At 34.4% G+C, this 115,343-nt stretch carries 107 protein-coding genes, 2 tRNA genes and 1 riboswitch (1 of these 110 running past the window's edge); of the genes, 53 read left to right on the plus strand and 56 right to left on the minus strand.

Annotated features, from left to right (window positions below; all coding sequences use genetic code 11):
• The 4 genes from AC4FQ5_RS11515 to AC4FQ5_RS11530 form a co-directional block, all read left to right on the plus strand.
• Positions 1-1,197 (plus strand): hypothetical protein (locus tag AC4FQ5_RS11515; protein ID WP_491143429.1); only part of this gene is annotated, 1,197 nt, incomplete at its 5' end.
• Positions 1,175-1,633 (plus strand): hypothetical protein, encoded by a 459-nt coding sequence (locus AC4FQ5_RS11520; protein ID WP_491143431.1) that lies wholly within the window; start codon positions 1,175-1,177, stop codon positions 1,631-1,633. The genes AC4FQ5_RS11515 and AC4FQ5_RS11520, both read left to right, overlap by 23 nt.
• A gap of 151 nt (positions 1,634-1,784) precedes the next feature.
• Positions 1,785-4,280, plus strand: coding sequence for an ATP-dependent Clp protease ATP-binding subunit (locus AC4FQ5_RS11525; RefSeq protein ID WP_491143433.1), 2,496 nt, complete (start codon positions 1,785-1,787; stop codon positions 4,278-4,280).
• 82 nt (positions 4,281-4,362) lie between these two features.
• The gene (locus tag AC4FQ5_RS11530; protein WP_491143435.1) at positions 4,363-5,214 is read left to right on the plus strand and encodes a lytic transglycosylase domain-containing protein; all 852 of its coding nucleotides are present in this window, start codon (positions 4,363-4,365) and stop codon (positions 5,212-5,214) included.
• 69 nt (positions 5,215-5,283) lie between these two features.
• On the opposite strand, the gene AC4FQ5_RS11535 is transcribed toward AC4FQ5_RS11530, so the two are convergent.
• Complete coding sequence (locus AC4FQ5_RS11535; protein ID WP_491143437.1) at positions 5,284-7,071, minus strand: endonuclease; 1,788 nt, start codon at positions 7,069-7,071, stop codon at positions 5,284-5,286.
• Positions 7,072-7,368: 297 nt separating this feature from the next.
• Between AC4FQ5_RS11535 and AC4FQ5_RS11540 the strand changes: the two genes are divergently transcribed.
• Positions 7,369-8,151, plus strand: a complete 783-nt coding sequence (locus tag AC4FQ5_RS11540; protein WP_491143439.1) for a T9SS type A sorting domain-containing protein — start codon at positions 7,369-7,371, stop codon at positions 8,149-8,151.
• Positions 8,152-8,231: 80 nt separating this feature from the next.
• On the opposite strand, the gene AC4FQ5_RS11545 is transcribed toward AC4FQ5_RS11540, so the two are convergent.
• Positions 8,232-8,759, minus strand: a complete 528-nt coding sequence (locus AC4FQ5_RS11545; RefSeq protein ID WP_491143441.1) for a DUF4136 domain-containing protein — start codon at positions 8,757-8,759, stop codon at positions 8,232-8,234.
• 1 nt (position 8,760) lies between these two features.
• Positions 8,761-8,943: a C1orf53 family protein gene (locus tag AC4FQ5_RS11550; RefSeq protein WP_491143443.1), complete on the minus strand. Its 183-nt coding sequence runs from the start codon at positions 8,941-8,943 to the stop codon at positions 8,761-8,763.
• A 31-nt stretch (positions 8,944-8,974) separates the two neighbouring features.
• Here AC4FQ5_RS11550 and AC4FQ5_RS11555 point away from each other — a divergent pair, with 31 nt between their 5' ends.
• The 4 genes from AC4FQ5_RS11555 (at position 8,975) to hemL (ending at position 12,840) form a co-directional block, all read left to right on the plus strand.
• Entirely contained in the window at positions 8,975-9,307 is a 333-nt protein-coding gene (locus AC4FQ5_RS11555) for a hypothetical protein (protein ID WP_491143445.1), read from the plus strand.
• Between the two features lie 115 nt (positions 9,308-9,422).
• Positions 9,423-10,331, plus strand: coding sequence for a 1-aminocyclopropane-1-carboxylate deaminase/D-cysteine desulfhydrase (locus AC4FQ5_RS11560; protein WP_491143447.1), 909 nt, complete (start codon positions 9,423-9,425; stop codon positions 10,329-10,331).
• Between the two features lie 82 nt (positions 10,332-10,413).
• On the plus strand, positions 10,414-11,466 hold the full coding sequence (locus AC4FQ5_RS11565) for a glucosaminidase domain-containing protein (protein WP_491143449.1): 1,053 nt from the start codon (positions 10,414-10,416) through the stop codon (positions 11,464-11,466).
• 90 nt (positions 11,467-11,556) lie between these two features.
• The gene (gene hemL / locus AC4FQ5_RS11570; RefSeq protein WP_491143451.1) at positions 11,557-12,840 is read left to right on the plus strand and encodes a glutamate-1-semialdehyde 2,1-aminomutase; all 1,284 of its coding nucleotides are present in this window, start codon (positions 11,557-11,559) and stop codon (positions 12,838-12,840) included.
• A 295-nt stretch (positions 12,841-13,135) separates the two neighbouring features.
• Here the strand turns inward: hemL and AC4FQ5_RS11575 are convergent, their stop codons facing one another.
• Positions 13,136-14,317 carry a beta-helix domain-containing protein gene (locus tag AC4FQ5_RS11575; protein WP_491143453.1) on the minus strand — a complete coding sequence of 394 codons (1,182 nt, stop codon included), beginning with the start codon at positions 14,315-14,317 and terminating at the stop codon, positions 13,136-13,138.
• A 32-nt stretch (positions 14,318-14,349) separates the two neighbouring features.
• Positions 14,350-16,914 carry a TonB-dependent receptor domain-containing protein gene (locus AC4FQ5_RS11580; RefSeq protein WP_491143455.1) on the minus strand — a complete coding sequence of 855 codons (2,565 nt, stop codon included), beginning with the start codon at positions 16,912-16,914 and terminating at the stop codon, positions 14,350-14,352.
• Between the two features lie 187 nt (positions 16,915-17,101).
• Between AC4FQ5_RS11580 and AC4FQ5_RS11585 the strand changes: the two genes are divergently transcribed.
• The 3 genes from AC4FQ5_RS11585 to AC4FQ5_RS11595 all read left to right on the plus strand — a co-directional run bounded on the left by AC4FQ5_RS11585 (position 17,102) and on the right by AC4FQ5_RS11595 (position 19,596).
• A complete protein-coding gene (locus AC4FQ5_RS11585) occupies positions 17,102-17,779 on the plus strand; it encodes a response regulator (RefSeq protein WP_267598687.1) in 678 nt (225 codons plus the stop codon).
• Between the two features lie 46 nt (positions 17,780-17,825).
• Entirely contained in the window at positions 17,826-18,857 is a 1,032-nt protein-coding gene (locus AC4FQ5_RS11590; RefSeq protein WP_491143457.1) for a sensor histidine kinase, read from the plus strand.
• A gap of 133 nt (positions 18,858-18,990) precedes the next feature.
• Entirely contained in the window at positions 18,991-19,596 is a 606-nt protein-coding gene (locus AC4FQ5_RS11595) for an IS1096 element passenger TnpR family protein (protein ID WP_491143459.1), read from the plus strand.
• A 62-nt stretch (positions 19,597-19,658) separates the two neighbouring features.
• Here AC4FQ5_RS11595 and AC4FQ5_RS11600 read toward each other — a convergent pair whose 3' ends face one another.
• Positions 19,659-20,888: an ABC transporter permease gene (locus AC4FQ5_RS11600; protein WP_491143461.1), complete on the minus strand. Its 1,230-nt coding sequence runs from the start codon at positions 20,886-20,888 to the stop codon at positions 19,659-19,661.
• 4 nt (positions 20,889-20,892) lie between these two features.
• On the opposite strand from AC4FQ5_RS11600, the gene AC4FQ5_RS11605 reads away from it, so the two are divergent.
• Positions 20,893-22,089, plus strand: a complete 1,197-nt coding sequence (locus AC4FQ5_RS11605) for an exo-beta-N-acetylmuramidase NamZ family protein (RefSeq protein WP_491143463.1) — start codon at positions 20,893-20,895, stop codon at positions 22,087-22,089.
• Positions 22,090-22,172: 83 nt separating this feature from the next.
• On the opposite strand, the gene AC4FQ5_RS11610 is transcribed toward AC4FQ5_RS11605, so the two are convergent.
• The 7 genes from AC4FQ5_RS11610 to AC4FQ5_RS11640 all read right to left on the minus strand — a co-directional run bounded on the left by AC4FQ5_RS11610 (position 22,173) and on the right by AC4FQ5_RS11640 (position 27,821).
• Positions 22,173-22,379: a hypothetical protein gene (locus AC4FQ5_RS11610; RefSeq protein WP_491143464.1), complete on the minus strand. Its 207-nt coding sequence runs from the start codon at positions 22,377-22,379 to the stop codon at positions 22,173-22,175.
• A 4-nt stretch (positions 22,380-22,383) separates the two neighbouring features.
• Positions 22,384-23,031, minus strand: coding sequence for a DUF3575 domain-containing protein (locus AC4FQ5_RS11615; RefSeq protein WP_491143466.1), 648 nt, complete (start codon positions 23,029-23,031; stop codon positions 22,384-22,386).
• A gap of 8 nt (positions 23,032-23,039) precedes the next feature.
• Positions 23,040-24,215 carry a thioredoxin family protein gene (locus AC4FQ5_RS11620; RefSeq protein WP_491143467.1) on the minus strand — a complete coding sequence of 392 codons (1,176 nt, stop codon included), beginning with the start codon at positions 24,213-24,215 and terminating at the stop codon, positions 23,040-23,042.
• 121 nt (positions 24,216-24,336) lie between these two features.
• Positions 24,337-24,409 (minus strand) — tRNA-Phe (locus AC4FQ5_RS11625).
• Between the two features lie 128 nt (positions 24,410-24,537).
• Positions 24,538-24,610: transfer RNA gene (locus AC4FQ5_RS11630), tRNA-Phe, on the minus strand.
• A 108-nt stretch (positions 24,611-24,718) separates the two neighbouring features.
• Positions 24,719-26,560 (minus strand): bifunctional lysophospholipid acyltransferase family protein/GNAT family N-acetyltransferase, encoded by a 1,842-nt coding sequence (locus AC4FQ5_RS11635; RefSeq protein ID WP_491143469.1) that lies wholly within the window; start codon positions 26,558-26,560, stop codon positions 24,719-24,721.
• 22 nt (positions 26,561-26,582) lie between these two features.
• Positions 26,583-27,821, minus strand: coding sequence for an aspartate kinase (locus AC4FQ5_RS11640; RefSeq protein ID WP_491143471.1), 1,239 nt, complete (start codon positions 27,819-27,821; stop codon positions 26,583-26,585).
• Between the two features lie 238 nt (positions 27,822-28,059).
• On the opposite strand from AC4FQ5_RS11640, the gene fbp reads away from it, so the two are divergent.
• From fbp to AC4FQ5_RS11665, 5 genes are all read left to right on the plus strand, one after another.
• Complete coding sequence (gene fbp, locus AC4FQ5_RS11645) at positions 28,060-29,076, plus strand: class 1 fructose-bisphosphatase (protein ID WP_300353243.1); 1,017 nt, start codon at positions 28,060-28,062, stop codon at positions 29,074-29,076.
• Complete coding sequence (locus AC4FQ5_RS11650; protein ID WP_491143474.1) at positions 29,077-30,084, plus strand: o-succinylbenzoate synthase; 1,008 nt, start codon at positions 29,077-29,079, stop codon at positions 30,082-30,084.
• A gap of 580 nt (positions 30,085-30,664) precedes the next feature.
• A complete protein-coding gene (locus AC4FQ5_RS11655) occupies positions 30,665-32,338 on the plus strand; it encodes a glutamine--tRNA ligase/YqeY domain fusion protein (protein ID WP_491143476.1) in 1,674 nt (557 codons plus the stop codon).
• A gap of 230 nt (positions 32,339-32,568) precedes the next feature.
• Entirely contained in the window at positions 32,569-33,732 is a 1,164-nt protein-coding gene (locus AC4FQ5_RS11660) for an MFS transporter (RefSeq protein ID WP_491143801.1), read from the plus strand.
• A gap of 127 nt (positions 33,733-33,859) precedes the next feature.
• Entirely contained in the window at positions 33,860-35,890 is a 2,031-nt protein-coding gene (locus AC4FQ5_RS11665; protein ID WP_491143477.1) for a TonB-dependent receptor, read from the plus strand.
• Positions 35,891-35,899: 9 nt separating this feature from the next.
• On the opposite strand, the gene AC4FQ5_RS11670 is transcribed toward AC4FQ5_RS11665, so the two are convergent.
• Both AC4FQ5_RS11670 and AC4FQ5_RS11675 read right to left on the minus strand, forming a co-directional pair.
• Positions 35,900-36,886, minus strand: coding sequence for a S41 family peptidase (locus AC4FQ5_RS11670; RefSeq protein WP_491143478.1), 987 nt, complete (start codon positions 36,884-36,886; stop codon positions 35,900-35,902).
• An 80-nt stretch (positions 36,887-36,966) separates the two neighbouring features.
• Complete coding sequence (locus AC4FQ5_RS11675; protein WP_491143480.1) at positions 36,967-37,932, minus strand: YpdA family putative bacillithiol disulfide reductase; 966 nt, start codon at positions 37,930-37,932, stop codon at positions 36,967-36,969.
• Between the two features lie 158 nt (positions 37,933-38,090).
• Here AC4FQ5_RS11675 and AC4FQ5_RS11680 point away from each other — a divergent pair, with 158 nt between their 5' ends.
• The gene (locus AC4FQ5_RS11680; protein ID WP_491143482.1) at positions 38,091-38,726 is read left to right on the plus strand and encodes a hypothetical protein; all 636 of its coding nucleotides are present in this window, start codon (positions 38,091-38,093) and stop codon (positions 38,724-38,726) included.
• Positions 38,727-38,777: 51 nt separating this feature from the next.
• Here the strand turns inward: AC4FQ5_RS11680 and AC4FQ5_RS11685 are convergent, their stop codons facing one another.
• From AC4FQ5_RS11685 to AC4FQ5_RS11710, 6 genes are all read right to left on the minus strand, one after another.
• Complete coding sequence (locus AC4FQ5_RS11685; protein ID WP_491143483.1) at positions 38,778-40,067, minus strand: glycosyltransferase family protein; 1,290 nt, start codon at positions 40,065-40,067, stop codon at positions 38,778-38,780.
• Positions 40,068-40,167: 100 nt separating this feature from the next.
• On the minus strand, positions 40,168-42,711 hold the full coding sequence (locus AC4FQ5_RS11690) for a YfhO family protein (RefSeq protein ID WP_491143485.1): 2,544 nt from the start codon (positions 42,709-42,711) through the stop codon (positions 40,168-40,170).
• Positions 42,712-42,770: 59 nt separating this feature from the next.
• Positions 42,771-42,998, minus strand: coding sequence for a hypothetical protein (locus AC4FQ5_RS11695; protein WP_491143486.1), 228 nt, complete (start codon positions 42,996-42,998; stop codon positions 42,771-42,773).
• A 79-nt stretch (positions 42,999-43,077) separates the two neighbouring features.
• Positions 43,078-44,124, minus strand: coding sequence for a DUF6263 family protein (locus tag AC4FQ5_RS11700; RefSeq protein WP_491143488.1), 1,047 nt, complete (start codon positions 44,122-44,124; stop codon positions 43,078-43,080).
• Between the two features lie 70 nt (positions 44,125-44,194).
• Positions 44,195-44,995 (minus strand): 23S rRNA (guanosine(2251)-2'-O)-methyltransferase RlmB, encoded by an 801-nt coding sequence (rlmB, locus tag AC4FQ5_RS11705; RefSeq protein ID WP_491143490.1) that lies wholly within the window; start codon positions 44,993-44,995, stop codon positions 44,195-44,197.
• 65 nt (positions 44,996-45,060) lie between these two features.
• Positions 45,061-45,531 carry a DinB family protein gene (locus tag AC4FQ5_RS11710; RefSeq protein ID WP_267598714.1) on the minus strand — a complete coding sequence of 157 codons (471 nt, stop codon included), beginning with the start codon at positions 45,529-45,531 and terminating at the stop codon, positions 45,061-45,063.
• Positions 45,532-45,781: 250 nt separating this feature from the next.
• Between AC4FQ5_RS11710 and AC4FQ5_RS11715 the strand changes: the two genes are divergently transcribed.
• The 9 genes from AC4FQ5_RS11715 (at position 45,782) to AC4FQ5_RS11755 (ending at position 54,101) form a co-directional block, all read left to right on the plus strand.
• Positions 45,782-46,786 carry an AAA family ATPase gene (locus tag AC4FQ5_RS11715; RefSeq protein ID WP_491143493.1) on the plus strand — a complete coding sequence of 335 codons (1,005 nt, stop codon included), beginning with the start codon at positions 45,782-45,784 and terminating at the stop codon, positions 46,784-46,786.
• An 85-nt stretch (positions 46,787-46,871) separates the two neighbouring features.
• A complete protein-coding gene (locus AC4FQ5_RS11720) occupies positions 46,872-47,735 on the plus strand; it encodes a DUF58 domain-containing protein (protein WP_491143494.1) in 864 nt (287 codons plus the stop codon).
• A gap of 51 nt (positions 47,736-47,786) precedes the next feature.
• Positions 47,787-48,683, plus strand: a complete 897-nt coding sequence (locus AC4FQ5_RS11725; protein ID WP_491143496.1) for a BatD family protein — start codon at positions 47,787-47,789, stop codon at positions 48,681-48,683.
• Entirely contained in the window at positions 48,676-49,668 is a 993-nt protein-coding gene (locus AC4FQ5_RS11730) for a VWA domain-containing protein (protein WP_491143498.1), read from the plus strand. Before AC4FQ5_RS11725 ends, AC4FQ5_RS11730 begins: the two co-directional genes overlap by 8 nt.
• Positions 49,668-50,675 (plus strand): vWA domain-containing protein, encoded by a 1,008-nt coding sequence (locus AC4FQ5_RS11735; protein ID WP_491143500.1) that lies wholly within the window; start codon positions 49,668-49,670, stop codon positions 50,673-50,675. The genes AC4FQ5_RS11730 and AC4FQ5_RS11735 overlap by 1 nt, the downstream gene beginning before the upstream one ends.
• A gap of 98 nt (positions 50,676-50,773) precedes the next feature.
• Positions 50,774-51,520, plus strand: coding sequence for a tetratricopeptide repeat protein (locus tag AC4FQ5_RS11740; RefSeq protein WP_491143501.1), 747 nt, complete (start codon positions 50,774-50,776; stop codon positions 51,518-51,520).
• The gene (locus AC4FQ5_RS11745; protein WP_491143503.1) at positions 51,520-53,256 is read left to right on the plus strand and encodes a BatD family protein; all 1,737 of its coding nucleotides are present in this window, start codon (positions 51,520-51,522) and stop codon (positions 53,254-53,256) included. The genes AC4FQ5_RS11740 and AC4FQ5_RS11745 overlap by 1 nt, the downstream gene beginning before the upstream one ends.
• Positions 53,257-53,300: 44 nt before the next feature.
• On the plus strand, positions 53,301-53,903 hold the full coding sequence (locus AC4FQ5_RS11750) for a MarC family protein (RefSeq protein WP_491143505.1): 603 nt from the start codon (positions 53,301-53,303) through the stop codon (positions 53,901-53,903).
• Positions 53,904-53,906: 3 nt separating this feature from the next.
• Positions 53,907-54,101: a hypothetical protein gene (locus AC4FQ5_RS11755; RefSeq protein WP_491143507.1), complete on the plus strand. Its 195-nt coding sequence runs from the start codon at positions 53,907-53,909 to the stop codon at positions 54,099-54,101.
• Positions 54,102-54,566: 465 nt separating this feature from the next.
• On the opposite strand, the gene AC4FQ5_RS11760 is transcribed toward AC4FQ5_RS11755, so the two are convergent.
• The 9 genes from AC4FQ5_RS11760 to AC4FQ5_RS11800 form a co-directional block, all read right to left on the minus strand.
• On the minus strand, positions 54,567-55,535 hold the full coding sequence (locus AC4FQ5_RS11760; protein ID WP_491143509.1) for a chorismate-binding protein: 969 nt from the start codon (positions 55,533-55,535) through the stop codon (positions 54,567-54,569).
• A 24-nt stretch (positions 55,536-55,559) separates the two neighbouring features.
• Positions 55,560-56,432 carry an outer membrane beta-barrel protein gene (locus AC4FQ5_RS11765; RefSeq protein ID WP_491143511.1) on the minus strand — a complete coding sequence of 291 codons (873 nt, stop codon included), beginning with the start codon at positions 56,430-56,432 and terminating at the stop codon, positions 55,560-55,562.
• Positions 56,433-56,442: 10 nt separating this feature from the next.
• Positions 56,443-57,540: an RNA polymerase sigma factor gene (locus tag AC4FQ5_RS11770; protein WP_491143512.1), complete on the minus strand. Its 1,098-nt coding sequence runs from the start codon at positions 57,538-57,540 to the stop codon at positions 56,443-56,445.
• 4 nt (positions 57,541-57,544) lie between these two features.
• A complete protein-coding gene (locus AC4FQ5_RS11775; RefSeq protein WP_491143513.1) occupies positions 57,545-58,606 on the minus strand; it encodes a hypothetical protein in 1,062 nt (353 codons plus the stop codon).
• Between the two features lie 62 nt (positions 58,607-58,668).
• On the minus strand, positions 58,669-59,124 hold the full coding sequence (locus tag AC4FQ5_RS11780) for a protease complex subunit PrcB family protein (RefSeq protein ID WP_491143514.1): 456 nt from the start codon (positions 59,122-59,124) through the stop codon (positions 58,669-58,671).
• Between the two features lie 112 nt (positions 59,125-59,236).
• Positions 59,237-59,671 carry a PaaI family thioesterase gene (locus AC4FQ5_RS11785; protein WP_491143516.1) on the minus strand — a complete coding sequence of 145 codons (435 nt, stop codon included), beginning with the start codon at positions 59,669-59,671 and terminating at the stop codon, positions 59,237-59,239.
• A 69-nt stretch (positions 59,672-59,740) separates the two neighbouring features.
• Complete coding sequence (locus tag AC4FQ5_RS11790; protein WP_491143518.1) at positions 59,741-60,334, minus strand: 1-acyl-sn-glycerol-3-phosphate acyltransferase; 594 nt, start codon at positions 60,332-60,334, stop codon at positions 59,741-59,743.
• Positions 60,335-60,635: 301 nt separating this feature from the next.
• Positions 60,636-62,351, minus strand: coding sequence for a PspC domain-containing protein (locus AC4FQ5_RS11795; protein ID WP_491143520.1), 1,716 nt, complete (start codon positions 62,349-62,351; stop codon positions 60,636-60,638).
• 13 nt (positions 62,352-62,364) lie between these two features.
• Positions 62,365-62,694: a PadR family transcriptional regulator gene (locus AC4FQ5_RS11800; RefSeq protein ID WP_047442550.1), complete on the minus strand. Its 330-nt coding sequence runs from the start codon at positions 62,692-62,694 to the stop codon at positions 62,365-62,367.
• Positions 62,695-62,951: 257 nt separating this feature from the next.
• Here AC4FQ5_RS11800 and AC4FQ5_RS11805 point away from each other — a divergent pair, with 257 nt between their 5' ends.
• Both AC4FQ5_RS11805 and AC4FQ5_RS11810 read left to right on the plus strand, forming a co-directional pair.
• Positions 62,952-63,542, plus strand: coding sequence for an HD domain-containing protein (locus AC4FQ5_RS11805; protein ID WP_491143522.1), 591 nt, complete (start codon positions 62,952-62,954; stop codon positions 63,540-63,542).
• A gap of 69 nt (positions 63,543-63,611) precedes the next feature.
• Positions 63,612-63,845 carry a hypothetical protein gene (locus AC4FQ5_RS11810; RefSeq protein WP_491143523.1) on the plus strand — a complete coding sequence of 78 codons (234 nt, stop codon included), beginning with the start codon at positions 63,612-63,614 and terminating at the stop codon, positions 63,843-63,845.
• A gap of 72 nt (positions 63,846-63,917) precedes the next feature.
• On the opposite strand, the gene AC4FQ5_RS11815 is transcribed toward AC4FQ5_RS11810, so the two are convergent.
• From AC4FQ5_RS11815 to AC4FQ5_RS11825, 3 genes are all read right to left on the minus strand, one after another.
• Positions 63,918-64,301, minus strand: coding sequence for an acyl-CoA thioesterase (locus AC4FQ5_RS11815; protein WP_491143525.1), 384 nt, complete (start codon positions 64,299-64,301; stop codon positions 63,918-63,920).
• Positions 64,302-64,412: 111 nt separating this feature from the next.
• Positions 64,413-64,597: riboswitch (cobalamin riboswitch) on the minus strand.
• A gap of 41 nt (positions 64,598-64,638) precedes the next feature.
• Positions 64,639-65,436, minus strand: coding sequence for a hypothetical protein (locus tag AC4FQ5_RS11820; protein WP_491143526.1), 798 nt, complete (start codon positions 65,434-65,436; stop codon positions 64,639-64,641).
• Between the two features lie 32 nt (positions 65,437-65,468).
• Positions 65,469-66,131 carry an ATP-binding cassette domain-containing protein gene (locus AC4FQ5_RS11825; RefSeq protein ID WP_491143528.1) on the minus strand — a complete coding sequence of 221 codons (663 nt, stop codon included), beginning with the start codon at positions 66,129-66,131 and terminating at the stop codon, positions 65,469-65,471.
• Positions 66,132-66,519: 388 nt separating this feature from the next.
• On the opposite strand from AC4FQ5_RS11825, the gene AC4FQ5_RS11830 reads away from it, so the two are divergent.
• Positions 66,520-67,611, plus strand: a complete 1,092-nt coding sequence (locus AC4FQ5_RS11830; RefSeq protein ID WP_491143530.1) for a GEVED domain-containing protein — start codon at positions 66,520-66,522, stop codon at positions 67,609-67,611.
• Between the two features lie 40 nt (positions 67,612-67,651).
• Here AC4FQ5_RS11830 and AC4FQ5_RS11835 read toward each other — a convergent pair whose 3' ends face one another.
• Positions 67,652-68,140 (minus strand): YcxB family protein, encoded by a 489-nt coding sequence (locus tag AC4FQ5_RS11835; protein WP_491143532.1) that lies wholly within the window; start codon positions 68,138-68,140, stop codon positions 67,652-67,654.
• An 8-nt stretch (positions 68,141-68,148) separates the two neighbouring features.
• Entirely contained in the window at positions 68,149-70,296 is a 2,148-nt protein-coding gene (locus tag AC4FQ5_RS11840; protein WP_491143534.1) for an endonuclease MutS2, read from the minus strand.
• A gap of 73 nt (positions 70,297-70,369) precedes the next feature.
• On the opposite strand from AC4FQ5_RS11840, the gene AC4FQ5_RS11845 reads away from it, so the two are divergent.
• From AC4FQ5_RS11845 to AC4FQ5_RS11860, 4 genes are read left to right on the plus strand one after another with little or no spacing between them, the layout of a single operon-like run.
• Positions 70,370-71,035, plus strand: coding sequence for a toxin-antitoxin system YwqK family antitoxin (locus AC4FQ5_RS11845; RefSeq protein ID WP_491143536.1), 666 nt, complete (start codon positions 70,370-70,372; stop codon positions 71,033-71,035).
• 10 nt (positions 71,036-71,045) lie between these two features.
• The gene (locus tag AC4FQ5_RS11850; protein ID WP_491143538.1) at positions 71,046-71,549 is read left to right on the plus strand and encodes a GNAT family N-acetyltransferase; all 504 of its coding nucleotides are present in this window, start codon (positions 71,046-71,048) and stop codon (positions 71,547-71,549) included.
• Positions 71,550-71,599: 50 nt separating this feature from the next.
• Positions 71,600-72,946: a hypothetical protein gene (locus AC4FQ5_RS11855; protein ID WP_491143540.1), complete on the plus strand. Its 1,347-nt coding sequence runs from the start codon at positions 71,600-71,602 to the stop codon at positions 72,944-72,946.
• Positions 72,947-72,963: 17 nt separating this feature from the next.
• Positions 72,964-73,605 carry a uracil-DNA glycosylase gene (locus AC4FQ5_RS11860; RefSeq protein ID WP_491143541.1) on the plus strand — a complete coding sequence of 214 codons (642 nt, stop codon included), beginning with the start codon at positions 72,964-72,966 and terminating at the stop codon, positions 73,603-73,605.
• Here AC4FQ5_RS11860 and AC4FQ5_RS11865 read toward each other — a convergent pair.
• From AC4FQ5_RS11865 to AC4FQ5_RS11875, 3 genes are all read right to left on the minus strand, one after another.
• Positions 73,592-74,074 carry a hypothetical protein gene (locus AC4FQ5_RS11865; protein WP_491143543.1) on the minus strand — a complete coding sequence of 161 codons (483 nt, stop codon included), beginning with the start codon at positions 74,072-74,074 and terminating at the stop codon, positions 73,592-73,594. The genes AC4FQ5_RS11860 and AC4FQ5_RS11865 overlap by 14 nt on opposite strands.
• A gap of 5 nt (positions 74,075-74,079) precedes the next feature.
• On the minus strand, positions 74,080-74,574 hold the full coding sequence (locus tag AC4FQ5_RS11870; RefSeq protein ID WP_491143545.1) for a DUF456 domain-containing protein: 495 nt from the start codon (positions 74,572-74,574) through the stop codon (positions 74,080-74,082).
• Between the two features lie 72 nt (positions 74,575-74,646).
• Positions 74,647-75,825, minus strand: a complete 1,179-nt coding sequence (locus AC4FQ5_RS11875) for a peptidase associated/transthyretin-like domain-containing protein (RefSeq protein ID WP_491143546.1) — start codon at positions 75,823-75,825, stop codon at positions 74,647-74,649.
• Between the two features lie 163 nt (positions 75,826-75,988).
• On the opposite strand from AC4FQ5_RS11875, the gene AC4FQ5_RS11880 reads away from it, so the two are divergent.
• From AC4FQ5_RS11880 to AC4FQ5_RS11910, 7 genes are all read left to right on the plus strand, one after another.
• On the plus strand, positions 75,989-77,251 hold the full coding sequence (locus AC4FQ5_RS11880; protein ID WP_491143547.1) for a mechanosensitive ion channel family protein: 1,263 nt from the start codon (positions 75,989-75,991) through the stop codon (positions 77,249-77,251).
• Between the two features lie 90 nt (positions 77,252-77,341).
• Positions 77,342-78,061, plus strand: a complete 720-nt coding sequence (locus AC4FQ5_RS11885; RefSeq protein ID WP_491143549.1) for a pyridoxine 5'-phosphate synthase — start codon at positions 77,342-77,344, stop codon at positions 78,059-78,061.
• Between the two features lie 8 nt (positions 78,062-78,069).
• A complete protein-coding gene (locus AC4FQ5_RS11890) occupies positions 78,070-78,474 on the plus strand; it encodes a DUF6559 family protein (protein ID WP_491143551.1) in 405 nt (134 codons plus the stop codon).
• Positions 78,475-78,480: 6 nt separating this feature from the next.
• A complete protein-coding gene (locus AC4FQ5_RS11895; RefSeq protein WP_491143552.1) occupies positions 78,481-79,278 on the plus strand; it encodes an alpha/beta fold hydrolase in 798 nt (265 codons plus the stop codon).
• Between the two features lie 197 nt (positions 79,279-79,475).
• Positions 79,476-80,492: an NAD-dependent epimerase/dehydratase family protein gene (locus AC4FQ5_RS11900; RefSeq protein WP_491143554.1), complete on the plus strand. Its 1,017-nt coding sequence runs from the start codon at positions 79,476-79,478 to the stop codon at positions 80,490-80,492.
• Complete coding sequence (locus AC4FQ5_RS11905) at positions 80,492-82,252, plus strand: AMP-dependent synthetase/ligase (RefSeq protein WP_491143556.1); 1,761 nt, start codon at positions 80,492-80,494, stop codon at positions 82,250-82,252. Before AC4FQ5_RS11900 ends, AC4FQ5_RS11905 begins: the two co-directional genes overlap by 1 nt.
• 166 nt (positions 82,253-82,418) lie before the next feature.
• Entirely contained in the window at positions 82,419-83,477 is a 1,059-nt protein-coding gene (locus AC4FQ5_RS11910; protein WP_491143558.1) for a diphosphomevalonate decarboxylase, read from the plus strand.
• Positions 83,478-83,781: 304 nt separating this feature from the next.
• On the opposite strand, the gene AC4FQ5_RS11915 is transcribed toward AC4FQ5_RS11910, so the two are convergent.
• Complete coding sequence (locus AC4FQ5_RS11915) at positions 83,782-84,861, minus strand: endonuclease/exonuclease/phosphatase family protein (protein WP_491143560.1); 1,080 nt, start codon at positions 84,859-84,861, stop codon at positions 83,782-83,784.
• Positions 84,862-84,991: 130 nt separating this feature from the next.
• On the opposite strand from AC4FQ5_RS11915, the gene AC4FQ5_RS11920 reads away from it, so the two are divergent.
• From AC4FQ5_RS11920 to bla, 3 genes are read left to right on the plus strand one after another with little or no spacing between them, the layout of a single operon-like run.
• Complete coding sequence (locus tag AC4FQ5_RS11920; protein WP_491143562.1) at positions 84,992-85,429, plus strand: nuclear transport factor 2 family protein; 438 nt, start codon at positions 84,992-84,994, stop codon at positions 85,427-85,429.
• A 7-nt stretch (positions 85,430-85,436) separates the two neighbouring features.
• Entirely contained in the window at positions 85,437-85,814 is a 378-nt protein-coding gene (gene gloA2 / locus AC4FQ5_RS11925; protein WP_491143563.1) for an SMU1112c/YaeR family gloxylase I-like metalloprotein, read from the plus strand.
• A gap of 18 nt (positions 85,815-85,832) precedes the next feature.
• A complete protein-coding gene (gene bla / locus AC4FQ5_RS11930; RefSeq protein ID WP_491143565.1) occupies positions 85,833-86,693 on the plus strand; it encodes a subclass B3 metallo-beta-lactamase in 861 nt (286 codons plus the stop codon).
• A 10-nt stretch (positions 86,694-86,703) separates the two neighbouring features.
• Here bla and AC4FQ5_RS11935 read toward each other — a convergent pair whose 3' ends face one another.
• Complete coding sequence (locus AC4FQ5_RS11935) at positions 86,704-87,087, minus strand: DUF1634 domain-containing protein (protein ID WP_491143567.1); 384 nt, start codon at positions 87,085-87,087, stop codon at positions 86,704-86,706.
• Positions 87,084-87,914, minus strand: a complete 831-nt coding sequence (locus AC4FQ5_RS11940; protein ID WP_491143569.1) for a sulfite exporter TauE/SafE family protein — start codon at positions 87,912-87,914, stop codon at positions 87,084-87,086. The genes AC4FQ5_RS11935 and AC4FQ5_RS11940 overlap by 4 nt, the downstream gene beginning before the upstream one ends.
• Positions 87,915-88,001: 87 nt before the next feature.
• On the opposite strand from AC4FQ5_RS11940, the gene AC4FQ5_RS11945 reads away from it, so the two are divergent.
• On the plus strand, positions 88,002-88,553 hold the full coding sequence (locus AC4FQ5_RS11945; RefSeq protein WP_491143571.1) for a DUF1543 domain-containing protein: 552 nt from the start codon (positions 88,002-88,004) through the stop codon (positions 88,551-88,553).
• A 16-nt stretch (positions 88,554-88,569) separates the two neighbouring features.
• Positions 88,570-89,679, plus strand: coding sequence for a 5-(carboxyamino)imidazole ribonucleotide synthase (locus AC4FQ5_RS11950; RefSeq protein ID WP_491143573.1), 1,110 nt, complete (start codon positions 88,570-88,572; stop codon positions 89,677-89,679).
• A gap of 36 nt (positions 89,680-89,715) precedes the next feature.
• On the opposite strand, the gene AC4FQ5_RS11955 is transcribed toward AC4FQ5_RS11950, so the two are convergent.
• The 5 genes from AC4FQ5_RS11955 to AC4FQ5_RS11975 all read right to left on the minus strand — a co-directional run bounded on the left by AC4FQ5_RS11955 (position 89,716) and on the right by AC4FQ5_RS11975 (position 94,827).
• Positions 89,716-90,075: a hypothetical protein gene (locus tag AC4FQ5_RS11955; protein ID WP_491143575.1), complete on the minus strand. Its 360-nt coding sequence runs from the start codon at positions 90,073-90,075 to the stop codon at positions 89,716-89,718.
• Between the two features lie 9 nt (positions 90,076-90,084).
• Positions 90,085-90,945: a hypothetical protein gene (locus tag AC4FQ5_RS11960; RefSeq protein ID WP_491143577.1), complete on the minus strand. Its 861-nt coding sequence runs from the start codon at positions 90,943-90,945 to the stop codon at positions 90,085-90,087.
• 96 nt (positions 90,946-91,041) lie between these two features.
• The gene (locus AC4FQ5_RS11965) at positions 91,042-93,162 is read right to left on the minus strand and encodes a cation:proton antiporter (protein WP_491143579.1); all 2,121 of its coding nucleotides are present in this window, start codon (positions 93,160-93,162) and stop codon (positions 91,042-91,044) included.
• A 5-nt stretch (positions 93,163-93,167) separates the two neighbouring features.
• Positions 93,168-93,734: a hypothetical protein gene (locus AC4FQ5_RS11970; protein WP_491143581.1), complete on the minus strand. Its 567-nt coding sequence runs from the start codon at positions 93,732-93,734 to the stop codon at positions 93,168-93,170.
• A gap of 184 nt (positions 93,735-93,918) precedes the next feature.
• Positions 93,919-94,827 carry a DMT family transporter gene (locus AC4FQ5_RS11975; RefSeq protein ID WP_491143583.1) on the minus strand — a complete coding sequence of 303 codons (909 nt, stop codon included), beginning with the start codon at positions 94,825-94,827 and terminating at the stop codon, positions 93,919-93,921.
• A gap of 203 nt (positions 94,828-95,030) precedes the next feature.
• On the opposite strand from AC4FQ5_RS11975, the gene purE reads away from it, so the two are divergent.
• On the plus strand, positions 95,031-95,534 hold the full coding sequence (gene purE, locus AC4FQ5_RS11980; RefSeq protein ID WP_263000914.1) for a 5-(carboxyamino)imidazole ribonucleotide mutase: 504 nt from the start codon (positions 95,031-95,033) through the stop codon (positions 95,532-95,534).
• Between the two features lie 53 nt (positions 95,535-95,587).
• Here purE and AC4FQ5_RS11985 read toward each other — a convergent pair whose 3' ends face one another.
• The 3 genes from AC4FQ5_RS11985 to ahcY all read right to left on the minus strand — a co-directional run bounded on the left by AC4FQ5_RS11985 (position 95,588) and on the right by ahcY (position 99,460).
• Positions 95,588-97,126 carry a BspA family leucine-rich repeat surface protein gene (locus tag AC4FQ5_RS11985; RefSeq protein WP_491143585.1) on the minus strand — a complete coding sequence of 513 codons (1,539 nt, stop codon included), beginning with the start codon at positions 97,124-97,126 and terminating at the stop codon, positions 95,588-95,590.
• 256 nt (positions 97,127-97,382) lie between these two features.
• Positions 97,383-97,775, minus strand: a complete 393-nt coding sequence (yiaA, locus tag AC4FQ5_RS11990; RefSeq protein ID WP_491143587.1) for an inner membrane protein YiaA — start codon at positions 97,773-97,775, stop codon at positions 97,383-97,385.
• A gap of 368 nt (positions 97,776-98,143) precedes the next feature.
• On the minus strand, positions 98,144-99,460 hold the full coding sequence (gene ahcY, locus AC4FQ5_RS11995; RefSeq protein WP_491143589.1) for an adenosylhomocysteinase: 1,317 nt from the start codon (positions 99,458-99,460) through the stop codon (positions 98,144-98,146).
• A 158-nt stretch (positions 99,461-99,618) separates the two neighbouring features.
• Between ahcY and AC4FQ5_RS12000 the strand changes: the two genes are divergently transcribed.
• Entirely contained in the window at positions 99,619-100,149 is a 531-nt protein-coding gene (locus AC4FQ5_RS12000) for a HugZ family pyridoxamine 5'-phosphate oxidase (protein ID WP_491143591.1), read from the plus strand.
• Between the two features lie 286 nt (positions 100,150-100,435).
• Complete coding sequence (locus tag AC4FQ5_RS12005) at positions 100,436-101,050, plus strand: 4'-phosphopantetheinyl transferase family protein (RefSeq protein WP_491143593.1); 615 nt, start codon at positions 100,436-100,438, stop codon at positions 101,048-101,050.
• On the opposite strand, the gene AC4FQ5_RS12010 is transcribed toward AC4FQ5_RS12005, so the two are convergent.
• The 3 genes from AC4FQ5_RS12010 to porU form a co-directional block, all read right to left on the minus strand.
• Complete coding sequence (locus AC4FQ5_RS12010) at positions 101,031-103,292, minus strand: FUSC family protein (protein ID WP_491143595.1); 2,262 nt, start codon at positions 103,290-103,292, stop codon at positions 101,031-101,033. The genes AC4FQ5_RS12005 and AC4FQ5_RS12010 overlap by 20 nt on opposite strands.
• Before the next feature lie 181 nt (positions 103,293-103,473).
• A complete protein-coding gene (gene porV / locus AC4FQ5_RS12015; RefSeq protein ID WP_491143596.1) occupies positions 103,474-104,637 on the minus strand; it encodes a type IX secretion system outer membrane channel protein PorV in 1,164 nt (387 codons plus the stop codon).
• A gap of 56 nt (positions 104,638-104,693) precedes the next feature.
• Positions 104,694-108,587 carry a type IX secretion system sortase PorU gene (gene porU / locus AC4FQ5_RS12020; RefSeq protein ID WP_491143598.1) on the minus strand — a complete coding sequence of 1,298 codons (3,894 nt, stop codon included), beginning with the start codon at positions 108,585-108,587 and terminating at the stop codon, positions 104,694-104,696.
• Positions 108,588-108,751: 164 nt separating this feature from the next.
• Here porU and gldJ point away from each other — a divergent pair, with 164 nt between their 5' ends.
• Positions 108,752-110,353, plus strand: a complete 1,602-nt coding sequence (gene gldJ / locus AC4FQ5_RS12025; RefSeq protein ID WP_491143600.1) for a gliding motility lipoprotein GldJ — start codon at positions 108,752-108,754, stop codon at positions 110,351-110,353.
• Between the two features lie 61 nt (positions 110,354-110,414).
• Complete coding sequence (locus tag AC4FQ5_RS12030; RefSeq protein ID WP_491143602.1) at positions 110,415-111,686, plus strand: UDP-N-acetylmuramoyl-tripeptide--D-alanyl-D-alanine ligase; 1,272 nt, start codon at positions 110,415-110,417, stop codon at positions 111,684-111,686.
• Here the strand turns inward: AC4FQ5_RS12030 and AC4FQ5_RS12035 are convergent.
• Positions 111,679-112,290, minus strand: a complete 612-nt coding sequence (locus AC4FQ5_RS12035) for an NUDIX hydrolase (protein WP_491143604.1) — start codon at positions 112,288-112,290, stop codon at positions 111,679-111,681. The genes AC4FQ5_RS12030 and AC4FQ5_RS12035 overlap by 8 nt on opposite strands.
• A gap of 29 nt (positions 112,291-112,319) precedes the next feature.
• Here AC4FQ5_RS12035 and AC4FQ5_RS12040 point away from each other — a divergent pair, with 29 nt between their 5' ends.
• The gene (locus AC4FQ5_RS12040) at positions 112,320-112,709 is read left to right on the plus strand and encodes a hypothetical protein (protein WP_047442614.1); all 390 of its coding nucleotides are present in this window, start codon (positions 112,320-112,322) and stop codon (positions 112,707-112,709) included.
• 244 nt (positions 112,710-112,953) lie between these two features.
• Here the strand turns inward: AC4FQ5_RS12040 and AC4FQ5_RS12045 are convergent, their stop codons facing one another.
• The 3 genes in view from AC4FQ5_RS12045 to bamG are tightly spaced (at most 9 nt apart) and all read right to left on the minus strand, a layout consistent with a single transcriptional unit that may run on beyond the window.
• Complete coding sequence (locus AC4FQ5_RS12045; protein WP_491143606.1) at positions 112,954-114,003, minus strand: anhydro-N-acetylmuramic acid kinase; 1,050 nt, start codon at positions 114,001-114,003, stop codon at positions 112,954-112,956.
• Positions 114,004-114,012: 9 nt separating this feature from the next.
• Entirely contained in the window at positions 114,013-114,609 is a 597-nt protein-coding gene (gene lptC, locus AC4FQ5_RS12050) for an LPS export ABC transporter periplasmic protein LptC (RefSeq protein WP_491143608.1), read from the minus strand.
• Between the two features lie 2 nt (positions 114,610-114,611).
• On the minus strand, positions 114,612-115,343 hold the 3' portion of the coding sequence (bamG, locus tag AC4FQ5_RS12055; protein WP_491143610.1) for a BamG family beta-barrel-assembly machinery protein. The gene runs 561 nt beyond the window's last position; the window shows 732 of its 1,293 coding nt (coding positions 562-1,293); its start codon lies beyond the right edge, outside the window; it ends in the stop codon at positions 114,612-114,614.

Below are 115,343 nucleotides of genomic sequence, written 5' to 3' on the forward strand. Positions count from 1 at the left end.
AAGTTTACCAGAAATGTTGCAGGAGGAAGACAGGTGCAGAATGGTAAAGGGGGTGGGGTGAATCATGATGGGAATCAAGGTCGTACAACAGTTGAAGAAACGAGAGTCAAAAGTATAGAATGTCTTGATGAGCTTGATGATGGTTCCACAAATGACGGTTCAGCGTCAGAAACAAATTTCAAAAAGGGAGTTTTATACAATAAATCTTATCGATTCCGCGTCAAAGAGTACACAAACGGAGATCCTAAAAACCCCAATAATATACGGTGGGCATTAAAATATACCAATCCTGAAACAGGACAGGTTGAAGAAAATATTTTGCAGAATAAGAATTGGCGTGGGACCGAATTAAGCATCAGATTTTCTGCAACCGAATGTTGCGGAAGAGATATGGAAGTTCGTGCTTACATAGAAAATGCAGATTCTGAAGGTAAACTTCCCGTTTTTATGCATAACAGATTCAGATGGTTTGACGGTAAATTATTTGATAATGAATTACAGGCAAGAAAAAGCAATCCCAGATTAATTAATCAAAGTGCAACATCATTGTGTGGAACTGCAGCAATATTATATGTTTACGCAAAAGTAAATCCGGATATGTTTTATAATGCCTACAAAAGGTTTTTCAGAACAGGTGAGGGAGAAATTAATCAATTTAAGCTGTTACCGGACGAAGAAATTTTTGAGATGAAACCTTATAAAAGCAATGACGACTACCCTCATTTTGATAGTGGTACTCTTATTCCGCAGTCTGACTGGGTAACTTTGGTTGGAACCCGAAGTTCTGATAATAAAAGTTATACAGGGAAAGATGGTGAAGACTGGGACGCTATCAATTGGCCTTCATATATGGTAAAAGCAGCTCGGGAACTTCACGGAGCAACCGAAGTTGAAGATAAAACGCATTTCATTACGGGTCTTAATTATGCTGATACATTGCAAAGCATAGAAGCCGATTTCAATGCAGGATGGAAAATAATTCTACTGATTGATTCTGATATGCTTAATGACAGCGTAAGTATATTCGGTTCACTTACAAATTATCACTGGATTGTTTATAATGGAGGCTTGGTTATAGATGATACCACAGGTATGTACACTTTTTCATACTATTGCTGGGCAAAAGAATACAATTCCCAACAGTTCAGATCAAGAGTTTTTAATACAAATTTTTATGGATATATTAAATATAAATAAATATCTTTTAGCCATAGTGCTATCGATAAACTGTTTCATAGGATGTGCAGACCAGAAGGAGGTGAAACCAATTGTTTTAAACGACTTTAATTATTTATTTACATTACAAAATAAAACAGACACAGATGTTACCAACAGTAAAATATTTGTCACACACAAAGGGATCAAAATTGATAGCGGAAAATTCGTCATATCATCATCTCAACCTTTGATGGCATCGATCAAATTTTTTGATGGTAAAAAGACAATCAATAAAGAAGATACGATTAAAATAAATATTGGAGTGTCACAACATTTCATTACCGAAATCGAAGATAAGCCGGTCAAAAGAAAGAAAGGTTTATCCCCATTTTCATCTTCGAGTACACCATCTGTAGTCACTTTTAAAATTGATGACAAATTATATAACGATTCTGAAACTTTGATCTTAAAATAATAATAGTTTTAAATAATTTCACTAAAAATATCTCCCATAAGTTTAAAATCAGTCGTATAAATTAAGCTACATTTAATTTTAATGATTGACAAAAAAAACTTATTTTAGTTACACCAAAAATCAACGTCACAAATATTAATATCAAAAATAAATGGGAGTATTAGTAACTAATGAAACCGTAAAGCAGCTTTTTCACATAGCGCAATCTATCGCAAGAGAAAATTACAACGCAACATACGACGGTCCGCATATTTTGCAGGCTTTGATGCACAAAGATATTGGACTCAATGAATTCTTAAAAAACATTGACAAAGATCCGGGATATTTCTACGAATGGGCAGATGTAAGAATCGAAGATTATCCTAAAACCTCTCATCTTCCAAGTGAAGTAGGGGAAGGCGAATTTGTAGATCAGATTCTTGAAGAAGCCGATGATATCAGATTAAAATTAGGGTTGGACGAAATTACTCCGATCTGTATTTTAACGGCAATCGTAAAACCACAGGTTGCATTTACTTTACAGCAACTCAAATCTCTTCCTCTCAGAGAACACGAAATATTTAATTTATACCGAAAAGATACACCTTACAACTCATCTGAAAATAGTGAAATTTCTTCGCTTTTTTCAAATAGTTCAGACTATTCGGATAACTCTTTTCCTTCCATCAAAAATTATTGCATTGACAGAACTTCACAGGCAAGACAGGGAACTTTAGAAAACATTATCGGCCGGGATAAGGAACTGAGAATGTTGGTCGAAATTCTTTGTCGAAGAACCAAACCCAATGTCATTATCATCGGTGAACCCGGAGTTGGAAAAACCGCTTTGGTAGAAGGTTTCGCTACAGAAATTATCAAAGGAAATGTTCCGGAAATGCTAAAAAATGCAACGCTTTTAGAATTAGACACTGGAGCTTTACTGGCAGGAACGTCTTACAAAGGTGAAATCGAAGATCGTCTGAAAAAAGTAATCAACGAGTGCAAAAAGATTGAAAAAGCAATTCTTTTCATTGATGAAATTCATGCACTTTTAGATCCGAAAGGCAGTATCGGAAACATCGGAAATATCCTGAAACCCGAATTGGCAAGAGGCGAAATTACCGTAATCGGAGCCACAACTCAGGAAGAATACAGAAAGATAATCGAACCCGAACAGGCATTTAACCGACGTTTTGAGGTTCTTACTGTCAACGAACCGGACGAACAAACCTGTGTGAAAATGATCGATGTTCTTTTAGATGGTTACAAAATGCATCACTCAATTGAAGTGGATAAATCTGCTCTTCCGGAATGTGTACGTTTAGCGAAAAGATATGCAAAAGGTAAAAAATTACCGGATGCAGCAATTGATTTATTAGACCGAACAATGGCTGCCATCAAAATGCTTGACGAACTTTCCGAAAAAGAACTTCAGGACTGGAAAGAAAATTATGAAAATATTCTGAAAGAAGAATTTTTGGATGATAAAGATAAAGCCGACGAATTAATCTGGAATTACAATTTACTGAGAGATAAAATCAGCCCGATTTTATGGGGATCTTTGAGAGAGCAGCCACAGATTGATAACTCAATGCCGATCGAGCATCTTCAGAAAATGATTGAAGAGACTTTTACAGAATTGATAGAACACGCTTCTGTAAAAAGAGAGAAAGTAGGCAAACTCGAATTGGCGGCTGTAATGGCAGCAAAAACCAATATCCCGATTGGGAAACTTCAGGCACAGGAAAAAGAGAAACTCCTCAATATGGAATCTCTTTTACTCAACAGAGTTGTCGGTCAGGATCATGCATTGAAAGTGCTTTCAGACGCTATTGTTGAAAACCGAAGCGGATTAAACAAACCCGGACAACCCATCGGATCATTTTTCCTTCTCGGACCAACCGGAACAGGGAAAACTGAACTCGCAAAATCAATGGCAGAATTGCTTTTTAATGATGAAAAAGCGATGGTTCGTTTTGATATGTCAGAATTTAAAGAAGAACATTCTGCTGCACTATTATACGGAGCGCCTCCCGGTTACGTTGGTTACGAAGAGGGTGGAATGTTGGTCAATAAAATCCGTCAGCAACCTTATACCGTAGTTTTGTTTGATGAAATTGAAAAAGCGCATCACTCGGTTTTTGACGTGTTCTTACAAATCATGGATGAAGGAAAAGTACATGACAAACTTGGGAAAGAAGGAGATTTCAGCAATGCTTTGATTTTATTTACCTCAAATATTGGTAGCGAAGAAATTGTAAAACAATTTGAAGAAGGTACGGTTCCGGAATCATCTTCTCTGATGCAGATTATGTCAAATTCAGGCAGATTCAGACCGGAGTTTTTGGCGAGAATTACAGAGATTATTCCTTTTGCGCCGATTACAGAATCTATTGCGGAGAGAATTTTTAATATTCAGTTAAAATCACTTCACAAATCACTTCAAAGATTAGGAATGACGCTTTCTATCACCGATGAAGCGGTGAAAAATTTAGCTTTAGGGGGATTCAGTAGCAAATATGGAGCAAGACAGATTTCCGGAGTGATCAGATCTCAGTTGGCAAGACCGATCTCAAAAATGATTGTGCGGGAAGAAGTAAGATCCGGACAAACGCTTAAAGTTGACTGGAACCAAACTGATGATAAAATTGAGTGGAAAGTTGAATAAATAAGAATTAAAATATAAAAACCGGAATTCTCTAATTTTAAGTTTTTCGGCTTATAAAATGATAATGCACAAGATTTTTCAGATGAAAATTTTTACAAAAATAATGTTGCTGACTTTCTTTTTATCCTGTTTTCAAATATTTCAGGCACAGTTTCTTTCTGCAACCGATACTTCAGAAAGTAGTGTGAGAAGATATAAAAGCATCATTAATTCAAATAAAGAAATCGTTCAGTTTATAGAAAATTCTCTTGCAAGCAAAGGTCTTCCGAAACATTTGAGAAATTTAGCTTTGATTGAATCTCACTTTGACAGAAATATTACATCTCACGCAGGAGCTGTAGGAGTTTGGCAGTTTATGACCTCTCACGCCAATCAATACGGATTAACCGAGGATCGTCGTAATGATTTGTACAGAAGCACAAAAGTTGCGGTAGTTTCATTAGGAAATCTGTATAAAAAGTACAATAATTGGGTAACTGTCGTGGCAGCTTACAATTGTGGAGAAGGAAATATAGCCAAAGCTATGCAGTCTGCGAATTCAACGCAGTATCATGTTTTTTCTAAATATTTGCCGACAGAAACCATCAATCATGTAAAAAAATATTTAAATGCATGTTACGCAACAGGCGAACTGAGCAGTGTTTTAACCAATTACAATTCTTCAAGAATGAAGAAAATCTTTGATTCTCGATCAGGAATGAAGGAAGGTTCTTTTTTGTCCGAAACTGAGATCAACGCAGGTTTTAATCTAAAGATAATTGCCGAAGAATTAAGAGTAAGTGTAAGTGAAATTCTATCCTGGAATCCCGGAATTGAAGAAGAGCTTCAGACTACCGGTGAAAGTACATTTTATCTCCCGACAGATTTGATGCCCGATTTTCTGTTGAGAAAAAATATAATTCTTTCCCGTTCTGTAAAAGAAGGAACAAAATAATGTTTTAAGTCTAAAACGAAAAAGACTTCTCCGGTAAAGAGAAGTCTTTTTTTATTTAATTAAATGGTTTTAGTTTACCAAAAATTTCAAACTTGTTTCATTAAGTTTTAGAATATAAATTCCTTGTGGTAAATTTTTTATCTTGATTGATTTTCCGTTTTTAAAAGGTTGACTGATGGTTTGCATTACTTTTCCCTGCAAATTATAAATTTCAGCTTTTTGAATATTTTCAGTTTCTCCTTTCACGAAAATTTCATTATTTAAAATTGGATTTGGATAAACCTGTAATTCTTTGACTTCGGTGTTTTCTAACGAAGATATGCTTTGTCTTGCGCTTCCAGCAGAGCAAGTCCAGATCAGGTTATCAATAGCCACTCTGTTGCTTGATGAATTATTGACCAATGTCAAAACTACATTTCCTGAAACATTGATATTATTAATCGTTGTTGTAGTCGCAGTCGTACTGTATGGGATTGTTCCCACATTCACACCGTTGACAAGCACATTAAAAGTTCCGTTGGTTCCGCTGAATTTCAATTGTGTAGTTACGGTTAAAGAAGTAATTCCGTTACTGAAACTACTAGATTTTAACGAACCATATCTTACTGTGATTGCTTTATTGGAAATAGTCTGATCACTTCTTGAATCTGTTGCTGTCCAGGTAATTCCTCCGTTTGTCCATGTTTTTGTGGTGTAAGATGATGCGCTTGAAGTTGGAATTGTTTCAAATGTTTCATTCACACAATTTGTTGAAGGTGTTGTTCCTGAATTCGTAGTTGCTGAAACTGTTGAGCTATTGGCAGAAGTATTTCCAGCAGCGTCTTTAGCTTTTATATAAAAACTATAGGTTGTTGAAGAATTCAGACCTGTAACGGTTGTCGATGTTGAAGTTACGTTAGATTTTAAGCTTCCGTTTATATAAACATCATACGAAGTTACGGCTACATTGTCGGTTGATGCATTCCAGGTTAACGAAATACTGTTGGCTGTTTTTGAAGGAATTGCGAGGTTGGTTACCGTAGTCGGCGCTTGTGTATCTTGCGTCGGAGTCTGAGATCCCCAAATTTGATTGACATAATTTGGATTGTCGATAAATGGATTTCTGTTTCCCTGAAAAGTGTAAGAAGCGTTGTTTCTGGTAATTTCGGCCTGCGAAACCGGATCTTGATTGTGCCACGCCAAAAGTACATTCAGCTCCCAAGTCTGTAGTCCCGGAAAAGCGGAGCTTCCAAGCATATTTCCTGAGGAAAAAGAAGATAATTGACTTTGATAACGGGTCACAAAGTAGAAAACCATTCTTGCCACATCTCCTTTAAATTCATCGATCGGCTCAAAAACCGTTCCCGAAAAACCTGAAGAGGTTGAGCTTCCCAGTTTTGATCCGTTTTGAGAAGTGAAAGTTGTACTTCCTACTTTCCCGAATGGATAGTTTGATCGCATTCCGTTTACTTTTCCATCTGTCGCTCTTATGAAATGAATGTCATTTCTCATCGGAGAAGCTTCATTAAATAAACTTTGAGGCACGATGTGTTCACGATTGTAGCAATTTCCTTCTGTAGAGTACGTTCCGCACTGATCACTTACCGGACTGAAATTGTAAGGATCGCTAGAAGTTGATCTTTCAGAATAAATATCTAAAATAGAGCCGTCGTTCTCGTAATTTTTATCAATGTCTGTGGTTTTATAGGCAGTCCAGAGACCATTGTAACCTTTGTCCTGATGTCCGTTGGTAATTATTGAGCTTAGTGCGCTTTTCAAAGCTGCTCCCGAAAGTCCGTTTGCCGAAGAATAATAACCGGACGGAGCCTGTGCATTCACAAGCTGAGCGAATAAAAGAGATAATAATAGTTTTTTCATGTTAACAGATTTAATCTAAGATAATCATAATTTTAACAATATAAAATTACAGGATCGTTAAATTTATTATATGAAGTATGAATTTTTATTAATGACTAAAATAGTTTTTTAATAATTTATTTTTTAAAATAAACGGATTTGATTTGGGTGATCCTTTTTTTTGATTTTAATTTAATTAAAACCTATTATCAAATAATTATTAATTGATAAATATCATAGATTTTTCTAAAATAGCAATAGTAAAAAGATTTATTTTTGTGATTATTATTTTTATTTAGAATGATTAAAAATTTATCTTTGAAGCTTTTTGTAAGCTTATCAATCGCAGGTTGTATATCAACTTATGGACAATGTACTCCGGTAAGTGAGTTTTCGGAAAATTTCGACACTTTGTCGTGCTGTAATATGGGAGTTGTTCCCGCATGTTGGAACAGTATCGTAACTCAGGGTGGTAATCAGATTATCTCAAGCACATCTCCGGCTTCTGCACCCAGTAATATTTATCAGAATGGGTATAACAAAGTGTCGATCGTCATCTTGCCACCATTGAGCAATGTCAATGCAGGAACGCATCATTTCAGATTCAAGGCGAGAGCCAACGGAGGACCGGGTCTTTTAGAATTTGGATATATGACTGATGTAAATGATGCAGCTACTTTTGCAGTCCTGCAATCGATTACTATTACCAACAGTACCTATGACAATACATCAGAACGAATTTTAGATGTGCCGACTACTGTTCCGGCAAACGCAAGATTAGCAATAAGAAATCCGGGAACAACTTGGGCAGGGCATTATTGGGATGACGCAATTTGGGAACCCAAATCAAATTTAAGCACTGATGAAACAAAAATAAACGAGGTTAAGATTTACCCAAACCCATTTAAAGATGTTATTAAAGTTTCAAGTGTAAAAAATGCTGAAGTTTTAAAAGTAACTGATGTTTCAGGAAGAGTAGTGAAAACAATCATAAAGCCGTCTTCAGAAATCAATTTAAGTGATTTGAAATCAGGAGTTTATTTTTTGACGATTCAATCAAAAGATGAGAAAACTCAATCATTTAAAGTGATTAAAGAATAAAAATATTTTAGTAAATATTTTTATAAATAAAAAGTCAATACACAGTGTATTGACTTTTATATTTAAATCTTTTAAGATCATTATTTTTTCATTCCCGGAGGATAGTTTGCCATAATTTCTGCTACGATCTGAGGAATTTGCTTTTGTTTAGCCTGCGGTCTGTCTACAGAAATTCCGCTTCCGATGCCTTGCCAAACCAGTTTGTTGGTTTTAGAATCGATCAAATCTACTATGATTGCGCCTTCATTATAATTGCTAGACCATGTTCTGTTCATGCCGATTCCCCATCCGAATCCGCCTCCCCATCCCCACATTCCACCGGGATTTGAGGTAGTAATATCGGTGATTTTTTTGTGATTGGCTTTCACATTAACGATCAGATCAGGGTTTTCACCGGATTGAAGACCTTTCGTCTGTAATTGCTTAGACAATTCGTTCAAAACTCTGTCTTTATCAATATCATTCAGTTTCAGATCATCAATTCTTATTTTATAAGTTTTATAAGAAGTGAAATTTGCAGTTTCTGCATAATCTGAACGTACTTTAAAAGGACTGCAAGAAGATAAACCCAAGGTTGCTGCCAGCAAAATAAAAATATATTTCTTCATTTTATTGATTTTTTTTATTAATTTTTATAAATGTATCTGTCTTTTTATCGTATCCGTACGGACAATGTTTACAGCCGCTTTTGCAGCAATATCCACGTTTGAGGTGGAATTTTTCTGTAAAAACCTTATAACCCTGCTCATTGTAGTAAAAGTCTTCATGTTCTTTGATGTCAAAATGTGCCATAAGTTAAATCAAAACTTTTATATTTGTTATCATGATAATTGTGTGCCAAAAGCTCCTCAAAAATACAAAAATAAACGGCATTACGCTTTATCCTTTTATATTCATTAAAAAACCTGAAGATAAGAGAAATAGAGTGCTTATCAACCACGAAAAAATCCATCTGAGACAGCAGTTGGAGCTGTTGATTATTTTCTTTTATCTGGCATATGTTGCAGAATATTATTATCATTTTTTCAGATTAAAAAATCCTCACAAAGCTTATCTCGCCATCTCCTTTGAAAGAGAAGCTTACGCAAATGAGCACGATCTGAATTATCTTAAAAAAAGAAAATTCTTGGGATTTTGGAAATATTTAAGAAGATAAATCAACATCATTTTTGTCATTCCGGAAGAATCTAAACAATTTTTATTAACTCCGCTTAGATTCTTCCGGAATGACAAACTGTATGAATAATTAAAAGTATACTATTTTAAAAAAGATGCTATTACAAGTCCCGACAGAAAATATTCCAATTCAGGAAATTAAGATTAATAAAAATGTAAGACTATTTATTAAGAGGGAAGATCTTATTCATCCCGAAATTTCAGGAAATAAATACTGGAAACTGTTTTTTAATATCAATCATTATCTTGAAAGTCAACCCGAAAATCCTTTAATCATTACATTTGGAGGAGCTTTTTCCAATCATATTTCAGCAGTTTCAGCGTTAGGAAAACTATCAGAAATTCCAACTTTGGGAATTATCAGAGGTGAAGAGCTGGAACAAAAATGGAAAGATAACCCAACATTGGTTTTTGCAAAGCGAAACGGCATGAATCTCAAATTTGTTACCCGTGAAGAATATCGTCATAAGGAAAAACTGACCGAATTTTTGCAGCATGAATTTCCGGATGCGTTGATCATTCCTGAAGGCGGAACAAATGAAAAGGCAGTTCAAGGCATTAAAATGATGCTGAATAACGATACAAAAGATTTTGATTATCTTTGCACAGCAGTTGGAACAGGAGGTACGATTTCCGGAATTTCAGAGTTTTGTGAAGATAATCAGAACGTTATAGGTTTTAAAGTTGTTGATGACTCATCTTTACATGATAGAATTTTAAAATTAACCTCAAAAAGAAATTTCTATCTAACTGATGCCGTTTTTGGTGGTTACGGGAAAATAAATGATGATACCATTCGTTTTATTAATGATTTTAAAGCGAAATATGATATTCCTCTAGACCCGATTTATACAGGGAAAATGATGCAGAAGGTTTTTCAAATGATCGATGAAAATTATTTTCCTGATGGAAGTAAAATTCTGTGTTTTCATACAGGAGGATTACAGGGAATTGAAGGAGCTAATTTGCTTTTAGAAAAACAAAATAGAGATTTAATCAGATAAATTTAAATATGAAACAGTCATTTAATTTATTAATAAATAATTTTATGAGTGTTCATTTAATAGTTCTAAAAAAATAAAAAAAATGAAAAGACTTTTCTTACTAATAAGCCTTTTAGTTTTATCAAAATTCTCAGCTCAGACCTGGGCGACTGAAGATCAATATATCCAGAAATTTGCGCAATACGCCGTTGAAGAAATGGAAAAGTATAAAATTCCGGCTTCTATTACGCTTGCACAGGGGCTTTTGGAAACTGGTGGCGGACAAAGCCGATTGGCCCAGGAAGGTAAAAATCATTTCGGAATAAAATGTAAAGAAGACTGGACCGGAAAAACAATGAAGCACACCGATGATGCTCCTAATGAGTGTTTCCGTGTGTATGATGATCCGAAACAATCTTATGAAGATCATTCGATATTTTTAGCAACCCGAAAATATTACACGAATCTCTTCAATCTGGATATGAAAGACTACAAAGCATGGGCTCACGGTCTGAAAAAAGCGGGTTACGCAACAAATCCTCGTTATGCATCAATTCTGATCAGTAAAATCGAAAAGTACAAATTGTATGAGTTTGATGAAGTAAATTCTAAAGAAGTACTCTATGCAGTTCTGAGAAAATATCCTGATTTGAAAGACGACCGTACTTTCATGGCAAGTCTGCAGCCCTCAAAAACTCAAAGGAAAGAACCGGTAACTGTGAAAGTGCCGTATAAACCGACTTCATATGCTCAGCAACAGAAAAGGGTAGAGCGAATAAAATCAAAAGCAGAAATCCTCAATTCCATTTTAATTAAAAGCCATCCGAATGGTGGTTTAAAATACGTGGTAATTCCTGAGGACACTAATGTTCAGTTTATTGCCAATAAATTTAAAATCAGCGACAGCAAATTGATCAAATGGAATGATTTGCAGTCTGATGTTCTGAAAAAAGACGATATCGTATTTTTAGAATCGAAAAATTCTGAAGGAAATACACCGACTTACAAAGCAGAATTTGGTGAAGATATGCATGACATTGCACAAAAATTCGGTGTGAAACTCAACAAATTATACGCAAAAAACAGAATGGATGAGGGACAGAAACCTTCTGCCGGACAATTAATCTACCTTATTGATAAAAAACCCAGAAACTAAATTGGTTTTCAGTTTTTAGTTCATGGTTGTTGGTTAATACCGATAACTATTTGCTGCGAACTGTCAACTAACAACGATCAACTTACTATAATGAGATACCAGAGAAGTTCAGCTTTATTTGAAGAAGCTTACAAATATATTCCGGGAGGTGTGAATTCTCCTGTACGTGCCTTTAAATCTGTAGGCGGAGTGCCTGTTTTTATGAAATCTGCAAAAGGCGCATATCTTACGGATGCTGATGATAATACTTATATCGACTACATCAATTCATGGGGACCTGCGATTTTAGGACATACTCATCCGGAAGTTTTAGAGGAATTAAAAATTCAGGCGGAGAAAGGTTTTTCTTTTGGTGCTCCGACAGAGCTTGAAACGGAGATAGCAAAATTCATTACAGAAAACGTTCCGAATATCGATCAGATAAGAATGGTTTCTTCCGGTACCGAAGCGTGTATGAGTGCAGTAAGATTGGCAAGAGGTTTTACCGGAAGAGATAAAATTGTGAAATTTGAAGGCTGTTATCATGGGCATTCAGATTCATTTCTGATTAAAGCGGGTAGTGGTGCGGCAACCTTTGGAAACCCAAATTCTCCGGGAGTAACTTCGGGAACGGCAAAAGATACTTTGCTGGCAAGATATAATAATTTTGAGCAGGTTCAGGATTTGTTCAGACACAATGAGGGTGAAATTGCTGCGGTTATTATTGAGCCGGTTGCCGGAAATATGGGTTGTGTTTTACCGGAAAATAATTTCCTTCAAAATTTAAGAAAGATTTGCGATGAAAACGGAGCTTTGTTGATTTTTGATGAAGTGATGACAGGTTTCAGATTAGCATTTGGCGGAGCTCAGGAATTGTACAATGTAAAGGCAGATTTGGTAACGTATGGAAAGGTAATCGGTGGTGGTTTGCCAGTCGGTGCTTTTGCAGGAAGAAACGAAATTATGGATCATCTTGCTCCAAAAGGTGCAGTTTACCAAGCCGGAACATTAAGCGGAAATCCTTTAGCAATGAGAGCAGGTTTAAAAACGCTGCAACTCATTAAAAATGATGAAAATTTCTTTAATAATCTTAATAAAACGACTGAAACCTTAGATTTTGAAATCGGAAAAATTTTGAATGAAAAAGGAATTGCCCACAAGATCAACAGAAAGGGATCAATGATGTCGGTGTTTTTTCATATCAACAGGGTTTCAAATTTTGATGAGGCTCAACAGGCGAATCATTCTTTATTCAATAATTTCTTCCATCAGATGCTGACCAACGGAATTTATCTTCCGCCAAGTGGTTATGAAACGTATTTTATCAGTAATGCCATTAAAGATAAAGAGATTGATATGACACTGGAAGCCGTGAGAAAATTTGAGTATTCTTAAGATTAACTACATACAAAATAGAAAAGACAAGATTTATTTCTTGTCTTTTTTGGTTAAAAATTAAAATTCTATAAATTATAAAAATAAGCAGAGTATTTGTCATTCCGTAGGAATCTCAATAGTCTGAATTTGTTACTTAAATTCTTACGGAATAACAACATTACTCTTATAAATGTAAAAACTATATTAGGATCAAATTTTTCAACAAATTTTCTAAATTCAGACAAAATAAAAATCCCTCAGGAAATTTTCCTGAGGGATTCAATTTAATATGAAGAAACTAATTACTTGAATTTTATAATCCAGCCCATCCGTTTGCCCAAGTTGGTGTAGATGTACCACTTCCAGCTCCTGTAGCAGAAGTATTTTCGGTATAAGTATTTGCTAAGACAGTGATTGTAGGTCCTGTTAATGGTCCTGATCCATCAGGATCGTTTCCTTTTGCAGAAGCTTTGTTAGTTACAGCGTCAAATTTTATGTTGGTGATTTTATTAGCGCCATTAAAATAAGTAACAGAAGCGTTGTTTTCTACGTTTATACCTGTAGTCCAGTTAGATAAAACAATATTATCAAATGTTCCATATGTACCCACTCTCAATTTTAAACCATCTGCTTCACCTGTAGTTCCACCTATGAACGTTGCATTTTTGATGGTAGGGTTTGATCTTGGGTTTGCGTCATTATCATTAGAGTTGTTATCAGCTTCAATACCTCTGTTTCCAACACCGTTTGCTCTTCTCTTTGTGTAAACATTAGTAGCGGTTCCGTTCCAGCCTTCAGTCCAGTCAAAAGCATCATCTTCGTTAGCAACAGAAACAATGTTTGATACATTTACAGTTCCTCCGAAAAATTCGATACCGTCATCAGATCCGTTGATCATAGAAACATTGTCGATTGTAGTACCGTTACCAACAGCGAAAAGAGACAAACCATTGAATTCTTTATCAGCAGTAAAGATAGCACCTGCATATTCAATTCTTACATACTTTAAGATTCCGGAGTTGTCAGCAGCATTTGTTCCTCCGTAAGTAGCATTACCTACTTCGGCAGTAGCTGTAGTTCCTTTGTTGATAGGTGCTTTTCCACAAATTACCAAACCTCCCCAGCTTCCGGGCGTAGCAGCAGGTGAAGTAAATACAACTGGAGAAGCAGCTGTTCCATTTGCGTAGATTTTGCCATCCTGCTCAATTGTAATATATGCAGAAGTACCACCAGTAGCCTCAATTCTTGTTCCGGCAGGAATTACTAAAGTACCGCCAGCTTTTACCGCTACAGCTCCTGTAAGTTTATATACTTTTGAAGGATCTAAAGTCACTGTTTCACCAGATTTTACTTCACCTTTAAAGTTGTTTGGGTCAGAAGCAATACCGGTTGAGATGATTTCTTCGTCATCATTATCACTACAAGAGTGGAATACTACTGCTGTAGTAGACATTACGAATACAGCAGCTAATAATTTTAAAGTGTTCTTTTTCATTTTACAATATTTTTTTTAATTTATTTTAATTTTTAGAATTCATAAGAAACGCTTGCGCCTATACCTGTTCCTCTTTTGTATTTTTTAGATATAAGTTCACTTCCGGTAAGTGGGTTTTCCTGTACTCTTTGGAAGTATGGATTGATTAAATTTCGTCCGGATAAAGAAATTCCGATTCCGCTGCGTAATTTGAATTTAAGTGTTGCATCAAGGGTGCTGAATGCTTTATCGACCATATTTCCTCTGTTTTGGAAACCTAATGCATAGATATTATCTGAAATATAAGAATACGATACTACAAAGTCCATTGTATTTCTGTCTCCCCATTTATGCTCAACACCTATATTTGCATTAGCAAGGAATTCTGATGCTCCCTGTAATTTATCTTTATCTTTAATGAAAGAAGCTGAGAATCCTGATCCCTGGTTTTCTTTTATAATTTTGTCATTATCAAGATCCTGCTCAGTATTAAGATATGTTCCGTTTAGGAAAGTATAAAATCTTGTTTTTCCGGAATCGTAGATGTCTTTTCTTACTTCTGCTTCCAAACCAAACACTCTTCCCGTATCACCAACGTTCATGAAAGACACAGAGTTTGATGAGGAGTTTATCGTAGTTCTGGCAAGCGGATTCTGAATATATTTAGCAAAAGCCGTTAATGATATCAGCTCGTTTTTCTTAGGAAACCATTCCCACTTCAGATCTACATTGTAGTTGTCTGATGGATAGTTTGAAACATTACCAATTGTACTTTCATCTACATCTACATATTCGAAAGGTGCTGTTTCAAGCAAAAGTGGAGTTGTATAAGTTTTAGAACCTGCTAATCTCAGATTATGCTTATCATTTAAGCTATATTTTAAATTAAATGCAGGTAATATTTTGTTATAATCTCTGTTAATCTTTCCTTGTAGAATTGCAGTATTGTAAGTTAATTTCTGCATCAGATTCTCATATCTTGCACCTAATTGAGCTGTAAATTTATCGCTAAATTTATAATCAACATTTACATACCCTGCATTATTGGTCATTTCAGATGTAAAAGTCTGCGGAGTTAATGCTGTTTCAGGATTATATTTGATATCCCCTCTGAAAGTTACAATATCAAATAAAGCACCAGTCTGATAATTCCCTAAATTGAAGAAAGAATCATAATTGTTCGGATCTACAAAATAGGTTCCTTGAGCAGGTAAGATTCTGAAGTTGTATTGTGTTGCTTTGAAGTCAGTGTCTTTATATCTACCACTGTATCCTAAAGTGATTTTTGCTTTTTCGCCTAACTTATAATCTGCATGTAGATCACCTACGAAGTCATTTTCTAAAAGCTGATCATAATATCTGTTGTTTGCACCAGGGTTTGAGCTGGCAAAAAAACTGTAGTTCTGTAGTTTATCAAATACAGTTACGTTATCTTGTCTGTCTGGTCTTCTGCTGTCTAACCTATTATAACCGATGTTCCAAGAAATTTTTAAAGGTTCAGATACAGTATGCTCGCCTCTCAATTGATTTGCAATCAAATCGTTAATACGATAAGTAGCTCTTCTTTGTTGTGTCACAAATCTTTCCTGTGAGGGGTCATTGTCATAATAGTCTCTATTATAACCTGCGTAATTTCCTAGTTTTTGTTCACTGGTGTGAATATAGTTGGAAGATAAATTAATGTTGTTATTACCATTAATTTTATAATTAATATTTACTACCCCTGTTGAGTTGGTTGTATACTTATATTCTTCAGCATTATTGTAAATTCTCAATGCATTATCCTGACCGTCATAAGCTCCGCCGGTAGTTCCTTTGAAATACTCGTAGCTATTGTCAAAGCCTCCATATCCAAAAATACTTAATCTCCCCTGATCACCGATTTTAAAATTGGTTCCGAAGTCAAAACTTAGAGAAGAGTTGAATGGATTGTTAACTTCCTGATTTTTCCAAGATGTTTTGAAAACATATCCCTGATTTACAATTGCATTTTTAGAAGGCTGATCAATTTTTGTGAAACCAAAATATTCAGGTCCGTCTTGTAAGAAAAAATTATTTTTATTGATAGCATTAAAGTTAACTGAAGATCCTAAGTTGATCTTAAAATATGGCTTTCCGCTATAGACTTTAGTTACAATATCTACGTTAGCTCCAGACATATCACCCCAAAGTTTAGGATTATAAACTTTTTCTAATCCTACAAAATCGATCATATCAGTCTTGATAATACTTAGATCGATATTTTTGAATAAAGGATCGTTTGATGGAACCTGTAGCCCGTTGATGGTTGTAGAGTTGTTACGGTCACCAAGACCACGAATGAAAATTTGTCCGCTGCCTTCCTGTTTTTGTGATCCTGTAGCTTTGGTAACTGCTACAGAAACGTCACCTACACCTTGCTTTTCAAGCTGTACAGAGCCAACTCTTTCAATAACTTCTACAGATTTTCTCTGTACACTTATGATATTTGCCTCACCTCCCTTTTTTGTGGTACCTTGAATGATAACACCTTCAATCTTTTTTTCTTTTTTTACGGTATCATTTTTCTCTTGAGCGTAAAATAAAGTTCCGGATGTAGTAAGGAACAAAACAGCGATACTCAGTTTTCTAAAATTCATTTCTTTTTTACTAATTACTTTCGGTGCAAAGGAATAAAAGATTAGAGGTTTATCTGGTTTAGTTAATTTTAAATTTTTCTTAACTAAATATTACGAAATACCCTTTAATATTAAGTTTATGTGAATGAAAACTAATTATCGGTCTTGTTGCTTAAATTTTGTTAACTTTGAATTGTAAAAATCGAAAATGAACCAAAAAAAGATTCTATTAATTGATGATGAACTGGATATTCTGGAAATTCTTTCATACAATTTAGAAAAAGAAGGCTATGACATATATACTGCCACAAACGGTAACGAAGGTATAGAAAAAGCCAAAGAAATTATCCCGGATCTTATTTTATTAGATGTCATGATGCCCGAAAAAGACGGCATTGAAACTTGTCAGGAACTCCGAAAAGTAAAAGAACTTCAAAAAAGTCTTATTGTTTTTCTTTCTGCAAGAAGTGAAGAGTTTTCTCAGTTGGCAGGCTTTCAGGCAGGTGCCAATGATTACATCGTAAAGCTTATTAAACCCAAAATTTTAATTTCTAAAGTAAATGCATTATTACAACTGACTTCGCAAGTCTCTGATAATGCAAAACTGATCGAGGTGGGAGACCTGATTATCGATAAAGATAATTTCAGAGTTTCAAAAAGCGGACAGCAGTTTTTACTTCCAAAGAAAGAATTTGATTTACTTTATCTTCTGGCTTCTAATACCGAAAAAGTTTTCAAAAGAGAAGAAATTCTTGAGAAAGTCTGGGGTAATGATGTAATTGTGGGGGAAAGAACCATCGACGTTCATATCAGAAGGTTAAGAGAAAAATTGGGAATCAATACCATTCAGACTTTAAAAGGAATAGGATATAAGCTGATTGTTTAATTCAAAAATACTACCTTTACTTATATAACCCATAAATTTTGTAAAATTGAAATTTTACAGACTCAGTTTCATCTCCTCGTGTCTCTTGACTTTGGTCATGCTTATTTTAGTCATCATATTTGATGCGCTTCATGACCGCTATTACCACAATTCGGTTTTCATAACCGGGATTGCGGTTAGTGTTTTGATCATGTTCGTGATCAATTATGTTGTACTCGAGTTGCTTTTTAATTATTATGCAAAAAAGCAGGTACGAAACATTTCCAAAATTTTGCCGGAAGAGATCGTCTATGATAATCAGGAAAATATTACTTTAAAAGAATTAGGCGAAAGGTTTTCAGATTTCAACCAACAGAAAGTCACCGAAATGGAAGTGATGAAAAAAATGGAAAGCTACCGTAAAGAATACATCGGGAACGTTTCTCATGAGCTTAAAACACCGTTGTTTTCAATTCAGGGATATGTTGAGACATTGAGTGAAGGCGGAGTGGAAAATCTGAATATCAGAGATAAATATCTCGAAAGGATAGGTATTTCAGTGGAAAGATTGATTGCCATTGTTAATGATCTGGATATGATTAACCGGCTTGAGGCGGGCGAAATTAATCTTACCGTATCAAAATTTGATGTCAATATTCTCGTAAAAGAAATTTTCGACCTTCTTGACCTGGAAGCTGAAAAAAACAATACCGTTCTACAGCTTCAGACTTTACACAGCCAGATCTTTGTGGAAGCAGACAAACAAAAGATTTCCCAGGTTTTCATCAATCTTATTTCAAACGCAATCCATTATGCCAACAGACAGGAAGCAAAGGTTGTTGTAAAAACCAGTGTTCTTAAAAATAAAGTACTCATCGAGGTTATTGACAACGGCATGGGAATCAAAGAAGAGCTTTTGCCAAGAATCTTCGAACGCTTTTACCGTGTAGAAACCAGCCGAAGCAGAAGACAAGGCGGTTCAGGTCTTGGACTTGCCATCGTAAAACATATATTGGAAGCTCATAATGAAAACATTACGGTAGAAAGTGTATATCTGGAGGGAACCAAATTTAGTTTCATGCTCGACAAAAGCAAATAGGTCCCTTAGAATGTAATCAAAAAAAAATTCTAAAAAAGTATTAAATATTCTTTTCTAAAATCTCATTTATTATATATTTGCAACAGAAATTGATCAATTAAATTAAGGCAAAAATAGAAATTGGAATAGTAGTATGGTTTACAAAATCCGTGTAATATTAGATACAAAAGAAGATATTTTCCGTGATGTTGAGATTAAAGGAAAACAAACACTCTGGAACCTTCATTTAGGAATCAAAAGTGCTTTCAACCTTAGTGGTGATGAGCTTTCTACTTTTAATCTCCTTGAAGAAGATGGTACGATCGTGAAAAGTGTTCCTCTGGAAGATATGAGTGATGAAGGTGATGGCGAAATTATGTCAGACGTTTACATCGATGAAGCATTTGAGGCAACAGGTGACAAAGCGCAGTTCCAATACGGTCTGCTGGATTTATGGGAATTTTTCTGCGAGCTTGTAGAGGTAATAGAAGAGACGAAAGGGGTAAATTATCCAATTACAGTATACAGATTCGGGAATGCTCCTCTGAAAGCTCCAAGCAAAAGCGGGAGCGGCTCAGGATCAAAAAATAAAAAATCTGCAATGCCTTTGATAGATGATGATTTTGGTTTTGAAGATGATTTTGGTGTGAGCAATAACTTTGCAGACGAAGATGATGATACCTTTGATGATGAAGAAGATGATGACTACAACGATGATGTCTTCGATGACGAAGATGACAGCGATGATGATAGAGTATAAAAAAATGGAACCCTGAATTTTTTAATTCAGGGTTTTTTATTCAGGTAGGTCAGATGATAATTTTAACTGTATTTAATAGACTTTACCGGAGATATTTTACTGATCAGGTAGCTCGGAATAATCAATGCCAATCCTGAAATCAATAAAATTCCTGCAGATATTGAAAGAATCATTACAGGATTCAAATCGACAGGTACTGTACTCACGTAATAATTTTCAGGATTTAGTTTGATAATTCCAAAAAACTTCTGGATTAATAAAAGCCCTAAACCGATCGCATTTCCATAAAGCAACCCCGGAACCATAATAATCAAGGTGTAATTAATAAAAGTTGCTCGAATTTGGGCATTGGTTGCGCCCAAGGTTTTCAGTAAGCCGATAGAATTTGTTCGTTCAATAATCAAAATAAGAAGAACCATAATGATATTGATGATGACTACAATCAGCATGATAGAAATGATTAAGGCAATATTTACATCAAAGATGCTGATCCAGTCGTTGATCTGTGGGAATTTATCGGTTGCTTTTTCAGCATAATTTTTATAGCCGATCAGTTTATCAATATCGGCAGAATCTTTATCGATATCATCTACATTTTTAAAGAAAATATCAATTCCGCCAATATCTTCCGGAGCCATATCCTGAATTTTTCTTACATGATTCACATCACCAATCACAAACTGATCGTCAATCATCTTAATATCCGTCTTATAAATTCCAACGATCTGAAATTTTCTGTAGATCTGCCTCTGATCTTCTTTTGCAAAGACTGTCACAATGCTGTCGTTAACTTTCAGATGAAGGTCACTCGCTATTTTTTCAGAAATGGTAACGCCATTATTGTAACCTTGCTCGGTAATTTGGGGTGTTTTGCCTGCAATCAGAAATTTTTTAAATCTTAAACTGTCAAAATCTTTTCCCACACCTTTAAAGATGATTCCTGCAAAGCTATGTTCGTTACGCATGATTCCTGTCACCATTGCATATTTCTGCACACTTTCCACATCATCAAGTTCTTTCAGTTTTTTAATGTTTAAACCTTGATTATCAAGTATGGAAGTATTATATGAAGAATTTGAACGGGTAGATTTTACGGTAATATGTCCGCTGAAATCTGCCAGTCGCTCTTTGATTGCTTTTTTTGAGCCGAAACCTGTGCAAACAGTAATTAAAGAAACAATGATTCCTAATGCCACAGAAAGTCTGCCGATGAAGATGATCACCCGGGATAGGTTATTTTTGTTATCTTTGGAAAACGCTATTTTTCTAGAGAAATATAAAGGAAATTTCAAGCTTATGAATTTAGATTTCAAAATTAAAACTTTAGTTCTTATTTGCCTAATTTTTTTAGGAGTATTCAGTCCATATTATTCTCAGAACCAAGATCAGGATTGCTTCAAAGCCGGTGCAGACAGACCTGAGTTATATTTACCGGTACTAAAAGGTAAAACCATAGGAATTGTGACCAACCAAACCGGTTTGATGAAAGATAAAACTCATGTGGTTGATTATTTAGTAAAAAACGGAATCAAAATCAAAACAATTTTTGCTCCCGAACATGGTTTCAGAGGTGATGCAGATGCAGGTGAAAAAGTAAAAAACGGAGTAGATGTAAAAACAGGAATTCCTATCATTTCACTTTACGGGGCTAATAAAAAGCCAAGACCTGAGCAATTGAAAGGTTTAGATATTGTGTTGTTTGATATTCAGGATGTTGGAGTTCGATTTTACACTTATATCTCTACGTTGACTTATTTAATGGAAGCCGGAGCTGAAAATAATGTTGAGATTTTAGTTTTAGACAGACCCAATCCGCATGACGGATATATTGACGGACCCGTTTTAAAGAAAAAATGGGAAAGTTTTGTCGGAATGCACGAAGTTCCCGTTGTTTATGGTTTAACAATTGGCGAATATGGAAAAATGGTTAACGGCGAAAAATGGCTGAAGAATGGAGTACAGGCGAAATATACCTTAATCCCGATGCAAAAATATCATAAGCAAAAACGTTACGCTATCTTAGATAAGCCTTCTCCTAACTTACCCAACGACAAATCGATCAATCTATATCCGAGCTTATGTTTCTTTGAAGGAACGCAGGTTTCTGTAGGTAGAGGAACGGATATTCCTTTTCAGGTGTACGGTTCACCCTGGACGAAAGACTTGCCTTATAAGTTCACCCCAAAACCGAATTTTGGAGCGAAAGATCCTTTTCTGAACGGAAAATTATGTTACGGTGAAGATCTTTCGAATTATTCCAAAGATTTAAAAGAATTAAATGTAGAATGGCTGCTCAAAGCTTACAAAAATTATAAAAACCCTCAACAGGATTTTTTCCTTAAAAATCTTTTCTTTGATACTTTGGCAGGAAGTGATGATTTAAGAAAACAAATCGTTGCCGGAAAATCTGAAGCAGAGATCAAAGCCTCATGGAAATCTGATCTTGAAAAATTCTCAAAAATCAGAAGTAAATATGTGATTTATGAAGATTAAAGATGTGAATTGTCAATGGCTTTGTCGGGCGATTTTTAAAATTTACCAGTCTGAGGGACTTCAAGATGATCATTCACCATTTGTCAATCAAAATTCTGTGGCGGATTTTTATCATCTTTCCCTTTATTCAAAATAAAAAGTCCGATTGACAAACCAATGACTCCCGCAAAAGCAGTCATCAATGCCCGTTCTAATTTATCAGCTTCTTTATTGCCTAAATAATTCATAAGGAAAAGAATGGCAAAAGTAATTGCAGAGATAATAATGTGGTTTTTACCGAAAATTTTCATGATATTATTTTAGTCTGTAAGAAATCATTACTCCTCCTCTGTACGGAATAATTTCACCGCTTCTGTTATAGCCATCCGCACTATCGTATCTTTCACCGGTTCCACGAACGTATCCTTTATAAAAATCTTGCGAGGTTCCAATTCCTGCAAAAATGTCCATATTCCAATTATCTGCTAATCTAAACTGATAACCTCCTTCGACTCCAAAAAGAAAAGAAAATCCTTTTTGATAAAGTTGAGAGTTGATATAAGGTGTTGGAAGTCCTGCTTGAGCATCAACAAAAGGTCTGTCATTCCAATAATTAGGTTTTTGTACTATATATGCTCCAAAAGAAACATTACCTCCTATATGCCATCCTTTAAAAGCTTCTTTAAAATAATATCTTCCTTCAACAGTTCCCATATAAATCTGTGCTTCATGTCCTGCAAAAGATTTCCAGGGAGATATTAAAACATCACCTTGCAGGGTAAATTTATTATTAAGCTGGTATTCTAATCCTGCATTAACTACTCCGATAGGAATAAGCAAAGCATTACCTTTTATATAAAGTTTTTTTTCAGATTTTGAATCGTTTTCCAACGTTTGGTTTTCCTGAGCATATATATTTATTATTGAAAATAAACTTAATGCAATAAAAATTTTATTTTTCAAACTGTTTCCTATTTGATTTTATTTAATAATTCTTTTGCTAAAGATGCATCTTTTCCGGCTTGCTCAGCCATAGTTTTAGACATTTCCGCATAATTTTTAGCGATATCAGTAATGCCAAGATTAAAATAAATTTTTGCTAAAATATAAGTGTTTTCAGCAGTTTCACCTCTCATTACGGATTTTTCTGCCCATTCTGCCGCTTTCTTAAGAGAAGATTTTGTTCTGATGTGATCAGAGAAAATCCAGGCTGCTTTTAAAAGTTCGTTGGGTTCAAATGAATCTGCATTTTTATAATAATCTAAAGCAGCTTTTTCATATTCTGGGAAATTTGCATTTTGCTCATAGTAACTCAATTTTGTCTGATTGAGTTTAAGAATCGCTGCTTCTTTTCCTACCAAAGGCTCTGCAGTTTTCATGAAGTAATCTTCATTGATTTTTTTATTCTTGTCGTCAATAGATTCCTGAACAACTTTAGCTAAAACCAATTGATTATTAAATTCTTTATAATTTTCTTCGGGTAAAAACTTTATAATGTCTGCCTTTTGAGAAACAAAGGTTTTATAATTAATATCTTCTGTTGATTTTAAGAAATATAAAAGAAATCCTACATCTTCTTTTGTAAATTCGTCTGTATTTTTTCTGTTTGCAAAATATCTTTCAGATGCTTGTTTTGCAAATTCATAATCAGTATTTGAATTTAGCTTCATAATGTTAATCAGGAAATCACGGTCTTTTTCTCCTTTGGCAAAACGTTCTTTCAGTGAGCCTTTTTTATTGTTGGGAGAATTAATATCCTGCGCCATTGCCAGAAAAATACCTTCTTCCATATAGCCGTAATTTTGAGAAACCAATTCGCCGTCACCATTCAGGAATAAATAAGTAGGATAAGAACGCACACCGAATTTCTGTGCAACCTCTTTTCCTTCACCTTTTTCCATGTCAATTCTTGCATTGACAAAATTTTTATTGTAAAAATCCCCGACAGATTTTTTTGTAAAAACATTTTTTTCCATCATTTTGCAGGGACCACACCATGAAGCATAGGCATCAATGAATACGAGTTTGTTCTCCTTTTTTGCTTTTGCAATGAGATCTTTGAAGGGGATGTCCTGAAACTGAATCTCGTCCTGAGCAAATGTAAGTATGGTGATAAAAATAAATAATCCGGAGATGATCTTTTTCATTTTTCTGTTATAAATTTAATAAGCGAAGATACTTAATTTTGATTTATTGGAAATGTGAAAATCTCTTAAAATTATCAGGGTGAATTTTAAATAAAAAACCACCTCATAAAAGGTGGTTTTGTGGTTTCTCCAGGAATCGAACCAGGGACACATGGATTTTCAATCCATTGCTCTACCAACTGAGCTAAGAAACCAATATGTTTTTATTTGATTTACTTCGTTGTTTAAAGTGGGTGCAAAAATATAGTTTTTTATGATACTGAGCAAATAATTTTTATAAAAATTATTAAAATAAAAAACCACCTTATAAAAGGTGGTTTTGTGGTTTCTCCAGGAATCGAACCAGGGACACATGGATTTTCAATCCATTGCTCTACCAACTGAGCTAAGAAACCAATATATTTTTGTTTGTTCTACTTCGGTGTTTTAAAGTGATGCAAAAGTAGTAAGTTTTGATATATGAAGCAAGTATTAACGGTTTTTTTTTAACAAAAATTAAAAACTTACTGATTTTCAGGAGTATTATTTTCCTGCTCCTTTCTTATCTGCTCGCTCATTTCTTCTAATACAGGTTTTATCGTGCTTTCGGGAAGATCGCTTATTCTGATATACATCAATCCGTCAATAGCATCATTGAAGTTTGGATCTACATTGAATGCAATCACTTTCGCATTTTGCTTGATGTATTTTTTAATTAAAACTGGCAATCTCAATTCCGGCTCAAGGTCGTCGATGATCTTATCAAGTTTATTAAGATCAGATTCCATTTCATCGAAAAATAGATTTTTGTCTCTGTCACGGAGCTTTACTTTATATTCATTTCTCGGAGTAATATACTGTGCCACAGCAGAATCGTAATAATTTGAACGCATAAACTCGATCATTAACGATTTTGAAAACTCTGAAAATTTATTAGAAATACTTACTCCTCCCATCAGAAATTTATGGTCGGGATTTCGAAGACAAACATGCACGATTCCTCTCCATAAAAGGAAAAGCGGAAGCGGTTTCTGCTGATATTCTTCACAGATGTATGCTCTTCCCATTTCAATGACTTTTTTGAAGAATGGATGGATGTCCTGCTCAAACTCAAATAACGAACTGGTGTAGAATCCTTTGATTCCATATTTCTTCATCACATCCTTACCTAAAGCCATTCTGTAAGCTCCGGCAAGTTTTTCAGCAGCATTGTCCCAAAGGAAAAGATGATGATAATGCTTGTCGTATTCGTCCAGATCAAAAGGTAAATTACTTCCTTCGCCAACCGCACGGAAAGTCAGTTCTCGCTGCCTCCCGATCTCTCTCATCACAGAAGGAATCTGCTCATAAGCTGTGAAATAAATCTCGTAATTACCATTACTGAAAAGCATTTTGTCGGTACCTTTCAACTTGTTAATATCTTTTAAGATATCTTCTTTCGGGGTTTCATCGATAATATTCTGAACGATATTTTCTTCTCTTAATAGCTGAAATTTTAATGATAAATTTTTAAGGTTAATAACCTGCGCAAGAGATTTTCTTTTTTCATAATAAGATTTCATCATGTAAACCTTACGCCTCAGAAATTCTCCCAATTCTTCGATAGTTTCCATATCATCCATTGCCTTCACGGTAATGGGTTTTCCTATTCTTATTCTGATGGGTTTTTCCCTGTCATTCATCATTTCTGCAGGAAGCAGCAGCGTCTGTAAATTTGGATGTATTTTTGAGACCTGATAAAAAAGTGTACTGTTTTTTGCATGAAAATACATCGGGACAACCGGAACCTTTGCTATTTTTATCAGTTTTAATGCCGGTTTTTCCCATTCTTTATCAAGAATTTCTCCGTAAGGATTATTTTTATTGGATACCTCACCTGCCGGGAAAATTCCTACGCAGCCACCATTTTCAAGATGTTTCAACGTTTCGCGCATTCCCGTAGAGCTGTTGCGGATTTCTTTTCTCCCTTCAAAAGGATTTACGGGAATTACATAGGGCTCCATCGGTTCTATTTTCTCTAAAAGAAAATTACCCATCACTTTAAAATCGGGACGTACTTCTGATAAGACTTTGCACATCAGAATTCCGTCAATTGCCCCAAGCGGATGGTTTGAAACCAGAATGAAGGGACCCGTCTTTGGTATTTTTGCCAGATCTTCGGCAAAAGCGATATAACTTAAATTCCTTTCTCTAACAAATGAGTCGAAAAAATCTTTGCCTTCCTTCTCTCTTAGCTTGTCATACAGTCTGTTTACTTCATTTATTTTGGCAAGGCTCATCACTGCGGACGCAATAGGATTCTTGAGAAATCCCAGTTTATTTAAGCCCGAAGCTTTGATTAAATCATTTTTCGAAATTAAGCTCATGTGTTTTTAGTCGTCATTAGTTTTATTGTGTTACCATCTGAAGCGTATTTTTTGCAATCTGCTCCAATAATACACTTTTTTCCTGGTAAAATTTACCGATGTTTTCCATTTTTGCGTTTCTCACCGTAAATAAAGATACATTTTTTATCACATCGGTTTTAAATACTTTCTGAAGTTCTTCATTTAGCTCATCAATTTTCAAAAATTTGTCTTCCAGACATAAAGCTAACGAAATTGCGGAGTTCTGCATCAAAGAAACTTTGATTTTGTATTTGGATAAATATCCGAAAACCAGACTCATATGATCTTCCGCAATGAATGAGAAGTCTCTTGTTGATATTTTCAGGAGTGTTTGATTTTCTTTTAAAATATAAGATTCTTCATTTTGATTTTTTTCAGAAGCTCCTACTTTTGTTCCGTCTTTTGTAGGATCTACAAAAGATTTTACGTAAAAAGGAATGTTTTTCTGCTGTAATGGCTGTAATGTTTTCGGGTGAATAATACTTGCGCCGTAATAAGCCATTTCAATAGCTTCTTCATAGGAAATATTTGAAAGCAAAGAAACGTCTTTGAATTTTCTCGGATCGCCCGTCATCACTCCCGGAACATCTTTCCAGATGGTCATTGCTTCGGCATTTAAGCAGTATGCAAAAATTGCAGCAGAATAATCTGAACCTTCTCTTCCTAAAGTTACTGTGAAATTATTATCGTCTGAACCAATGAAACCTTGGGTGACGTAAGAGATTGCAGGATTTAAAGTCGAAATAAATTCTTCTGTTTTCTGCCAGTTAACAATTCCGTCTCTGTAAGAATCATCAGTTTTGATATAATCTCTTGCATCCAGCCATTGATTGGTAAACTGATTGTCGTTCAGGTATTCACTGACAATTTTAGTAGAGATCATTTCCCCGCAGCTCACCACCTGATCGTATACGAAATTGTAATTCGGAGACTTGTTTCTTCTTAAAAATGAAACAATATCATCAAAGAAAAGGTTGATTTCTTCAAAAACCACATGATCGTTCTGGAACAGTCCCTTCGCTATTTCTATGTGTTTCTGTTTTATTTTTTCAATTTCAGTTTGATAGTCTTCTTTTTTAAAATAGAGTTCTACTACTTTCTCCAGCTCATTGGTCGTTTTACCCATAGCCGAGATGACAAGGAGACATTTCTCAAAGCCCTGGCTTTTTAAAACCATAGATACATTTTTTACGCTTTCGGCATCTTTTACGGAAGCTCCACCAAACTTGAAAATTTTCATTCTAAGATTACTAATAAAATTGTTAGATAAATAAAATTTTTTGAATCGACAAAATTATAAATTTACAGTGAGATATGAAAGAGCACGATTTGGTGATTCATAATTATGGCATAATTGTTTAAAATCCTTGTGTTTAAGGTTTAATGTTTTGTAATTCAGTGGTTTATATGATTTTAAAGAAAATTCTTTCAGGTCGGATAATTTTTACGAAATTTGAAGCAAACGTAAAAGTATAAAAATGTCAGATCAACCATTACAGACCTTAGGAGAATTTTTAATTGATAAACAGGAAGATTTCCAGTATTCCACGGGAGAATTTTCACGTCTTCTAAGTGCGATAAGACTGGCGTCAAAAGTTGTCAACAGAGAAGTAAACAAAGCCGGAATCGTAGACATCACCGGTGCTGCCGGAAACCAGAATATTCAGGGAGAAGAGCAGCAAAAGCTTGATGTCATTGCCAATGATATTTTTATAACGGCATTATCACAAAGAGAAGTTGTATGCGGTATTGCTTCAGAAGAGAACGATGATTTTATCGATATTAAATGTGGAGAAAACGGCCATCTGAGCAAATATGTGGTTTTGATCGATCCTCTTGACGGTTCTTCAAATATTGACGTAAATGTTTCTGTAGGAACTATTTTCTCAATCTACAGACGGGTTACCGAGCCGGGAACACCAGTGCAGTTACAGGATTTCTTACAAAAGGGAATCAATCAGATTGCTGCAGGATATGTAATTTACGGTTCGTCAACAATGATTGTTTATACGACAGGAAATGGTGTTAACGGATTTACTTTAGACCCGTCTTTAGGAACTTATTATCTTTCTCATCCGAATATGACTTTCCCAAAAACAGGTAAAATATATTCCATCAACGAAGGAAATTACATCAAATTTCCTCAGGGAGTAAAAAATTATTTGAAATATTGTCAGATGGAGGAAGGTGACAGACCTTATACATCAAGATATATTGGTTCTTTAGTGGCTGATTTCCACAGAAACATGTTAAAAGGAGGAATTTATATGTATCCATCTTATTCTCAGGCACCAAACGGAAAATTAAGACTATTGTATGAGTGTAATCCAATGGCATTTTTGGCGGAACAGGCAGGAGGAAAAGCTACAGATGGTTTCAGAAGAATCATGGAAGTTGAGCCGACCGAGCTTCATCAAAGAATACCATTTTTCTGTGGAAGTGTTGATATGGTGGAAAAAGCGGAAGAATTTATGCGAATTGACAGCGTAAAATAAATGAGAGCAGAATATTACAGATATCTACTAAAATTCAAACGCCCGAGTGGAACATCTCGTGGCGTTTTGTATGAAAAAGAAACCTTTATTCTGGAAATTTCAGAGGGTGGGAAAAAAGGAATAGGGGAGTGCGCAATTTTCAGAGGACTGAGTTTTGATGACCGACCGGATTATGAAGAAAAATTGAAATGGTTGTGTAAAAATATTCAAAAAGATGCCGAATTTTTAAATCAGGAATTAAAAGAGTTTCCTTCAATCTGGTTTGGATACGAGCAGGCTGTTTTGAATTTAAAGCACGGTGAAAATCTGTATTTTCCAAGTGAATTTACGGAAGGGAAATCTTCAATCATGATCAATGGTTTGATATGGATGGGAGATATTGGTTTTATGAAAGAGCAAATTCAGGAAAAACTTGAAGATGGATTTCACTGTATTAAATTGAAAATCGGTGTAGACTGGAAATCTGAACACTTAATTCTTCAAAAATTAAGAGAAAAATTCTCCAAAAATCAATTGGAACTTCGTGTTGATGCAAATGGTGGGTTTTCTAAGCAGGAATCTCAACTTGTGCTGAAGCAATTGTCAGATTTAAATATCCATTCAATCGAGCAACCGATAAAATCTGGAGATTGGCAAAGCATGGCTGAACTGTGTGCCGAAACGCCAACCCCCATTGTTCTCGATGAAGAGCTTATAGGAATTATAGATTCGAATAAAAAGAAAGATCTTTTAGAAACAATCAGACCTCAATACATTATTTTAAAGCCGTCATTAATCGGAGGTTTTTCTGCTTGTGATGAGTGGATATTTTTAGCCGGACAAAAAAATATCGGATGGTGGGTTACTTCTGCTTTAGAAAGCAATATAGGATTGAATGCAATTGCACAGTATACATTTACTAAAAACAGCGAAATGCCACAAGGTCTGGGAACCGGAAGTCTATTTACCAATAATTTTGTCAGTCAGTTAGAGTTAAATAAAGATCGGTTATCTTTTAAAATAAAGTAGTTTTTTAATCTATAATTCAGGTTGAAATTAAACTTAATGTGTTCAGATCACATCTTTTCTGATGAATATCGCTTCCTTAATATATTCTAAAATATAAGAAAACTTTTTTTTAAGATTTTTCATAGCATAGGTGATTAAATTTTAAGGTAATTCAGTATATCAAATGTTGTGCCGTTTTTATTTTTTGGGATGTTACTTGTTGACTGATAACATCTTACATTAATAAAATGATTCTCTCTAATCTTTCGATAATATTGATAACTCTTCTAAACCGATTCAAAAATATTTTTTTATCTAAGTATCTGAATTATCTGATTTAAAAATCACATTAGTTAAACGTATGGGATTACAATGTTGTAGTAAAGATTGTTATTAATCTTACGGGGAATTATCTTTTACATTGATGAAAATGTAAGCAATCATGATTAACGGTTTGTGATTTAGTTTTTACAGTATAAATTTCCGAAAAAATTCTTATTTATAAGTTAATTTACCATTAAATTATCATTTTTTTTAAACCTTAAATTTTCCTAAATTTGCAAATTGTCGGATAATCATGCGACAATGTAAGTTTATTCTAATGGAAGAAGAAAAAAAATCACTCAATTTTATTGAGCAAATTATAGAAGATGATTTGGCAAACGGTATGAGAAATGATCAGATCCGTTTCCGTTTTCCGCCTGAACCCAACGGTTATCTACATATAGGTCATACAAAAGCGATCTGCATCAACTTTGGCTTGGGTGAAAAATACAACGCTCCCGTAAACCTTCGTTTTGACGATACAAACCCTGAAAAAGAAGAACAGGAATTTGTAGACTCTATTATGAAAGATGTAGAATGGTTAGGTTTCAAATGGGATAAAGTTTTGTATGCATCTGATTACTTCCAGCAACTTTACGATTGGGCTGTTCAGTTGATCAAAGAAGGAAAAGCTTATGTAGATGAACAACCTTCTGAAGTGATTACCGAACAAAGGAAAAACCCTGCGGAACCGGGGGTTGAATCGCCATACAGAAACCGTCCTGTGGAAGAATCTTTAGATTTATTCGAAAGGATGAAAAATGGTGAGTTTGAAAGCGGCTCAATGTCCCTTCGTGCAAAAATTGACATGGTATCACCAAATATGAATATGCGTGACCCCGTAATGTACAGAATTTTAAATAAACCCCATCACAGAACCGGGACAGAATGGAAAATCTACCCGATGTACGATTGGGCTCATGGTGAATCTGATTATTTGGAGCAGGTTTCTCATTCACTGTGTTCTTTAGAATTTGAAAATCACAGGCCACTTTACAATTGGTATCTGGAGCAGGTTTATGACGAATCTAAAGTAGCACCTAAGCAAAGAGAATTTGCGAGGATGAATGTATCTTACATGATTACTTCCAAAAGAAAACTGCAGAGACTTGTCGCTGAAAACGTAGTTACGGGTTGGGACGATCCGAGAATGCCTACAATTTCCGGGATGAGAAGAAAAGGTTTTACACCGGCTTCGATCAGGAATTTTATTGATAAAGTAGGTGTTGCAAAAAGAGAAAACCTTATTTCAATCCAGTTATTGGATTTCTGCGTACGCGAAGATTTGAATAAAGTTGCAAAACGTGTCATGACAGTTGTAGATCCTGTAAAACTGGTCATCGAAAACTATCCTGAAGGAAAAGAAGAATGGCTAGAAACTGAGAATAATCCTGAACAGGAAAATGCAGGAACGAGAGAGGTTCCGTTCTCAAGAGAATTATATATTGAGCGTGAAGATTTTAAGGAAGAAGCGAATAATAAGTTCTTCAGATTAAAATTAGGCGGAGAAGTCCGTTTAAAATCCGCTTACATCATCAAAGCTGAAAGAGTGGAGAAAGATGAAAACGGAGAAATTACAACTATTTACGCTACTTACGACGAAAAATCTAAGTCAGGAAGCGGAACTGAGGAGAGTTTAAGAAAAGTAAAAGGAACATTACACTGGGTTTCTGCGCAGCATGCTATTCCTGTTGATGTTAGAATTTACGATAATTTATTCACTGTAGAGCAGCCTGATGCGGAGAAAGATATAGACTTCCTGAATTTTGTTAATCCAGATTCTGTGTCTACGATTCAGGGATTTGCTGAGCCAAGTTTGAAGGATGTTGCTGTGGGAGAACCGCTTCAGTTCCAAAGAATTGGATATTTTACAAAAGATCAGGATTCAACGGATACCAAAATGGTATTCAACAGAACCGTAACATTAAAAGACTCCTATAAGCCGGAGTAAAAATTTATTTATATCACTATAAATGAAACAGGGCTTAAATTTTTTAAGTCCTGTTTTTTGTTTTATGAACACTAAGAACACCAATGTCTTCAAAAATCTCAAGAATTTCAACTCGTGTAATTAGAGAAAATATTAGGAATATTTGTGTTTTAAAATTATTAAAAAGAAAAATTGTGAAACTCATACATATATATACAAGTTCATTCAAAGGACTTTCAAAAGAAAGCTGGATGTTGGCATTGGTAATGCTCATCAACCGTTCCGGCTCAATGGTACTTCCGTTTTTGGGAGTGTACATGACTGCACATCTGAAATTCAGTATAGAAAATACAGGAATTGTTTTAAGTTTTTTCGGAATTGGTTCTGTAATTGGTTCATGGCTTGGCGGCTATATTACAGACAAAGTAGGAGAGTACAAAGTGCAGTACATCAGTTTATTACTTAGTGTACCATTATTTTGTCTGATCCCGATTTTTAAAACTGAGGTTGGAGTTGCTTTAATAATATTGCTTCAAAGCATTGTCAGTGATGCTTTCCGTCCTGCAAATTCGGTGGCAATTACAAAATATGCAAAGCCTGAAAATATTACAAGAGCATTTTCATTAAACCGAATGGCAGTGAATTTAGGATTTTCAATCGGTCCTGCTTTAGGTGGAATTTTATCTGCAATTTCTTATGAATTTTTGTTTTACAGCAATGCCTTAGCGGCTTTATTGGCTGGGTTACTTTATATTTCATTCTTTTATGGCAGAAATAAGTTGGCAAAAATAAAAGCTAAAAAAGTAAAAGAAGCTATAGAAATTAAGAAAGAAAATTCACCCTATTTTGATGGTAAGTTTTTGGTTTATTGCTTTTTATGTATGTTATTTTCCATTTGTTTCTTTCAGTTATTCAGTACATTAACGATTTTTTATAAAGATACAGCCCATTTAAGTCAGCAAAATATCGGATTCATCTTGGGATACAGCGGTTTTTTAGTGGTTCTGCTCGAAATGGGATTGGTTCAGATTGCCGAAAAATATTTTAGCTTAGCCATTACCATGCTTATCGGAACTTTCATTTGTGGTTTTTCCTATGCAATGTTAGCTTTCGATTATAGCTTGCTTGCGTTGTTGGTATCAATGACTTTGCTGTGCATCGGAGAAATCTGGACGCTCCCTTTCATGTCGACTATCACTGCTTTACGTTCCGGTAACAATAATAAAGGAGCTTACATGGGTTTGAATGGAATTTCATTCTCAATTGCATTCATCATAACTCCTTACTTAGGAACTTTGATTGCTGAAAAATTTGGATTTAACCTTTTATGGATCGGAACCGGAGTTTTAGCAACCATCATCGCTATCAGCTTTTATTTTGTCATTCCTTGGATGATAAAAGACAAAAAAGTTTAAATTAAAATCAATTGAAAATGAAAAGCTGTATGATATAATCTGCGGCTTTTCTTTTTATTTAAAATTAAAACGCAACAAATTCCAAAACTGTACAATATTTGATGCTGCAAGTGTACAAAACCATTTCATGACCAAATTATACTTTTTAGCACTCACTTTTTACAGTTCATTAGTTTTTTCACAGAAAAGAGATTCTGCAACATTAATTTCCGAAGTCAAAATTGATGCTTACAAGAAGCCTACTTCATTTATCACATCAACAAAATCAGTTTCTGTGATTAATGAAAATTTATTAAATCAGAATCCGCCCGAAAGATTATTAGAATCTGTCAATCAGATTGCAGGTGCAAGAATGGAAGAACGTTCACCCGGAAGTTATAGAATTTCTTTGCGTGGAAGCACTTTGCGGTCACCATTTGGAGTTCGCAATGTGAAAGTGTATCTTGATGATTTTATTCTTTCTGATGCTTCAGGAAATACTTATTTTAATGTGATTTCGCCAGAACTGATCAATAGAATGGAAATTTTCAAAGGTCCTGAAAGTGGCGATTTTGGAGCTGCAACCGGCGGAACGGTTTTGTTGCAGACGCAGAATTCAGAAAACACTTCAGCAAATATTTCTGTTGGAAGTTATGGAACCTTTAATGAAAGTATAAATTTTTCAAGACAATTTGGGAAACATTTCTTCCAGATTTTCCAGAATTATTATCGAACCGATTCTTATCGTGAACAGTCTGCGGTGGAAAGAAAACAGATTTTTATAAAAGATAATTTTAAATATTCAGAAAATGCAGAGCTGAAAGCCATGATTCTCCTTTCTGATATCGACTATCAAACTCCAGGGGGATTGACTTTAGAACAAATGCAGCTCAACAGAAGACAGGCAAGACCGAAGACAGCAACTGTTCCCGGAGCAAAAGAGCAGGATGCGGGAATCGGCAATAAAATGGTTTTAGCAGGAATTTCTCATGAGTTTACAATTCTTCCAAATTTTTCGCATTTCGTTTTAGTTCAGGGTTCGTATGTAGATTTTGAAAATCCTTTCATTACCAATTATGAGAACCGTTTTGAGAGCAATTTTGCATTGAGGACGCATTTGAATTATCAGCAAAATTGGGAAAACATCTCAGCAGAATGGAGATTGGGTTTTGAAGGCGGAACCAATCATATTTTCATTAAAAATTTTGATAATAATAAAGGGATAGAAGGAAATCCGCAGAATTTTGATAAGCTTAAAAATAATTCAGGATTCTTTTTCGTTTCGCAGAAATTGAATTTTAATGAACAACTGTTTTCTGACATTTCATTAAGTTTAAATTCAAATGCATACGAGTGGGAAAAGATTTTTCCAACTTCTGAAAATGGAAAAACGAAATTTAAAGATCAATTTCTTCCCAATTTCGGACTGACTTATCTTATCGGTAAAGGTTTTTCTGTACGAGGAAAAATTGGTAAAGGAAATTCGGCTCCGACTAATGAAGAAATCCGTTCCTCCAATCAGGAATTTAATCTCAATCTTGTTCCTGAATATGGCTGGAATAAAGAAGTCGGAATCAGAAAACAGTTTGGAAATGCAATTTTTGCAGAAGCTAATTATTTTGATTTCCGAATGAAAGATGCGATTGTCAGAAGACAAAATGATCGCGGACAGGAATTTTTTGTCAATTCCGGTGAAACCGTTCAAAAAGGTGTTGAGCTTTTATTAGAATCTAAAAATTTTAATCTTAAAAATGATTTTTTCAGCAACTTCAGATTCAGATTTTCGGGGAGTTTTTATGATTTTAAATTTCAAAATTATCAGCATGGAGGAAGTGATTTTTCAGGAAATGATTTGACAGGAGTTCCAAAAACGACGATCAACAGTTTATTGAATTTTACTTTTTTCAATAAGCTTGCCGTAGATTATTCTCACTTTTACACATCGAAAATGCCCTTGAATGATGCGAATACCGTTTTATCAGATTCCAATTTGATCGGAAATATTCAGTTCAGATATCCTGTAGAATTTGAAAAGACAAGGTTGAATTTATTTGTCCAGATTCAGAATTTGTACAATACCGATTATGTTTTAGGCTTTGATATCAATGCTTTCGGAAACCGTTATTATAATCCTGCTGCAAAAAGAAATTTTGTTTTGGGTGCGAAGGTTGAATTTTAAATCTGAAAATTATTTTCCGTCAATATATTCAAATGCTTTATTCAGATATTGCTCGTTCGTTTTTTCTTTATCATTTGATTTTTCTATCTTAATATTTGGAGTGATGCCTTCGCCAATTTTCGTATATTCTTTGCCTGTTCTGTCAACAATATTGCCAATCGTCAAAACAAGAAAAGATCCGTCTGATAATTTGTATTCCTGATTTCCGGATGTTAAGCCCTGCGAATTTACACCAACCAATTTCACATTTTTTTGACCAACAAAAGCGGCTGCAATAAATTCCGCAGAACTTCCTGTTACTTTGTCAATCAAAATTGCAACAGATTCATCTATTTGTTTTGGTTCTTTTTCTGTCAATTGAAATTGTTGGGTCGCCTTTGAGCCTTCATAAAACTTGCCGTTTTTGTAATTGAAATAGGTGATGTTCCCTTCAGAATCTTTAGTCCCAACTACATTTTTCTTATCTAAAAAAGGGGCAATTGCAGCATACATCGGATAAAGCATTCCACCAAAGTTTCCTCTGAGATCAATAATCCAGCCTTTGGGATTGTGCTTCCGTAAATCATTTACTTTGCTGTAAAAATTATTAATGTACGTATTCCAGTCATCGTTGTTAAAAGATCCAATGTCTGGTAAACTAATGTAGGCGTAGTTGTCTTTTAAAAGCTCACTTTTAATCACCGGAAATTCCTGACCTGTAGCTTTATAACCTAATGTGTACTCTTTTACCACATCTTTGGGATAGAAATTAGAATGTGAATCTTCCAAATAAGCTAAAGAGTTTTTAATAATAGGATAAGTTTCTGCAATAGTTTTTGCTTTCAAAGACTCATGTAAAGTTTTATCATAAACTTCCTTCCAATTTACCTTCTTTTTATTTACAGATTTTTCTTTCATTACATTCAATGCATTGGTAACATACACCTGAATACTGTCTGATTGTGCCGAAACACTCATTGTACTTACTAAAGTCAAGATGATTGAAAGTTTTCTCATATTAGAAATTTGATTGCCTAAAAATACTAACTTTATATCGAAGTATTAAATCAGTAATCTGTTTAATTTTAATGAAATTATTAATTGCTGGAAAGTATATTTTTTACAATCATTTCCGCATGAATCCTTGAGTTTTCAATAAACCAAAGATGGGTGTCTTTTCCACCACAAACCACTCCTGCCAAATATAAATTCGGAATATTTGATTCCATTGTTGCAGGATTATAAACCGGATTCAAACATTCTCCCTGAAGATCAATTTCTGAATTTTTAAGGAATTCAAAATCAGGAAGATAACCCGTCATTGCAAGAACGAAATCATTTTCTATTTCCTGAATTTCACCTCGTTCGTCTTTAAAAATAACCGAATTTTCTTTAATTTCTAATAATTCAGAATTGAAGTGAGCTTTGATGTTTCCTTCCTCAATCCTGTTTTCTATATCCGGTTTTACCCAGTATTTTACATTTTTAGAAATTTCCGAATGTCGAATGATCATCGTTACTTCAGCGCCTTTTCTATACGTTTCCAAAGCAGCATCTACAGAAGAATTACTTGATCCTACGACCACAATTTTTTGTTTAGCATAAAGATAAGGTTCGGTATAATAATGCTTCACTTTTTCCAAATCTTCTCCGGGAATATTCATAAGATTGGGGATGTCGTAGAAACCTGTGGAAATAATGACATTTTTTGCAAGATAATTTGATTTGGAAGTTTCAATTTCAAAAACGTTGTCTTTTTTAGACACTTTTAAAACCTTTTCATATAAATTTATATTCAGATTTTTCTGTCTGGCAATTCCCTGATAATATTCCAAAGCTTCTTGCCTTCCCGGCTTCGGAGCTGTGGAGATAAATGGAATTTCATCAATTTCTAATTTTTCGGCAGTTGAAAAAAATCTCATATACAGAGGATAATTGTAAATCGAATTGACAATTGTCCCTTTTTCAATAATTAAGTAGTTGAGGTTATTTTTCCCGGCTTCGAGAGCACAATTTAAACCAATTGGCCCGGCTCCGATAATGAGAATATCTAGAATTTCCATCTTACAAATTTACGAAAATAGACTGTTTAAAATTTGAATAAATTAGATTAACGACGTTGAAATATAATATAGGTCTCCAATTGGATTCTACTAAAAAAATATCAAAGTCTCCGACTTAAACATGGCATTGGTTTTGGACTTTTTCTTAAAATTTCAGAATGAGAAAAGCTTTTGCAATATTTTCACTTTTATTTGCATTGTCATGTGAAAAAAAACAGGACAAGAATCCTGCAGTTTCAACTGATAATCTTAAAAGATCAAACGAAAGAACCGATACAAAACAAGATGCCCTGTCTACAGAAGTTGCTTTGAAAAAGACCAACGATGAACTCTTGCAGGCTCTGAAAGTCGGTTACTATGATATTTTCGCAAATTATATTCATCCTCAAAAAGGAGTGAGATTTTCAATGTATGCTTTCGTTAATAAAAATGAAGATAAACATTTTTCAAAAGAAGATTTTGAAAAATATCAACCTTCAAAAACTGTTTTTATTTGGGGATCAAGAGACGGATCGGGTGAAATTTATAAAGCAACTCTCAATGCTTATCTTAAAGATTGGGTTTTCAAAAAGGATTTTACAAAATCTGAATACGCCTTTAATAAATTTCTTGGCGGAGGAAATTCACTCAATAATTTAAAAGAGATCTACCCAAATTCAAATTTTACTGAAAATTTTCTCCAAGGCTCAGAAAAATATGGCGGAATGGATTGGAATGCTCTACGTTTTGTATTTGAAGAATTTGACGGGAAATATTATATTGTTGCAGTCATTAACGATGAGTGGACGATATAAGATTCCCCTTCTTTGAAGGGGTGGATTCAACGAAGTTGAAGACGGGGTAGTTTACAAAATCTGAGCTAAAGTTTTGGTCAAATTTTTTCTTGAAAACTGTTCAATATTCCCAGTATTTTCTAAAAGATTCCCACTTTTCCAAAGTTCAAATTTTTCTAAGATGAAAATTTTAATAATTTCAGAATCTTGATAACTAAAGTGTTGTCCGGCTTTTGTTTCATCTAAAATTTTTGCCACGTCAGCTTCATTTGGACCAAAAGAAATTATTTGTTTCCCAGTCGCTAAATATTCAAAGATCTTCCCTGGAATAATCCCTTTAGATGATTCATTCGGAAAATTGGTAATCAATAGCATTGAAGAACTGGACATTTCATCAATTGCTTTATCGTGCGAGAGATAACCGAGATTATCAATGTGATTTTTTAAGCTTGAATTTTCAATAGAATTTAAAATCTTATCATCAATTCTTCCTACAAATTTCAACCTGAAGTTTTCTGCAAAATCTGTATTTGTTTTGACTAAATCATCAAGCGTATTCCATAGATTTTCAGGATTTCTAAGCTGTTCAAGAACGCCGATATAACTGAGTGTAAAGTATGTTGGAGAGTTTGAGGGTTTGAGGGTTTTTGAAGCATCGCTTTCATCAAAACCATTCGTAATACAAACTGCCTTTGCACCGTTTTCTTTGAAATTTTCAGCGTCTGTATAGCTTGTGGCTAAAGTAATATCTGCATTTTTGAAAACATCACTTTCCAGTTGACGGTGTTTTTTGTCAGATTTATTGGTGAGTTTTAAATGTTTATAATAAGAAATTTCAGTCCACGGATCACGGAAATCGGCAATCCATTTAATATTTGGAAATTTATTTTTTAATTGTAAACCAATCAGATGTAAAGAATGTGGAGGTCCCGAAGTAACGACCACATCAATTTTATTAATTTTTAAATATTGCTCTAAAAATTTCACAGAAGGCTGCACCCAAAAAACTCTTGCATCGGGAATAAAAAAATTTCCGCGTACCCAAATTGATAGCTTAGATTTCCAGCTTTGATTGTTTCCTACATCAAACTGTCCGGCTTTGAATTTTTTATTGCTTTTATTGAGCTTTTCTGCCAACTGATAAGGTTCCCAGATTTTAGTTTTTATGATTTCTAAATCTTGGGGAACATCTTTCATCAAACTTTCATCAATCAAAGGATAACTCGGATTTTCGGGAGTGAAAATGATGGGCGTCCAGCCAAATTCCGGTAGATATTTTGCAAACTTCAACCATCGCTGAACTCCCGGTCCACCTGCAGGTGGCCAATAATAGGTGATGATAAGGATTTTTTTTGATTCCATATAAAATCTGAATTCCTTTTGTCATTCCGGAGAAATCCAGTCAAAGTTTTTATAGTAATTTATAATCTTACCTGGATTCCTACGAAATGACAAACATTAATTATAATTTTTCTTCGATCAAAATTTCTTTTCCATCTTTTTTGCGGTACATAAAATATATTCCACCCGCACTCAATACAATAAACAATCCGAAGCAAAGTAGAGAAATCCATTTTCCGGTTTCTATTACTTTCGGTTCGAAAACCATTCTGATGCTGTGTTCTCCGGCAGGAACGTGTACAGCACGTAAAAGATAATCTGCTTTGATGTACGGAACTTCTTTTTCGTCCACAAACATTTTCCAGCCGTGAGGATAATAAATCTCTGAAATAACAGCTAACTGCGGAGTTTTAGATTGAGATTTAAATTCCAGTTCGTTTGCTTCATACTTTGTTAAATTGATCGAAGCTGTAGAATCTGGCTGCACTTGTTTCCCATTAAAGTATGTTTTGTCTGAAGCGCTTATTACAGCTGTTTTCTTAGAATCAATATTTCCGAGTGATTTAATTTCTTCGTCTGGAGTATTTACAAATTTCAGATCACCAACAAACCAGGCATTTCCGTTCGCATTAGGATTAGGAACAACTTGTGGCTCTTGCGGATTTCCGAAAATCATGTATTTTGTATTCAGTAAATTCAGGATTTTTGGCGTTTTTATACTGTCTGCATTTGTGATATATTCATTTAACAAATCATCATAACGTCTGAGTTTGACAGCATGATAACCACCGATTGAAGATGTGAAATAAGAAGTATTGGTTTCGCTTGTCACTCCTAAAACCTGATTGTACACTCTGTAATGTTTTTTGTCTTTTTCAGCAATCGTTTCTAAGATTTTGTTGACAGGGATACTTGCTAAAATAGATTGTAAATTAGGATTGTCACCCACTTTCTCAGCCAGATAATCTGAACCTTCAGTTTGGAAAGGGTTTTCGGCGAAGATTTTATCTACATAATTTTCATCATTAAGATAACGTTTGTTAACGGTCCAAAGATCAAATAAACTTACAGCTCCGATGATAATCAAAGCAACATTCTGATTTAATTTTTGTTTTAAACTAAAGAATAAAACGGTTGCTGTAATTCCAACATACAATAAAGCTTTAATCGCATCAATTCTAAATAATTTGAATCTTTCTTCCGTTAAATAATCAAGTAAGAAAGGAGGTAAATAGGTCTTTTCATTATCGGTATGGAAACCTAATAGTGATTTTCCGAATAAGATAAATATTAAAGTCAAACCTAAAACTCCTCCGCTCACATACGTAAGAACCTTCTTTTTATAATCTTCCTCTAGTTTCGAATCGGTGTAAAATCTGTACAATCCGATGATGGCAATCAGAGGAAATAGTAATTCTACTACAACCAAAATAGAAGATGGTGCTCTGAATTTGCTATAAAAAGGAATATAATCGATGAAGAAATCTGACAAAGGCATAAAGTTGCTTCCCCAAGCTAAAAGAATGGTCAGAATAGTTGCTCCTAAGATCCAATAACGGTATTTTTTTGATGCGAAAAAGAATCCTAAAAGTGCTAAGAAACATACAATTGCTCCCTGATAAGCCGGTCCTGAAGTTCCCGGTTGGTCTCCCCAATATGTCACGCTTCCGAAACCTTTAGAAATTCTGTCATATTCAGCTTGTGAAGTGACGTTGTCTTGTACCAGCTGCTGTACTTTTTCCATCATTTCTGCGGCTTCAGGTTCCTGACTTCCGCCTCCCATTAATCTTGGAATGAAAAGGTTTAAGGTTTCCAGTTTGCCATAGCTCCACATCAGAATACTTTCTTTATCCATTCCGGAATTTCCGGCAGTATGGTTTTCAGTATTTAAAATCTGTTTTCCTCTTACGGTTTCTTTGATGTATTCAGAGTTGGCCATGATTCGCTGAGAATTCATCCCAACACCAATCGCTAAAGCACCTGCAATAATTCCTGACGAAATCAGGAAATGTTTCATCGGAGTTTTCTTTTGGATAGCTCTGATCAATTCAGACAAGAATAAAAATCCTAGTCCCAAAAACAGGTAATACGTCATCTGTGGATGATTGGCAGCAACCTGTAATCCGAAGAAAAGGGTAGTGACAATAAAACCGAGAACATACTTTTTTCGGATGTAAACTAATAAAATTCCCGCTAAAAGTGGTGCAAAATATTCTATGGTATTAACTTTTCCGTTGTGTCCTGCTGCGATAATGATGTAGAAATAGGTGGAAAGCCCAAAAAATGTGGCTCCTAAAAGTGCATATTTCCAGTTTCTGACAGCGACCATTCCCAAAAGGAAAAACCCTGAAAACAAAAGAAAAAGATAGTTGACAGGTCTCGGAAGAATATTGAGATAACTGTCTAGTTTTTTAATAATATCACCTTCAAAACGGCTTCCCATCTGGTAAGTCGGCATTCCTCCAAACATAGAATCGCTCCAGTACGTTTCTTTATCGTAGCTGTCTCTGTAATCGATAAGTTCTTTTGCACCGCCTCGATATTGTACGATATCATGCTGGAAAAGCTGCTTTCCCGTAAATACAGGAGTGGAATATAAAAATGCTAAAACTAAGAATGCAACGATGGAAATTGCAATGTAAATTAAGTTTTTATTTTTTGCCATTTTGGTTATCAGTAGATATTAAATTTTAGATGTTTTTGAGATTAAAGAATATTTATAAATTATCTTTTCTCTTTCACTTCTTCGTAGTCCACAGTTTCTGCGTCCCACTTCACTTTTTTGTCAATATTTGTATTTGACTTTTTGGCTTCCTTCTCCTGATTGTTATTGGGTCTGAAACCTGTATATTTATAAAACTTGTTGAAGAATATTCTTTTTAAAATATTCCATACAAAGAAAATAATAATGGTAGCGAGAACTACCTCAAAAATACCTTTAATTAAAGACATAATTATTTTAATATTTAAAATTCAAGATTTTAAGTTTGATTATCATCTGATAATGCTAAAACTCTCAAACCCTAAAACTCTATTTCGCTGCCGGATTCACCATTACAGAGGAGTTTGAAACACTTTTCATTGACTGAGATTGCTTTCCGTCAGAGATCGTTTCTACCTGAGTGGTTTTTACATTGATATTCTGATTGGTAATCCAGCCTGTATTTTGGTCAAATTTAATCGTTCCGTTTTGCGCCAGTTCGCTGCTCATGCTGTGAGTCATTTCACCCTGAGATTTCTTCTCTTCTTTTTTAGGAATTCCTCCGGTTACAGAAATTTCTGCGATTCCGTTTCCTACACTTTTCAGAACGTAGTTTGAGGTCACTTTATATTTTCCGCTTTCATCTGCACTTTCGCTGGTTGTCCATTTTTCACCGATTTTTACTCCTTTTTTAGGAATAATCGTGAGGTTTTTAGAAAACTGATCTTTTAAAACTTTTTCGTTAAAGCTTTGTTTAAGACTAGCAACGGCACTAGCTTTTTGGTTGGCATCTTTTATAAGTGTTCCAAGAGCATTTCCAATTTTAGTGTAAACAGCTTCAAAACCTGTAATTGAGATCACATTTCCTTTGCCGTCCATCTTCATATTCAGCTTGTTACCGGTCAACGCACGGTTTACATTCCAGATCATTTTAAGATTGTCTTCTTTAGGAATTGGCAGTTTTGTATCTACGACAATGGTTTTTCCATCTGCACTCTGAGAATTTCTCTTCCCGATCAGATTGATAGTAATGTCGTAAATTCCTGCTTTCACATCATTTACCGTAAAAGTCATTTCATCTGTAGATTCGCTTGTTCCGTTCAAAGTTTTCCCTGAAGGATCAGTCATTGTTTTTACATCTCTCTGGTAAGTCGTCAAAGGATAAGTCTTGCCTTTTTCAAGTTTAAAAGATTGTGTGAAAACACCCAAAGAATCTTTGATGGCAGGGTTTGCTTTTACTTCAGCCACAGAATCCGCAGGAACTTCAACCGTAATGGTTTTTCCTGTTTTCGGGTCTACTTTGGTGATTGTTGCAGTCTCTTTTTTACAAGAAATGATGGCTAAAGAGATCAATGCTATTGCTGCTATATTTTTCATAAATAGTATTCGGTTTTGAGAAATTTCCACCCTGTATGGTTGGGAAAAGAAATGTATTTTTTTTTAAATTTTAATTAATTTTCATCAATTTTTGTCTCATTGCTTCGTAAAGAATTGCTCCACAAGCTACAGAAACGTTTAGTGACTGTGTTTTTCCTTCAATCGGAAGTTTGATTTTTTCGTCTGAATGATGAAGAACTTCTTTTGAAATCCCTGTTTCTTCGTTACCCATTACGATTGCGCAAGGTTCTGTGAAATTAACATCGTAAATCAATTTTTGTGCTTTTTCAGTTGCTGCAAATACAGAAACTCCGCTTTGCTGTAAATAATCTACAACATGAGCTAAATTATTCTCTTTGCAGATTTTGATATTGTACATGGCTCCTGCAGAAGTTTTTATCGCATCAGAATTGATCGGCGCTCCACCTTTTTCCGGAATGACAACTGCATGAATTCCAACACATTCTGCCGTTCTGCAGATGGCTCCAAAGTTTCTTACGTCAGTTAATCTGTCTAAGATTAATATAAAAGGTACTTTTCCTTCCTCAAATAATTCAGGAATGATATTTTCTATTTTGTGGAACGGGACATCTGAAATAAACGCCACCACACCTTGGTGGTTTTTTCTTGTAAAGCGGTTCAGCTTTTCAACCGGAACGTAGTTCGGACGTATTTTATATTTTGCTAAAACAGCTTTCAACTCTGCATATATTTCTCCCTGCAAAGCATTCTGCACAAAGATCTTGTCAATTGTTTTCCCTGCTTCAATAGCTTCCAATACGGGACGAAGTCCGAATATAAAATCGTCTTTTTTATTAGGTTCTGAATTTCTGAATTCAGGTTTTGAGTTCTTATGTTGAAAATCTTCCAAAATTTTATTTTTTTATTTTTAATGAATAAACTTACTTATTCAAACTTATTTTTTGCTTGGCTATTTTAAAACTTTTCTCCTAAAATTGCTCTCTTTTGCGCCATTGCATAACCGTAATGTAGGCTTTCGTGCATATTGTTAAAAATAATTGCATCCTGAATGCTTTTCAGATCCATCCCAAAACTTGTGGTGTAAGGAGTATAATCTGAAAAGAAATCACTGTCATAATCCTTCATCAAAATCTTTGAAGTTTCGGTTAAAAGAAATTCAAGATCTTCCACTTCAGACTTTTGTACATTCAGGTTCGGCATGGTTCCTTTTTTATAAGTTTCGATCCAGTATTTATCGATTCTAAAAGGATTTCCGCTCAGATAATAATGCAGCAATTGCTGTGTAGCAACTGTGTGTGCAATATTCCAGTACATATTGTTATTAAAACCGTCGGGAATTAATAAAAGGTCTTCGTGAGAAGTGTCCTGCAGGATATCCAAAAGGTTTTTTCTAACTTGTCTGTGTGCTTGAAAATGATAATTCATATTTCAAAAATTTAATCACCAAAAATAGTTTAATAAACTGAAAATGACAATTTTTGAATAGGGGTTTAAAGTAAAATTTATGTATTTTTTATGATTTTACATTTAAAAGAAATACAATTTATGATTGTAGCGATTTCGAATCTCTCAGAGCTAGCGGAATATTTAACAAATTTTAACTCAAAAATGGCATTCATTGTGTTGATTAATGCAAGTATTTATTAGAAATTTACCAATTATTTTAATTTAAACTATGTCAGATTCATATCAAGCAGAAGACATTCGTCAACTCACAGAAAAAGTAAGAGAACAAAATTATTTCTTTTCACTTTTGAGGCAGGAAATCAACAAAGTAATTATCGGACAGGAATACATGATCGACAGGCTTTTGATTGGGCTTTTGGGTAATGGTCACGTTTTGCTGGAAGGTGTTCCCGGGTTGGCAAAAACATTGGCGATAAAAACCTTGGCAGAAGCTGTACATGGTGATTTTTCCAGAATTCAGTTTACGCCCGATCTTCTTCCTGCAGATGTTGTGGGAACGATGATTTATAATATTAAAGAAAACGATTTTTCTATAAAAAGAGGTCCTGTTTTTGCAAATTTCGTCCTTGCGGATGAGATCAACAGAGCTCCGGCAAAGGTACAATCGGCACTTTTGGAAGTGATGCAGGAAAAACAGGTGACCATTGGCGATGAAACAATGCATCTTCCAAAACCATTTTTAGTTTTGGCAACTCAAAACCCGATCGACCAGGAAGGAACTTATCTTTTACCGGAAGCTCAGAGTGACCGTTTCATGCTGAAATGCACTATTGATTATCCTGAATTTGAAGATGAAAGAAAAGTGATGAGAATGGTTTCTACTTCACATCAATATATCGTAAAACCGGTGATTTCTTTACAGAATATTGTAGAAGCTAAATCTATTGTCAACCAGATTTATCTGGATGAAAAAATTGAGAAATATATTCTTGACATGGTTTTTGCAACACGTTTTCCAGAAAGATATGGTCTTTCTGAATTAAAAAATTATATCAGCTTCGGAGCTTCACCGAGAGCGTCTATCAATTTAGCAATTGCTTCAAGAGCTTATGCATTTTTGAGAGGAAGAGCGTTTGTAATTCCTGAAGATGTAAAAGAATTGGCAAAAGATGTTTTAAGACACAGAATCGGATTGACTTTTGAAGCAGAAGCAGAAGAAATTACTTCTGAAGAAATTGTAAATAGAATTTTGGCTAAAATTCAGGCACCATAAATAATGTAGCAATTTACCAATGTATCAGTTTAACAATTTTGAGATTGTTATATTGATAAACTGATACATTGTTACATTTGAAACTATGCAGATAAAAGACATTGTAAAAAAAGTAAAGCAGATAGAAATCCGTACTCGCAAGAAGACGGAAGCTTCTTTGATGGGACAATATCACAGTGCTTTTAAAGGACAGGGAATGACGTTTTCTGAAGTCCGTCCTTACCAATTTGGTGATGAAATCCGCAGAATCGACTGGAACAAAACGGCACGTTTCCGTGAACCATTTGTGAAAGTCATGGAAGAGGAGCGCGAATTGACCATGATGATTTTGGTTGATATTTCGGCTTCAATGGATTACGGAACAAAAACTCAGTTGAAAAGAGAATACGTAGCAGAAATTGCCGCAAGTTTAGGATTTTCAGCAGCAGGAAATAATGATAAAGTGGGATTGATTTTGTTTGCGGATAAAGTTTATAAGGTAATCCCGCCACAAAAAGGGAGAAAGCACATTTTGTCGATTATCAGTAATATTCTGACCGCCGATTATGTTCCTGCAGTTTCAAAAATTGATAAGGCCTTAGAATATATGATGGGAATTTTCAAAAGAAAATCATTAGTTTTTTTACTTTCAGACTTTGGAGATGCTTACGATTCTAAAATGTTGAGAGTAGCTTCAAAAAAACATCAGCTTTTGGGAATGAGAATTTTTGATGAAAAAGACAACGAAATCCCTGATGTGGGATACACACTTTTTCATGATACCGAAACCGGAAAGGAAGTTTGGGTCAATACATCAAATGCAAGATGGAGATATACTTTTGCCGAAGCTCAGAAACAGAAGCTCAGAGCTTTAGAAGAAGATTTTGCCAACAGCTCGGCAAGCTTTATGAATATCAATACTGCGGATGATTATTCGAAGTTGCTGTATCATTATTTCCAGAAAAAATAAATTTAGAATTTAAAAATAAATTAGGCTTTTGCCAAAATTGATCATTTAAAATTGAAAAAATTATTACTACTTTTATCATTTTTCATCTGTGCAAATGCTTTTTCACAGATCCTTTCCTCGAATCTTGAAAAGAAAACACTGGCTCTCGGTGAAGTCAATCATTTTACGGTAAAAATTGATAATCTCAACAATCAGGAAGTAAAAGCTGCAGCCAAAGATCAGTTATTGCCCTTTCATTTTGAAGAAATTAAAGACAGCATCGGAGTTCAGCCCAATTCTTATGAAAGAAAAATTGAATTCTCGATTTTCGATGAAGGTACTTACACCATTCCTGAACTTGAATTTAAAGTGGGAGATAAGATTTTAAAAACAATTCCTTACGAAGTTGAGGTGGTAAACACTGCCCAAAAAGGTGATGTCATCAACGATATCATGAATAATAAGGATGTAAAGTTGGATGTGAAAGATTATTGGGAGCTTTATAAATGGTATGTTTTGGCAGCCTTGGCTTTGATTGCTTTAATTATCGCCATCATTATGTTTGTGAAATACGGTAGAAAATCAAAAGATTCTCCGGTCGTTGCAACCAATCAGACTTTGAAAGAACTGGATTCATTAAAAAAGAAAAAATATATTGAAGAAGGAAATTACCGTTCATTTTATGTAGAACTGATTGATATTTCGAGAAAGTTTATAGCAAATCAGTACAGAATTCCCGCAGATGTTTTGCTGACCGATGATCTTGTGCAATTGATGAAGCAAAACAATACCATTTCTCAAGACAACGAAAAAATAATTGAAGATGTCTTTTTCAGAGGTGATCTGGTGAAATTTGCCAAAACTTTCCCCGATCAGCAGACGATGGAAAAAGATTTTAACGAAATCAAAGACTTTGTGAAAAGATCATCAAAGGATATAGAATTTGAAAACCTTAGAAAAGATGTTTAATTTTGAGTTCTACAGTCCGTGGTTTTTATTTCTGTTTCTTTTGTTTATTCCTTTATTAATCAGAGATGTCAGCAGAAAAAAACTGAAAGGAATCAAAGTTCCTACTGTTCAGAATATGAATAGCAGCAACGGAATTTTACCTGTTCTTTTTTTACTTAAAATTTCAAAATATATCATTCTTTCCTGTCTTTTTATCGCGATGGCAAGACCGAGAACGTTTACCATTTCTCAGGACAGAGACGACACAAAAGGCGTAGATATTATGTTTGCGGTAGATGTTTCATTAAGTATGTTGTCTAAAGATCTTTCACCAGACCGATTGACGGCACTTAAAGAAATCGCTATTCAGTTTGTCGAAAAGCGTCCAAACGACAGAATTGGTGTAGTAACTTACGCTTCTGAAGCATTTACAAAAGTTCCGGTAACTTCAGATCATCAGGTTGTCATTGATGAATTTAAAAATCTGAACACAGCCGAACTTTATCCTGGAACCGCAATCGGTGAAGGACTTTCTGTTGCAGTAAATCATCTTCGTACAAGCAAAGCGAAGAGTAAAATTATCATCCTGATGACGGATGGTGTCAACAATGTTGAAAATGCAATTCCGCCACAGGTTGCAGCCGAATTGGCAAGAAATAACAATATTAAAGTATATTCTATTGGTGTAGGAACAAACGGGATTGCATTGATGCCGACTCAGGTGGATGTTTTCGGAGATTTGGTTTTTACCGAAACGCAGGTACAGATTGATGAGCCTGTTTTAAGAGAAATTGCTCAGGAAACCGGAGGAAAATATTTCCGTGCGACATCAAACAGCAGTTTGGAAGAAGTATACAGCGAAATCAACCAGCTTGAAAAATCTGATGTGAAAGTTTCTAAGCTTTACAATTATCAGGAATATTTCAAAATTTTCCTTTGGGTTGCTTTGGGAATGTTGTTTTTCGATGCGTTATTAAGATGGGTATTATATAAATTTTTAAGCTGATGGATTTGTATTTAGGAAATTATTGGTACTTACTATTATTATTACTTTTACCGGTTCTGTCTCTTTTCCTTATGCGATATTTAAGATGGAAAAAAAAGAGCAGAGATTTTTTTGCCGAAAGTCGTTTTCAGGAAGCTTTATTTGAAAAAAAATCTGGTTTTATTAAAGTATTTCCAGCATTGTATTTTCTTGCGACATTATTTTTGATTTTCTCAATCATTGATCTGCTGAGCGGTTCTGAAGAAGTGACGACCAAGCAGAAATTTAATAATGTGATTTTTATGCTGGATGTTTCCAACTCGATGAATGCGGAAGATATTGAGCCAAATCGTTTGGTTGAAGCAAAAAATCTGGTGATTCAAACCATGCAGAAGCTGAAGAATGATAAAGTAGGGATGATTATTTTTGCAGGTCAGGCAACTTCAATTATGCCTTTGACCACCGATTACAATTCGGCGGAAACTTATATAAATGGTGTTGAAACCAGCTCCATAAAAATTCAGGGAACTGACTTTTTGAAAGCTATGGAAACTGCCGCAGATAAATTTAAAGATATCAACAAAGGTTCAAGAAAAGTCGTTTTGCTGAGTGACGGCGAAGATAATGAAGGTAATGACAATGCTGCAATAAAATTAGCCAACCGGGAAGGAATCATCGTCACGTCAGTCGGAATAGGTTCTGATGAAGGAGCACCCGTCCCGGAATATGAATTCGGACAATTAATGGGATATAAAAGTGATATGAACGGACAGACCGTAATCTCTAAAAGACAGACCGAAGCTTTGAATAAAATTGCAGAATCTACAGGCGGAAGCTATATCGACGGAAATAATATCAATGAGGCACCGGACAAAATCATAGAAGCCCTAAATAAAAAAGCTTCTTCTACGGAAAGTCTGGTTAAGTCTCAAAACGCCAATCATTATTATCAGTACTTTCTTGCCGTTTCGATATTTTTTTTCCTGATCATTTTTCTCTTTAATCCGAAAAGAGATTTTAATATTTAATTTGCTTTTATTAAAATCTTACTCTGGTGAATACTTTAACCCAATTTTAACAAATAATAGACTGTTTCTTAACATATAAAGGAATAATTTTGCAAGTGATGAATACTAAAATTTTATTTTTATCGTTGATGATTGCTTTCTCTTTCGCAAACGTATTGTTTGGGCAGAAGAATTATAAAACTTTGGTTTATGAAGGGAATCAGAAATTCAACAGTAAAGATTACGATGGTGCATCATCAAGGTATATGGAGGCGGTAAAAGCTAACGAAAAAGATTTTACAGCACACTATAATTTGGGAAATGCTTTATATAAAAGCAAAAAATACGAAGAAGCAAAATCGGAATTTGAGAAGGCGCAAAGTCTTTCAGAGACTATTCCCGATAAGGCTGCAGCTCTGCATAATCTTGGCAACACTTATATGCAGATGAATCAGCCAGAGAAAGCAGCCGATTATTACAAACAATCTCTGAAACAAAATCCTTATAACGAATCAACAAGAAAGAATTTTGAGATTGCCAAATTGAAGGAGAAGGAAAAGCAACAAAAGAAAAACCAGGAAAGCAAATCCGGCAAAGGCGGCGGAGGCGATGACCAGCAGAAAAATAAAGACAAAAATGGTGATCCTAAAGATCAGAGTCAGGATCAGGGAAAAGGTCAGAAAAATGAAGGACAGAGCCCGGAAGGAGATCAGCCCGATAAGGATAAAAATAATCAGGGCAAAATGCCTAAAGATCTTGAGAACGCCATATTGAATAAAGTAAGCGAAAAAGAAAAAGAAACCGCCAGAAGAATTTTAAATAAAAATTCTTACTCAATGCCCCAAAGCAACGAGAAAGATTGGTGATGAAACAAAAATTATTTTACATACTGTTGACTTTCACATCCGTAATCGCTTACGGACAGGTAGAACTCACCATGAAACCTGATAAAAGTGATTATAACGGTAAAGACATTGTGAATCTTACCATCATCTTAGAACTGAATGGTGATAATCTTGTACAGCAAAGTAAAATTCAGCTTCCTGATCTTTCAAAGTTTAATATGATCGGAAACGGGTCATTCAGCCAAGGCGTAAGAGATCCCGAGTCTAATGTTGCAGTAGAACAATACATTACCAGAATTGCACTAGAACCTAAACAAAAAGGAAAAATAAGAATAGGTTCTGTACTCGTTACCGTAAATAACAAAATTTATAAAACCGAACCTTTTGATATCTTCATCCGTGATATTGATAAAAAACCTGTTGCTAAAAATACTGATAAAGATGTTTTTCTCAATATGGAAATTGAAGACAGGGAAGTTTATCAGGATCAGCCGACGGTTGCCATTTTAAGGGTTTATTCAAAAAATATGGATAACCTCAGAAAGGTAAAAAATATACATCTTCCTGAGCAGGACAATCTCAATGTACATCCTATCAATTTTCATAAATCTGAAATCGATCCTTCCGGTTACGGAAATATGCCTTCGCAGATTCTTGCCATGTTCATTGTGTTTCCAAATGAGTCGGGATATGTTGAGGTTCCGTCTGTTTCGGCTTCGGTAAATTCCTATGCCCATAAAAATAAAATTGTTTCCAACAAAGTAAAGCTGAATGTTAAAAAACTTCCTGAAGGTTCCCCGGAAAGCTTTAAAAATGCAGTGGGAAATTTTAAAGTGGATGTTTATCACGAAGCTAAAGAAAAGATCGAGGCAAAAAAGCCTGTCAATGTTATACTGAAAGTTTCGGGTGAAGGTAATTTATCCAACATGGAATTGCCAAAAATTGAAACATCACCTGATTACGAAGTATTTGCCCCGAAAATTACATCAAGAGTTAAAGCAGATGTAGAAGGGATGAAAGGATATATTTTGGCAAATTATGTGCTAATTCCCAACAAAACAGGAATTCTCAATATCAAAACCGAAGAGTTTGCTTTCTTTAATCCTACAGAAAAAGTATATGTTAATTTAGGACAGCAAACTCTTAGTCTCACAGCATTCTCACACGATCAGGTTTTAGAATCACGTTCTACCGCCGAGAAGGTAAATGAATATACCAATACTTTACTGGAAACAGTGAATAGCCCGGTTTTGAAAACGACAACGTTTAAAGTAAAAGAAAAAAGTAAATTTAATTGGCGAATTCTTTTTATCAATTTTGGAATTCTTTTAGGATTATTCATTGCTTATCTATTATTCAAAAATTGGCAAAAAAAACGCAATATAGTTAAGGAAAAACCAGCTTCGAGAGATCTGGGATCTGTCGCTGAAACCGAAAGAGAAATCAGAGAAAGCCTGAAAACTGATGTTGGAGATTATTTTACCTATCTTGAAAATCTAAAAGACAGTCAAAGCTTTGATCAGTTCTTTATAACAGTTGAAGAATTGGATTCTGAAGTAAGAAATCAGTATTTTCAAAGTTCTAAAGATGATTTCAGACAGTTTTTAGAAAATTATAAAGGTAGTTCTGTAGCAGAAGAATACAGAAATCTTTCTCAAAGAATTCAGATAGAAAAATATACTCCGGTAAAATCTGAAGAAGGAATTGGTGAACTTTTGAAAGATATTATCAATTTGTATTCTCAGATTAGCAAATAATCATTTTTTATTCATAATTTTGCGAAATTAATAATTATTGAATAATGGAGATTCTTCAGGATTTTTCTTTTAAAGAAACAATGACTTGTTTTATGGTGCTTTTTGCGGTGATCGATATTGTAGGATCTATTCCTATTATTGTAAGTTTAAAGCAAAAATTTGGACAGATTGAGGCCAAAAGAGCATCGATTACAGCAGGGTTGATCATGATCGTTTTTCTTTTCGTAGGAAATAAGATCCTGAAATTCATTGGCGTAGATGTCAATTCATTTGCAATTGCTGGGGCATTTGTTATTTTTATTATTGCTTTAGAGATGATTTTAGGAATTGAAATCAACAAAACAACCGAGGCGAAAGCTGCATCAATTGTTCCTATTGCCTTTCCACTGGTTGCAGGAGCGGGAACTCTGACAACAACTTTGTCTTTACGGGCAGAATTTCATGACATCAATATCATTCTTGGGATTATTCTCAATACAATTTTCGTATATTTGGTGCTGAAATCAGCTCCTTGGCTGGAGAAGAAAATGGGAGAAGCGACTTTATCGATTCTGCAGAAGGTTTTCGGAATCATCCTTTTGGCAATTTCAATTAAATTATTTACAGCAAACTTTGCACAATTGGTGCAGAATTATATAAATTTTTAAGTCATGCAGAAGTTTTATAAAGTATTTTTAATCGTATTTCTTGTAATTATCGCGATCAATATTTATGCGATAGACTGGCATTCTGAGATTTCGTCAGAAGATAATATGAAGTATGTTATTTCAATTATCTGTGGTGTTATCGGGTTGTTTGTACTTTTCATCATGAATACATGGAGTAAAATCGGAGTCAAGAAATAATTATTTTTCATAATAAAATATCAAAATCCCCTTTCAAAGCTATTTGAAAGGGGATTTTAATAAAAGAGTAATCACCATTTAGTTTGTCATTCCGAAGGAATCTTTTGCATTATATCTTTGTCGAGATTCCTACGGAATGACAAACCGACCGTTGAAAACTAAGTTATTAGTAATTACAGACATTCATCTAATAAATATTCAATTTAGATTTTACTTTCTGCGTCTCACTCAATCACAAAATCAATTATAATCAGCATCATGTTTGTCATTGACTTCGTCGAATCTTCGATTTCCGTAGGAATCTAAACTGCTTTATTTTCAGGGTGTTGAGATTCCTACGGAATGACAAACCAACCGTTAAAAACTAAGTTGTTACTAATTAATTATGGACATTCTTAATAGATATACAATTTAGATTTACTTTTTGCATACTAACGACAAAGTCGGTGCGTTACTTAAAATGTATTAATTTATAAAAGAGAGATTTTTCAAAACTGCTTCAGATTTCAGTTCGGTTTCTATCCACTCTTTTTCCGGATTGCTTTGAGCAGTGATTCCACCGCCAACGAAAAGATGTACAGAATTGCTATAAAGTTTTGCACAACGTAAATTCACAAAATACTGGATGAAATCATCGGTTTCAATTCTGATAAATCCGGCATATAATTCTCTCGGGAATTTTTCAAATTGCTCAATTTTTTCCTTGCAAAAATCTTTCGGAATTCCGCAAACAGCAGGTGTGGGATGAAGTTCTTCAATGATCAAATCAAGATCTTCAGGATTTACTTTCAATTTAAAATCGGTTCTCAGATGTTTGATGTTTCCCGAAATATGATCATGAGTTTCCGATTCGTAAATATCATTTTCTGAACTGAATTTTTCTAAAATGTTTCGGATGTATGAAGAAACTGGTTTTTGTTCTTCGATCTCTTTTTCAGACCAATTTTCAGAGACCGGGATTGTTCCTGCTAAACTCATCGTTTCAAACTCGTGAGTAGTTTTATTAAATTTTCCTAAAACTTCAGAAAAAGCGCCAATCCATGAGTCTTTACCGTTAATGAAAATATATCTGAAGGCATTCGGGTAAGCATTACAGAGATGTTTAAAACTTTGGTCTAAATTGATTTCATTAAAGTCTTTGAAAATTTTTCTTCTTGAAAGAACCAGTTTTGGAAGATTATTTTCTTTAATAACATGAATGACTTCCGCAAGTTTATTCAGATATTCTTCATGAGTTTCTGCAGAAAAATCAGCTTCTTTTTTAGGTAATGATTTGCCGGAGAATGTATCTTTTATATCATTTACCTCAATAATATTTCCATTGAAACTGATCTTTTCCGACTGATCAAACGACTGAAAAATGACTGCCCTTTTATCTGAATTTTCGTCTGTGGAATAGAGTTTTTCGTCGAAAGGAAATTTGAAGTAAATCATAAGTTGAATTCTTTATGAAAACCTTTATCTGGAAATAAAATAAGAAATTCCCAGATTCAGTTTTCGTTCAGCAAAGGTATTATTAGTCTTAAAAATGTCAAAATCAAATGAGTTGTTTTTTAAAGATAAATTGTTTAGTGAATACTGTTGATAATCTGTAGTAATCAATATTTTTGACGAAATGCGATATTGCAGCCCGAAAGAGAACCCGATGTTGAATTGTTTGCTTTTGAAATCATCAAGTTTATTTAAAACATTGTTTTCAGGAACTAAAAATTGCATTTTGTAGGTGTTTTTACTCACAGCAAATCCTGCAAACGGTCTGAATTTTCTCCATTCATACAAGACTTTTAGCTGTGCTGTATATTCAAAATGTTTGTTATTAAATCTCTGAAATAACAACGGTTGGCTGTCTTGTGTGAAATAAAACCCGTTTAAATAGGTGTCTTCTTTATTGGCATCCAGATCAAAGGTAGAATTCCAATGGTAAATATTGGCGGATAACATGAGATATAAATTTTGACTCACACTCTTGGAAATCCATATTCCTAAATTTTCCCCGAACTGTTGTGTGTCACTATTCAATTCCTTTGCCCAACTGCTGTTTTTAAAGCCGATTCCACCCTCAATACCATATTGAAAACCCTGAATAAAACTTTTTTTCTGAGTTGTGGTTTTCTTTACTTGAGAAATTCCGTTCTCTATGATTGGAACATTTAAAATTGGGAGAGAGATTTGTACGTCGCTTATTCTGCTTTTTATTGCTTTTTCTAAATAAATCGTGTCATAGACAATCACTTTTTCATACACCACTACAGTATCTGCTTTCGTTTTTTGCGCCGGTATGATTTGCAGCGACAATACGGTAAAAATGAAAGTGATGTTTCTAAAAAGCATGTTTCTGGTATTAATTTTCTCTTTCGATAAAAATAGTATCTCTCTGAATGACTTTTTTTACAATAATAACTTTTTTAGGTGAAATTTCAGCAGAATCTTTTGAAGGTAATTTTTTTTCTATGGCAAAAGTTGCTTTTGAAGCAGTTTCCTGATTTTTTATTTCCTGATTTAGATTAATTTCGTTTGATTCCTGATTTTGAATATTTGTTTTTTCAATAATTTCAGGTTTTAGTTCTGACGAAGAATTATTATTTATACCAATTCCGGGCTCATTTTTTATTGAAGATTCAGCTTCTGAAAATTTTTGTTTGAGTACTTTGTTTTCTTCAAATGCTACGACCGAAATGATAAGAGTGATGAGTAAGGTAACGGAAATAATCATCTTTTTTTGGAAATTTTTGCTGGAGCCTGAAAATGAAACAGTATTCAAAGAAATATCATCAGAAATTGAAAGATTTTTTGACGGAGCAATTTTAAAATCTGCAAATTTACTTTGAAAAGTCTGTGCCCACATCAATCCTCCAAATCCTAAAAATACAAGTAGTTGAGTAATTTTTTTGTTGTTTTTCGGTGTGTTTTGATCGACAAAATTGTTTAACAGATAATTCTGAACCGATTTTTTTGCTCTCAGTAAATGAGATTTTGAAGTGTTGACATTGATGCCCAATAGTTTTGCAATCTCCTGATGAGAATTGTTTTCGATAAAATACAGATTGAAAACCGAACGGTGATGTAATGGCAGACTGTCGATAGACTTCAACAGTTCTTCTCTGGTGAAATCATAGGCTAAAACGTGATTTTTTTCTGTGGCAGAGTTGTTCATTTCGATCAATGGTTCCGGGATTTCTGATATTTCTGTAGAGACGAAAATTTCTTTGGAGCTGCTTCGTAAGTACTGTAAGGCATTATTCACAACAATGGCTTTGAGCCAGCCAAATAAAGCCTTTTTATCTTTCAGCTGATGGCTTTTTTGCATAGCGATAATAAAACTGTCCTGCAAAAGATCTTCTGCGGTCTGTAAGTCTGCGATATATCTGCGACAAATCCCCAAAAGTTTTGGGGATAAATCGACATATATTGTATTCCAATCTGTTTTTGTTTTAGGCATTGCTTTAGTTTTCTACTACATAGATAGAGTTGAAAGTTGCAGTATAATTTATCGTTCCGTTTTGCACACCGTTTATATTTTGAGATTCTACACCATTGATAAACACTTTTCCGTTGTAGGTACTATTTTGTGTATTATATTTTATCATGTAGATGTCATTGTTAAGAACAAACAAATCCTGAATAAAAGGCAAAGATGAAAACGCTGGATTAATGACCAAGTTGTTTTTAAAATAGCTCATTCCGTTGTCATAATATGTCGTATATAAATCGTTTGTCGATTTGTCTGAGACAATTTTTCCGTAAAAAGGAAGTGATGCTGTGTAATCACCAATTAATGTTTCTGTGTTTGTATTGATGTTTTTAGAATAATATTTAGAGTTTTTCTTATGGAGAATATGTAATCCGTTGTTGTTTTTTGCAAAATTAAAAACATAATCAGGATTATTCAGTGAATTGTACGTTGTATTTTTAAAATATCCTCTGTCAATGTTTTGATTATTATCTACAACCAAAGCAGAAACATAAATATCTGAACCATTGATAAAAATACCTTCAGCAGATGGAATAAACTGACCTTTTCGAAGCAAAGTTTTCACACCGTTTTTCCAGTAACAAAGCTCATATCGTTCTAACGAGCTTGCAGGGATTGGGTTTTCTACGTAGCCGGCAAAATAGATGTCTCCATTGTTTACAGCAAAGCCTGTTATATCGTGCTGTACATTATTTTGAATATTCAGATATTGCTTGATTTCAGTCTTTACATTATCTTTCCAAAAATACTGGATTGATTTGTATGATACAGGATTGATACCCATGCTTCCTGTCACATAAACATTGTTGTTCTCAACCTTAATCTCTATCGGAAGTAAATTATCACCGTTGGTAAGATCAGTTTTTACATTGTTTTTCCAAAAGCAGGCTTTGCTGTTTTCCCGACCTGCAACATACACATCATAAGATTGAGCCGTATTTTTTTCTGCGCTCTCACTTATATCGGAGTCATTGCTGCAAGAGTTGAAGATTGATAGGATCAATAAAAGAAAAGGTAGAAGTAGTTTTTTCATAAGTTTTTTGTTTAAAAGTTTATATTAATAAGATGCAAAAAAATAAAAAGGTTGCAGTTGGTCTATTGAAATAAAACAGGTTTTGTACTTTTTGGTATTTTCACAATATGATAGGGTTGGGTAACAACAGAAGTTGCGTTTCCTGTCAGAAGCTTTTCAAGATCTACCACGATGCTTTGCGGATTCTCATCTACGGTAATTATGTCAATAGAATGTCCGCCATTTGGGAAAACTTCATCAAATACAGCAATAACCATAAACTGAGTAAAGTCGATATTGGTTTCTGTAAAACCACCCGAAATATTATTAACAGAGTCTAAAGTATTAAGAAAAGCATTCCACTGTGTAGTGTTTGTAATCACTGTATTTTGCTGTGAAACATAGTTTCCCGAAAGGTTCCCTTTGCCGATTGGCTGCGTAGCTATTGGAGTTTTATACTCAATGTTGTTTTCATTATCACTGCACGAGTTGAAGATAAAGAAAACCGAACAAAAAAACAGGAGTAGGTAATTTTTCATAATTGATAATTTTTTGGTTACAATTATAAGATGAAAAAAACTCAAAAGGTTGCAGCAAGTATATAAAAAAAGACTCAAATAATTTGAGCCTTCAGTATTTTTACTTTAAATATTATCTGTTAATAATATTATTCGTCATGGTTGTATGATTGATCAACTGACCTTTTTCGTCACGTATTTCAATTTCAGAAACGTGCATGGTCTTTCCTTTTCGGATAAATCTTGCGACAGCAGTTACGGTTCCGTCTTTTTTACTTCTCAGGTGATTTGAATTGATATTTGTTCCTACTCCGAAATATTTGCTTCCGTCAATAAAAATATTAGAAAGGCTGGAACCCATTGTTTCTGCTAAAACACAACTTGCTCCGCCGTGCATAATTCCGAATGGTTGATGAATTTTTGGTGAAACCGGCATCGTTGCGGTCAATGTTTCATTCTCAAGATCAATATCGATGAATTGTATATCAAGGGTTTTTGCAAAAGTTTCTTCACCCCAATTGTTGATGAATTCTAATATCTCTTCTTTTGTTTTGCCTTCTGTATACATTTTTATGAGTAATAAATAATTGGTAATAAGTAATTTTGCTTCTAACTTCTAACTTCTAACTTCTAACTTCTAACTTCTAACTTCATCATTTCCTATGATATTAGGATTCCAGTTAGAAGGAATTTTCGGACCAATATCATATTTAATATAATAATTCTGAATTTCTTCCATAATTTCAAGAAATGAAGCCGATGCTATTCTCTCATAAGGAATCGTATAACCAAGGTAAACAATGTTTCTTTTGAAATCTCCGGCTGCTAAAACGATAGGAACTTTTGCGGCTAAAGCCATATGATAAAACCCTTTTCTCCACTTCGGAACCCAGCTTCTGGTACCTTCAGGAGTAATCACAAGACTGAAATCATCTTTTTTAAATTCATTTGCCACAAAATTGATCAGATCATTTTTCTGACTTCTGTCGATACCAATTCCTCCCAAACCTCTCACAACAGAACCATACCAAGCTTTCGTATGAGCATCTTTGATGATGATTTTCAGAGGTTTTCCTAAAGTCCAATAGGCAAGGTTTCCCAGAAGATATTCCATATTGTGCGTATGGGGTGCTACAACCAGAATACAACGGTTGAGGCTGTTGACATCGCCCTGTAACACAACCTTCCAACCAAGCATTTTTAAAAGTAATTTGCCAATCAGCTTTTTCATGAATTTAAATTTAAAACAAAAAAGTATAACCAAACAATGGTTATACTTTACAAATATATTGAAATATTATGGCTCTTAAAATAATCCGCTGATTAAATCTGCGATTTTTATTGCGATTTCTAAAACTAATTGTACCATGATTATTGTTTTTTTGTGTTGGTTAATTTTTTACGAAGATAAGATAATTTTAATATATAAACCACTAATTAATGAAGAATTTATAGTTTTTTTGAGAGTAGAAGAGTGTGGGTTTCAAACTGTTGCTATTCATCCACACCTTCCGCCACTCTCTCAAGTTTAATTATTTGGTTTTGATAGAAAATTCTTTTTTGCCGTCCTTTATTTTGATATCTACGTCTTTCATTTTATCAATATCCATCTTCATTGTATCCATGATTTTGTCTGCCTGATTTTTAGGATATTTCTTTCCGTTGATAATTACGCTGTCTTTATCATTTTCATTGTATTCGATAGTAGAACCGTTGATTGTGATCTTGTTTTTTTCGATCTGAATATTTCCGTTCTCATCATCATTGTCTTCTTCTTCATTATCGTTGATTCCGTTTCCATCGGTATCTCCGTCAAAATTCATTGAGTCCTTCTTTAGAGGAATTACCACTGCATTTTGAGGAATTACCAGTTCGTAATCAATACTGTAATCTCTGAAACGGTGATCGTAAGGATATTTGATATAATTCGGAAGAATCACTTTATTACCAACGATTTCTACGGGAACAATTGCATTAAGCGGAATGTTGTATCCTTTCGCTTCTTTTTTAATAATTAAATAAGGTGTTTTAATATCTGCTTTTCTTGTTACATCAACATGAATCCAGTCTTTTTCATAAACTGAAATCTTATCTGAAAATAAATCATCGTCGTATGCTGTGAAGTTTTGAGGAATTACTACACTTTTCATGTCAACATAAATGGTGTCTGATAAGGTATTGATGGCAACTTCTTCCGTATCTTCTTTCTGTCCTTTTAAAAACATTTCTCTTTTTGCCATACTAACTCCGAAATAAGTACCTAAAGCAATTACCGCCAGAAAAAGAACTCCGATTACCCAGCCGATATTTCTCAGTTTAGTTTTTGGAGAGAAAATTTTAATGCTTAGCAAACTGAATAATATTGCAGGAATTAATGATCCTATAATAATAAGCGCAGTCAAAACTGTATACAACCCGTCGTCGTCAAAATAGAACTTCATCTCATTAGCACCAGGGAAATCTGAATCTATTCCGAAAAGACCGAATAAAACAAATACTCCGATGATACTTCCGACTGCAAAAAATGCAAACAGTCCACCAATTAAATATTTCAAAATATTCCAGATTCCACTTCCTGCATTGTTAATATGAGGCTTGCTTTCTATATAAATTTCTCCCGCTCTTGTTGTTGTTTCATTGGCAAACTGTACAATTTTGCTCGATTCTTCTTTCAGATTGTCAAAATTTAAAGGCTTTCCCTTCATTTTCAAAAAGTCTGAGGCTGTTTCTGCTTTTGGTAAAACTGCCCAAAGGATAAAGTATAAAATAATTACGAGAAAAGATGATCCCGGAGCTACCCAAAGAAATATAAATGCACCAATCCAGATTAGTCTCATCCAGGTAATTTCCATCCCGGAATATGCTGCTAAACCTGCACAAACTCCTGCAATCTTTTGTCTTTCAGGATCACGGAAAAGTTGTCTCTTATCAGTATAGTGAGTTCCTGAGCTGTCTCTTTTTGCATTCTTTTCAGAATAATAAGCTTCTTCCTGTTCTTCGATTTTTTCAGGGGAACCGATTTGAGCGATTACTCTTTCTACATCTGTATCGTTGATTACTTCGCGTTTTCCTAAAGAATCTCTGAAGATCTCAACCATTCTGATTTCTATGTCGTGCATTACCTCATCTGCTTCAGAAGCTTCCAGTGAGCTTCTCAGTGCATTCAGATAATCGCTGAGCTTTATATATGCGTGTTCTTCTATGGTGAAAGAAAAACCTGCGAGTCCTATTGAGAGTGTCTTGTTCATAGCTTTTGTTTTTTTAAATTTTTTGAGTGATTTGGTTTACAGAATCTGTCAGTTCTTTCCAGGTATTTTGCAGTTCAGCTAGAAAAGTTTTGCCTTTTTCTGTGATTTGGTAGTATTTTCTTGGCGGTCCTCCCGTAGATTCTTCCCATCTGTAAGAGAGAAATTCTCCGTTTTTCAATCGGGTTAAAAGAGGATAGAGGGTTCCTTCCACTACATCCAGTTTTCCTTTTTTCAGTTCATCTATTAAATCAGAAACGTACATTTCGCGATTGTTGATGAGGCTTAAAATACAGAATTCCAGAATCCCTTTTCGCATTTGCGCTTTGGTATTTTCAGTATTCATCTTTATTAAGTTTGTTAATTAGTTATATCAAATCAGTTTCTGTCTCTAGCTAGTTAAACTTTCTCTGATTCTACATTACAAAGATATGTAATTAAAATGGTAATATGCAATACAAAGTAGTGAAATTATTTTAAACAATTATTTAAATATCTGATAATCAAACTAATAAATTTTAATTCATATTTTTAAATAATTTATTTTTATTCTATTCTTATTCTTGAAACCAAGATTTTCATGATAATTCTTATTTTTGAAGTATGAAAATTCAAAAAGAAATTGATTTTATCGTCGCAATTGACGCTTTAAAAAACGTGCAAAGAAGAAATTACAATGCCGACGACACCAGAAGAGAAAATACGGCCGAGCATTCATGGCAGATTATAATTTTGGCTCAGATCCTTTTTCCCTATGCTAAAAACAGAGCAGATATTGATTTGCTGAGAGTCATCAGAATGCTTTCAATTCATGATTTGGTTGAAATTGAAGCGGGAGATACCTTTCTTTTTGACGAAGCCGCAATGGTTGGGAAATTTGAAAGAGAAAAAATTTCTGCCCAAAATATATTCGGAATTTTAGACGAGCCTATTCGTTCAGAGTTTTTTAATCTCTGGCTCGAATTTGAGGAAGAGCAAACTCCTGATGCAATTTTTGCCTGTGCTATCGACAGAATAATGCCTTTCATTCTCAATTCTCACACCTCAGGAAAAAGCTGGACAGAAGCTGCCGTAACCGAAAAACAGGTAAGGAATATGCTCGAAAATGCAATCAGCAGAGCTTCTGATGAAATGGGAGAGGCTTTCCAATTTTTAATGATCAAAAATCTTGAAACTGAGAAGGTTTTGAGATAAGTTTTTTCATAAAAATTCGGCTAAGACTAAAACTTTGGTGTACAGATTGTTGTATGTCTTCAAAAAATTATGCAGACAAAAGATTACAGCAGAGAAGAGCTGAACTATCATCAAAGTGAAAATAACTATACACTTCTGATCCCTAAGAAATTTTTGAATGTAAAAGATATTAACGTTAAGAAAAAAAATCCAGACGGCAGCTTTTCTGATGCCGACGTAGAAATGCGGGAAGAAGAAAATAATATTCTGATCATCACTACGATCCCTATTGATATCCGGCTGGAAATTTCAGATGATATCTAATTTTTATTAGATAAATTTTAATTTTTTTAAATAAGGTTTCGGCGGGCAAAGCCCGCCGAAACCTGCCTGAATTTATAATATTTGAATTGGTTTCTTAAATTCATCAATTGCTACAAATGTGAAATCACCCACAATAGCTTTTTCTCTTTCGTAAGAATACATTTGCTCGGTGTATATTTCTACATTCACTTTCATACTCGTTTTACCGACGTGTGCTACTTTTCCGATCAGCTCAACAATTGTTCCTGCTGGAATTGGTTTTTTAAAATCGATTTTATCGCTGCTTACCGTTACCACTCTTTTTCTCGCAAAACGAGTCGCTGTAATAAATGCAACTTCATCCATCAGCTGCATTGCCGTTCCACCAAAAAGGGTGTCGTAATGATTGGTAGTGTTTGGAAAAACCGCTTTAAAGATTCGGGTTTCGGAAGCATCAATTCTCTCTTCTGTATTCATATTTCATTATTAATTAAAGCGAAAATGAAATATATTGAAGCAAACAGACAAATCAGGAACAAGAAATTCCTGAGTAAGCTATGAGATCAACAAACTTCAAATCGCGAAAGTTTTTGTCTGTAGAAAATGGCAGGTCTCCTGACTTGTAACATCTTAATTTCCTTCCCATGCGATTTTTTGCACAGTGGATTGTTAATAAAGACTTTGGTTACTATACAGTTGCGCGACAGCTCGTGATTTTCACACGATTCCCTTTTCATCTGCGGTTAGGCAGAACCAATTTCTGAAAAGTTAACTAATAACTTTCCGGATGCAAAAATAATGATAAATAGATGAATTATTCGGGATTTTTTAAAATAATCTGGCTGATTACTTTTCCCTCCCTGATTGTCCAAAGCGAAGTGTATCTGTTTGCTCCGGAACCATTGATCATATAAAGAAAGATATGATCGTCGTCGATAGAAGTTACTCCGATGTTTTCAAAATCCATGGTGGGCTGGAACATATTTTTAATGGCTTCTCTCACAAAAACAGAACCTCTTCCGGGTTGCTGTACCCTGATCGATTTGATTTCTGTCATTCCTTGTGGCAATTCTTTATCAATTCCCCACGGTTTTACTTTATCAATGGTTTTGATATTTCCGTCTGCATCTTTTTCCTGCTTACGGTAGCTCGCATTTGACGGATAAATGTCAATGACAACCTTGCTTCTTTGTGCAGTAGGAATTTTAGGATTGTTATTGTCTGTAAAAATGATTGACTTCCCGTTTTTAGACTTTGTAGGAGTGTATTGTGGAAGCTGGTCGATAAAAGCGATACGGTCTTTATTTACCATACCTTCTTTCGTTAAACTGTCATATCTTACAAATGGTTTTTCGATTTCATCTTTTTCAGGATATTTGATCCAGATCCAGTCGGTTTCGCCGGGAGCGGGTTTTACATAAACAAAAACGTCACCTTTTTTCATTCGGATTTTGTCTACGATTTTTCGGTAATCTTCTTTATGAACACGCACCATTGCGTAACCTTCAGTCGCTTTTACAACTCCGAAAGGCACTTTACTTTGTGCAAAAAGTAACGAAAAAGAAAAAATACTGAATACCGATAAATAAATCGCTTTGTTGATGAAAGTCATTATAAAGAATATTTATAGTTCAAAGATATAAATTAAATGTTTTTCGGAAGATAATTATACCTTTTCAATTCTGTTAAATCTTTTATTGGTTTTAAATGGGTGTCTGAAAGCAGATAAATACTTTCTGAAACGTCCAAAACATCTTGATATTGGTGATCTGAAATGATGAAACCCTTATTTTTTGACTCTTCTCTGATGCTGTTCTTTATTTCAGCGACAAATTTTGGTGAAAGACTGTGAAAAGGCTCATCCAATAAAATGAATTCTGCTTTTGAATAAATGATTAATAAAACTTCTAAAAGTCTAAGCTCGCCACCGGAAAGATTTCGGGGAATTTCATTGATGAAAGGTTTTAATAATTCTGAATTCAAAAGTTTTGCGGAGTTTTCATCATCACAAAATAATGCGATAAGCTTCTTAATTTTAATATTTTTAGGTAAAAAAGAATATTGTGGTAAATATGAAATCCTGTTATTGCGGTCAGATTGATTTCTTAAAATAATATGATTAAATTTCACATATTGAGTTTCACCCTTCATAGTTCCGAAAATTATTTGAAAGAGTGTTGATTTTCCCGAACCGTTTCTTCCAAGAATTCCTAAGATTTTACCTGTTTCGCAACCAATGTAAACATCTTGCAAAATTTTCTTTTCACCAAATGATTTTGTGATGCTGTCAATGTGAAGTGTACTCATAAAAAAAGGGTAATGGTTTTTATAATTAAACCAAAAGACAAAGTGAAAATCCACAAAAACAATCTCGAAAACCCAAAATTAGCGTAGAATAGATATTCGTTTTTAAATCTTAATTCATAAATAAAAAAATGAGACAACGGAAGAAATAGAACAAAGCACAATCCTATACTTTCAAAACTAAAACCTAATTGAAAGGCAAGTAATACAGAAAATAAAACTGACGGAATCAGTAGTTTTCTGTAAAAGATCCATAAAATTTTAAGATCGGTCAGCATTTTTCAAAAGTAAGAATATTATTTATCACTTGTATTGGATTATTTAGACCCGATTTGGCGAATATTTGATAATTTAATATTAATTTTAGACAAATAACAATAAATCATGACACATGACAAAAAAACTACTTTTTTTATTCTTGATCTTTTCAGGAATTACATTCTATCACGCAAACAATAAAACTGAGAAAAAAAACGGATTTTTCTGCGATACACTTGCTCCGACAAATGTTCAGATGGGGAATGTAACGTTAACATCAGGAACAGTTAGTTGGACGGCAGATCCAAATACACCCAACAACATGGTGAGAATAAGACCGGTTGGTTCTTCATCTTGGTTGGTAATCACAGTTATTCCTGCAGGGCAGACTTTTTATAATTTTGCAGGCTTGATGTCTTGCACGGCTTACGAAGTTCAGGTGGTAAAAATATGTAACAATGTAACGGGAACATGGTCAAATCCTTTGATATTCAACACCTATCTGGATTATTGTACTTCTGCATCTACAAATTCAAATGTAGCTTATATTTCTAATGTGACAGTTACTCCGATAGGATTTTCGCCCATGGTGAGTAATTCAGGAACTTCAAATTATACAGATTACCGTCCTGATCCCAACCGAAAAGTTCAATTGCTTGTGGGGAGTGTTAACAATCAAATTTCTGTTTCTAAATCATGGTTCGCAACTCCAAGTGCAGTATCTGTGAGAGCCTGGATTGATTTTAATGCTGACGGAATTTTTCAGGCCGGAGAAATGATGCTGTCTTCCAATTCTACAACTTCACAGACTGCTTTATCATCATTTACAGTTCCTACATCAGCTTTTCAGACAGGAACAAGTTGTGCTGTAGCAATGAGGGTGATCATCAGTGAAACATATACAAGTTCTGTTTGTGGTACTTTTACATATGGAGAAGTTGAAGATTATGGAGTTTATATATTGCCAACTGCTAATCTTTCTATTACTGAAACAGAAAAAAACAAAGAAATCAACATCTATCCAAATCCTGTTTCAGATATTTTAAATATTTCAGGAATATCTTCAGAAACGGATTTTGAAATTTATAATGCAGCCGGACAAAAAGTTAATTTAGGCAAAACTAAAAATCAGCAAGTAGATGTTCGTCGGCTTTTGAAAGGAATTTACTTTATTCAAATTAGAGATAAGACAAAAGAAAATCGATTAAAATTTATTAAAAAATAAAACAAAAAGAGAGTGCTTATAACACTCTCTTTTTTTATAATTAATCTTTTCTAAGTTTTGCTTTGACTCCGTTCTCAGTAATTATTTTTCTGAGTTCTGAAATTTGATCTTTATCCATTTTTGCTTTTTGGATCATATTCATCGTTTGTGCACTTTGATAAATCAAAAACCAATCTTTATTTTCTCTGACTTTAAAAACAGTATTCCAGCTAAAATCTCCGTCGAAAGTTTCTCCTTTTGCCTCAATCTTTTCTTTGGTAAAAGTATAAATGATTTCTTCCTGAATCTTCTTGTTAGAGTAAAATGTATTTTTCAAACGGAAATAAGAACGAACTATTATAAAGAGAATGATAGCCGGAAACCAGATCATAGCAGATTTGAAGATTTCCTGTGCATCATCTTCGGTATTAAAGAAATTCAAACCCAAAAATAACAATAGAATTAAAGAGAAAATAATTATTCTTGGAAATGAATTTTTAATATTGAAATTTAAAAAATCTTTAAAAGTTATATGAGTTTTAATAATCATTATTAAATTTAAATCCTTTCCAATTCATCAGAACTGATCACGGTTTTGAAGCTTCCGTAGTTTACAGTCACTTTATTTTTAGAAATCGTTTCTATCGTTCCGACACTTGTACTTCCGGTAATTCTTACACGTTGTCCGATTTTCATCCACACAGCACGGTCGGTCTTACGTTTTTCCTCAATTTTTTCGTTGGTTTCGCTTATTTTTTCAATGACATCTTCTTTTTTAAGCTGCTGAGTGATTTTTCTTTTGACAATCTGAAGACGTTTACTCTCATCTTTATCTGCTCCGGTTTTTCTGAATTTTTCCTGCTCAAGAATCTTCACAAAATCTTTCACTACATCTTTTCGTGATTTTCCTTTTACATAACTATCAATAAAACCTTCAATTTTTGTCCCGAACTGAAGTTTACGGTGCTCGTCTTCATACAGTTTCTGGAAGTTGAATAGTTTTTGCTGAAGCTGCTCGTTCAGTTTCTGAAGATTGTCACGTTTATCTTCCACAGAACCTTTTCTTTCGGCAAGATCGGTTTTCAGTTTTTCAACTTCATATTTTTCCTGCTGAAGTTTGACGATGGTTTTATCTAAGTTAACGATATCATGCTCCACTTTTTTCTTCGCAGAATGAATGATAAATCTTGGGATTTTATTCTTTTCCGCAACTTCAAAGGTGAATGAGCTTCCGGCTTGCCCGACCTCCAGTTTGTACATTGGCTCCAGAGTTTCTTCGTCAAAAAGCATTGCCGCATTTGTAGCATTCGGAAGCTGTTCTACAACCAGTTTGATGTTGGTGTAATGCGTGGTAATGATTGCAAAACTCTTTTTATCATAGAAAAACTCAAGGAAACTTTCGGCTAAGGCTCCACCCAGTTCAGGATCTGATCCTGTTCCGAACTCATCGATCAGTAAAAGTGTTTCCGGATCAGATTCACGAATGATTCCGCCCATTTTCTTTAATCTTGAAGAGTAGGTCGAAAGATGGTTTTCAATAGACTGGTTGTCTCCAATATCGGTCATGATTTTGTCAAAGAAAAACATTTCAGATTTTGGATGTGCAGGAATCAGAATTCCGCTCTGAATCATCAGTTGAAGCAATCCTACGGTTTTCAAAGTAATTGATTTTCCACCCGCATTCGGTCCGGAAATACAGATGATTCTGTTATGCTCCGTCAAGCTTAATGTTTGCGGGAAAATCGTTTTATTTTCTGCTTTATTTCTCAGCCATAGTAATGGATGATAAGCATCTTTCAGCTTTAAAGTTTTATGACGGTTGATTTTAGGCAAAATACCATTGACTAACTCACCAAATTTTGCTTTAGCTCTCGTTAAATCCAAATCAAAAATATAAATCTGATATCTCCAAAGCTGCGGCTGGAAAACCGCTAACTCTGAAGTAAGCTGTCTCAGGATTTTGTCGATTTCTTTCTTTTCTTCTTCCTGATCATCACGAAGTTTAAAGTAATGCTTCACAACGCTGTCCGGCTGAATAAAAGTAATCGAACCTGTTTTTGAAAGTCCTAAAACTCTTCCCGGAACCCGTTTTTTATACGCAGATTTTACCGCTAAAACTCTTTGGTCTTCGATGATACTTTCACGGATGTCATCCAGAAAATCACTCTGACTGTAGTTGAATAAAACTCTGTTAAAATTTTCCTGAATCGCTTTTTTCGACACCTGAATTTCGGCTCTTAAGGTTTTCAGAATTGGGGAAGCTTCACTTTTTACTTCGCCAAAACGGTTAAAAACCTTATCAACTTTATCAATGATTTCTTTTTTATATTCCAAAGCAGAAGCATCCTGCATCAGGTTTGGAAAAGTATCGGGCATGGTCGGGAAAAACTTCTGAAGTTTTCCTATCTGTTCGGTAAGCGTTTTTATTTTGATGAAAGCTGAGTTTTCAAGACGGTAATTCTCGATCAGCATCAGTTTCAGTTCGCTCTCAATATCTTCGTACTCATCAAACGGGATCGCATTTGAACTTTCAAAACTCGACAGATATTCTGATGTTTTTTTCAACGAAAGTTCAGCCTCATCAATTTTCATCGGACGAAGCTCAAGGATTTTTTCTCTCGTTTTCGGAGAATATGCAAAAGGAGCAATTTCCGCGAGCAATTGCGGAAACTCTAATTCGTTTAAATCTTCTTTATTTATATACACATTGCAAATTTAGTGAGAAATTTGAATATTATGTATCTTTGAGCAACATACGATGTTTTTATTAAAAAAAATAATGAAAAATCTAAAATGTATTTTATTGTTTTTAGCTTTAATTAATTTTAATGCCCAAAAGAAGAACATAATACCTTCCGTAAATATGAAATCAGAAAAGTTTGATGTTGATATATTTTCAAAAGAGGTGAAGAAAAATAGGAAAGACAAAATATATTTTACGTACAGAGAAAATGAATTTATTGTTAATAACAAGATGGGTGATAACTTGATTTCTTACAGTAGATCACATAAAGGTTCATCTTTTTCAGGATACGATTATTCTTTAAATCCATTGTTTGGAGTCTATAAAGAGTTTTATCCAAATAATATATTGAAAACGAAAGGTGTCTATTGTTGGTTTGGATTTAAACTTGGTCAATGGTATTATTATAATGAGAATGGAAAACTTATCTTGATAGAAAATACAGATGAAGACTGGATTTTTAATTATAAAATGGTTCTGGATTACTGTAAAAGAAATAGAATTCCGCTCGATAAAAAGAAATATGGAGTAAGAACACAGATTAGAAAATTTATTTCGCCAACTAATAATATTTGGTTAATAAGTTTTCCTCATAAGAGTAGTAAGGAAGGGTGTGAGATGATTGAAAAAACAATTCATTTGGATAGTAAAACCGGAAAATTGCTAAGTACATTTGAAGATTTACTGCCAATTGGTGGTTAGTAAAAATAATATGAAACTAGAAACCGAAAGATTGATCTTAAAACCTATTGATGAAAGCCACGCCGAGGACATTTTAAAGATCCGAAGCAATGAAGTTGTCAATAAATTTGTGAAAAGAATTCCACCAAAAACAAATTATGATGCGTTGGATTTTATTTTAACGATCAAAAAAAGAATTCAGAATAATGAATCTGTCTATTGGGGAATCACATACAATAATCAACAAAATCTCATCGGAACCATCTGTCTCTGGAATTTTTCTGAAGACCGGACAGAAGCGGAAGTCGGATATGAATTATTGCCCGATCATCACCGAAAAGGAATCATGTCTGAAGCATTGACTGCAGTTTTAAATTTTGGTTTTAATGAATTAAATTTGCTGGAGATTTTAGCTTTTACCAATAAATTTAATGAAAATTCAAAAAGACTTCTTCTTAAACACGATTTTGTTTTGCAAGAGGGGAGAATTGATGAGGGTTTTCCGGAGAATTTGGTTTTTAGTTTGAAGAAATAAGGTTTAGTTTTGTTATTTCTTTAACTTCGAAACCTAAAAAAAAATAATTAATGAATATCCAAAAAATAAATGAGGATTCACTTAAACTTGTTAAGTTATTATATTTTAAGGATTTTATAGGTGATGATATTCTATCTACTACTGAAAAAGAGATGATTGGTCAGCCTCAACGTGTTAATGTATTTGATTTAGCAGAAGTTAAAGACGTTATCATTTACAATCATGATGTTCTTGAAAATATAATTTCTATACGCACAATACTTAATGGTAAGGAAATTGGATTAAATCACGAGAATTACTTATATCTAAAAATGATTGCTGAAGAATTACTTTTAGATAATTTTATTTCTGAAAATTCAGATTTTAAGTTTTTAGAAAAAAAGATATTTCAATGGCTAATTAATTTCTATATAGAAAAACAAATAAAAAGTGATTTATATGAATTCATTTTATTTGAAGTAGAAAATGAAAAAGCTGAATATAATTTTTATTTTAAAGTAACAGACCTACTTATAGAAGAGAATTTTGTTGTGGGAAATTGTGAGTTTACTTCAATTGATAAAAGTTTTTTTGAGGAAAAATTAGAAGAAACGAATTTAAATAATGAAAAATCAGATAAAGATGATAATAAAATTTTTTATTCTTTTTTTGATAAATTTTGTAATAGAGTTTTAATTACAACTACTGTTAATGCAGTAAAAGACAAAGCTGCATTATTAGCAAAAAATGAAGTAGAACTTTCTATAAATACCTTGAAAATATTTTTAAGTATAGAATCTTTGACTAAAACAAATTTATTTAATATAGATTTTATGATCAATGATGAGATCAGTGAATATTTTTCATATTCTAATACAACAAAAGACTTTTATACAATAATAGATGTTGGTAATGAAACTATTCCAGTTGAAATGGATAAACAAAAATTGAAAGAATTAAATAGTTATGGTTTAAAAATTGTTTCACAATTTCTTCAAAATAAAAAAAACAATGAATTATATTTTGAAATTGAATCATTAATCAATGAATTTGGAAATATTAATTCAACAAAAAATTTTCATAATAGGATAGTTTTACTAATCTCCTTTTTTGAAAGAATTATTATTCCTAAGAGTAATCCCAAAGGTAAGGGACTTGCTTTTTTAAAAAATAATATATTACCGAATTTGATAAATAATTTTAATGATGAGATTGCTAGTCAAGTAAATGACATTTATAAAGTAAGGGATAAATATATTCACAATAGAATTGAAATTCCGATTGATGTAAAATCAATGTTAATATTTAAGGATATTGCTAGAATATTTCTGATTAAATTAATAAATTTAAATAATTCAAACTATAATTCTTTAGAGGAAGTTCAAAACTATTTTAAGATCCTCATTTTAAAGAAATAATATTCAAAACTAATCAGATGACCTGGACAGAAATTTTAGCCCCAATAAAAAGCACACCTTACTTTACTAATCTTTGGGAAAAAGTAAAACAGGAATACGCAACTACAAAAGTTTTCCCGCCAAAAAAACAGATTTTCAGAGCATTGGAGATTACGCCTTTTGATGAGGTTGAAGTTGTGATTATCGGGCAAGATCCTTATCATAATGACTTTCAGGCAAATGGTCTGTGCTTTTCGGTTTCCGAGCAGGTGACTGCACCGCCATCGCTGAAAAATATTTTTATCGAACTGAAAAGTGATCTCGGAATTGAAAGAACTTCAAAAGAACTGGACGATTGGGGAAAACAAGGCGTTTTATTATTAAATGCAACCTTAACGGTTCGTGCACATTCACCGAATTCTCACAAAGATCTCGGCTGGGAAACGTTTACCAATTATATTATTAAAGAAATTTCAGACAAAAAAGAAAATGTGGTTTTCGTATTATGGGGCGCTTTTGCACAAAAAAAAGCCGAACTCATTGATCCGGCTAAGCATTTTATATTAAAATCGGCACATCCATCGCCGTTTTCTGTTCACAGAGGATTTTTTGGAAGCAAACCTTTCTCAAAAATTAATGAATATTTAATTTCAAAAAACAAGAAACCTATCTCGTGGTAGAATCTTTTCCGCCTTTTGCAATGACGATTCCAATTCTATACTTTCCGCTCAATGATTTTGCTCCTTCTCCGGCTGCAGGAGCAGGATTTACTTCAATAAGAGAAATTGTATATCCGTTAAAAAAGGTTGATTTGTGATAATTTCTTCCCGCATTTTCTGTTGTTGCTAATGGTATTGTTATCGGTCTCGTCGTTGTTCCCATAAATTCAATATTGGCAACAGCTGCTCCCTCCCAAACACAAGTGACGCCTTCCGGGCATCGGCTGTCTTCAGCAATATTTTTAAAAGTGACATTCATTTGGTATTCGCCGAGAAATTTATTTTCTCCTTCAGTAAAATAAATGATTTTTCCTTCCACATTCTTGTTGTTTTTTGCAGCCACTTTTTCAGCACTTTTTGTTTCTTTTTGAGCATTGCAGCTTGCTAACATCAATAAAGCAAAGCACGGAATTATAATTTTGTAAAACATATCTTTTAAATTAAATTAGTCGTCAGATCCAAAACTACAACAAATAACATTGCCAAACCTACAACAAGGCTAAATCCTGTACCGTAAATAAATCCTATAAATGCCCCTTTTGTAGAGCGCAATGCCTTATTCATGTCTTTGCTGTCATGCAGAAGTTCACCAATGAAAACTCCGGCAAACATTCCTACCAAAAATCCTAGCGGAATTGGCAGAAAAATTCCTACGAAAGTTCCGATGATTGATCCTATACTTCCCCAATTTGTTCCGCCATATTTTTTATTGGTTTTTGCGGGAATTACATAATTTAAAACTACAGAAGCCAGTGTAAGAAAGACAAATGCCCAAATGTAAATCATCGACATATCTGAATCTGTTCCGTATTTATAAATTAAAAGTCCTCCAAGACTCAAAACCAGTCCGGGCAATACGGGTAAAAAAGTTCCTAATATTCCTAAGACAAGTAAAATAATACTGATGATTGAGATTAAAGTATGATCCATAAATTAGTTTTTAATAAAAAAAGTGACTTCGAAAAGCCACTTTTGGTAAGTATCAATTTTCAAGCCGATTTTCTAAAGATTAACAATCACGTATTGCAAAATTACTCCGGCATTACCAATGTTTCCCGAAGCGTGATTATGAAAAGTAGTGTAGTAAATATAACCACTTCCTGATGCACCAGAACACGGACCTACTGTCGCTCCTAAAGCTACTAAATAAGGTACTGCAACGGTAGGAACAGAAATGCTGATCTGGATATTTCCGGGAAGTGTAATACAAACTGTTGTGAAATTTGTATTGGGTGCATTCCCGATTGGCGTAGTCGGAACTCCTGTGGCAGTAAATTGATTGGTTCTGAGCATCAATGCATCATTGGTTGTGGCATCTTTTACTAAAACTTCCCAATAGGCAGGATCGTAAGTAATGATTTTTTGCCATGCTCCCAAATCATAATCAATATTTAAAGAACTAAAGCCAAGTGCAGCAGTAAGACCTGCATTGTTTACACTTGCTGCAAGCAGACCGGCAGAACCGGTGTTTTTTGAGCATAATTTTGAATCGGGAACAAACCCTCCGGCAAGTCCGCAGTTGTTTGTATTATTGGTTCCTCCGACAAGATAAGCAACATCCCAGTCTGATGCATAAATACTTCCGCCATTGGCTACGAAAATTGCTAGATTCGCATCGATAACCGGGTAAAGTGCCTGGTTAGCAGTATAGTTTCGGGAACCGCAGTTAAGGAAAACAATGTCATACTGTGCGAGAGTATTGATATTTGCAAGATCAGCATTGGTGATTTCGGTTGCGGTATATCCTAAGTTTTGAATGATATCTTCAATTTTATCGTACGAGCCTTTTACATAGGCAATCTTGGCAACCTGATTCAGTTTTGTCTGATTTGCATTGAGGCTGACTGTTTCGTTGTCTTTAATCGTTGCGGAAATTTCTGTACGGAAATTGCTTCCATTTCCTGTCTGAATGTAGACCGTATGTGTACCAACAGGAGCTTCCAAAATAAAATTACCGTCAGAATCTGATAACGTGTGGTAAATTTTATACTTTTCGTCAAATGTAAAAACAGAGGCACCTCCAATGGGCTTGCTTCCGTTTTGTGACATTACTTTTCCGGACAATTTTCCGGTTTTCATCACTGTTTCCGAAGTAATCTCGGCAGGAGTTTCAGATTCGGAGCGACAAGCTCCCAAGGATAATAATAGGATGAAAATGAAAAGAAAATTAAGTTTTCTCATAATAATAGTTTTATGGTTTAGACTACTAAATTAATGAATTTATTATTAAATGTATCTAAATTTTCATTTTAATTTGTTGAATTTGTAATGATTTTAGAAAATAGTTGTTGAAATTTGTTGTGGTAAAGGTTTTGCTGATTCTAATTTTATTAAATTTGCTATAATGAAAGACGAGTTAAAAGATACAAAAGACTTTTTGCAGAACATAAGCGATCAGATTCATTATTTTGTTAAAGATAATGTTTACTCTGACCTTGTTCTTACCGTTCAGATTTTACTTAAGTTTATCTTTTTGGCTGGACTTATTTACACGCTTGATTTTGTTTTCAAGCTTTTGGTAAATCTTATATTCAAGAGATTTTTTGATAAAGAAAAATATCCTGTTTTCAAATCGATTTATCAATCAAGAATTACCAATTCAATAGTTCATTTATCGGCTTTAGCATTCGCTGGTTCGGCTCTTTTTTCCGTATTTTACAGACACCCCAAAAGTTTTACGTTATTGGAAGTGATTGTGAATCTGTCAATCATCTTTGTGATTGCAGGAATGCTGTTTAGGGTATTAAATACATTCAGAAATTATTTTGTGATCAAGCAGGATTTTTATAAAATAATGGCTCTCAATGCTATTTCTGAATCGGTGAAAATTTTTGGTATTTTTATTCTGACCGTTATAGGGATTTGTACTGTATTTGGTATAAAAGGCGGTACCATTCTGGGAAGTTTGGGAGCAATCACAGCAGTCTTGGTATTGGTTTTCAGAGATACAATTTTGGGTTTTGTCACAGGTCTTCACGTAGCAACTTCACGAAGTTTGAAAGTCGGTGACTGGATCGGAATTCCAAAATACAATATTGAAGGGAATATTATGGAGATCAATCTTCTGACTACGAAAATCACTAATTTTGATAAAACAATTTCGTCAATTCCTACTTACGATTTGCTGACTACGGAGATCAAGAATCTTCAGGTAATGTCAGAATCCAACACGAGAAGAATTAAAAAATCAATCTTTTTTAATATCAATTCATTTAAGTTTTTAAATGTTGAAGAGATTGAGAAACTGAAAGATATTAATTTGATTGAAGATTATCTGAACGAAAAAACATCGGAAATCAATTTAGAAAAAGAAAAAATAGAGCATAAAGATAAAATCATTAACGGAAGACAGTTGACGAATATTGGTGTCTTTAGATATTACACACAGAAATATCTTGAAAACGATCCCGAAATTGATAAAGAAAGTCCGATCATGGTTCGCCAGCTCGAAATTACCACTCAAGGTCTGCCGATGGAAGTGTATTGTTTTGCAAACGACTCAAAATGGGAAAAATTTGAGCAGATTCAGGCAGATATTTTTGATCACCTTTTAGTCGCATCCAAAGAATTTGATCTTCAGATTATGCAAATCGGTTTGCCGAAATAAATTTTAAAATAAATAAGATTATAGATTAAGTATTAGTTTAAATCATTTTAAATCTGATATCTGAAATCTTTTATCTAACATCTATCAAAAATGACAAAACTAAGCGTAAACATTAATAAAATTGCTACGATCAGAAATGCAAGAGGCGGAGAAACACCGAGCGTTACTGAAGCTGCAATCAAAATTCAGGAATTCGGAGCACACGGAATTACCATTCATCCAAGACCCGATGAACGACACATCACCAGAAAAGACGTTTACGATCTGAAACCTTTGGTGACCACAGAATTCAATATTGAAGGAAATCCGCACAGAGATTTTATCGATATGGTTTTGGAAGTAAAACCCGAGCAGGTAACTTTAGTTCCGGATGCCGATGATGCAATCACTTCAAATGCAGGGTGGGACACCAAAAAGCACTTTGATTTTTTGAAAGAAATCATTGCTGAATTTAAAAATGCAGGAATCAGAACTTCTGTTTTTCTTGACCCGACTCCCACATTGGTAGAGTATGCTTTCAAAACAGGTGCTGACAGAATAGAACTGTATACTGAAGCTTACGCAAAAAATTATACGATCAATAAAGAACAGGCAATTAAGCCTTATTACGAAACTGCTGTCGTTGCCAACGAATTTGGTTTGGGGATCAATGCAGGTCACGATTTAAGTTCAGAAAATTTAAAATATTTCGCAGATAATATTCCAAATCTGCTGGAAGTTTCGATTGGTCATGCTTTGGTTTCTGAAGCTTTGTACATGGGCATGGAAAACACAGTTCAGGCGTATTTGAAGCGACTGGCAAAATGGTAATTTTTTAGATGAAAGAATTTTGCACACCTTTACCGGACAATAAAAAACAGTACATCAAAGATGTCGGAACTGTTCTCGTAAATGATTATGGCAAAAAAGATTTCTACAAGCCGGAAGAAATAAAAAAAGCCAATCAAAAAACCTCGTGGGGTACTTCTGGAATAGATTTTTCTTGTTGGAGCATGTCTGTATTTTCTTCACATAAAGATTTTGATGCTTATCACAGAAGCGAAGGCGAAGTTTGTGATTATGTAGAAATGAAGCAAACCATGTTGGAAGGTATTTCAGGAAATAATTTTGATTTTAGTTTTTTGGAATTTTCAGATTCAGACATTAATATAGACTCATCCTGGTTAGATTTAGGTGAAATCTTCGGAGCTATCGGAGATTTTTTCTCATCATTTTTAGATTAATAAATAATGGAAAATAATAATATATTACATTCAAAAATATTCGGCGAAAATTTATCGTCAACACCGCTTTTAGTATTTCACGGTTTGTTTGGAATGCTTGATAATTGGGGGAGTTTCGGGAAAGAACTGGGCGAGTTTTTGCCGGTTCATTTGATTGATCTTAGAAATCATGGAAGAAGTTTTCATTCTGAAAATATGTCGCATGACGATCTGGCGAATGATATTGCTAATTACATGGATCATTATGGCATTGAAAAAGCTCATGTTTTGGGACATTCTTTAGGCGGAAAAGCGGTAATGCAGTTTGCATTGAGCTATCCGGAAAAAGTTGAGAAACTGATCGTTGTTGATATTGGTCCAAAAGCATATCCTCCACATCATCAGGGGATTATAAAAGCTCTTGAAACAGTTGATTTCGAAACGGTTAAATCAAGAAATGAAGTGGAAGTAGTTCTTACTCAGTACATTCCTGAAAAATCAACCATTCAGTTTTTAGCTAAAAATTTGTATTGGGAAGAAATTGGTGATACAAAGAAACTTAATTGGAGATTCAATTTGAAAACACTTTCAGAAAAATACAATCAGTTTGTTTCAAATGCGATTAAATTTGGTGTTTTTGAAGGTGAAACTTTATTTATTGCAGGTGAAAAATCAAATTATATTTTACCACAAGACACATTTGCGATCAAACAGCAATTTCCGAAAGCTCAGATTGTAAAGGTGAAAAATGCTGCACATTGGGTTCAGGCAGATAATCCTGTAGAATTCAGTGAAGTGGTGAGGGATTTTTTAAGTTTAAATTAAATAAAATTAAAACTTTGTGTTCTTAGTTAAGTGAAACACCTTTGCGAACTTAAAAACAGTTAGTAGTTCAAAAAAAATCTTAGTGATCTTTGTGTTAAAATTAATTAATTATATCATACAAATTCAATCAAATAGTCACATAAAATTTGCAAATTTGCAGGAATTTGTAATTTACTAATCAAGCACAAAATAAATTCATGGTTTTTGTAACAGGAGCAACAGGAATTTTAGGCAGGGTCATCGTTTTGGAACTTTTGAAAAAAGGGAGAACGGTGCGTGCTGCAAAAAGACCTGCAAGTGATATTGATGAAGTGAAACATTCTTATCAGTTTTATACAGAAAACCCTGTAGATTTTTTCAATAAAATTGAATGGGTAAATGTTGATTTTGACGATATCCATTCATTGCAAAACGCCTTAAACGGAGTTACTGAAGTTTATCATTGTGCTGCCAAAGTAAGTTTTCACCCAAAGGATGAAAAAGAAATGTATCACACCAATATCAAAGGCACAGAAAATCTTTTATTTGCGTGCGAAAACTCAAGTGTTCAGAAGTTTCTTCATGTAAGTTCGATTGCGGTTTTGGATGGTTTTAATGAAAAAGGAGAATTGGATGAAGAATCAGATTTCAATCCTAAAACAGAACATTCTGCTTACGCAATTTCAAAACATCTTTCTGAAATGGAAGTCTGGAGAGCTTCCGCCGAAGGTTTAAATACCATCATCATCAATCCGGGAATGATTGTAGGAACAGGAAACTGGAAACAGAGTAGCGGTGAACTTTTTTCGACTTTTGAAAAAAACAGTTTTACGTTTTCAGGAGGATCAGCTTATGTAGATGTTCGTGACGTTGCAAAAATCGCCATCGATTTGATGGAAAAAGATAAATTCGGAGAACGGTTTATTCTTATTTCTGAAAGTAAAGAATACGCAGAAATCGGAAATCAGATCAGAAGAAAATTAGGTTTAAAAGATGTGAAGATTCTTTCTCGATCTCTATTAAATATCGGAAGATGGCTCAACATATTTTTGGGTTGGCTGATTCCGCAATTAAAAATGGCAACAAGAACCAATATTGAATCGGTGACTTCTTCCAGTATTATTTCAAATCAGAAAGTGAAAGATACCCTGAACTATGATTTTATTCCGGTTCAGAAAAGTGTAGATTTCCATCTCGACAATTATATTAATGACAAAAAGCTGAATCAATTATAATGAATCTTGCAGAAGCAATTATCAGTAAAAATGCAGAAAAATATTCTTTCAAATCAGCAGTAGGCTTCAAAAAGAAAGAAGGCTGGAAAGAATTGAGTTGGAAAAAATTCAGTGAAATTATTTTTAAAACAGCAAACGCATTAAAAAATAATGGTGTTGAAGAAAATGACAAAGTCGCCATCTATGCAGACAATTCTGCAGAATGGATGATTTTTGATTTGGCAGTAATGTCGATCGGAGCGATTACAGTTCCTATTTATTCTACCAACAATGCTGAACAGGCAGAATATATCATCAACGATTCTCAATCCAAAATTATTCTGGTCGGAAATCAGGCGCAGTATGATGCGTGTTTTGAAATTGTACAAAAAGAAAACAGCCTGCAGACTATTATTGTTTCTAAAAAAGCAGTTTGGGTAAAAAAAGAACATACTTTTTATTTAGAAGATTTTATTGCTAAAACTTCTCCGAAACTGGAGATTGTCAAAAAAGAATTTGACGATTTAGCAACCATTATTTATACTTCAGGAACTACCGGGACCCCAAAAGGTGTTATGTTAACTCACGGAAATTTTATTAAATCTTTTGATGCTCATTTTGAATATTTTAAGTTTAAAAATTTCGAGGAGGAACTATCATTAGCGTTTTTACCTCTGACTCACGTTTTCGAAAGATGCTGGAGTTTGCTTTGTCTTTACGGCGGTGCAAAAGTGTATTTCCTTGAAGATCCGAAAGATATTGCTGCAACTCTGGAAGAAGTGAAACCAACGATGATGTGCGCTGTTCCGAGATTTTTCCAAAAAGTGTATGCCGGAGTTTTAGAAAAAGCCAAAGAAGGTTCATCATTCAAGAAAAAAATCTTCGATTGGGCTCTTGAAGTCGGAAAACAGACCGCCGAATTGAGAAGAGCTGAAAAATCAGTTCCTTTCGGATTGATGCTAAAACATTCTGTTGCCAATGCTTTAGTTTTTAATAAAGTAAAACAGAAAATGGGTGGAAGACTTTGGTTCATGCCTTGCGGTGGCGCTTCTGTTTCGCCTGATGTAACACAATTGTTTGAAGCAATGGGACTTCATATCACAGTCGGTTATGGTTTGACAGAAACTACGGCGACTTTGACGGCTTTTCCTTTTACTCATTTTGAACATGGAAGTTGCGGAAAACCTCTGCCCGGAGTTGAAATTCGTATCGGAGAAAATGACGAAATTCTGGCAAAAGGAAACGGTATTATGAAAGGATACTATAATAAGCCTGAAGAAACGGCAAAAGTTTTCACGGAAGATGGCTGGTTCAAAACCGGAGATGCAGGACAAATCGACGAAAACGGAAACTTGTTTATCACAGACCGTATCAAAGATCTGATGAAAACTTCAAACGGAAAATATATTGCTCCACAACAGATTGAGAATATTCTGACCAATAACAATTTTATTCAGCAGATTGTTTTGATTGCGGAAGGAAGACAGTTTGTTTCAGCATTGATTGTTCCAAATTTTGAGTTTTTGGAAGATTATGCAAAAAAGAACAATATCTCGTCTGCCAATCGTGATGAATTAGTTCAAAATAAAGAAATCATCGATTTTTATAAAGATAAAATTAAAGAATTGCAGCACGAACTTTCAGATTTTGAAAAAGTAAAAAAGTTTACTCTAATGCCTTCAGAATTTGAAATCAGCAGCGGAGAAATCACTCCTACACTGAAAGTAAAAAGAAACGTAGTGCTGAAAAAATATGCTGATTTAATTGAAAAAATGTATTAGATATTTTTAAATTCTATATAAATCAACATAGAGTTTGTCATTCCGTAGGAATCTAAATTAGGAATTTTGCATTGTTGAGATTCCTACGGAATGACAAACTTTGAATTTATTAAATTCAAATTAAATAAAACTTTGTGGTCAGAAAAGACCATTCAATAAGTAAACTATGGCAACACAAGACTTCTTAGGAAAAGAAAATTATAATATCAGTTCAGAAACGGTTTCAGAAAGCTGTCCGTCAAATATTGCCCTGATCAAATATTGGGGAAAATACGAAAATCAAATTCCTGCAAACCCGAGTATCAGTTATACTTTAAACAATTGTAAAACCAATACAATAGTTGAATTTTTGGCAAACGAACTTTTTTCTGTTCAGACTTTTCTGTCAGGAAAAGAAGAACCGAAATTTGCCGAAAAAATTGAAAAGTATTTTAAAAATATTGAACAGTATCTTCCCTGGATTTTAAAAGGAAAATATATTATCCGAACTGAAAATACATTTCCTCACAGTTCGGGAATTGCAAGTTCAGCTTCCGGTTTTGGGGCTATTTCAAAATGTCTGATGAAATTAGATGAAACTTTTTCAGGGAAAACGTCAGATGAAGACCAGCTAAGAAAAGCCTCATTTTTAGCAAGATTAGGAAGCGGAAGTGCTTGCAGAAGTTTGTACAACGGTTTGGTTGTTTGGGGTAAATCTGATGAGGTTGAAGGAAGTTCTGATTTGTTTGCCGTAAAATATCCTGATGCTGAAATTCATGATGTTTTTAAAGATTTTAATGACTGGGTTTTATTAATTCATGAGGGTGTAAAAAGCGTCTCATCAACTGTTGGTCACGGTTTGATGAATACCAATCCTTACGCAGAAAGAAGATTTCAGGAAGCGAGAGAAAATTTCGTTCCGATGAAAGAAATTCTGAAGAACGGTGACTTGAATACTTTTATAAAATTGGTAGAACACGAAGCTTTAACGCTTCACGCCATGATGATGATGAGCGATCCCGCTTTTATTTTAATGAAAACCGGAACTCTGGAAGTCATTAATAAAATCTGGGATTTCAGAAGAGAAACTTCTTTACCATTGTTCTTCACTTTAGATGCGGGTGCAAATGTACATTTGCTGTTTCCAAATGATGGCTCAGAAGACAAAATCAAAACTTTTATTGAAACGGAATTGCTGCAGCATACTCAGAAAAATGGGGTGGTGAAAGATGTAATGAAGTTTTAACGAAAAATAATATTGAAGATTAATAGAAGCAGATTTATTCAGCTTTTTATTGATGAATAATTTGATTTTAGTCAAAAACTAATTTTCTCATTTAGATTCCTGCGGAATGACAAACTTTGTGGTAAAATTTGGAAAATCAAGACAGTCTTGGTCATTCCGGAGGAATCTCAACATAGTTTAAAAACACAAAGAATTTTTAATTTGACGAGAAATGTTAATCCTAATTTAGACTGTTGGAATTATTTCATTTGAATGGCTCTTTTGAGTAGCCGAGATTCTTACGGAAATGAAAAACTGTGTGTATTCAATCCTCCTTCACAATAGCATCACGTTCTCCGTCTTCCTTTTTGCCCTCTTCTATAATTTCTTCAGCTTCTGCTCTTTCTTCAGAATCGGCTTCTTCCACACGTTCTTCCTGTTCATCATTATGATGATCGATGAAAAATTCACAATACACCGGAAGATGATCCGAACCGAAACTTTCCAGCGTTTTGAGATCCTTTATAAAAATATCCTCACTGTGAAACATCAGGTCAATCGGGAATCTGAAAAGACGGTATTTTGCATGAAAGGTAGAGACGAAAGAACGGCCGACTCTGGGATCAATCAGATGACTCGTCTTTCTGAACAAAATAGATGATTTTGACCAGGCTACATTGTTGAAATCTCCAACTACGATCACAGGCTTTTCAATTTCCTGTACACGTTTTGCAGTACTCAGAAGATCACCATCTCTTTCTTTGGAAGTTTCTTCCTCTGTCGGACTCGGCGGCGGCGGATGTACTCCGAAAAAAACAAATCTGAAACCATCTTTTGTTTTAAGGTGCGCTTCTATACTTGGGATATCATCGGCAACAAAGAAATGCGTTTTAGATTCATCAATTTCCATTTTAGAATAGAAATGCATCCCGTATGTATTTTCCAGAGTTACTTTGTGCTGATATGGGTAATCTTTTTCCAGAACCTGCAATGCATTTTCCCAGTCTCCGTTGCTTTCCATGGTCAGGAAAATTTCCGGTTTATTTTTGTTGATCAGATTGATAAACTGATTATAATCTTTATTAAACTGATAAACATTTGCAGAAATAAAATGATATTTCTCTGACGAATTTTTACTTTGCGGATGTTTTTTGACTTTATACAGCGGAGTGTATTTGATCAAAGTAATGCCATGATAAATAAAAATCACCAACAAAAAACCCTGATAATACCAAAAATGTTCAAAGCTTAAAAAAAAGCCAAATGCAAAAGTGATTAATGTAATATAAGCAATCTGAATTTTACCGAAATCAGGAACCCTGAAAATCCAATGTGAACTCGGAATTTTTGGCAATACGGTTAAAATAAATAATAAAGCGACAAATATCAGATAAACTTCCCACATATTTTTTTTAATAGCACGTAAATGTAAGATATTTTGATAAAATTTTGCCTCTGTTTCTATTTAAAGTTTATTAATACAGGCTCTCACAGAAGAATATATTTCTTATTTTTATATTTTGAAAACTCATCTTATGAAAAAAATTGCCGGAATTTTTATATTATTAAGTTCATTCTGCTTTGCACAGCTGACTGAGAAAGCTTTAGTAAAAGAAACTGTAGAAAAACTTTTTGCAGGAATGAAAAATGCAGATGCTGAAATGATAAAATCAACTTTCACAGAAACAGTTATCATGCAAACGATCATGAAAGATGGGTCAGTAAAAAATGAAAATGCTCAGGATTTTATTACTTCTGTTTCAAATTTACCAAAAGGTGATGCAGATGAGAGAGTAACTTTTGAAGCGATTCATATTGACGGAAATTTAGCAAGTGTTTTTACTCCTTACGAATTTTATTTTAAAGGAAAATTCTCGCATTGCGGAGCCAATAGCTTTCAGTTGGTAAAACAAAATAATGTTTGGAAAATTCAGTATTTAATAGATACAAGAAGGAAAGACTGTGAAAAATAATTTAAAAATGAAAATTCATCACATTGCCATTATCTGTTCAGATTATACAATTTCAAAAGCATTTTATACTGATGTTTTAGGTTTAAAAATCCTGCGTGAAGTTTATCGTAAGGAAAGACAATCTTATAAGCTTGATCTTGGTATTGATGATCATTATGTGATTGAACTGTTCTCCTTTCCAAATCCACCAGAAAGACCTTCAAGACCAGAATCCTGCGGATTGAGACATCTGGCTTTTTCAGTGGAAAATGTAAATGAAAAGAGAGAAGAATTAATTGAAAAAGGTTTAAAATGTGAAGAAATAAGGATTGATGGATTTACAGGAAAAGAATTTTTCTTTACCCAGGATCCCGATCAATTGCCGCTGGAATTTTATGAAATTTAAAAATAATCTAATTTATTAATGAAAAAATATATCGTTGTTTTGGCTCTTGCACTCATGAACTGTCAGTTTCATGCTCAAACTGTAAATGAACCTGAAAATCATCCTAAAGAATGGTCACAACCTTATGAGCCTTTCCGGATTGCCGGTAATTTGTATTATGTGGGAACTTATGATCTGGCTTCATACCTTATCGTAACCAAAAAGGGAAATATTCTTATTAATACCGGATTGGCAGATTCTCTTCCGACAATAAAAAATAATATAAAGAAACTTGGTTTCAACTATAAGGATACTAAAATATTATTGCTTACTCAGGCTCATTACGATCATTTAGGCGCAATGGCTGCAATTAAAAAAGAAACCGGCGCAAAATTGTATGTCGACAAGGCAGATGCTGATGTTCTGAAAAGTGGCGGAAAATCTGACTATGAAATGGGGAAATACGGAGTTACATTCAAACCGGTAAATCCTGATTATGTTTTGAAAGATAAGGATTTTGTAACGCTTGGGGATACTAAATTGATGATGCTGCATCATCCGGGACATACGAAAGGCTCATGCAGCTATCTACTCGAAACCAAAGATGAAAAGAGAAAATATAGGGTTTTGATTGCCAATATGCCTACCATTATTATCGATAAGAAATTTTCTGAGGTTAAACTATATCCTGCAATTCAGAAAGATTATGAATATACTTTAAGAGAGATGAAAAAACTTGATTTTGACATTTGGGTAGCTTCCCACGCAGGTCAGTTTGATCTGCATGAAAAACATCAGCCAAAAGACGCATATAATCCCAGTGTTTTTATGAATAAAAAAGAATATCTCGACCAGATTGATTCTTTAGAAAAAGAATATCTTAATAAACTAAATGAATAAAAAAGGTATATCAATGTGCATATCCGGTCACAAAACTGATGACCATAATGATTAAAACAATTGATGAAATCATGACATAGAGATAGTCTTTTTCTTTTAGATAGCCTATCAAAGCAAAGATGATTCGCATCAAAGGAGTGAAAATCAGCATCAATATTCCTAATTGAATAATCGCCATTCCTTCTCCTTTGCAAAGGGTTTCCCAAAAATGTCCCCAAACTTTTTCCGAAGAAGTTCCCATGTCAAGAAGCTTGTATTTTCTCGGCATTTTAAATCCTTCTGTAAAAAGCTTAACAAAACCTATCAGTGAAGTAATTACTGATAAAATAACGCCTAATCTCAGTAAGTTTCCAACAGAACGGTTCAGATCAACATCAGTGAAATTTTTTCTCATGAGAAATTGCTTCTTACACCGTTATACATCATATAAATTGAGAGAATCGTGATTACGATAGCAAAAAACGTTTTAAGCTTTTTAGTTTTTGAAACCATTAAAGTTTTAGATCCTATGAAACTTCCCACCACAACTCCTACCAAAACAGGAGCTACAATGACAGGGATAATTTCGCCTCTCTGGAAATAAATTAATGAACTGGCAACCGCTGTCACACCAATCATAAAATTACTCGTTGTTGTAGAAACTTTGAACGGTAATCTCATCATATTATCCATCGCCAAAACTTTCAGCGCACCGGAACCGATTCCTAAAAGTCCGGACATTGCCCCTGCAAACATCATCATAAAAAAACCAGGAACTGTATTTCTTGCAGCATAGCTTTTCATTATGCCTTTATCCGGGAAAGTTCCGTATAATTTAAGCTTATCCTCCAAACTACCTTTAATCAGTGACTCCTGATGATCAGGTTTTCCTTTAAGATTTAAAACTACGGTAAGAAGGAGAATACTAGCGAAAATAATTCCGATCGTATTGGGATTAAGCATTCCCGAAACCAAAGCTCCGACAATTGCACCTGCAGTCGTTGCAATCTCCAAAAACATTCCGATTCTCATATTGGTAAAGCCTTCTTTCACAAAAGCTACGGCTGCTCCTGAAGAAGTACCGATCACAGAAATAAGCGAAGCACCGATCGCATAATGCATGGGAACACCGAAACCAAGTGTCAATAAAGGGATGATGATAACTCCTCCTCCTAAACCTGTAAGTGAACCCAGAAGACCTGCTGAAATAGCGCCAAGAAAGAGAATGATGATTTCCGACATGCTACAAATATAAAACTATTGGCGTTTTTGGGCAAACTTTAATGAAAGATTATTTTTTGCCGTATTTTTGCAAAAATAAAAGTCATAATGAAATTATTTTATATCATTCTCGGTGCAACGCCAAAAGGAAGAAACATAGAGCAGCATGATGTATTTTTCGGGATTGCCGAAAATTTGAAAGATCTGGTGCCTGCCATGAAAGAGTTCTGGTCAGAAGCTAAAGGAAAGATTCATATTGATGCTTATCAGGAAGTAAGATTTGCCGATGGATATGAAATATCTGTTGAACCTAAAAATACATTTGATAATGAAGAAAAACTGTTTTTAGTAAATCTTGGCGGTTACAGAGAAGATCATTTCAAGGAGTTTCATGAGCAGCATCTTATGGTAGGAAAGACGTTGGGAGAGGTGGTAAAAAAAGCAAAAGCCACAGAGTTTTATAATACAATGGGCTTTAAAGGTGCAGGAAGCCATATTGATGAGAAGTTCGGAGTAGACATCGATGATATTTTCAGTGTAAACGAAATACTGCCTGAAGAAATGAAACAAAAATATTCTCTGAAAATCAGGAAATCTGATGAAGAAAAACAGCAAAACCATACCTTTTTGGGTTATCTTATGCTTGATAAAATTAAATAGTAAATAAAATATAAAAATGAAAATAGGAATTTTAGGAGGCGGACAATTGGGGAGAATGCTCATACAGGAGGCTTTGAAATATGATGATGAATTTTATACGTTAGACCCGGCTTCAGACGCTCCTTGTCACAATATTTCGCATTTTACACAAGGGAGTTTTAATGATTATGAAACTGTTTTAAGCTTCGGGAAAGAGAAAGATGTTGTAACGATCGAAATTGAGCATGTAAATGCAGATGCTTTGGCAGAACTGGAAAATCAGGGTGTAAAAGTAGTTCCGAATGCCAAAATCATCAAAACTATTCAGCAGAAAATACTCCAGAAAGAATTTTATAAAGCACACGATATTCCAAGTCCGGATTTTGAAATTATGGATGGAAGTTCAGATGAAATAAAAATTCAGTTTCCATTTGTTCAGAAATTAAATACAGGTGGTTATGACGGAAAAGGTGTACAGATTATCCGTTCGTCTGAAGATTTGAGAAACTTATGGACTGAAGATTCGGTTTTGGAAAATCTGGTTGATATCGACAAAGAACTTTCGGTAATCGTTGCCATTAACGAAAATGGTGAAACCAAAACTTTTCCTGTGACGGAAATGGTTGCCGATCCTAAACTAAACCTGCTTGATTTTAATATTTGTCCGGTTTTTTTAAGTGAAGATGTTGAAAATCAAATCGATTCAATTACAGATAAGTTTTTAAAAGCGGTCGATTCTCCGGGGCTTTTTTCTATTGAATTATTCTTGGATAAAGAAGGAAAAGTCTGGGTAAATGAAACAGCTCCGAGACTTCACAACTCTGGACATCAAAGTCAGGAAGGAAATGCCAATTCCCAATTTGAGCAAATGTATCGTGTTGTGAAAAACTTACCTTTAGCCGATACGGATGCCATTATTTATAGCGGAATGCTGAATTTGGTTGGAGCAGAAGGCTTTTCGGGAAAAGTAATTTATGAAGGCATGGAAGAGGTTTTAAAACTTCCTGAAACCTACATTCACCTTTATGGAAAGACAGAAACGAAACCGGGAAGAAAAATGGGACACATCAATGTTTTGGCAGATTCCAGAGAAGAGCTGATGGAGAAATTGGTAAAAGTGAAAGCGATGGTGAGAGTGATTGCTTAGAAATATGAAAGACTGCTGAAAAGCGGTCTTTTTTATCTAATTACTTAAAATTTCAGGAAAATCAATCGTCCATTTTTTTTCCTGAGAATTCCATAGTAAATACGGACCATCGAAACCGTCAATATAAACAAGCTCAAAATTTCCATTTTTATCAGATGTATAAATTGGGTTTGCAGACTCATCTTTTTTGAATCCTAATTTTTCTAATGTTTGCCAGTCATTATTTTCCGGCAGTTTCTGATTGGTCTTTTTATACGCTTCGATGCTATTGATCAGCTCATTTCCAAATTTGATGTCAGATTTTCTGGTGATTTCAATCGGGAGATTCCAATAGATTGCTATTGACAAGATGATAAGAACGATTAGAGATAGAGAGATAATGAGTGCTTTTTTCATTGACAATAGTTATTTTTCTAATTCTTTGTTGAATCCCATTTTTATATATTCAACCTCTCTTTGATTTGGCTTCCTGTTTTTTAGTTCACTCCAAATGTTTAATGCATCTTCTAAAGTATTGACTCCCATTTCATAATTTTGTCTTCCCCATTTATACAATGCAATGCCAATATTTGTACTGAAAACACCTGGTTTTATCTGTATTCCGTCCATTTCGTGATCTTTTATTGAACTAAAAAAATCTAATTTTCCGCCTTCTTTACTTTCGTCAATTATTAATTTTTTTAGAAGAGCTTTATCAAGTATTTTTACTTCACTTGGCTTTCCATCACCAAGCTTTTTTGAAGTTATAAGCTTTTTAACTTTAGTTTTAATTTCATCATTGCTTATTACCGTAAATTTTTTATTGTTAAAAGATAGAATATTATCATTCAATTTCGCATTCTTATCATAATTCTGATTAATGATTTCATTTGCACGATTTTCTGTTATATCACCCTTAATGTCACATGGGAAAGTTTCACTTGATCCGGTTGCGGGATTTATTACAAAAAAAGCTTTTTCGGGTTTATCAACAATCATAACCATATTAATGGGAGAATTGCCTTTTATTATTAGAAAGAAATCCGAAGGAAGTTTAGTTGCGAAAGCTTCAATTTCCTCTAAAGTTGGATTTTCATTTACAAAGACTGATGAATTTTTATTGTTAATGTTGTTCGCAATTGTATAATAATTTGTATTTAACTGATATTCCTGTGTTTTTTCCTCTGAAACTGTAATTGAGTTAAAAACTGGATTTCCATTTTTATCGGTTTGGCAAAATAGATTTATTGAAATGAATGCAGCGAAAATTGATAAATATTTAACCATTATTTTGTTTTTATTATTCAGTATTTTATGATTACAAAAATCAGAAATATAAAATGAATTCAATTTATATAAATGTAAATATGATAAAAAATTATTTTACTTAAAAATCCTTTTAATGACATTCCCGATTTCCATAAAATCATCGTGATTTCCCACTGAGCGTTTCTCAGCGTTATTTCTATCATATTCGGAGTAAGGGAAAATAAGGAGATAGTTGTTGTCTTTCAGGCTTTTGTTGAGAAGATCAGGGATCAGTCTCATTCTAGGGATATAAGATTGCATTCCTCTTTTTGCCATAAAAAGAATCAGTGCCTCATTTTCTATTAACTGAGCTGCCGTTTTTTCTCCATCTTTCCACGTATTCATAATGATAAATTCAGCTTCAATATTAGCTTTTTTAATGATTCTCTGAAGAATGTTGAGAATGGTTTCCGGAGCATAAAAAACAAGTGTCGCACCTGAATTTCTGGCAATATTCCAAACTCTTAAGAGTGAATGGAAAAATCCGGCTTCTTTGTGAGCATTTTCAGGAATCATTACTGCATATTTTTTGATAGTGGAAAGTGGTTGTGCAGCGTGATAAACCAAAACGTTCACATCATCATTCTGAAGGTAACCGTTGTAAAGATTGTAAACAAATGAAGGTGAAAAGCCTTTTTTATCTTCAAGCCCGATGATTAAATCTGTGATTTTCTGTTCTTTAATCACATTGTTGACACCGTTTATGACATCATTATCATATCTTTTTAATGCCTGAAGTTTTACATCTGCTGCCGCTGCAGTGTCGATTGCGTGATGGAGGAGTTTTTCAGCATTTTTTACCGAAGATTCATTTTTATCTTCATTAATGATATTTAAAGCAAAAAAATCTTTTGTATTTGAATGTGCTTTAATCAGAATTCCAAGATTCACCATTCTTTCAACTGTTACTTCGTAATTGATGGCTAAAAGTATATTTTCTTCCTCATGATTATTTCCGGAAACTGTGTCTTCATTATCACTTTCAGCAATTTTCTGCGCACTTGCCATCGAAATAAATGACGAAATCGTACAGGAGACTAAGATTAAAAGAATACTTCCATTCAGAACGTGTTCGTTTAATAATCTTACAGGTTCACCGTTTTCACTTTCAGAAATAATAATGTTGTAACCCACCATTACAGAAGCTAAAGTTGCCGCTGCTGAAGCTGAACTCAAACCGAAAATGAGTTTGCCTTCTTCTTTTGAAAGCCTGAATGTTTTTTGTGTGGCCACAGCTGCTAAATATTTTCCGCCTATTGAGGCAACAAGCATGATGGCTGCAACACCGAGGGTTTCAAGACTTTTAAAGAATATATTAAAATCAATCAGCATTCCTACACTGATCAGGAAAAACGGAATAAAAATGGCGTTCCCCACAAATTCAACACGATTCATCAGAGAAGAAGTATGCGGAATCAATCTGTTTAAAGCTAAACCTGCGAAAAATGCTCCGATAATCGCCTCGACTCCCGCCAGTTCTGCCAACATGGCAGCGAGATAAATCATTACCAAAACAAAAATATACTGCGAAATTTTATCATCCACTTTTTTAAAAAACCATCTTCCGATCATTGGAAACAGAAATAAAACAACCAATGCAAACACGATAAATGACACCGAAAGTTTTATCCAAAAAGCTGTTCCCACATCTCCCTGAGACATCCCGACTATTATCGCCAAAACCAAAAGTGCAAGTACATCGGTAATCATTGTTCCGCCAACGGTAATGTTTACGGCGAGATTTTTTGCAATTCCGAGTTTACTGACTAAAGGGTAGGCAATCAATGTGTGGGACGAAAATAAACTGGCAAACAGAATAGAGGTGAGCATTGAGAAATTTAATAAATAATAAGCTCCTATAAATCCCAAAACGAAAGGTGCGATAAATGTATACAGCCCGAAAGTGAGACTTTTCCATTTGTTTCGTTTGAAGTCGCCCATGTCAATCTCCAGCCCGGCAAGAAACATGATGTAGAGCAATCCTGTTGTTCCCGTGACTACGATACTGCTGTCTCTTGCAAGTACATTGAATCCGTTTGGACCAATGATGGCTCCTGCAATAATCAGTCCCAGCAAATGCGGAACTTTGATTTTATTCAGTAAAAGTGGTGCTGCCAAAATGATAATCAAGACCAGCAGGAACTTCAATACAGGGTCTTCGATTGGGAAAGTAAGATTATGTATGCTTAGAATCATAAGTGTTATTTTTGAATTCGGGTAAGCTCAACTGAAAACCTTGCATTGCAATTATTATCAACCGTTACCGTTCGTATTCCTCTGATTTTGTCGGGTGAAATTTCATTAAGAAGAATATGCATTTCTACAGTTTTTTTGGCTGTAGAATCTGTTTTGTAATTCAGTTTAACTTCATTATTTTCAAATTTTCCACTGTAAGTTCTTATGAGATTATTGTTGTTGATGATTTTGGTCGAAAGCTGGATAGAATCGCTGTCAAATTCCCAGTTGTCGACACGTTGATCTCCCACTGCATAGTCGCTGCAGTTAGATTCTGTGCAGATCACTTTTCCGCTCCATATTCCGGAAATTTCCTTTGGCCATAGCATGATCTGAACAGAGTCTTTCTTATTAAAAATACTGTCACGCATTTTTAATAAAGCCTGATACTCTGACTCTTTTTGGTCAAATAATTTTTCTTTTTCGAGAAGTTTTGTTTCTCTTTCGGTAAGCTGTTGCTGCTTTTCTTTGTTGTCGCAACTTTGAAGAAGAAAAAAACAGGTGAAAAGTATAAAAAGATATTTTTTGGTCATAATCTACGAATTGATCTCAGTAAATATGCAAAAATTATGACAAGTAAAGATTCGATGATGAAAAATGCCTGAATTTTGTTGATTAATGAATGTTTTAAAGTATTAATTACATCTATAGAAACCTAATTAACATTAAGTTTGAGATTCCTTCAGTAATGATAAACTTTCTATTAACTAACAAAAATTATCCTTCAATGCGTTTTCTTTTGAACATTTCAGGATTGTAATTGATGATAAAAACACCTAAAATAATAAGAACCGCTGCAACAATAAATTTAACAGAAATGCTTTCATCTAAAATCAGCCAACTCAGGAAAATAGAAATCACCGTATTGACATAAGCCAAAATAGAGACCTGAACCGGAGAAATTTTGGTCAAAGCATAATGGAAAGCAAAAAAAGCTGAGACAGAACCGAAAATTGCTAAATAAAGCATTGCAGAAATACTTTTAACACTCCAGTTTCCGAAATGATAATCTTCTGAAAACATAAAAGCAAAACAAAGCTGAACAATTCCTGCGAAAGCAAACTGATAAAAAAGATTTAATGAGATATTTCTGCTCTGAATATTTAATTTTTTTGTAAAAATAGTTCCCGAAGCCCAACCTCCGATAGCAATGAAAAGATAAACAATTCCCAGTCGGTAATCGGGATTTGCCATGTCTGCCAAACCGTCCCAAAAGATAAAAAGAATTCCGCTGAAACACATTAATACCCCAAAAAAAGCCCTGAAAGTAAATTTCTGCAAACCAATTGCAACACTTCCAAGGAAAACAACGATAGGAGAGCATGCGCTGATAAGGGAAGTAAGGCTGCTTGTAACATCTTCTTCGGCTACGGTTGTCATTCCGTTGGCGATAATCAGCATTAAGGTGGAGAAAATCAATTGATATCCTAAATTTTTCCAGCCGATCCACTTAAATTCTCTGCGGTAAAGCAGTATGAAAAGCATGATAACCGCTGCTAAAAACTGACGGATTCCTGCTACAAACCAAGCCGGAATAGTTTCTACGGCAATACGAATTGCCAAAAAGGTCGTTCCCCAGACAATGGCAACAGTAAGTACGGCAAAAATAAGTTTATAATCCTTCAAAATAGTGTGAAATGATGGTGTAAAGTTACCTATTTTAGAATGAAAAATTATGCCAATTTTTTCTGAAAAGCGAATAGGAAATTATTTATTCATTAGCAAATCAGAGATCTGAAATCTCTGATAAACTAATTGACTTGCGAAGTAAAAACTGTTTTTCACCTTTTTTAAAATTCTTATCTTTGAACAATCTAATAAAATTGAAGATGGTAGGAATTATCATGGGAAGTCAGAGCGACTTGCCGATTATGGAACTGGCTGCAAATTTTTTGAAAAGTTTAGACATTCCTTATGAACTGACGGTGGTTTCGGCTCACAGAACACCAGAGAGAATGTTTGATTACGCAAAACATGCAAAAAAAAGGGGTTTAAAAGTCATCATTGCGGGAGCAGGAGGAGCGGCACATCTTCCTGGAATGGTTGCAAGCTGTACGACTTTACCGGTAATCGGCGTTCCTATTTTATCAAGCAATTCTATTGACGGTTGGGATTCTGTTTTGTCTATCCTCCAAATGCCGGGCGGAATTCCTGTAGCAACTGTTGCCTTAAACGGAGCTTTGAATGCCGGAATTTTAGCTGCGAAAATATTAGGAACAGGAGACGAAAATGTAGCTGAAAAACTTCAGATTTATCAGGATACTTTGAAAGATAAGGTTTTGGGAACGGTAGATGATATCAAAGCCAAGCATCCGAATCTTTATGATTTATAATAATTCAGATTTAATATAAAAATGCCTCGTGATTCTGCGAGGCATTTTTGTTTTTATTTTTTAATGAATTTGAAAGTCTCAATTTTTTCTTTGGTAACAATTTGCAAAAGGTAATTTCCGGGTTCTAGATGTTGGATATTGATTAAATCTTTTGTCAAAGTATTTTTGGTGATCATTCTTCCGCTCATATCTGTTATGATGTAGCTTTTTGCATCTTTGATATTTTTCAGATAAATAAAATTTTCGGCAGGATTTGGATAAATTGATCCTGTATTTTTCAAGTGATTTTCATGAGTAGATAGTTTTCTGCATTCTCCGACAGTATCACCGGTAATTGTCCAGCCTTTATTTAAAAGGATATTTCTTTTTGGTATAACATCAACAGAATAGGTAAGCAATACAAATCCTAAATTGATATTATTTGCAGTATTGGGATTATCTGCCCAGCCAATAAGTGTATCGCTATAATTGTCACAATCTAAACCAGAGCCGAAAAGTGCAAGAGATCCTGTTGTAAGTGCAGGAAGATTCCAGGTTTGAAGACTTTGATTAAAACTCGTAGCTGTAGAAAATACGGTGTTAAAATCTGTTACGAGGCTTGTATTCCAATTGTCTAAAGGTTGGTTGAAGGCAGTACAGCCGTGAAACATATGAGAGATATTGGTTACATTCGAAATATTCCAGCTATTAAGAGGCTGATTGAAGTTTGGGTTAAAGTGGAACATCCACATCATATTGGTTACGTTTGATGTATTCCAGTTGCTCAAAGGCTGATTAAAGACCTGAGTTCCGGAAAACATATAGCTCATATCTGTAACGTTTGATGTATTCCAGCTATTTAGATTTTGATTAAATGCAAGTCTGTTTTCAAACATATTTCTGAAGTCTGTAGCATTAGAAGTGTTCCAGTTACCAATAGGAGCATTAAATGTATCGGGAATCTGAAATAGAGCCAAATGAGAAAACATATTCCTGAAATTTGCAATGTTTGAAGTATTCCAGTTTGCCATAGAAGCATTTCCCGTCAATGCATTGGCATTATAAAACATATAAGATGCGTCTGTAACTGCCGAAAGGTTTGGAGAATCTGTTGCTGTGATTTGCACATATCTGCAGTGTGAAAACGCATTATACATTGTTTGCCATTGGATATTGCCCCATTGTTCTATCTCAAGTAATTTATCTGAATTGCCATGATGAGTCCAGGTAGTACCTGCTTGTGTAGTTGTTGCAGTAGCAAATTTTATCTGGGCAAAAACTCCGTTTCCGCTGCTAACTTTTACTCTGTATGTAGCTGCAGCAGGATTTGGGTTGAGTGGTGTGCCAAAATTAATTAATGTCTGACCAATCGAAGTTACGCTGTTTAGTGTCTCGTTGTGTTGTGGATAATTTACTTCTTCCCACTGAATCTTATAATTAAGTCCTGTACCGGGAAACCAGATTTGGCTTGATGTAGAAGGGTTTTGACCGGTAACATTGGTTGTGAAGCTTGGATTGATACCTCCTGGTTTCCAAATAGTGATAAATTCGTTTTGAGCCTTTGCCATCTGAAAAGACAGCATTATCATGATAAAAAATATTAGTTTTTTCATAAGTTAATTTTAAATTATGTGTTCGAGGAAATTAATATTTTGATAAAATTGTTTGCTTTTTGATGAAATTTAAAGATTTAAGCGATTTATAGTGTAGATATTCCTAATGATAATAAATTAATTTTACGGTTTTGTTAATTTGATGAATCGCAAAGATAGTAATTTTTTAAACATGTCAATAGTTTGTGAAATAAATTTTGAGAAAATAAAAATGCTCACCAATTTGATGAGCATTGTATTTTTAATTTTCGAATAATTAATCTTCCATCATATTATCACGGGTATTTTTCTGTACTGCAATTGCACCAAAAAGTGCCAACAAAAATGCAAAAGCATAGAAACCTTTTTCACTCGGAAGAATGGTTGCATTAAACAATCCGATTGTCAGCAAAATTATAGATGATAATGTAGCAAACCAGCAAATTCCGTAGTAAATATCTGTAACTTTAATGTTTTCCATTCTGTCTCGGACAGCCTTTTGCAATGATACTACAGCAAATAACCCGTAAAGAAGAATGGTGAAATAGTATCCTTTTTCATTCAGTTGCATTTCTGCTCTTACCAATCCTACAATGTAGCCGATCATTCCTGCGCCCAAAGCAACCCATGAAGCTGCGACAAACGCATTTGATACTCCTTGTTTTTTCATTATTATGTTTCTAATGTTAATTGATCCAAATATATTATTTTTTAATTAAAGTCTATGATTTATCTTAGTTTTTATCACTAATCTTTGATGAATTTGATGACTCGCTGTAAAGACGTGCAATTTAATAGCCACGATAGAAGCGGCATCCTTTTTTGCGGTTCCGGGAGCGGAGCGGAGGGAACCGCAAAAAAGATACAGCGGATAGCGTGATTAAGCTCCTGATTGTATTTGAAATTTAGAGATTTGAGTGATGAGAAATCTTAAAATTAGATTTATTCTGTTATAAAAAAAACGTCCCAGAAAAATTCTGAAACGTTCTATATTGCTAGTAAGCAATTACTCATTGCTTATAATTTTATTACTAATGATTAGTATCTGTAATATTCAGGTTTGAATGGTCCTTTCACATCAACACCGATATATTCAGCTTGTTCTGGAGAAAGAACTTCTAGCTCCACGCTTAGTTTCTTAAGGTGTAAAGCAGCTACTTTTTCATCCAAATGCTTAGGAAGCATATAAACTTCATTTCCGTAAGCTTCAGAGTTAGTCCAAAGTTCGATCTGAGCCAAAGTCTGGTTAGAGAAAGAGTTTGACATTACAAAACTTGGGTGACCCGTTGCGCAACCAAGGTTTACCAATCTACCTTCAGCAAGAATGATCACTTCTTTACCTTCTTCAAGAGTATAGATGTCAACTTGTGGCTTCACTTCAGATTTGGTGTGACCGTAGTTTTCGTTTAACCAAGCCATATCGATTTCGTTGTCGAAGTGACCGATGTTACAAACGATTGCTTTATCTTTTAATTTTAAGAAATGTTCTTTTCTTACGATGTTGAAGTTACCAGTAGTAGTAATTACAATATCTGCGTTATCTACAACAGTATCTAATCTTTTTACTTCAAAACCGTCCATTGCAGCTTGAAGCGCACAGATTGGATCAATTTCAGTAACCGTAACGATAGAACCTGCTCCTCTGAAAGATGCAGCAGTACCTTTACCAACGTCTCCGTATCCGCAAACGACAACTCTTTTACCAGCCAACATAATGTCTGTAGCTCTTCTTACAGCATCTACTGCAGATTCTTTACATCCGTATTTGTTATCAAACTTAGATTTGGTAACAGAATCATTTACGTTGATTGCAGGCATTACCAAAGTTCCGTTTTTCATTCTCTCGTACAATCTGTGAACTCCGGTTGTAGTTTCTTCAGAAAGTCCTTTGATATCTTTTGTGAATTCTGGATATCTGTCGAACACCATGTTTGTCAAATCTCCACCGTCATCAAGGATCATATTCAATGGTTTTCTGTCTTCACCGAAGAATAAAGTCTGCTCAATACACCAGTCAAATTCTTCTTCATTAAGACCTTTCCATGCATATACAGGGATTCCTGCAGCAGCAATTGCCGCAGCAGCGTGATCTTGTGTAGAGAAAATATTACAAGAAGACCAAGTAACTTCAGCTCCTAAAGCTACCAAAGTCTCGATAAGTACAGCTGTTTGGATCGTCATGTGAAGACAACCAGCGATTCTGGCGCCTTTAAGCGGCTGAGACGGTCCGAATTCTTCACGGATTGCCATCAAACCGGGCATTTCTGCCTCTGCAAGAGTAATTTCTTTTCTTCCCCATTCTGCAAGAGAAATATCCTTAACTTTATAAGGAACGTATTGTGTTGTAGTACTCATATGTATGAATAAGTTTAAATTCAAATAATTATGCAAAATTACAACATATAATTAAGATAAAAAAACAATGTCTATGATAACCATCATGAAATAGAATATGCGGAAAATTTATTTTTATTTATTCTAAATTATGTATTTTTGCAGAAATAAATCTATTTATGAATCATACTCACACGCAGGAAGAAGCGCAAAGACAAGCAAAACCTGTTGCCCCAAAAGTAAAAGAACTGATTGCAAGAACTCAAAGTATTATTCTTGCAACGGTAGACGCAGAAGGAACTCCCAACTCCAGTTATGCACCGTTTGTAGAAATTGATAACAAATTTTATATTTTGGTTTCTTTCATGGCAAAACATACAAAGAATCTTTCTGAAGGCAGAAAAACTTCTATGATGTTTATCGAAGACGAATCTGCTACAAAACAGATCTATGCTCGTGAAAGATTAACGATCGAAGCAACAACTACTCAGATCGAAAGAGATTCTGAAATCTGGAATCAGGTTGTAGGTCTGTTGAAAGAGACTCATGGTAAAGTGGTAGATGTGATTTCTGAAATGAAAGATTTTATACTGATTGCGTTAAATCCTGTGAAAGGTGCTTATGTAAACGGATTCGGAAGTGCTTATTTTGTAGATGAGAATCTCGAAATTATGCAACATAGAAACGATCAGAATCATCAGGCTAAATAATGAATTGAATAGGAAGTGGAATGATGCAAGCGGGAAGTTTTTAAGCTTTTTACTTTATTATTTTAAGTTTTCATGACGATATTAAAAAAAGTTTACTTAAGTTTATTAATATTCTTTTGTGAACTTTTTTATTTTCAAAATTTTTGTATTTTATTTGTCATGCTGAAAGCATCTCAATAGCTTTTTTAAACTACTACGCTTAGATGCTGTCAGGATGACAAACATTCTGGTAAACTTCCTGCTTCCAGCCATTTTTTTTCATTAATTTTACCCAATAATTTATCCAATGCCTCTTTACCGAGATTTTTCTGATGACAAAGCCACGATTCTTGTATGGAAATATGAGGAAGATGAAGAGTTGAATCCTGATGAACTTCTGGAGCCGGAAAATGCCGAAAAAGTAAAAGACTATCATCCGAAAAAGCTGTTGGAGGTTTTAATGGTGAGAAAACTTTTGAAAAGTTTAAAACCAAATTCCAAAATTCTATACAAAGAAAGAGAACCTTTTCTTTCACCAAAAGATGCTGAGATCTCGATCACACATTCTTTTCCGTTCGCTGCAATTGCCATTTCTAAAAGTAAAATAGGAATTGATATTGAGAAATTTAACCCTAAAATTTTAAGGGTAATAGATAAGTTTACTTACGAAAACGAGAGAGGTTTTATACCTTTTGATAATGAGGTCACTTTTTATACGATCATCTGGAGCGTAAAAGAAAGTATGTACAAAATTCACCACTCCAAACATTGGTCACTGAAAAAGCATTACGAAGTAAAGCCTTTTGAACTTAAATATCTTTTTGATATCAGTTGCAGAGTGCATGACGATCAGATTTCAGATGAGTTTAAAGCGAGAGTAAAGTTTTTTGACGATTATTGCTTTACGATTGTGGAAGAGTAGTGGTTTCTGCTCTGTACGTCTGAATTACTTTCCGCTGTTCTTTTGCGACGTCATAGATCAATTCCAAAACATCGTGGATGTTTTTAAGTTCCGTTAAATGTGAAATTTTATTCGGGTCTCTGCGGTCAAAGAGTTCATTTTCTAAAAGTTCAGATTTTCTTTGAAGCAGTAAATTTTCAATTGATGAATCTTCCGGCTCAAGACGGCTTTCCATTTTTAATGTTTCCGTAATTTTTTCTCCGTTCAGCAATACGCAAACCTGATTCATTTCGGCTTCTATTTTTTTTGTCCAGCTTTCAGAATCTATTTCCGGATATTTTTTATTGTTTTTAGAATATTGTGAAAGGGAAGCAGTATAAGCTGTAATCAAATGCGATGTTGCAACAAACTGATGCACGACTTCCAGTTTTTTCTGCTGATTTTTGGGATCGGAAATCATTCTCTGAAAATTATCCGAAAGATTAGCCAATGAAATGATGGCATTTTTTCTTTTAACTTTATAATCTTCAATATCAAAATCTTCATTCAGAAATTTAGCCATCACGCTGTGGAAATAGGTGAGATTAGATTCTGCAGATTTTTTCATCAATTCTAAATTCTGTGTATGTTCCCAAACCGGAAGCACCATATAAGAAACCAGAAAAGCAATAATTCCCGCTATAATCGTATCTACAATTCTGTCTTTAAAAATGACATTAATATTCCCAGGATTTAAGAAATTAAAACTCATAAAAACATACATCGTCATAAAGAGAACTGCCCAAAAATATCTTCCCTTCAACAAACTGAAGCATAAAATCATACTCAGTAAAAGAATTGCAAAAAGGATAGCGTTGATATTGACAAAATATAAAATAGCATAAGCGATAACTGCGCCTGCAACTGTACCGTAAAAACGAAGAAGATTTCTCTGTTTGGTAATGGAGTAGGCGGGTTTTAAAATAGCAACAATGGTGATTAAGATCCAATATGTATGACCAATTACCAAAAATGGTAAAAGAGAAACCAAGTATCCCAAAAATAAAGCCACCGTAATTCTTATTGCATGACGAAAATGTGATGAGGTAAGCGATATATTACTTTTTAAAACTTTAAAATTGATTTTCTCCTCATTCGGCATAAATTTTTTCAGATCAAGACCTGTTGAAAGGCTTTTTGCCAGTTTTACATTTTGGGCAAATACTTTGTAAATTTCATTGATCTCTTTTGTAATCTCGTTAATACGCATCATGATCTGTCTCAAAATCATGAAATTTTCGAGATTGTCGGGAGTCATTTGCTTATTTCTAAGCTCAAAATAATGAACGTTGAGATCCTGCGAACGAGCCTCAAGATTAAAAATAGGTTTTGCACGAGTGCTGCTTTGAAGTGAAATTCCGATATTGGCAATCTCCTCGGAAAGTATATTTAAATAATCATGGATGTTAACTAAAATAGTAGAATCTTCAAAACTCTGCTGCAGTTTTTTGTAATCACTTTCCGAAGTCATCAATTTTTCATGCAGATCCATTGAATTCAAAAATGTCAACATCAGAAGTCTGCTTATGGTAGTAGATTCGTTGACAATTGTTCGGGTTTTAAAAACCGTCTCACGGGTTTCTTCCTGAAGGTTTTTAATTTCGATCTGTTTTGCAATTACCTGCGTGTTTAATTTGTCAAAATCTGGATTTTTCTGATAGAAATTTGCTTTAATCCTCAAAAATTCTGCAAGCTGAAGATAATTTTCACCAATCATCTGACTTGCCAGTTTGTAAGGCTGAATGGTTGTTACAATTAAGAAAATCAATAAAAACCAGATACAACCGGCAGCGAAAATCAGTAAACTTTTTAAAATATTGGTTCCCGTTAAATGTCCGTCTATAAAAATTGCGAGAACAACCAACGCCAAAGATCCGACTGCGGCAAGTCTCTGACCATACACGCCAATCAGCGAAAAAAACATTCCGAAAATGATAATTTCTGTGATAACCAATGGGATTATTCCTTTGACTAAACTTGCAATCGATGAGACGATCACAAAACAGAAAATAGCAAAAGTAAGTGAGTTTCTTCTTCGGATAAAGGGGCCGGGTTGATCTGTCAATGCAACGAAACTGGTCCCAAGAGGAAATAAGAAATATTCTTTTAGTAAGCCAAAATAGGAGAGTATCAAACACGGAATAACCGTAGCCAATGTAATTCTTATCGAAGAATATACATATTGACTGGTTACGATCTTTTTTAGCTCCGCAGAATAGTTCATACTACAAAAATAATTATTGAAAAACAAAAAGCCCCATAATTGCTAGACTTTTGTGAACATATTTTGTTAATATCTGATTTTTAAGATGGGTCATGAATTTTTCTTCGGAACTGAATTGTGAATTTAGATTAACAAAAAAAGCTCCATGTATTGGAGCTTTTATATTTTATGTTTGATATTCTTAGTTATCTACATTAGAAGTTTCTTCACCGATGTTCCAGGTAAGACCGAAACGTAGTGTATTGTCCAAAGCAGTATTGATTTTAGACATATTGATCAAATAAGAGATGTCTAATCCGAAAGAACGGTATTTTAAACCAATACCTGCAGTTGCAAATTGTCTTGCTCCCTGTACATCACTTTCGTGGAAATAACCTCCTCTTACAGCAAATGCATTGTCGTAAGAATATTCTAAAGCACCACTGTACATGATTGATTCAGGGTTTTTAAAAGATTTTCCGATTCCGGACATTACTCCTACGTTTGGTACAGCATAAATTGGCTGTCTTGTGTTCGGATCGTTTCCTACGAATTCTGATCCCGGTACTAGGATTTTTGAACCTTCAACGCTCAAACCAACTCTGTTTACATCATCCAGATACATATCATAACCAATACCCAATCTTGCCATGGTAGGAAGATAAGATCTTGATTCTTCATCTCCTGTATAATCTAATTTCGGACCTATGTTAGTCATAGCAAAACCAGCATTAACTTTACCATCATATCCTCCAAAACTAGAGAACTTAGGTGAAGTATAGTATGCTGAAATATCTACTGCAAAGCTATTTGCAGGTTTAAGTGTCGTATCTGTGTTGAATCCACCGGCCAAATCTGAACGAATAAATCTACCAGTTACAGCTCCGGAGAAAGAATCAGAAAGTTTCAGACCGTACGCAATATCTACTGAGAATTCGTTTGGCTTAGAAGTACCGTTAGAAGTTACCTCATTTCCTACAAGAGAAGTAAGATCAACCTCACCCATATTAAAGTAATAAATACTTGCAGAAATGGTAGATCTTTCCTCTGAACCTATAAATTTATGGAAAGCTCCATAGAGTAAAAATACATCATTCGTAAGTTTTCCCATGTATGGTGTGTAGTTGATACCTACAGAAGAACTTGTTCTGCTAAAAGGATATTTTGCTGCATTCCAAAATTGAGAAAAAGCATCTGGGGAAGTAACGACCCCTTGATCCCCCATACCACCCGATCTTGCATCTGGTGCAATTCTCAGGAATGGAGCTCCGGTTAATACAGGTCTTACCTGACTCAAATCCTGTGCATAGCCTAAAAACCCAGCACTTAAACCAATCCCCAAAAGCAGTTTAGTAGTTAAATTCATATGTTGTCTTTTATATATTATCAGTTTTTTATTGATATTCTTAATTTCTTATTATTTTACTTCAAAAGTACCATTTTTTCTACAGCTGTAGCACTCCCTTTGCATTTTTCTTGATTTTGACTTTTTGCAAATATCTTAAAAATATACGTACCTTTTGCAACTGTGTCACCAAAATCGTCTTTTCCGTCCCATTCTATTGCCTGACGAGGCGTTCTAAAGCCCTGTAGAAAGGGTTCTGCAACCACCGGCTGACTCAAAGTTTTTACTAATTTCCCTGTAATGGTGTATATCTGCACATTTACATCTAAAATATCATCACAATTGTGTTCAAAATGAATATACGTTTTGTTTGTAAAAGGATTTGGCCAGTTCAGTGGTCTGTTGATTATTAAATGCTGATCTGCTTCATCTTTAACTTCAAAGTTTAACGTTTCAGTTGTCGAATTATTGTTTATATCCCAAACTTTAAATGTCAACTGATGTTGTCCTATTGCCAAATTTCTGAAAGGATAGCTTACATTTCCTTTTTGATAGTCTGCCAAACTTGGATTAAGACACCCATTTCCTTCACCTGAAGCGTAGAAATCATTTAAAACTACGGTGTTAATAATTTGTCCGTCCAAATATACAGTAATATCATGACCAATACCAGACCCTGTAGAATTTATTCCGGTATCATCTGTTACACAGGCAAGAAGCACGGGATGTTGATCGGTAATTCCACCATTGGCAAAATTGGTATTGTTCATATATAATTTTACTTTTGGAGGCTCATTATCGTTGATTCCGTTAGGATTGAGATCACCTACCTGAACTGCCTGATTGTTGAATACATCAATAGCTTTATTGTCTGCATATCCTAGTAATCTTCCTTCACCTACAGCATAATTGATGTCTTTAGGTACATAGAACTCTATTGTGAAAATTCCATTTACAGCAGTTCCTGAAGCTTTTACAATGGCACTTCCTTCTTCTGTGTAATTTAATGTAGGACTTAAAGCTCCGTCATTATTTAAAGTTGACTTATTAAGCCTTTTATCAAAGATATTGATGACAACTCTTCCGTTAAAAGTAGTATTGGTAGTTCCGCTAGCATTATTGATATGACCGGTGATTTTTACAAAATCTAATCCTCTGATCAATCCTGGAACGGGTGTCTCAATTGCGTCAATCATCAATAATCTTTTTGGTCTGCTCAGTTTCATGGCAGGATCTCCAAGGAAATTTACTTTTAAATGATTAGAATCTGCACCCCTTGCTTTTTTAGCATTTAAATGAGAATCGCCCAATGATACAAAATCATCATTGACCATTTTAAAAATATCTTTAGTATAATCATCCGTAAAAAGAACTCCATACCCAACACCTACTGCACGGCTTGAAGTAATCATTGCGGCTGCACCTCCCTGTTTCAGTTTCATCAGCTGTTCTCCGGCAGAAGATGTTCCCGGCTCATCCCAAAGCGTAAATTCGCAGGTGATGGTTGATACAAATGGAAATCTGCTGTATACCGGAGAAAAATTGTTGGCATTTTGAATTTCATCTAAAGTGAAAACCCTTTCCTGTGCCCAACCGTTGATTCCTCCATGTCCGAAATAGAAGAGATACAAACTGTTGCCCATATCATTTGAAATCGCCTGGTTTATCTGAGGGTATCTTTGTCCACCCGCTGTACTTTGTGCCTGAAATGCATCAAGGTATAATTTTCTTATATTGTATTCCTTAAGAGATGTTCCGGATTCAAATATACTGGATAAAGTATTGTTCATTGTTGTATGAAAAGGTGTTCCTCCCGGAAAATCATCATTGTCATCATCATCATCTACAACAAAATCAAGTTTCATCCTCCATTCTCCAAAAGGTGTTGACTGTCCCGATAATGAATTGTAATAAGCCAATGTCTTATCTATCATATTGGCAGCCTCTGTAGGGTTTGCCGCAGGAATTCTTCCTACAGGAAGATCGGGTAAATTGTTGGTAATGAAAGATGTTGTCTGAGGTTTTGTCATGACAATATAATCATCAGTAACAAAAGACGAGATAAAATCACTTGAGCTTTCACTCTGATAACTTGATACTACGTTAGAATTATTTGGAATTCTGTTTTTGTAATCATAAGAAGTATCACCTAATATGAAAACATATTTCAAACTTCCAAGCGGAGTATTCAGTTTTGTCACAAAATCTCGGATTGCAGTAAGATCTCTGCTTCCGCTGCCAAATTCGTTATAGATTTTTGAAGGATCTACAATCTGAACATTAAAGTTGTTTTTTGTCTGGTGGTAATTTGCCAATCTCTGAGCTTGCGACATCATTTCTGGTGGTGCGATGATCAGATAATCTACATTTTGTAATGCAGAAAGATTTTGGTTGCTGATTTTCTCAACAAATTGTGGAGTATATGCTGCATCTGCTCTGAATGCTACAAATTCATTATTAAAATTAGGATCTGAAGTTGCATAGGCGAAATTAAAAGAACCGCTTCCGGCAGCTTTATTTACTCTTCTGTTGGCGTTGGTAATGTCAGTAACGTCCCAAACCTGCTCCATTCCGGCTGTGTTTGAAATACTGAAGCCATAGTTGGTATTTGTTCCGCTTTGGAGCGAGAAATCTCTGAAATTCATTTGACTTCCGTTGAATTTAAGATCTTCTTTGTACTGAATTTCGATAAAATCCAAATAGAACAAACCATTAGGATTTGTTGCAATATTGGGTTTATAATTGATAGAAATTTGATTTCCGCTTAAATTACTCACTGTTCCGGTAAATATAAAAGGTCTGAAATCCAAATCACCCGATCCGGATGATTGTGTAGAAGGGTTTTGGTTATTAATATCAAACCCAATGTTATTGCCTTGAGATCTATAGCCAATCACCTGTGTGGTATATTTAATATTATCTCCTCCCTGAATTGGAGAATTTAAATTAAAGGTCACAGTCTTATCAGTAGTAAACGAAGTTTCCTCTACCCATGTTCTTCCTACTTTTAGCAGGTTTTTTTGATCGTTATTGACAACCTGATAATTATCAAATCTCGTAATTGGTGCTGTTGCAGGTAAGTTTAAGTCAACATTCTGAACTCTTTTTCCTGTACCTTTGTCATAATTGATGTAGTAATAAGAAAAATCTTCATAAATATTTTTTACGTTTTCACTCCTCTCAAATCGGGTATCTGTACGCTTAAAGCCATTTCCGTTGCTCGGATTATAGAGATTATAGCCATTCGGTCCCTGCGCATAAAACAATGCGTAATCAGCATCATTCCATACGCCATCATCTTCACCTACAACCTGAATAGAGTTCTCCTGCAATGCGCTGTATTTGACATCCTGATTATGCTCAGGAAGCATAATTCCTCCGTTTCCGTAAATTCTGAAGTTTTTAGGATTTACATTAGAAGGGTTGATTCCGATATCTCTTAGAAACTGCGCAGTGATTTTGAAAATTCCGGATTTGTCGACTTTAATTTTATAGAAACCGCCGCTCGATAAAGGGTTTGCTGTTGATCCTACTTTCTGTGCGCTGAAATTCACAGGCAAATTAGAAGGGCTGAGTTCGAAAGAAGAAAGTCTTAGGATTCTTCCTTTTACATTTTTAAATAATCCTACAGTTGTGTTGGCAATTCTTTCGCCTTCAATAAAATAATAATTGATCTCTGCGATGTCATAATCTGGCAGAAGATCTTTATTAATGTCAAATAAATCTTTAGCTGAGATCGGTTCCCATACAAGATTGGAAACTCTTATCTGTCCTTCTCCCGTTTTTTGTTTGTTCTGGATGAAGATATTATTCTGGCTGTAAGAAAAACCCTCATTTTTGAAGTTGGGTAGATTTCTTTTTACATCGCCAAAGTCTTCGATTTTTGCACCATTCCATTCTATGGTGATTCTTTGAGCCCAAACCGTTGATACAAAAGCAAATAGGAATAAAAGAGTTATTTTTAGTCTCATGTTTATTTTTGAAATTTCTAAATTACAAAATAAATGAAAATTTTATAATAAGTAGCGATACAATAAAATTAATTTGCAAACGTTTTTCAAAAAAATCAAATCTTTATTTGATTTATTGAATAATTTATTTTTTCTTTGTACTTTGAATAATATTTATATCGACTATGAAAAAACTAAAGTTGTTTTCATTAATAGCATTAAGTTCTACACTTGCATTAACCAGCTGTGGAGGGTCTAGTACCAGCAAAGGAGGCGGTACTAAAAAATTTGTCAGCAAGACAGGTTGGAAACCAAACGAAAAACAAGGTTGGTTTTTTGCAGGAAAGCAACAAAAGCAGAAAGGTTGGCCAGGAATGGTATATGTGGAAGGTGGAACTTTTACCATGGGATTAGTGAAAGATGATGTTATGCACGATTGGAATAACTCGCCTCGCAGAATGCAGGTAAGTTCTTTCTTTATCGGTGAAACAGAAATTACTAACTACGAATACCGCGAATACCTTACATGGTTGAAGTATGTATTTCCTCCAAGTGATCCAAGTTTCAAGGAAATCTACAATGGTGCCCTGCCTGATACTTTATTATGGGATAATAAATTATCTAGAAATGATCTTAATGAAACTTATTTCAGAGATCAGAACTATGATTATTATCCGGTAGTAGGTGTTTCTTGGACACAAGCCAACAGATACTGTGAGTGGTTGACAGACAGAGCAAACGAAAAAGCTTTAATGCAAGCAGGTATTATTGCAAAAGATTTGTACATCAACGAATCTAACAACCAGGGTGGAACTGCATTCAATATGGATAAATTCAAATCGAATGATCCTGAAATGCAAGGATACATCAACCAGCAGAGAATGGCACAGAAATCTGGTATGAAAACGACAAACCAAAGATTGCTTGCTGCCAACAGATCTCCTAGTTCGGCAATGGTTACGAAATTCAGACTTCCTACAGAAGTTGAATGGGAATATGCAGCTCTTGGTATGGAAAAAAACAGAGAGTATAACAACTATACAGAGAAAAAACCACAGATCGATAAACTTAGAGGTACTAAGGGTAAAGACAGAGGGATGATTTTAGCTAACTTCAAGCAAGGTAGAGGAGATTATTCAGGACCTGCAGGTTGGAAAAACGATGGTGCTGCTCAGACTTCTGATGTAAGACAATTCCCTTCAAACGATATCGGTGTATATGGTATGTTCGGAAACGTTGCAGAATGGACGGCTGATGTATACAGACCAATCATTGATGAAGACTTCACAGATTTCAATTATTACAGAGGAAATATGCCTCAAGCTATCGTAAGAAACGGTGACGGTACTTACAAAATGGTAGATGAAGGTAGTATTAAATATGATACTTTAGCTGATGGAAGACTCGTTTACAAAAACTTGCCGGGTCAGTTCGAGAGACAAACAATTGCTGATTACAGAAACTACAGAGATGGTGACAGAATGTCTTCACTAGATTATAGAAACGCAAGTGATTCTTCTGCTTCTTACAATATGTACAACGCTCCTACAACCAGATTTGTGGTTGACGGAAACGGAAGAGTAGTCTTGCAGAAAGATACTAAAGAGAGAACATCTGCGATCACTAATGACATCAGAGTAATCAAAGGTGGTTCTTGGCAAGATTCTGCGTATTGGTTAGATCCGGGACAAAGAAGATACAAGAAAGAAGATTCTGGTTACGGATGGATTGGTTTCCGTGTAGCTCAGGATGCAAGAGTTAGCGATAAAGCTAGAACAAGAAGATAATATTTCAAAATACTTATAAAAAACCTCCTGATTTTTCGGGAGGTTTTTTTATTTTTGATGCATGAATGCAGAACAGTTTTATCCTTTATTTTTGAAAGCGGAAAAAGTAACCATTGATAGTAGAAAAATCAATGCCGGTGATATTTTCTTTGCCTTTTCCGGAGATAATTTCAATGCAGCATCTTTAGCTGAAAAAGCAATTGAAGACGGAGCTTTGGCTGTAATTGTTGAAGATGAGAATTTTGAAAATAAAGATAAAAATATATTCTATGTACCGTCAACTTTAGATTTTCTGCAAAACCTTTCTGTACACCACAGAAATCACTTGCATATCCCGATGATCGGACTGACCGGAAGCAATGGTAAAACAACTACAAAAGAATTAATTCATGCCGTGCTCTCACAAAAATTCAATGTTCAGTATACCTACGGAAATTTGAATAATCATATCGGAGTTCCGCTTACGATTTTATCAATAAAACCAGAGCATGAAATGGCTGTTATCGAAATGGGAGCCAATCATCAGAAAGAAATTGAACTTTTATGTACTTTAGCAAAACCGAATTTCGGATATATTACCAATTTTGGAAAAGCACATTTGGAAGGGTTTGGAGGATTTGAAGGAGTTATAAAAGGAAAATCTGAGCTGTACGATTATCTTAAAAGTAATCAGCAAACTATTTTGGTGAACGGAAATGATCATATTCAGGTAGAAAAAACAGAAGATTATCTTTCGAAAATAACTTTTGGTAAGATTACTTCTGATTATTTTTTTCAAATATTTTCACATGAACATTTTGTTGGTTTAGAGTATCAGGATACAAAAGCATTATCACAGCTTACAGGGGATTATAATTTTACTAATCTTTGTGCTGCTGCAAGTTTCGGACTTCATTTCGGCGTTGAAATTAACCAGATAAAGAAAGCAATAGAAAGTTATACGCCTACAAATATGCGTTCTCAAATTGTGAAAAAAGGCAATAAAACTTTGGTTTTAGATACTTACAATGCAAACCCAAGTTCTATGACTGCTTCACTGCATAATTTCATATCTTTTGAAGGCACGAAAACCATTGTAATAGGTGATATGCTTGAATTGGGAGAGGAAAGCATAACAGAACATCAAAACATTCTGAAAACTGCTCATGATCTTGGTTTCAACGAAATTATCACTGTGGGAAAACACTTTAAGGCAGTCAATGATTCACCAAAATCGTTCGAAAATACAGCAGAATTAATTCAATACCTCAGTTCCAACAAAATTCAGTCAGAAAATGTTTTATTAAAGGCTTCAAGAGGTATTTCATTAGAGAAAGCGATCGATTTTATTTAGTTTTCGTTTCCCAGAATTCTTTGATTATTAATTGAATGTTTTTAAATGTACTTGGAAAAACTTCGCTTTCAATTTGTGAGGTGTTTTTCCATGCGACTTCAGTGATGCCTTCTTCAATCTGAGGTTTTGAGGTATCTTCGCCATCAAAGTTCATTTCAAACCAATGGGTGTATTTCAGTACTCTGTCGCCATTTCTCTCAATATAAATATGGTAAGTTGTGTTGATGAAATCTAAGAGTTCTACATTTTGCAGGTTTGTTTCTTCTTCAATTTCTCTTACCGCAGATTCTTCACGGGATTCTCCTTTTTCCATTTTTCCCTTTGGCAGATCCCATTTTCCCAATCTTTTGATGAAAAGTATGTCCCCATTTGGTCTGTTGACGATACCACCTGCTGCTTCAATGATTCTGAAAAGTTTTTTAAATTCTTCCCACATTTCGTCGATCTGTTCTCCAAAAACATTCAGCTCTTTTACCGATGTATTCTGAAGAAGATCAAGCGCAATCTCTAAAGTTGTGAAACTTTCATATTTCAGAGTTTTTTCTAAGTCTTCAGACTGCTTAGAGAGTAATAATTTTTTTTCGTTCACAAAAACTTTATACATTTGTAAGAATTTAATACAAAAATAAAAAAATGAATTTAGAAGGACGAAAAATTGTTGTCAATAAATCATCTAAAGAGTTATCTGAGTTGCTGAAAACACCGGAAAATTACAAAGATTTTATGCCAGACGGTCTTCAGAAGTTTGAAAGCAGAGAAGATGGGTTCAAATTCGGACTTCAGGGAATGCCCGAAATCGCTTTAAAAATCGATGAAGTAACCGAAGAAAAGGCTGTTTTAAAGTCTGCAAGTTCAAGTTTAGACTTCGCTCTTACGGCAACTTTAAAACCTCTCAGTGAAAATCAGACAGAAGTGCAGATGCTTTTTGAAGGAAAATTTAATCCTTTCATTAAAATGATGGTTGAAAAACCGCTTCAGAATTTTATCAATACCTTAACGGATAAGATTGAAGCTTATAAATAAAGATCAGAACCTTCAGAGATGAAGGTTTTTTTTATGCAATATTTTAAAACCATATTTGTCATTCCGTAGAAGTTTAGATCTTTTGAGTAAGCAATAAAAAAACTTCAGAGATAAATGTTCTTTTATATAATTTTATAAACCCACGTTTGTCCATTCCGCAGGAATCTAAATATCGCTTATTGTGTTGGGATTCCTGCGGAATGACAAACATAGTGTGACATAAAGTAGTATAGTATTTAAAGTTCTATGCAATAATTCCTGAACTATGATCCGAAGTGCTTCCTGTAGCGGAAGATAGAACATTAATTTCTTTATTCATTCTTAAAACTCCCATAAAAGCGAAGATCAAAGCTTCTTTAAAATCAATAATTTCCTTTTCAGGGATTACAATTTCTGAGTTTGTTTTTTCCTTTATTTTTTCAATTAAATAAGAATTGTAAGTTCCGCCACCTGTAAATAATACTTTTTTCAGTTGATATTGATTCAAAACCTTTGAAATCTGCTCCGCAGAATGTTCCGTAAAAGTGGCTAAAATGTCTTTTGAATCTAATCCTTTAAACAATTGGAATATATTTTCATTACACCACTCAATTCCCAATGATTTCGGATGAGATTGATCGTAAAATTCGATTGAATTAAGTGTATTGAGTAATTCCGTATTTATTTTTCCTTCTTTTGCTAAATTTCCGTTTTCGTCAAAATTCTGATTGCAGTTTTGAGCAATTTTATTTAAGATAATATTGACAGGTGCAATATCAAAAGCGATTCTTTTGTGGTTTAATTTTAATGAAATATTAGAAAATCCTCCCAGATTCAGACAGGCATCATATTCTGAAAAAAGAAGTTCATCACCAATCGGAACCAAGGGAGCTCCATTTCCGCCCATTAAAACGTCCTGAGAACGGAAATCATAGACAACGGGTAAACAGGTTTCGATCCTGATGGCTCTTCCGTCACCAATCTGTAAGGTAAATTTTTTTTGGGGCTGATGAAAAACGGTGTGTCCGTGTGAAGAAATGAGGTCAATATTTTCAATTTGATGTCTTGAAATAAAATTTTTAACTTCTTTTCCCAAGTAAAAACCGTATTCTGAATGAAGTTCTAAAAGCTTTTCAGCAGATAAATGAATGGAATTTCTCAATTGATCTTCAAGATCTTTTGTATAAGATATTGTTTCAGCCTTTAAAATTTGAAATTTCCAGACTGAGTTTTGCTTTTCAAACTTTGCCAGACAGATATCCAAACCGTCTAAGCTTGTTCCTGACATCAACCCGATTGCCTGAAAAGTCGTCATCTTTTAACTTTATTTTTTAGATTCTGCAATTTTGGTCTTGCTGATATCAAGATCACCGGAATTATTATAAAACGTGTATTCGGAAAAATCGTCTTTAGCGGTCATTCCGTTGGCGTGAACTAAGGTAGAGCCGTCTTCCATCGTTGCGTAGACGGTATCTCTGGTATATATTCTTTTCTTTCTCTGATCCCAGAACACACTTTGGGTGGCAAATCGCTGTCCCTCGTTCGTCAGAATTTTCACATTTCCCCGGGCTTCAAAAAACTGCTTATAATCATATATTTTTGCATATTTTGCAGTAATATTTCCCGGGTTTTTAGGTTTTTTCTTGTCAAAAAATTCAATCTTCATTCCTTTTCTTGCCACCGTGTAAGGGCTATCTATCAATTCATATTTTTCGATGATAGGTGCGGTGGCTCTCAAAGAAACAAACCCAGAATCTCTTTGAATGATGTTAGCGTTTTTGATGATCTGCGAAGGGAAGTTTTTACTTTGATTTTTATCTTGTTTGGTCAAATCTTCTTCGCAGGAAGTGAACACAAAAAATATAGCACAACTAAAAAGGTATGCTATATTTTTATATGATATGTTTGACATCAAATTCATGACTAGTTGTACAGAGATTTTCTAAACCACTTATCAGCAAAATTGAATCCTACTTTTAAATTAACATAATTCTGATTAATCAGATTGTTTTTAAGAGTTCCTCTTTTTCCCAGTTCCACACCAATTTCAAGACCACTCATTCTTGTAATGCTGCTGGTTTTGAATGGAAGCATAACTCCCGCAGAAATTCCGAATTTATTGATGTCGGTTCCTGCAATCTTCAGATTTCCTTTTTCGTAGAATGCGCCATAACGGTAGACCATTCTTGAAAAATAGCTTCTGAAGTTATTGTAATTGGGTAAATACCAACCACCTGCTGATATTCTGTAAGAATCATTAAAGTCAAAAGTATTTCCAAAATAGCTAATAGTTTCTCCTTTTTTGTAATCTACCTGAGCAGATAAGAACCATTGGTTTTCGCTTCCGTAGCCAACCCCTAAAGATGCCTGTAACGGAAGTAAGTTTTTAGAACTCGTACTTTTTTGATCTATTGTAGTCTGTGCTTCTTTTACGTCACCATCAGAATAGTAATAAGTACTGTTCAGATATTCTGTGGTCATATTACTTGTATTCCCAAAAGTAGCTGTTGCACCTAATGTAAACTTACGGTCTGTACTTGTGTTAAGTTTTTGGTAGCTTGTACCTAAAGTGAAATTAAAATTTTTAATGCTGTTTTTAGTCTCATATCCGTTGATCAATTCAGCATTTGAAGTAGTAAATTCATTAGTATCATA

Source organism: Chryseobacterium sp. DT-167, from assembly GCF_058310155.1.

Bases quoted from the DNA above. Each gene is read 5' to 3' on its own strand.
- AC4FQ5_RS11520 (WP_491143431.1), top strand. From the start codon at position 1,175: ATGGATATATTAAATATAAATAAATATCTTTTAGCCATAGTGCTATCG.
- AC4FQ5_RS11525 (WP_491143433.1), top strand. From the start codon at position 1,785: ATGGGAGTATTAGTAACTAATGAAACCGTAAAGCAGCTTTTTCACATA.
- AC4FQ5_RS11530 (WP_491143435.1), top strand. From the start codon at position 4,363: ATGAAAATTTTTACAAAAATAATGTTGCTGACTTTCTTTTTATCCTGT.
- AC4FQ5_RS11535 (WP_491143437.1), bottom strand. From the start codon at position 7,071: ATGAAAAAACTATTATTATCTCTTTTATTCGCTCAGCTTGTGAATGCA.
- AC4FQ5_RS11545 (WP_491143441.1), bottom strand. From the start codon at position 8,759: ATGAAGAAATATATTTTTATTTTGCTGGCAGCAACCTTGGGTTTATCT.
- AC4FQ5_RS11550 (WP_491143443.1), bottom strand. From the start codon at position 8,943: ATGGCACATTTTGACATCAAAGAACATGAAGACTTTTACTACAATGAG.
- AC4FQ5_RS11555 (WP_491143445.1), top strand. From the start codon at position 8,975: ATGATAATTGTGTGCCAAAAGCTCCTCAAAAATACAAAAATAAACGGC.
- AC4FQ5_RS11560 (WP_491143447.1), top strand. From the start codon at position 9,423: ATGCTATTACAAGTCCCGACAGAAAATATTCCAATTCAGGAAATTAAG.
- AC4FQ5_RS11565 (WP_491143449.1), top strand. From the start codon at position 10,414: ATGAAAAGACTTTTCTTACTAATAAGCCTTTTAGTTTTATCAAAATTC.
- hemL (WP_491143451.1), top strand. From the start codon at position 11,557: ATGAGATACCAGAGAAGTTCAGCTTTATTTGAAGAAGCTTACAAATAT.
- AC4FQ5_RS11575 (WP_491143453.1), bottom strand. From the start codon at position 14,317: ATGAAAAAGAACACTTTAAAATTATTAGCTGCTGTATTCGTAATGTCT.
- AC4FQ5_RS11580 (WP_491143455.1), bottom strand. From the start codon at position 16,914: ATGAATTTTAGAAAACTGAGTATCGCTGTTTTGTTCCTTACTACATCC.
- AC4FQ5_RS11585 (WP_267598687.1), top strand. From the start codon at position 17,102: ATGAACCAAAAAAAGATTCTATTAATTGATGATGAACTGGATATTCTG.
- AC4FQ5_RS11595 (WP_491143459.1), top strand. From the start codon at position 18,991: ATGGTTTACAAAATCCGTGTAATATTAGATACAAAAGAAGATATTTTC.
- AC4FQ5_RS11605 (WP_491143463.1), top strand. From the start codon at position 20,893: ATGAATTTAGATTTCAAAATTAAAACTTTAGTTCTTATTTGCCTAATT.
- AC4FQ5_RS11610 (WP_491143464.1), bottom strand. From the start codon at position 22,379: ATGAAAATTTTCGGTAAAAACCACATTATTATCTCTGCAATTACTTTT.
- AC4FQ5_RS11620 (WP_491143467.1), bottom strand. From the start codon at position 24,215: ATGAAAAAGATCATCTCCGGATTATTTATTTTTATCACCATACTTACA.
- AC4FQ5_RS11635 (WP_491143469.1), bottom strand. From the start codon at position 26,560: ATGAGCTTAATTTCGAAAAATGATTTAATCAAAGCTTCGGGCTTAAAT.
- AC4FQ5_RS11640 (WP_491143471.1), bottom strand. From the start codon at position 27,821: ATGAAAATTTTCAAGTTTGGTGGAGCTTCCGTAAAAGATGCCGAAAGC.
- fbp (WP_300353243.1), top strand. From the start codon at position 28,060: ATGTCAGATCAACCATTACAGACCTTAGGAGAATTTTTAATTGATAAA.
- AC4FQ5_RS11650 (WP_491143474.1), top strand. From the start codon at position 29,077: ATGAGAGCAGAATATTACAGATATCTACTAAAATTCAAACGCCCGAGT.
- AC4FQ5_RS11655 (WP_491143476.1), top strand. From the start codon at position 30,665: ATGGAAGAAGAAAAAAAATCACTCAATTTTATTGAGCAAATTATAGAA.
- AC4FQ5_RS11660 (WP_491143801.1), top strand. From the start codon at position 32,569: ATGTTGGCATTGGTAATGCTCATCAACCGTTCCGGCTCAATGGTACTT.
- AC4FQ5_RS11665 (WP_491143477.1), top strand. From the start codon at position 33,860: ATGACCAAATTATACTTTTTAGCACTCACTTTTTACAGTTCATTAGTT.
- AC4FQ5_RS11670 (WP_491143478.1), bottom strand. From the start codon at position 36,886: ATGAGAAAACTTTCAATCATCTTGACTTTAGTAAGTACAATGAGTGTT.
- AC4FQ5_RS11675 (WP_491143480.1), bottom strand. From the start codon at position 37,932: ATGGAAATTCTAGATATTCTCATTATCGGAGCCGGGCCAATTGGTTTA.
- AC4FQ5_RS11680 (WP_491143482.1), top strand. From the start codon at position 38,091: ATGAGAAAAGCTTTTGCAATATTTTCACTTTTATTTGCATTGTCATGT.
- AC4FQ5_RS11685 (WP_491143483.1), bottom strand. From the start codon at position 40,067: ATGGAATCAAAAAAAATCCTTATCATCACCTATTATTGGCCACCTGCA.
- AC4FQ5_RS11690 (WP_491143485.1), bottom strand. From the start codon at position 42,711: ATGGCAAAAAATAAAAACTTAATTTACATTGCAATTTCCATCGTTGCA.
- AC4FQ5_RS11695 (WP_491143486.1), bottom strand. From the start codon at position 42,998: ATGTCTTTAATTAAAGGTATTTTTGAGGTAGTTCTCGCTACCATTATT.
- AC4FQ5_RS11700 (WP_491143488.1), bottom strand. From the start codon at position 44,124: ATGAAAAATATAGCAGCAATAGCATTGATCTCTTTAGCCATCATTTCT.
- AC4FQ5_RS11710 (WP_267598714.1), bottom strand. From the start codon at position 45,531: ATGAATTATCATTTTCAAGCACACAGACAAGTTAGAAAAAACCTTTTG.
- AC4FQ5_RS11715 (WP_491143493.1), top strand. From the start codon at position 45,782: ATGTCAGATTCATATCAAGCAGAAGACATTCGTCAACTCACAGAAAAA.
- AC4FQ5_RS11720 (WP_491143494.1), top strand. From the start codon at position 46,872: ATGCAGATAAAAGACATTGTAAAAAAAGTAAAGCAGATAGAAATCCGT.
- AC4FQ5_RS11730 (WP_491143498.1), top strand. From the start codon at position 48,676: ATGTTTAATTTTGAGTTCTACAGTCCGTGGTTTTTATTTCTGTTTCTT.
- AC4FQ5_RS11735 (WP_491143500.1), top strand. From the start codon at position 49,668: ATGGATTTGTATTTAGGAAATTATTGGTACTTACTATTATTATTACTT.
- AC4FQ5_RS11740 (WP_491143501.1), top strand. From the start codon at position 50,774: ATGAATACTAAAATTTTATTTTTATCGTTGATGATTGCTTTCTCTTTC.
- AC4FQ5_RS11745 (WP_491143503.1), top strand. From the start codon at position 51,520: ATGAAACAAAAATTATTTTACATACTGTTGACTTTCACATCCGTAATC.
- AC4FQ5_RS11750 (WP_491143505.1), top strand. From the start codon at position 53,301: ATGGAGATTCTTCAGGATTTTTCTTTTAAAGAAACAATGACTTGTTTT.
- AC4FQ5_RS11755 (WP_491143507.1), top strand. From the start codon at position 53,907: ATGCAGAAGTTTTATAAAGTATTTTTAATCGTATTTCTTGTAATTATC.
- AC4FQ5_RS11760 (WP_491143509.1), bottom strand. From the start codon at position 55,535: ATGATTTACTTCAAATTTCCTTTCGACGAAAAACTCTATTCCACAGAC.
- AC4FQ5_RS11765 (WP_491143511.1), bottom strand. From the start codon at position 56,432: ATGCTTTTTAGAAACATCACTTTCATTTTTACCGTATTGTCGCTGCAA.
- AC4FQ5_RS11770 (WP_491143512.1), bottom strand. From the start codon at position 57,540: ATGCCTAAAACAAAAACAGATTGGAATACAATATATGTCGATTTATCC.
- AC4FQ5_RS11775 (WP_491143513.1), bottom strand. From the start codon at position 58,606: ATGAAAAAACTACTTCTACCTTTTCTTTTATTGATCCTATCAATCTTC.
- AC4FQ5_RS11780 (WP_491143514.1), bottom strand. From the start codon at position 59,124: ATGAAAAATTACCTACTCCTGTTTTTTTGTTCGGTTTTCTTTATCTTC.
- AC4FQ5_RS11785 (WP_491143516.1), bottom strand. From the start codon at position 59,671: ATGTATACAGAAGGCAAAACAAAAGAAGAGATATTAGAATTCATCAAC.
- AC4FQ5_RS11790 (WP_491143518.1), bottom strand. From the start codon at position 60,334: ATGAAAAAGCTGATTGGCAAATTACTTTTAAAAATGCTTGGTTGGAAG.
- AC4FQ5_RS11795 (WP_491143520.1), bottom strand. From the start codon at position 62,351: ATGAACAAGACACTCTCAATAGGACTCGCAGGTTTTTCTTTCACCATA.
- AC4FQ5_RS11800 (WP_047442550.1), bottom strand. From the start codon at position 62,694: ATGAATACTGAAAATACCAAAGCGCAAATGCGAAAAGGGATTCTGGAA.
- AC4FQ5_RS11805 (WP_491143522.1), top strand. From the start codon at position 62,952: ATGAAAATTCAAAAAGAAATTGATTTTATCGTCGCAATTGACGCTTTA.
- AC4FQ5_RS11810 (WP_491143523.1), top strand. From the start codon at position 63,612: ATGCAGACAAAAGATTACAGCAGAGAAGAGCTGAACTATCATCAAAGT.
- AC4FQ5_RS11815 (WP_491143525.1), bottom strand. From the start codon at position 64,301: ATGAATACAGAAGAGAGAATTGATGCTTCCGAAACCCGAATCTTTAAA.
- AC4FQ5_RS11820 (WP_491143526.1), bottom strand. From the start codon at position 65,436: ATGACTTTCATCAACAAAGCGATTTATTTATCGGTATTCAGTATTTTT.
- AC4FQ5_RS11825 (WP_491143528.1), bottom strand. From the start codon at position 66,131: ATGAGTACACTTCACATTGACAGCATCACAAAATCATTTGGTGAAAAG.
- AC4FQ5_RS11830 (WP_491143530.1), top strand. From the start codon at position 66,520: ATGACAAAAAAACTACTTTTTTTATTCTTGATCTTTTCAGGAATTACA.
- AC4FQ5_RS11835 (WP_491143532.1), bottom strand. From the start codon at position 68,140: ATGATTATTAAAACTCATATAACTTTTAAAGATTTTTTAAATTTCAAT.
- AC4FQ5_RS11845 (WP_491143536.1), top strand. From the start codon at position 70,370: ATGAAAAATCTAAAATGTATTTTATTGTTTTTAGCTTTAATTAATTTT.
- AC4FQ5_RS11850 (WP_491143538.1), top strand. From the start codon at position 71,046: ATGAAACTAGAAACCGAAAGATTGATCTTAAAACCTATTGATGAAAGC.
- AC4FQ5_RS11855 (WP_491143540.1), top strand. From the start codon at position 71,600: ATGAATATCCAAAAAATAAATGAGGATTCACTTAAACTTGTTAAGTTA.
- AC4FQ5_RS11860 (WP_491143541.1), top strand. From the start codon at position 72,964: ATGACCTGGACAGAAATTTTAGCCCCAATAAAAAGCACACCTTACTTT.
- AC4FQ5_RS11865 (WP_491143543.1), bottom strand. From the start codon at position 74,074: ATGTTTTACAAAATTATAATTCCGTGCTTTGCTTTATTGATGTTAGCA.
- AC4FQ5_RS11870 (WP_491143545.1), bottom strand. From the start codon at position 74,574: ATGGATCATACTTTAATCTCAATCATCAGTATTATTTTACTTGTCTTA.
- AC4FQ5_RS11875 (WP_491143546.1), bottom strand. From the start codon at position 75,825: ATGAGAAAACTTAATTTTCTTTTCATTTTCATCCTATTATTATCCTTG.
- AC4FQ5_RS11880 (WP_491143547.1), top strand. From the start codon at position 75,989: ATGAAAGACGAGTTAAAAGATACAAAAGACTTTTTGCAGAACATAAGC.
- AC4FQ5_RS11885 (WP_491143549.1), top strand. From the start codon at position 77,342: ATGACAAAACTAAGCGTAAACATTAATAAAATTGCTACGATCAGAAAT.
- AC4FQ5_RS11890 (WP_491143551.1), top strand. From the start codon at position 78,070: ATGAAAGAATTTTGCACACCTTTACCGGACAATAAAAAACAGTACATC.
- AC4FQ5_RS11895 (WP_491143552.1), top strand. From the start codon at position 78,481: ATGGAAAATAATAATATATTACATTCAAAAATATTCGGCGAAAATTTA.
- AC4FQ5_RS11900 (WP_491143554.1), top strand. From the start codon at position 79,476: ATGGTTTTTGTAACAGGAGCAACAGGAATTTTAGGCAGGGTCATCGTT.
- AC4FQ5_RS11905 (WP_491143556.1), top strand. From the start codon at position 80,492: ATGAATCTTGCAGAAGCAATTATCAGTAAAAATGCAGAAAAATATTCT.
- AC4FQ5_RS11910 (WP_491143558.1), top strand. From the start codon at position 82,419: ATGGCAACACAAGACTTCTTAGGAAAAGAAAATTATAATATCAGTTCA.
- AC4FQ5_RS11915 (WP_491143560.1), bottom strand. From the start codon at position 84,861: ATGTGGGAAGTTTATCTGATATTTGTCGCTTTATTATTTATTTTAACC.
- AC4FQ5_RS11920 (WP_491143562.1), top strand. From the start codon at position 84,992: ATGAAAAAAATTGCCGGAATTTTTATATTATTAAGTTCATTCTGCTTT.
- gloA2 (WP_491143563.1), top strand. From the start codon at position 85,437: ATGAAAATTCATCACATTGCCATTATCTGTTCAGATTATACAATTTCA.
- bla (WP_491143565.1), top strand. From the start codon at position 85,833: ATGAAAAAATATATCGTTGTTTTGGCTCTTGCACTCATGAACTGTCAG.
- AC4FQ5_RS11935 (WP_491143567.1), bottom strand. From the start codon at position 87,087: ATGAGAAAAAATTTCACTGATGTTGATCTGAACCGTTCTGTTGGAAAC.
- AC4FQ5_RS11940 (WP_491143569.1), bottom strand. From the start codon at position 87,914: ATGTCGGAAATCATCATTCTCTTTCTTGGCGCTATTTCAGCAGGTCTT.
- AC4FQ5_RS11945 (WP_491143571.1), top strand. From the start codon at position 88,002: ATGAAATTATTTTATATCATTCTCGGTGCAACGCCAAAAGGAAGAAAC.
- AC4FQ5_RS11950 (WP_491143573.1), top strand. From the start codon at position 88,570: ATGAAAATAGGAATTTTAGGAGGCGGACAATTGGGGAGAATGCTCATA.
- AC4FQ5_RS11955 (WP_491143575.1), bottom strand. From the start codon at position 90,075: ATGAAAAAAGCACTCATTATCTCTCTATCTCTAATCGTTCTTATCATC.
- AC4FQ5_RS11960 (WP_491143577.1), bottom strand. From the start codon at position 90,945: ATGGTTAAATATTTATCAATTTTCGCTGCATTCATTTCAATAAATCTA.
- AC4FQ5_RS11965 (WP_491143579.1), bottom strand. From the start codon at position 93,162: ATGATTCTAAGCATACATAATCTTACTTTCCCAATCGAAGACCCTGTA.
- AC4FQ5_RS11970 (WP_491143581.1), bottom strand. From the start codon at position 93,734: ATGACCAAAAAATATCTTTTTATACTTTTCACCTGTTTTTTTCTTCTT.
- purE (WP_263000914.1), top strand. From the start codon at position 95,031: ATGGTAGGAATTATCATGGGAAGTCAGAGCGACTTGCCGATTATGGAA.
- AC4FQ5_RS11985 (WP_491143585.1), bottom strand. From the start codon at position 97,126: ATGAAAAAACTAATATTTTTTATCATGATAATGCTGTCTTTTCAGATG.
- yiaA (WP_491143587.1), bottom strand. From the start codon at position 97,775: ATGAAAAAACAAGGAGTATCAAATGCGTTTGTCGCAGCTTCATGGGTT.
- ahcY (WP_491143589.1), bottom strand. From the start codon at position 99,460: ATGAGTACTACAACACAATACGTTCCTTATAAAGTTAAGGATATTTCT.
- AC4FQ5_RS12000 (WP_491143591.1), top strand. From the start codon at position 99,619: ATGAATCATACTCACACGCAGGAAGAAGCGCAAAGACAAGCAAAACCT.
- AC4FQ5_RS12005 (WP_491143593.1), top strand. From the start codon at position 100,436: ATGCCTCTTTACCGAGATTTTTCTGATGACAAAGCCACGATTCTTGTA.
- AC4FQ5_RS12010 (WP_491143595.1), bottom strand. From the start codon at position 103,292: ATGAACTATTCTGCGGAGCTAAAAAAGATCGTAACCAGTCAATATGTA.
- porV (WP_491143596.1), bottom strand. From the start codon at position 104,637: ATGAATTTAACTACTAAACTGCTTTTGGGGATTGGTTTAAGTGCTGGG.
- porU (WP_491143598.1), bottom strand. From the start codon at position 108,587: ATGAGACTAAAAATAACTCTTTTATTCCTATTTGCTTTTGTATCAACG.
- gldJ (WP_491143600.1), top strand. From the start codon at position 108,752: ATGAAAAAACTAAAGTTGTTTTCATTAATAGCATTAAGTTCTACACTT.
- AC4FQ5_RS12030 (WP_491143602.1), top strand. From the start codon at position 110,415: ATGAATGCAGAACAGTTTTATCCTTTATTTTTGAAAGCGGAAAAAGTA.
- AC4FQ5_RS12035 (WP_491143604.1), bottom strand. From the start codon at position 112,290: ATGTATAAAGTTTTTGTGAACGAAAAAAAATTATTACTCTCTAAGCAG.
- AC4FQ5_RS12040 (WP_047442614.1), top strand. From the start codon at position 112,320: ATGAATTTAGAAGGACGAAAAATTGTTGTCAATAAATCATCTAAAGAG.
- AC4FQ5_RS12045 (WP_491143606.1), bottom strand. From the start codon at position 114,003: ATGACGACTTTTCAGGCAATCGGGTTGATGTCAGGAACAAGCTTAGAC.
- lptC (WP_491143608.1), bottom strand. From the start codon at position 114,609: ATGAATTTGATGTCAAACATATCATATAAAAATATAGCATACCTTTTT.